The organism is Streptomyces sp. NPDC002125, from assembly GCF_053593715.1.
In genome coordinates, this window is the sequence record NZ_JBSFDD010000012.1 from 56760 (window position 1) to 170203 (window position 113444).

Below are 113444 nucleotides of genomic sequence, written 5' to 3' on the forward strand. Positions count from 1 at the left end.
TGCTCGCGGCCTTCCACCGGGAGCATCCGCACATGGAGATCCGGCTCCGGCAGGAGGGCACGTCCAGTCTGCTGGAGGGGGTGGCGGGCGGCCGGCTCGACCTGGCGTTCGCCGCCACGGTCAGCCCGCCGGAGTGGCGGGGCGAACTCGTGCCGCTGGCACGGGAGCCGATGGTCGTCCTGTGCGAGCCCGGCCACCGGCTGGCCGTGGAGGGGAAGCCGGTGGCGTGGGGCGGGCTCCAGGGCGAGTCGTTCATCGACTTCCACCCGGACTGGGGGCCGAGGCGGGCGGCGGACGAGGCGTGCGCGGCGGCGGGGGCACGCCGCACGGTGGCGCTGGAGGTCAGCGACGTGCACAGCCTGCTGGAGCTGGTCCACGAGGGGCTCGGCATCGCGGTGGTGCCGCACCACTTCGCCCGTAAGCCGGAGGCGCGGGGGCTGGTGACCGTGGAGCTCGAAGGCGCGCATCTGCCGGTGTACGAGAGCGTCGTGGTGCTCCCTCCGGCCCGGGCCATGAGCCCGGGGGCGAAGGCACTGATGACGCTGGTCCGGGAGAACCCGCTGCGCTGGGAGCGCTGAAGGCACGGGGCACGGAGGCGCGCGGGCGCGGAGGTGCCGCGGCATCGGCCGCTGCGGCGAGGAAGGTCGGTAGCCGTCGGCGGCCCGGTCCGGTCAGCCCCTCAGCCGCTCAGCGCCTCGGCGAACGCCCCCGCCTCCTGGTCGACTCCGCTGCACGTGTCCGAGGCCTTCGTGGTGTCCTCGTCCGCGCCGCACTCCTGGTCGCGGAAGGACGCCCACAGGGAGAGCGCGCCGACGCCCTGCCGGGTGGCGAACGTCCGCAGGGACGCCGCGTCGTCAAGGGTGAACGTCTCCCCCGCGACGTCGTTGACCCCGATCATCACGGTGATGTGCAGCGCCTGCCAGGCCTCGTCGTCGGCAAGGCCGAGCACGTCCACGAGCTGGTCGTGGGAGGCCCCGGCTGCCGTCTCCGCGTAGTCGCCCATGTCGCCGGTGTCGGACGTGCTGTAGTTCATCGCCATGATGTTGACCGCCGAGATGTCGACACCCTGGTCCACGGCGTCCTCCAGGACGGCGGTCCCGCTGTCCTCCAGCCCGTCGGGCATGACCGGCAGGGTGTAGGTGACGTCGAGGTCGCGCTCCTTCTGGAGGAGGGCCAGCGCCTCGTTGCGGCGGGTGACGGACGCGGTGTCGGTGAGCGCGTCGCCCTCGATGTCGAAGTCGGCCTTGGTGGCCCCGACCGCGTCGAGCACCTCGCCGTAGGCGTCGGCCAGTTCCTCCGCGCTGTCGCAGACGAGCGCCGCCTCGGTGCCCGCGGCCCCGCCGAAGGAGACGCGGAGGTCGGCCCCGGTGTCCGTGAGCGCCTCGGCCCGGGCGGCGACCGCGTCGCTGCCGGACGCGGCGGTGCCGCCCCAGAGCGGGGTGCAGCCCGAGGCGTCCGAGGTGACGAAGGCCAGGTTGTACGTGTCGGGCGACCCCGCGCCGTCGGTGTCGGCCGCGGTCGTGGCGCTGACGTAGGGGGTGTAGGCGGTCCGCGTCGCCGACCCGGTCGGCGGGGGCGGCGCGGAGCCGTACGCCTGGTTCGTCTGATCGGCGACGCCGCCCGTGGAGCAGGCCGAGCAGGCGAGGCCGAGCGCGATCAGCCCGGCGAGGGCCGAGGAAATCCGTGTGCGCCTTTGCATGACGTATGTGCACCTGCTCTCGGTGGGTCGCCCGGAACGGCAGCCGGTGCTGCCGGGACGCCTCGAACCTCTCACACCGGGAGCCCTTCCGAAGACACAGCCAACTCATGGAAAGGACCGGGAAGTGGCCGCCGTGTCAGGTCAACTCCCCTGCTGGAGAGGGTTCGAGCAGTGCGACCGGGGCTCAGGGACCCGGGCGTACTCTCAGCGGTCCTACAGGTTCGCGGCCGTTTCACAGCCCTCGGCCAGGAAAGCTCCAGACTTCGCACATCAAGCTTCGCGACCATGCGCACATGCAATCCGACCCCGTCATCGAGAAAGACCCGGCGCCGCGCGGCCGACGCCGGGCACATGCCGGCCCGGCCCGCTCGGCGGAGCGGCGCCGCGCGGCAGCAGGACCCCAGAAGGGTCCCGTGTTCGTGGACAGCTCCGGGCGCCGGGCCAGACTGCTGCGCCGCGCGGGCATGCTGCTGGGCCTCGTCTGCGTCGGTTACGCCGCCGTGCTGGGGCTCGCCTTCATGGGCGGCATCTCCCTGACCCCGTCCCAGCTGCTCCCCTTCGACGGCGGCCCGGCCGCTGAGGCCGGCCCCGGCGGCCGGATGCAGCCCGGGTACGGCATGCCGCCGGGTGGCACAGCTCCCCCCGGTGGCGCGCCGAGCGGGATGCCGACGCCGCCCGCGTCCGGCGCGGCGACGCCCTCCGCGGAGGCGACGGCATCCGGCGGGGCGAGCTGATGGCCGCTTCCCGCCGCCGGCACGCCACGCCCGGCGTGATCGGCCGCGTCGGACGCCAGGCCGTCCCGAAACCCCGCGTGATCATGGCCCTGCTGCTGTTGCTGGCGCTCATCAGCGTGATGCTGCTGGACGGCTATCTGCGCGCCGAGGTCGGCAACGACCAGCGGGTGCGCTCGAACGCCTCCGCGGACTCGGTGCCCGGTGACGTCCTGGAGGGCGGGCCGCTGCTCAGCTTCCCCGGCGGCACCGCGCGCACCCAGTCGGTCCCGGACAAGACGATCGTGCTGACCTTCGACGACGGTCCGGACCCCGAGTGGAGCGACCAGGTCCTGGACATCCTCGACGAGAACGACGTCCCGGGCACCTTCTTCCTGGTCGGATCGATGATCTCGCGCTATCCGGACGTCGTACGCAGGATGGTCGACGAGGGCAACGAGGTGGGGGTCCACACCTTCACCCATGTCGACCTCTCCTACCAGAGCGAGGCGCGGGTCAAGCGGGAGATCGCCCAGACACAGCTGGCCCTGGCGGGCGCGGCGGGCATCACGACGACGTTGTTCCGCGCTCCCTACTCCTCGAAGACCGACGCGATCGACGACTACAGCTGGCCCGTCTACGAGCGCCTGGGAGCGATGGGCTACACCAGCGTGTTCATCGACACCGACAGCGAGGACTGGCAGCAGCCGGGCGTCGACAAGATCGTCAAGTGGGCCACGCCCGAGGACGGCGAGGGCGCCTCGGTGCTCTTCCACGACGCGGGCGGCGACCGCTCGGAGACGCTGGCCGCGCTGCCGAAGTACATCAAGAAGATGAAGGCGAAGGGCTACACCTTCACCACCGTAAGCGGCGCGCAGCAGGAGAGCGCCTCCACCGCGCAGGAGGCGGGCAACGCGCCGGCGGGCGGCCCCGCCGGAGCGGGCGGCTCGCAGGGCAACGCCGAACAGGCCGCCCACCGCCAGGCGGACGCCGCCTCCAGGTGGGAGGGCCGCGCCCTGCTCGCCGCGGTCGCCGTCGCGGAGTGGACGGTGCCCGGCCTGGCGGCCGTGCTGGCCGTCGTCGGGGTGGCCGTGCTCGGGCGCTTCGGCATGATGCTCCTGCTCGCCCGGCGTCACTACCGGCAGCGCAACAGACGCAGGTTCACCTGGGGTCCGGAGGTGACCGGTCCCGTGAGTGTGATCGTGCCGGCGTACAACGAGAAGGAGTGCATCGCCAGTACGCTCAACTCCCTTGCCGCCAGCACCCATCCGATCGAGATCGTGGTCGTCGACGACGGCTCGACCGACGGCACGGCTGAGATAGCCGAGGCGCTGGGGCTGCCCAATGTCCGGGTGATCCGGCAGGAGAACGCGGGCAAGTCGGCCGCCCTCAACAACGGTGTACGGCAAGCGCGTTACGACATCGTCGTGATGATGGACGGGGACACCGTCTTCGAACCCGACACCGTGCGTCAGCTCGTGCAGCCGTTCGCCGACCCGAGGATCGGTGCCGTCGCGGGCAACGCCAAGGTGGGCAACCGGTCCACGGTGATCGGCGCCTGGCAGCACATCGAGTACGTGATGGGCTTCAACCTGGACCGCAGGATGTACGACCTGCTCGGCTGCATGCCCACCATCCCCGGGGCCATCGGCGCCTTCCGCCGCCGGGCGGTCCTGGAGGTCGGCGGGATGAGCGAGGACACGCTGGCCGAGGACACCGACATCACCATCGCCCTGCACCGCGCCGGCTGGCGGGTCGTGTACGCCGAGCACGCCCGCGCCTGGACCGAGGCACCGGCGTCGCTGGGGCAGTTGTGGCGTCAGCGCTACCGGTGGAGCTACGGCACCATGCAGGCGCTGTGGAAGCACCGCAGGTCGGTCACCGACCGGGGGCCCTCCGGGCGCTTCGGCCGGGTCGGGATGCCGCTGGTCGTCCTCTTCCAGATCGTCACACCGGTCTTCGCACCGCTCATCGACGTCTTCACGGTCTACGCGATGATCTTCGTGGACTTCCGTGCCTCGCTGCTCGCGTGGCTGGCGGTCCTTGGCGTGCAGCTGTTCTGTGCGGCGTACGCCTTCCGGCTCGACCGGGAGAAGTACAGGTATCTGCTGATGCTGCCCCTCCAGCAGCTCGCCTACCGGCAGTTGATGTATCTCGTGCTGATCCACTCCTGTGTCACCGCCGCGACCGGAGGCAGGCTGCGCTGGCAGAAGCTGAAGCGCACCGGCGAAGTGGGCACGCCCGGCGCGGGGGCCTCGTAGTGGGGGGTGCGCACCGCAGGACGGCACTCGCGCCGTCCCCCACGGCCGCCCCCGCGGGAACCGGCCGGGACCGGTCCTTCGATGTGCTGCGGGCCGTCGCGCTCGTCCGGGTGGTGACCTACCACACCTTCGAGTGGCCCTGGCTGGGGTTCGTCTTCCCGTCCATGGGCGTGATGTTCGCGCTCGCCGGCTCGCTCATGGCGCGCTCGCTGGAGAGGCCGGCCCCGGGGGTGCTGCGCGGCCGACTCCGGAGACTGCTGGTCCCGGTGTGGCTCTTCGGTCTGCTGCTCGGCGCCGCGATGCTGCTGCACGGCTGGGTGCCGGGGCCCGACGTCCTGTACTGGGTGCTGCCGATCGGTGATCCGCCGGGCAACGCGTGGGGCGAGCAGGCCTGGGCGGTGCTCTGGTACCTGCGCGCGTACCTGTGGTTCGTGCTGCTCTCACCGCTGCTGCTGCGTCTCTTCCGGCTCGCGCCACTGCCGGTGCTCGCGCTCTCGCTCGTGCCCGTCGTGGTGCTGGAGACGGTGACCGGCGTGCCGGACGGGCGGCTGGGCAGCACGGTCAGCGACGGGTCGGTGTTCCTGTTCTGCTGGCTGCTGGGCTTCGCGCACCGCGACGGGGTGCTCGGCCGGCTGCGCGGTGCGGGAACCCTCGCCGCCGCGGCGCCGCTGATGGCGGTGGGCGCCTGGTGGGCGCTGGGACATCCGGTGGACGGCACGGTCGACCTGGACGACATCCCGCTCGCCCAGGCGCTCTGGTCGGCGGGCTTCGTGCTGCTCCTGCTGCGCTTCAGGCCACGCTTCGACGGGCTGGCCCGCCACCGGGTGGCCGACCGGGTGGTCACGGTGTTCAACGCCCGCGCGGTGACGGTCTATCTGTGGCACGAGGTGGCGCTGATGGCCGCCGTGCCGCTGATCGACCTGATGTGGGAGGTACCGGTGATGGAGCGCCGTCTGCCGCTGGACAGCCCGTGGTGGCAGTTCGGCGTCGCGTGGGTGCTGATCGCCGCCGCCGTGGTGTGCTTCGGCTGGGTCGAGGACGTCGCGGCACGGCGGAGACCCCGGCTGCTGCCGTGAGGACGGCGGGTGTGCGGCCTTCCGCACACCCGCCGCACGGGCGGGGACGCTCAGTCCTCGTGCCCGAGCTGGAGGTCCCGCTCGGTCCGCCCGCCGCCAGGGAGCTGGAGCACGGTGGCGACCGGCGGATAGCCGGCGGCGATCACCGTGTACTCACCGGTCGACAGGTCCACGAACCGGAACGCTCCGTCGGGTCCGGTCCGCAGGGTGTCGACCACGTTGCCCGCCGCGTCCAGCAGGGTGACCCTGGCGTCCTCGACGGCCCGTCCGCCGGGGGCGCGCACGATCCCTCGCAGCACCGCGCCGCCCGCCAGCTCGATGTCCTGCCGGGTCTCCCTGGCCGCCTGCACGCTCACCGGAAGGGCGGCGGGCCGGAAGGCGGGGGCGCTGGCCGCCAGGGTGTACTCCCCCGCCACCAGTTCGCTGATGACATAGGCGCCCTCGCGCCCGGTGCGGGTGCTCGCGACGACCTCGCCCCGTACGTCGGTGAGTGTGACGGCCGCGTCGCGGACGGGGGCGCCGTCGGGCGTGAGGACCGCGCCCGCGAGCCGCCCGGCCCCGCCCAGCACCACGTCGAGCTCGACCGGCCGCTCGCCCACCGTGACGCTGACGGCCTGCGGCTGGTGCCCGCCCGCCGCCGCGATCAGCACATAGGAACCCGCGCCCGGCGCGCTCAGCGCGTACCGCCCGTCGTCTCCGCTGGCACTCCGTCCGACCTGCTGCCCCTGGACGTCGATGAGCGTGAGGGCCGCGCGGCCCACCGTCGTGCCGTCGGGGTGCTGGACGCCTCCGCGCACCGGTACCCCGGAAAGCGTGCCCGGCCGGGGCGGAGCCGGTTCGGTCCTGGCGATGGGGATCGTGGACTGCGTCACGGCCGGCTCGGCCGCCGTCTGCGGGGTGTGGTGGGACACCAGCGGTTTCTCCTTGAGGAAGAAGGCGAGGAACAGGCCGAGCAGGAGCACCGGCACCAGGTAGAGGAAGATCCGCGGCATCGCGTCGGCGTACGCCTGGATGTACGCGTCCCGTAGCGCGGGTTCCATGGAGTGGACCAGCTGCGGAGTGATCGATTCGGCGTCGGGGAGTTCGGCGCCCGACGGGAGCCGCACCCCGAGCGCGTCGCTCAGCCGACCGGCGAAGAGGGTGCCGAAGATCGCGGCGCCGACGCTTCCGCCGATCTGCCGGAAGTAGTTGTGGGCACTGGTGGCGGTGCCGAGGTCGGATGCGCGTACGGAGTTCTGGACGGCCAGCACCAGGATCGACATGACGAGACCGATCCCGATGCCCAGGACGGCCTGCCAGACGCCGTACTCCAGCGCCGAGGTGTCGGTGTCCAGGAGGGAGAGCAGCCACATGCCGACGACGGAGACGGCCCCGCCGACGATCGGATAGACACGGTAGCGGCCGGTGCGCGAGACCAGCTGCCCGGAGACGACGGAGGCGATGACGATGCCGCCCATCATGGGCAGCATCAGCAGCCCCGACTCGGTGGCGGACACGCCCTCGACCATCTGGAGATAGGTCGGCAGATAGCTGGCGGCCCCGAAGAGCGCGACCCCGACGACCGCGCCCACCAGCGAGGTGACGTTGAAGACCGAGTCGCGGAACAGCCGCAGCGGGATGACGGGTTCGGCGGCCCGGTGCTCGACGACGAGGAAGAGCAGGGTCGTTCCGGCGGCACCGGCGGCCAGTCCCAGGATGGTCCGCGAGCCCCAGGCGTACTCCGTACCGCCCCAGCTGGTGAGCAGCACCAGGCAGGTCGAGGCGACGGCGAGCAGTAGGGCGCCCAGCACGTCGAGGCGGGGGCGGACCGCGGGCTTGGGCAGTTTCAGTACGAGCGCGATGACGGCGAGGGTGACGATGCCGAACGGCACGTTGATGTAGAAGCACCAGCGCCAGGAGGCGTGGTCGGTGAAGAATCCGCCGAGGAGGGGGCCGGCGACCGACGCGAGGCCGAAGACCGCGCCGATGAGGCCCATGTAGCGCCCGCGCTCCCTGGCCGGGACGATGTCGGCGATGATCGCCTGGACGCCGATCATGAGTCCGCCGCCGCCGATGCCCTGGACGGCCCGGAAGGCGATGAGTTCGTCCATGGTGCGCGACCAGCCGGCGAGGGCCGAGCCGATGACGAAGACGATGATCGCGAACTGAAAGACGCCCTTGCGGCCGAAGAGGTCGCCGAGCTTGCCGTAGAGCGGCAGTCCGATCGTGGAGGCGAGCAGATAGGCGGTGACCGCCCAGGACATCTTGTCCAGGCCGTGCAGCTCGCCGACGATCTTCGGCAGGGCGGTGGCGACGATCATCTGGTCGAGCGCCGCGAGCAGCAGGGTGAGCATGAGCCCGAGGAAAACCAGCCGGATCCGGCGGGGGCTGATCGCGTCGGGCGTCGCGGCGTCACCGGCACCGGAGGGCGGCGGGGGCGGAGCCGGTTCCGGCCCGGTCGCGGGCGGTCCGTACTCGGTGCCTCCCGGCTCGTCCTTCACCAGAGTGATCCCACCCATGTGACGCTCCCCTCGTCGCAGCTGCGCCGCCCATTTCTCGCATCAGGCGGCAAGGCGGGGCAAACGCGACCGGGCGCGCGCACGGCGCACGTTGAGGGCTTATGCGCCGGTGGGAGGCACTACGGCGCACAACCGGCCACCCCGGAAAACCACTCGTTCCGGTGAGGCCGGCCGTGACGCCAACAGCGGGAGGAGCAGGCCTACTTCTCGACCTCGGCGGCGAGGTTCTGGAGGAGTTCGTCGTAGATCCGGCCGAGTCCCTTGGGCGCGAAGGTCTTCTCGAAGAAGCCTCCGATGCCGCCGGCGCCGTTCCAGACGGTCGAGACGACGGCCTTGGACTTGCCCTCACCGGCCGGAGTGACGGTCCAGGTGGTGACCATCGTGGAGTTGCGGTCCTTCTCGACCAGCTGACCTCCCCCATAGCCTCCGGCATGGGAGGTGCCCCCAGGCTCGGTCACGTCGAGCAGGCAGTCGCGGACCCGCTTGCTGGTGGCCTGGAGCTTCCAGTGGACGAGGGTGCCCTCACCGTCGCCGCCCTCGCGCACCTCGTACTCGCTGAAGTGCCCGGTCAGCACCTTGCCCCGGATCTCCTTGTAGTCGGCCAGCGCATCGAACACCGTATCTGCGTCCGCCGCGATGATCCGCTCTGTCGTGGCCTCGACCTGCGCCATGCCTGTTCCTCCAGCACTCGGTTGTTCGGGGTGCTGCTGAGCCAACCACCTCGGGTACGGCCCCTCAAAATCGGGGCCCGCGTTCCGCCGCGCACGATCAAGGGAACACATGTTCTATTCTCTGCGGAGTGCTACCAAGGAGGCGTCCATGCGCTGGGACAATCTGGCAGAGAACACCGCAAAGGCGGGCAACGGCGCGCTCTTCGCCGCGGACGCGGTCACCACGCGCACGTTCGACACCCCTGAATTCAGGGGGATCACCTTCCACGAGATCCGGGCACGCTCGATCGTGAACCGGGTGCCGGGGGCCTCCCGCATGCCGTTCGAATGGACGGTGAATCCGTACCGCGGCTGTTCGCACGCCTGCGTCTACTGCTTCGCGCGCAAGACCCACAGCTATCTGGACCTGGACACCGGCCTCGGCTTCGACTCGCAGATCGTCGTGAAGGTCAACGCCGCCGAGCTGCTGAGCCGCCACCTGGCCTCCCGGCAGTGGCACGGCCAGCACATCGCGATGGGCACGAACGTGGACTGCTACCAGCGCGCCGAAGGCCGCTACCGGCTGATGCCCGGCATCATCTCGGCCCTCCGCGATCACGCCAACCCCTTCTCCATCCTCACGAAGGGCACCCTGATCCTGCGGGACCTGGATCTGCTGCGGCAGGCCGCGGAGGTCACCGAGGTCGGCGTGTCCGTCTCGGTCGGATTCACCGACCGGGAGCTCTGGCGGACGGTCGAGCCGGGCACCCCGTCCCCCGAGCGCCGCCTGGACGTGGTGCGCGCCCTGGCGGACAGCGGGATCGGCTGCGGGGTCCTGATGGCGCCGGTCATCCCCTTCCTCGGCGACCACCCCGACCAGCTGCGCGCCACGGTCCGCGCCATCGCCGCCGCCGGAGCGACCTCGGTGACGCCGCTCGTCCTGCATCTGCGGCCGGGCGCCCGCGAGTGGTTCATGCGGTGGCTGGCACACCACCACCCGCACCTGGTGCGCCGGTACGAGGAGATGTACGCGGACGGGGCCTACGCGCCCACCTGGTACCAGCGCGGCATCACCCGCCGGGTGCACGAGCTGGCGGCCGAGTTCGGCATCGGCCCGGCCGACCGGGGCGGCGCCCGCCGCGTCCCGCCCCGGGCTCCGGAGCCGCTCACCGAGGGCCCCACCCAGCTGAGCCTGCTCTGACCGCACCGGTCCTGCCATTCGAACGGGTCAACTCTCGGCGGAACGTGTCCTTCCGTGCCCGGTTCCGGGGAGCATCCCGCGGGGGCTGTGCCATCCACAGCCGTGTTCCCCACCACGGGAGACCATATGACGAAACGTGCAGGAATCCTGGTCGCCGTCGGCGCCACGGTCGCGGGCCTGGTGACCGCCGCGCCGTCCACCGCGTCCACCGGACCGGGGGCGGGCGCCCCGCGCGTCGCCGCCCCGCTCAAGTGGACCGGCTGCGGCACGAAGTCCTATCCGGCCCTGCAGTGCTCGAAGGTCCGCGCTCCGCTGGACCATGACAACCCGTCGGGCAGGCAGATCACCCTCGCCCTCTCCCGCATCCCGCACACGGGCAAGACCTCGCAGGGCCCGCTGCTGGTCAACCCCGGCGGCCCCGGCGGCAGCGGACTCTCGATGGCGGGCTTCGTGGCCGCCTCGCTCCCCGCGAAGGCCGCCGCCCAGTACGACGTGATCGGGTTCGACCCGCGCGGGGTCGGGAAGAGCACTCCGGCCCTGGACTGCGTACCGAAGTACTTCACGCCGGTGCGGCCCGACTCCGTCCCTGACACCTACGACGCGGAGAAGACCGCACGGAACAGGGCCGCCTCCTTCGCCGCCGCCTGCGGTGAGAAGCACGGCGAGCTGCTGCCGTACATGGACACCGCCAGTGCCGCGAAGGATCTCGACGTCATCCGCGAGGCGCTCGGCGCGCGGCAGCTCAACTACTTCGGCTACTCGTACGGCACCTATCTGGGCGCGGTCTACGCCAAGCTGTTCCCCGAGCGCGTGCGCCGCCTGGTGCTGGACTCGATCGTCGACCCGGACGGCGTCTGGTACGAGGACAACCTCGGCCAGGACCTCGCGTTCGACGCCCGCCACAAGGCCTTCGCCGCCTGGGTGGCGAAGAACGACGCCACGTACGGGCTCGGCGGCGACCCGGCGGAGGTCGAAGCGGCGTGGTACCGGATGCGGGACGCCGTGAAGCAGCACCCCGCCGGCGGCAGGGTCGGACCGTCCGAGCTGGAGGACGTCTTCATGCCGGGCGGTTACTACAACGGCTACTGGCCGCGCCTCGCGGAGACGTTCGCCGCGTACGTGAAGGACGGGGACGAGGACGCCCTCGCCACGGCGTACGAGGACTTCGCCGCGGTCGACAAGAGCGGTGACAACGGCTACTCCGTCTACACGGCCGTGCAGTGCCGCGACGCCGGCTGGCCCCGGACCTGGAACAGCTGGCGCAACGACACCTGGCAGGCGCACCGCAAGGCGCCCTTCATGTCCTGGAACAACACCTGGTACAACGCTCCGTGCGCCACCTGGCCGGTGGAGCCACTGGAGCCGGTGCGGGTCGGCAACGGCGCGATCCCGCCCGCGCTGCTCTTCCAGGCGACGGACGACGCGGCCACCCCGTACGAGGGCGGCGTGACGATGAACCGCAGGCTCAAGGGCTCCTCCCTGGTCGTCGAGCAGGGCGGCGGCAACCACGGCATCACGCTGAGCGGCAACGCGTGCCTGGACGCGTATCTGGCGGACTACCTCACCGACGGCACCCTCCCGCGCGGCGAGGGCGGCGGCGCGGACGCGGTCTGCGACGCCCTGCCGGAGCCGAAGCCCGCCCCGGCCACGAAGGCGGGCGCGAACACGAAGGGAAGCACGCTGCACGGGCTGCTGGGCTTCCGGGGCTGATGCGCGGCTTGGTGGCCGGCCGGGAAATACCGGACCCCACGCCGGGGGCGTAGGCGAGGATGGGCCGCGTGACCACGCATCCCGATCCCGCGTACGCCCCCGGCGTGCGTGTACGCGCCATGACGTTCGACGACTGCGCCGCCGTGGCGGAGATCCGGGTGCGCGGCTGGCAGACGGCGTACGCCGGGATGATCCCGCAGGCGTATCTGGACGCGATGGACATCGCCGAGGACGCCGAGCGCCGGCGTGCGCACCTCACGGCGGAGGGGGGCGGGGTCGACCTCGTCGCCGGGCCGCCGGACGCCCCGGTGACGGGCTGGGCGTGCTACGGCCCCTGCCGGGACGAGGACACCGGCCCCGGCACCGCCGAGCTGTACGCGCTCTACGTCCACCCGGCCCGCACCGGCACGGGCACCGGGCGCGCGCTCCTGGCGGAGGTGACGGCGCGAGCCCTGGCGGACGGTTTCGGGAGCATCACGCTGTGGGTGCTCAAGGACAACGCCCGGGCCCGCCGCTTCTACGAGCACGCCGGCTTCCGCCCGGACGGCGCGGAGGAGACCTTCGAGGCGGGCGGCGCGACGGTCCCGGAGGTCAGATACGTGCGCGGCCCGACGCGTCGCCCGAGCGGTTCGCCTTCGGCACACGGCACGTTCACGGGTCCGGCGGCGGCGACCGCCGCCCGCCCCGCGTAAGGTCACCCGCATGTGGGGGGAATGGGACACGGTCGACTGGGCCGCGCTGCGGCACAACTACGGATCCGCGGAGGACGTGCCCGGCCTGCTGCGCCGGTGCGCGGGCCCGGATCCGCAGGACGCGGAGCGGGCGGCCGACGACCTGCTCAACAACCTCTTCCATCAGGGCGGCTGGATCTGCTCCGCCGCCACGGCCGCGCTGCCGTATTTGGTGCGCCTGGCCGCGGCGCCGGATGTGCCGAGCCGTCGCACGTTGCTCGGCATCGTGTCGAGACTGGTCTCGGAGGCCGGGCAGGTCGCCGAGCAGTGGCTGGATCCCGGCTGGCCGACGGCGTGGGAGCGCGCGCTGCCGGAGGTACTCGCCCTGCTGGACGCAGCGGACCCGGCGGTGCGGCGGGACGCGGCCGACGTGATCGGTTCCTGCCCGAGTCCCGGTGAGCTCACACTGCCCGCGCTGCTCCGCCGCTGGGAGGTGGAGGAGGACGCGGCGACACGTCTCGACCTGGTCCTCGCACTCGGAGCCGCGGCTCTGCGGGAGCCGTCGGGCGAACACGGCGCCGCGGCCGGTGCGCTGCTCCGCGAGCTGCTCGACGCCCCCGAGGCGCAGACACGGCTGGCGGCGGTGCACGCGATCGCCCCTGCCGACCCCGGCCTTCCGGCACAGCGGATCGGCCTCCTGCTGGAAGCTGTACGCGACCCGGGCGTCGAGCTGTGGCAGCACACCAGCACGGTGGAGTCCGGTGTCCAGGGTGTGCACCACTGGACGGCCGCCCTGCTCACCGGCCCCTCCCCCGCGTTCGCCCTCGGCCTGCTGGACGACCACCCCGACGTCGAACAGCGCATCGGCGGGCTGGCCCGGGCGGGCGGGCTGCTGGCCGGGTGGCGCTCACCGGCCACCGCGCTTCTTCCGCGCCTGGCCGCCCGGCTGGACGATCCCGCCGCCGAGGTCCGCTTCCGGGCGGCCGAACTGCTGGCCTGCCTGGGGCCGGTGGCAGCGCCGTACGCCGATGAGGTCGCCGCGCTGCTCGGCGACGCCGGGGTCCGGGACACACGTCGGGGGGAGACCGTCGCCGAGGCCGCCGTGTGGGCGCTGGCCCGGATGAACGACCCCCGCTGCGTGCCGGGGCTGATCGAAGCGGGAGCCCGGCCACGGTCCGGTTTCGCGTCGAACTCCGCCCACTACCCCCGGTCCGCCGACTGGCATTACCCGGTCCTCCCCGCGCTCCATGAGGTCGTCGGCCACCTCCCGGACCACGCCGGGCTGCTCCTCCCGATGGTCCTCGGCAGGCTCGACGCCGCCGCAGAGCTCCACGTACTCCGTTCGTACTGCGACGTGCTCGCGGACTGGGGCCCTGCGGCAGAGCCGGCGGTTCCGCACCTGCTCGGCCTGCTGGAGGACGACCGGGCCTGGACAGCGGCGGCGACGGCACTGGCCGGGATCGGAACCCCGGGCGGGGCGGCACGGGAACTCCTGTCGGCCCGTTCGCGGCCCGGCGACGCGCACGCGGAACTCGCGGCCTGGGCCTGCTGGAAGGTCGGTGGCGAACCCGGCCCGGTTCTCGAAGCGCTGGACCGGACCCTCACCGCGGACGGCTTCCCCCGCCCCGCCCTGCGCATACTCGCCGACCTGGGCGCGCACGCCGCACGTTACGCGGACCCGCTGCGGATGATGGCCGCGGGCACCGGGGCCTGGCCCCGTGTCGAAGCGGCGCACGCCCTGTGGGCGGTGACCGGTGACACCGAGACCGCCGTCCCGGCGCTGACGAACGCCGTGCGAGGGCTGGCCGAGGGCGCCTCCCTGCCGGTCATGCTCCCTGCCGTACGCCACCTGGCCCGGATCGGCCCCGCCGCCCGGCCCGCCGCCCGGCTCCTGCACGAGGTGCCGGCCCGTGACCAGCGACTCGGCAGCAGCGGCGGCTGGCGGGGCTTCCTGGAGGACGAATCCATCCGCGCCGCGGTCGAGGAACTGCTGGAGGCGTGCGACGTGGAGGGACTCGCATCCCGGGTGCGGGCACCCCTCACCCCGCCGGCAGCCGGCTGAGCGCCTCCTCCGCCGCCGCGCCCAGCCGGGGATGCGGCAGCGCGGCCTCCAGGACCGGGCGGGCCCTGTCGTCCGCCAGGGTTCCCAGGCCCTCCACACAGGCGAGCGCGACGCGCCAGTGCGGCTCGTCCGGGCTCAGCAGCCGGTGCAGGGTGCTGACCAGGGCGGGCACCGACTCGGGGGCGCGCAGGGCGGTCAGCAGGCGTACCGGGTGCAGGGCGTAGGCCGTCCGCAGGCTGTTCGTGGCGAGCGCCGCCGCCGCGCGGGGTGTCCGGGGGTCGCCGAGGAGCCGCAGGGCGTGCGCGGCCGACACACAGCGCTCGGGATCGCGGTGGTTGAGCAGGAGCACCAGCGCCTCGAAGGCGCGTCGGTCGCCTCGGCAGCCGAGCCGGAAGGCCGCGATCTCCCGGGCCCACAGGGGGCGTTCGCGCTCCACGAGGACCCGGGCCAGCTCCTCGTCGTCCTCGGTGGCGAGCAGCCGGTGCAAGGTCTCCGGCTCACCGGCCTCGTGCCCGAGCCGGTCCATCAATGAGCGCAACTCCTCATCCATGACGGTGAGTTTATAGACGCGCACACACGGTGGTCGCCCAACTGTGTGCCAGCGCACAAGCCCCCAGGGCTGGCGCGCTCGTTACTCGCCGGTTAAGCTCAGGTGAGCGGGACACACACCCCGTCGACTCCGGTGGCCTGGTGACGCAGCCACCCGGAGTGCTTGTCGGTTCGGCAGTTTGTGAGACGTGGCTCCGGGACAGAGCCCGTCACCTTTCCCCCCGGTGCGCCCTGGGCGGCCGGAACCGTGCACCACGACACGCCTTTCCCGCACACCGAGCGCCGGCCGTTTTCCCGGCCCCCCGCGCCGCCGTGCTCCTCACAGTCGTCACTCACCCTGGAGTCCCGTGATGGACACCCCGCTCACCACCATTGCCGTCGTCGGCCTCGGCACGATGGGAACCGGCATCGCCGAGGTCCTGACCCGTGCGGGCCGCGAGGTCATCGGCATCGACATCAGCGAGGCCGCCGCCCGCCAGGCCGTCGCCTCCCTGGAGGCCTCCACCGCCCGCGCCGTGAGCCGTGAGCGGATCACGGAGCAGGAGCGGCGCGACATCCTCGCCCGGTTCCGTACGTTCTCCGATCTCCAGGCAGCCGCGGACGCGGAGCTGGTCATCGAGGTCGTGCCGGAGACGTACGAGATCAAGCAGCAGGTCTTCCGGGAGCTCGACGCGGTGGTCTCCCCCACCACGATCCTGGCTACGGGCACCAACGCCCTGTCCGTGACCCGGCTGGCCGCCGAGTCCCAGCGCCCCGAGCGGGTCCTGGGTCTGCACTTCTTCAACCCGGCGCCGGCGATGAAGCTGGTCGAGGTGGTCTCCTCCGTGCTGACGGCCCCGCCCGCCGTGGAGAGCGTCACCCGGCTCGCCCGTGAACTCGGCAAGGAGCCGGTCGCGGTCGGCGACCGCCCGGGCTTCGTCGCGGACGGCCTGCTGTTCGGCTATCTCAACCAGGCCGCCGCGATGTACGAGGCGAACTACGCCTCCCGTGAGGACATCGACGCCGCGATGAAGCTGGGCTGCGGTCTGCCGATGGGCCCGCTGGCGCTGCTCGACCTGATCGGCATCGACACGGCCCGCACGGTCCTGGAGGCCATGTACGCCGAGTCCCACGACCGGCTGCACGCCCCGGCCCCGGTGCTCGGCCAGCTCAGCGAGGCGGGGCTGACCGGCCGCAAGGCGGGCCGCGGTTTCTACACCTACGCCGCCCCCGGCAGCCAGGACGTGGTGCCGGACGCGCTGACCCCGCCGGAGAGCGCGGGCGCGGTCGCCGGGCGCGAGGTCTCCTCGGTGGGTGTGGCCGGGTCGGGCACGATGGCCTCCGGTATCGCCGAGGTCTTCGCGAAGGCCGGGTACTCCGTGGTGCTCGCCGCGCGCAGCCAGGAGAAGGCGGACACGGCCAAGGGACGGATCGCGAAGTCCCTGGAGCGCTCCGTCGCCAAGGGGCGGCTGACACAGGAGGCGCGGGACGAGACGCTCGCCCGTATCACCGCTGCGGGCTCGCTGGACTCCTTCGCCGACGTCGATCTCGCGGTCGAGGCGGTCGCCGAGGACCTGGAGATCAAGCGGCAGCTCTTCCAGACGCTGGACAAGGTCTGCAAGCCGGGTGCGGTGCTCGCCACCACCACCTCGTCGCTGCCGGTCGTGGCGGTCGCCCGGGTGACCTCGCGCCCCGAGGACGTCATCGGGATGCACTTCTTCAACCCGGCGCCCGCGATGAAGCTGGTCGAGGTGGTCCGCACGGTGCTGACCGCCGACGATGTGCACGCCACGGTCCGCGAGGTCTGCGTGAAGGTGCGCAAGCACCCGGTGGACTGCGGTGACCGGGCCGGGTTCATCGTGAACGCGCTGCTCTTCCCCTACCTCAACAACGCGATCAAGATGGTCGAGGAGCACTACGCGACGCTCGACGACATCGACGCGGCGATGAAGCTGGGCGGCGGCTACCCCATGGGGCCGTTCGAACTCCTGGACGTGGTCGGCCTGGACGTCTCGCTCGCCATCGAGAAGGTTCTGCACAGCGAGTTCCGCGACCCGGGCCTGGCCCCGGCGCCGCTGCTCGAACACCTGGTGGCCGCCGGCTGCCTCGGCCGCAAGACGGGGCGCGGCTTCCGCGAATATGCCCGCCGCTGATACCGGCGCGGGATGGGGCGGGTTGCTGAGGCCCTCGGGCGACCCGCCCCCACGGGCGCACTCCCCTGCACCGATGGGTTACGTTCACCTCATGTCCCAACCCGCCAAGTCCCCTCGTTCCTCCGCCGCGACGGACGCCCCGGAGAGTGCCGCCGGCACCCGGGCCGCCGCCCAACGGCTCAAAATGCGCCGTGAACTGGCCGCGGCGGCGATGGAACTCTTCGCCACGAAGGGGTACGAGGCGACCACGGTCGACGAGATCGCCGGGGCGGCCGGGGTCGCCCGGCGCACCTTCTTCCGCCACTTCCGCTCCAAGGAAGAGGCCATCTTCCCGGACCACGACGACACCCTCGTCAGGGCCGAGGCCGTCCTCAACGCCGCACCCGCACACGAGCACCCGCTCGACACCGTGTGCCGCGGCATCAAGGAGGTCATGAAGATGTACGCGGCGAAGCCCGCGGTCTCCGTGGCGCGCTACAAGCTGACCCGTGAGGTGCCCACGCTCCGGGAGGCCGAGATCGCCTCGGTGGCCCGCTACGAGCGCCTTTTCACGCGCTATCTGCTGGGCCATTTCGACGAGCGCGACCACCATGTCGGCAACGACGACCCGCTGCTGGCCGAGGTGGCCGCGTCCGCGGTGGTGACCGCGCACAACCATGTGCTGCGGCGCTGGCTGCGGGCGGACGGGCACGGTGACGTGGAGACACAGCTCGACCACGCCTTCGCGATCGTCCGGGAGACCTTCGGCACGGGCATCGGGGCCGGGCGGACCGCCGGCGCCGAGCCCTCCAGGACTCCCGCCGCTTCGGTGTCGAGGGAGGGTGAGGTGCTGGTCACCGTGGCCCGTACCGACGCGCCGCTCGACGAGATCATGCGCACGATCCAGCAGGCGCTGAAGGAGCACTGAGACCGGCCCGGCGGGTTCAGCCCTCGGCGGCCCGCACGGACGCGCTCGCGTACCAGGGCGGCGCGGCGCCCTCGCTCCACGCGGTGAGTCCGTCGAGACCGATACAGACGATGCCGCACCGCTCGGCGTACTCGAGGGCCGGATCGGTGAAGTCAGCGGTGGTGACGACCACGGCCGCCTCCGCGCCGTGCACCGCGTAACAGGTGCCGCCGAAGCGCTGGAGGTCCTGCGAGCCGACCTTGTTGTCCCGCGTGTACCTCTTGCACTGCACGACCAGGCGGCGGCCGTCCGGCGTGGTCCCCACCACGTCCGCGCCGAGGTCGCCGGCGCCGCCGACGACCTCGGCGTCCAGGCAGCCGTCGCGCCTGCAGAGCGCGGCCACGGCCTCTTCGAAGTCGTAGGGGTCCATGCCCTCGTAGTCGTACGGATCGATCTCGTGGTCATGGGGGTCCTCGTCCTCGCGACCGGGCGTCCGCACCGGCTCGGGAGGGGGCGGCAGGGCGTCGGCTTCCGGCAGCTCCTCCAGGACGGTGTCCACGACCTCGTAGGCGCTCTCGACTGCTGCCGCGGCGGCCTTGGCGGCCGCCCTGCGGCTGCGGCGCAGACGCAGGAGCAGCACGAGCGCCACCACCAGCGCGGCCACGGAGGCCCCGGCGACCAGCGGATGCCGTTCGGCGCTCCTGAGGGCGGCGCGCACCGCGAGTCCGGCGCCGCAGACCAGGAGAGCGAGGAAGGCGAAGCCGAACGCCGTCCGCCTGACGTCGAATTCGGACCTGCGGGCCCGCCGGTCCGTTCTGTGCGTCCGTATGCCCATCGTGTGGCCCACCCCTTGTCCGTTGCCGCACCGTCAAGATCACTTCCGTGTGCCCCGCAGCCGCCGGTTGACGCCCCGTCGGACGAAAACCCGCTGGCCGGGCCGGGGAGGGAGTGCTCGGATGCACTCATGGATCCTGAAGAGATGCTGGTCGCCTTCGACCACGAGATGCGGGAACACGCCCGCCCCGACGGCCCCGCCACCCGCGTCGAGCGGGCGGGGGACGTCGTACGGCTGACGGGTGGCCCCGACGACTGGAACGGTGTCGTGTGGACGGCGCCCGGCCTCACCACCGAGCGCGCGACGGCGGAGATCGCGGCGCAGGTCGAGCACTACACCGCCCGGGGCCTGGGTGAGTTCGAGTGGAAGCTGTACGCCCATGACCGCCCGGCCGGTCTGGGCGCGCTGCTCGCCGCGGCCGGGTTCGTGCCGGAGCCGCCGGAGGCCCTGATGGTCGCGGCGGTGTCGGACCTGCCCCGGTCCGTGGAGCTCCCCGAGGGCGTGACACTGCGTGCCGTGACGGACGCGGCCGGGGTGGACCTGATGGTCCGGGCCCATGAGGCGGCGTTCGGTACGGACGGTTCGCGGCTGCGCCACCAGACCCTGGAGCGCCTCGCGGGCGCCCCCGGCACCTTCGTCGCCGTGGTGGCGACGGCGGACGGCGAACCGGTGAGCTCGGCCCGGATGGAGATGCACCCCGGCACGGGCTTCGCCTCTCTGTGGGGCGGCGGGACGGCGGCGCCCTGGCGGGGCAGGGGGATCTACCGGGCGCTGATCGCCCACCGGGCCCGCATCGCCGCGGACCTCGGCTACCGCTTCCTCCAGGTGGACGCGACGGACCTCTCCGAGCCGATCCTGCGCAGGCTCGGCTTCACGGCACTGAGCACGACGACGCCGTACGTGTACCGCACCGCGCCGTAGTCCTGACAAAAAGAGGGCGCATCGCGACATACCACCCATGATGTTGCTCATGCGTGCCTACGAGATGACAACTGAGAGAAATTGTTGGCACTGGGTGCCTTGCCACCTGTCACGCAGTGCCATACGTTGAAGGTGTCCGGGCGGCCGGCGTGCAGAGATCTCTCGTACGCCGGCTGTCCCCGCAGACCACGTGTCCGCGCGCCCGGGCGCCTGCGTCACAGGCAACCCTTCTGCTCCACCGAGCAGGCCACAGCACCACACGCCGAACCGACGGCACACCTCCACACCGCACCGCTCCCCTGACCACAGGGACCTCCGAGCGTTTCCCTCGACGCCGGAGACCCGATCTGCCGGAGGCATCACCGTGAAGGAAATCCTGGACGCGATCCAATCGCAGGACAGCACGGCTGCGGACTTCGCCGCCCTGTCCATCCCCGAGTCGTACCGCGCGGTGACCGTGCACAAGGACGAGGCCGAGATGTTCTCCGGTCTCGCCAGTCGCGACAAGGACCCCCGCAAGTCGCTGCACCTGGACGAGGTGCCGGTGCCCGAACTCGGTCCCGGTGAGGCGATCGTCGCCGTCATGGCCAGCTCGGTGAACTACAACTCCGTCTGGACCTCGATCTTCGAGCCCGTCTCGACCTTCGGCTTCCTGGAGCGGTACGGCAGGCTCAGCGAGCTCACCAAGCGCCACGACCTGCCGTACCACGTCATCGGATCCGACCTGGCGGGCGTCGTCCTGCGCACCGGCCCCGGCGTCAACGCCTGGAACCCGGGTGACGAGGTCGTCGCGCACTGTCTCTCGGTGGAGCTGGAGTCCTCCGACGGCCACAACGACACGATGCTCGACCCGGAGCAGCGCATCTGGGGATTCGAGACGAACTTCGGCGGCCTGGCGGAGATCGCACTCGTCAAGTCCAACCAGCTGATGCCGAAGCCCAAGCACCTCAGCTGGGAGGAGGCCGCGTCCCCGGGCCTGGTCAACTCCACGGCGTACCGCCAGCTCGTCTCGCGCAACGGCGCAGGCATGAAGCAGGGCGACAACGTGCTGATCTGGGGTGCGAGCGGCGGACTCGGCTCCTACGCCACCCAGTTCGCGCTGGCCGGCGGCGCCAACCCGATCTGTGTCGTCTCCAGCCCGGAGAAGGCCGACATCTGCCGGGCGATGGGCGCGGAGGCGGTCATCGACCGCAACGCGGAGGGCTACAAGTTCTGGAAGGACGAGCGCACCCAGGACCCGAAGGAGTGGAAGCGCTTCGGCAAGCGCATCCGCGAGTTCACCGGCGGCGAGGACATCGACATCGTCTTCGAGCACCCGGGCCGCGAGACCTTCGGCGCCTCGGTCTACGTCACCCGCAAGGGCGGGACGATCACCACCTGCGCCTCCACCTCGGGCTACATGCACGAGTACGACAACCGCTACCTCTGGATGTCGCTGAAGCGGATCATCGGCTCGCACTTCGCCAACTACCGCGAGGCGTGGGAGGCCAACCGCCTGATCGCCAAGGGCAAGATCCACCCGACGCTCTCCAAGGTCTACTCCCTGGAGGACACCGGCCAGGCGGCGTACGACGTGCACCGCAACCTGCACCAGGGCAAGGTCGGCGTCCTGGCGCTGGCCCCCCGCGAGGGCCTGGGCGTGCGCGACACCGAGCTGCGTGAGCAGCACATCGACGCCATCAACCTGTTCCGTGACGCGTCAGCGGAGCGGACCATCCAATCCAGCCGCAACGTCTGAGGTCCACCATGACCGAACGTCAGAAGGACCGGCCGTGGCTCATGCGGACGTACGCCGGTCACTCGACCGCCGAGGCGTCCAACGAGCTCTACCGCCGCAACCTCGCCAAGGGCCAGACGGGTCTCTCGGTCGCCTTCGATCTGCCCACGCAGACCGGCTACGACCCCGACCACGTACTCGCCCGCGGCGAGGTGGGCCGGGTCGGCGTGCCCGTCTCGCACCTCGGTGACATGCGGCGGCTGTTCCAGGACATCCCCCTGGAGCAGATGAACACCTCGATGACGATCAACGCCACCGCGATGTGGCTGCTGGCGCTCTACCAGGTGGTCGCCGAGGAGCAGGGGGCCGATCCCGACAGGCTCCAGGGCACGACGCAGAACGACATCGTGAAGGAGTACCTGTCGCGGGGGACGCACGTCTTCCCGCCGGGTCCCTCGCTGCGGCTGACGACCGACATGATCACGTACACGGTCAACCGCATCCCGAAGTGGAACCCGATCAACATCTGCAGCTACCACCTGCAGGAGGCGGGGGCCACTCCGGTCCAGGAGATCGCGTACGCCATGTCGACCGCCATCGCGGTGCTCGACGCGGTGCGCGACTCGGGCCAGGTGCCCGAGGAGAGGTTCGGTGACGTCGTCGCGCGCATCTCCTTCTTCGTGAACGCGGGCGTCCGCTTCATCGAGGAGATGTGCAAGATGCGCGCCTTCGGCCGCATCTGGGACCGGGTCACACGCGAGCGGTACGGCATCGCCAACCCGAAGCAGCGCCGCTTCCGCTACGGCGTCCAGGTCAACTCCCTGGGGCTGACCGAGGCGCAGCCGGAGAACAACGTCCAGCGGATCGTGCTGGAGATGCTGGCCGTCACCCTCTCCAAGGACGCCCGCGCCCGCGCGGTGCAGCTGCCCGCGTGGAACGAGGCGCTGGGCCTGCCGCGCCCGTGGGACCAGCAGTGGTCGCTGCGCATCCAGCAGGTGCTCGCGCACGAGAGCGACCTGCTGGAGTACGAGGACATCTTCGCCGGTTCGCATGTCATCGAGGCCAAGGTCGACGAGCTGGTCACCGACTCGCTGGCCGAGATCGACCGCATCCAGCAGATGGGCGGCGCGATGGCGGCCGTCGAGTCGGGCTATCTCAAGTCGGAGCTCGTCTCCTCGCACGCCGCGCGGCGGGCCCGGATCGAGGCCGGCGAGGAGAAGATCGTCGGCGTCAACATCTACGGGACGACCGAGCCGAACCCGCTGACCTCCGACCTGGACGCGGCGATCATGACGGTGGACCCCGAGAACGAGGCCCGGGTCGTCGCCGCGCTGCACGAGTGGCGCGACAACCGTGACGAGCCCCGTGCCACCGAGGCGCTCGCCGCTCTGAAGAAGGCCGCGGCGGGCACCGAGAACATGATGGAGGCGACCGTCGAGTGCGCACGGGCGGGCGTCACCACCGGTGAGTGGGCGTGGGCCCTGCGCGACGTCTTCGGCGAGTTCCGGGCGCCGACCGGCGTCTCGTCCGCGCCGGTGGCGGTCAACGCCGAGCCCGGCACCCCGCTCGCCGGGGTCCGCGAGAAGGTGGCCCGCACCGCCGGGGACCTGGGTGTCGGACGGCTGCGCCTGCTGGTCGGCAAGCCCGGCCTGGACGGGCATTCCAACGGTGCCGAGCAGATCGCCGTACGCGCACGGGACGCCGGCTTCGAAGTGGTCTACCAGGGCATCAGGCTGACTCCTGAGCAGATCACGGACGCCGCGCTGGCCGAGGACGTGCACTGCGTCGGTCTGTCCATCCTGTCCGGCTCGCACGCCGAACTGGTACCGGACGTCCTGAACCGGCTGCGTGACGCCGGGGCGACGGACATCCCGGTGATCGCGGGCGGCATCATCCCCCCGGCGGACGCGGACGCCCTGATCGCGGCCGGCGTCGCCGCCGTCTTCACCCCGAAGGACTTCGGCATCACCGAGATCATCGGCCGTATCGTCGACGAGATCCGCAAAGCGAACAAGCTCGACCCTCTGGAGGTCCCCGCATGACCACCCCCTCGTCCCCCGTGAACCGCCTGCGTCCGCGCCGCTCGTGTCTGGCCGTGCCGGGCTCGAACCCGCGGTTCCTGGAGAAGGCCCAGGGCCTTCCGGCCGACCAGGTCTTCCTCGACCTGGAGGACGCCTGCGCGCCGCTCGCCAAGGAGGGCGCCAGGCACCACATCGTCGACGCGCTCAACGACGGCGACTGGACGGGCAAGACCCGGGTCGTGCGCGTGAACGACTGGACGACGCACTGGACGTACCGCGACGTCATCACGGTCGTCGAGGGCGCGGGCCCGAACCTCGACTGCATCATGCTGCCGAAGGTGCAGGACGCCCAGCAGGTCGTCGCGCTGGACCTGCTGCTGACCCAGATCGAGAAGACCATGGGCTTCGAGGTCGGCAGGATCGGTATCGAGGCGCAGATCGAGAACGCCAAGGGCCTGGTGAACATCGACGACATCGCCGCCGCCTCGCCCCGCCTGGAGACCCTGATCTTCGGCCCGGCCGACTTCATGGCCTCGATCAACATGAAGACCCTGGTCGTCGGCCAGCAGCCGCCCGGCTACCCGGCGGACGCGTACCACTACATCCTGATGCGCATCCTCATGGCGGCCCGCACGCACGACCTCCAGGCGATCGACGGCCCGTTCCTCCAGATCCGCGACGTGGACGCCTACCGCGAGGTCGCGGGCCGTGCGGCGGCGCTGGGCTTCGACGGCAAGTGGGTGCTGCACCCCGGCCAGGTGGACGCGGCGAACGAGGTCTTCTCGCCCTCGCAGGAGGACTACGACCACGCCGAGCTCATCCTCGACGCCTACGACTGGTGCACCTCGGAGGAGGGCGGCAAGAAGGGCTCGGCGATGCTCGGCGACGAGATGATCGACGAGGCCAGCCGCAAGATGGCCCTGGTCATCGCGGGCAAGGGCCGCGCGGCCGGGATGCAGCGCACCTCCAAGTTCGAAGCGCCGGAGGCCTGACATGCAGTTCGGACGCACCTACGAGGAGTTCGAGGTCGGTGCCATCTACAAGCACTGGCCCGGGAAAACGGTCACGGAATACGACGACCACCTCTTCTGCCTGCTGACCATGAATCACCACCCGCTGCACATGGACAGCAACTACGCCGAGAAGACCACCGATTTCGGTAAGAACGTCGTCGTCGGCAACTACATCTATTCGCTGCTGCTCGGCATGTCGGTCCCGGACGTCTCCGGAAAGGCCATCGCCAATCTGGAGGTGGAGTCGCTGAAGCACGTGGCGCCGACCTTCCACGGCGACACGATCTACGGCGAGACGACCGTGCTCGACAAGACACCGTCGAGGTCGAAGAGCGACCGCGGCATCGTGTATGTGGAGACAAAGGGCTACAAGCAGGACGGCACGCTGGTCTGCGTGTTCCGCCGCAAGGTGATGGTCCCCACCGAGACGTACATCAAGGAGCGCGGCGGAGAACAGCCCGGCCGCCCTGAGCTGGGCCAGCCGTCGGACAAGAACGGGGAGAAGTAGCCATGAGCCGACTCGCACAGACCGCCGGCCTGACGGATGTCCAGCAGGAAATCCTCTCCACGGTCCGGGATTTCGTCGACAAGGAGATCATTCCTGTCGCGACCCAGCTGGAGCACCGCGACGAATACCCGACGGAGATCGTCGAAGGGCTGAAGGAACTCGGCCTGTTCGGGCTGATGATTCCCGAGGAGTACGGCGGTCTGGGCGAGTCGCTCCTGACGTACGCGCTCTGCGTCGAGGAGATCGCCCGGGGCTGGATGAGCGTGTCGGGCATCATCAACACGCACTTCATCGTGGCGTACATGCTCAAGCAGCACGGCACCCAGGAGCAGAAGGACACGTTCCTGCCGAGAATGGCGCTGGGCGAGGTGCGGGGCGCGTTCTCGATGTCCGAGCCGGCGCTGGGCTCCGACGTCTCCGCGATCAGCTCCAAGGGCGTGAAGGACGGCGAGGAGTACGTCCTGAACGGCCAGAAGATGTGGCTGACGAACGGCGGCTCGTCCACCCTGGTCGCCGTTCTGTGCCGGAGTGACGAAGGACACCCGGAGGGCACGGCGCCGCACAAGTCGATGACGACCTTCCTCGTGGAGAAGGAGGCGGGATTCGGCGAGGTCCGCCCCGGTCTCACCATTCCGGGGAAGATCGACAAGATGGGCTACAAGGGCGTCGACACGACCGAGCTCATCATGGACGGACTACGCATTCCGGCCAATCGTGTCCTGGGCGGCACGACCGGCCGAGGTTTTTACCAAATGATGGACGGTGTCGAGGTAGGGCGGGTGAATGTCGCCGCGCGTGGCTGCGGTGTCGCACAGCGTGCCTTCGAACTGGGCGTTTCGTACGCCCAGCAGCGCCAGACCTTCGGAAAGCCGATCGCCCAGCACCAGGCGATCCAGTTCAAACTGGCTGAAATGGCCACCAAGGTCGAAGCCGCCCATGCGATGATGGTGAATGCAGCACGCAAGAAGGACTCCGGGGAGCGCAACGACCTGGAGGCAGGGATGGCGAAGTACCTCGCCTCCGAGTACTGCAAGGAAGTCGTCGAGGACGCCTTCCGTATCCACGGCGGCTACGGCTTCTCCAAGGAGTACGAGATCGAGCGCCTCTACCGCGAGGCACCGATGCTGCTGATCGGTGAAGGTACCGCCGAGATCCAGAAAATGATCATCGGTCGCCGGCTCCTGGAGGAGTACCGACTCCAGGGCTGAATGTCCCCTTCGAGGTGATTTGGTGGCGAAGAACATCACACCGGATCACCCTCGTCCGGAGCCTTTCAGCTGTCCGACTCGGCTGCTGGCTTGCCCAGTTGCCGCTCGCACCCGATAGCATCGCCGGAAAGCCGCCGTCCCCCCGTTGCCAGCGCGGCATCATCCGCTACGAAGGTCATCCATGCCCGACAGCCAAATCCCTGCAACGCGCGGCGGGGTCCGCCTCGCCCGTGGAGCATCGCCGTGGCTCCTCCCGACCGTCGCCACCGCGGCACTCAGCCTCGCCCGGGCCCGCAAGTCCGGACGCTGGGCCGCCGTGGCCGTGCCCACCACCGCGCTCGCGGCGGGCATGCTGTGGTTCTTCCGCGACCCCGAGCGCGAGATCACCCAGGGCCGCGTCATCTCGCCGGCCGACGGTGTGGTGCAGAGCATCATGCCGTGGAAGGACGGGCGCACCCGCGTCGCGATCTTCATGAGCCCGCTGAATGTTCACGTCAACCGGGCCCCGCTCTCCGGCACCGTGACCTCGGTCGAGCACATCCCCGGTGGATTCGTTCCGGCGTTCAACAAGGAGAGCGAGAACAACGAGCGCGTTGTCTGGCACTTCGACACCGAGCTCGGTGACATCGAGATGGTGCAGATCGCGGGAGCGGTCGCCCGTCGCATCGTGCCGTACGTCCCGCAGGGCACGAAGGTGGAGCAGGGCGAGCGCATCGGCCTGATCCGCTTCGGCTCGCGTGTCGACATCTACCTTCCGGAAGGTATCGATGTCGCGGTCGAGGTCGGCCAGGCCACCACCGCGGGGGTGACTCGAATTGACCGTAGTTGATCCTGATACCCAGGCGGGCTGGGTGCCCGAGGCCGCTGAGGACGAGGACGCCGACGGCACGGAGGACATGCCTCTCTCCATGAGGCTGTCGATAGCGGACACCCTCACCCTGGGTAACGCCACGTGCGGCTTCATGGCGGTGTACTTCACCACCACGGGCATCCTCATTCCGCACCTCACCGGCAGCGACGAGTCGGGCATGGCCCGGCACTCCGCGGCCACCGCGGTGATCCTCATGCTCATGGCCGCCGTGTTCGACCTCTTCGACGGCCTGGTGGCGCGCAAGCTGCGCTCCTCGCCGATGGGGGCGGAGCTGGACAACCTCTCCGACCTCATCAGCTTCGGCCTCGCCCCGGCGTACTTCGTCCTGGTGTACGGGATGGTCGCGGACGACGCCCACCAGCGGGTCTCCGCGCTCGCGGCGATCGTGGTGCTGCTGGCGGTGGTGCTCAGGCTTGCGCGGTTCTCCTGCGTGACCTTGAAGGACGGCATGTTCCAGGGCATGCCGAGCCCCTTCGGAGCGCTCACGGTCGTCTCGATCGTGCTCCTGGAGCTGCCCTTCGTACCGACGCTGCTCGCGATCATCGGAGTGGCGTGGCTGATGGTCAGCCGGGTCGAGTACCCGAAGCCGCGGGGTGTCCTCGCGGTGGCGATGCTCAGCTGGATCGTCGGTGCGATGGGGCTCCTCGCCGCCTGGGCGTTCGACGCCCCCGGCGGCCAGCTGCTCCTGCAGACCGGCTGCGCCCTCCAGGTCGTCCTGGGGGCGGTGATCCCGCTCTTCGCCACGGCACGGCGGGTGAACACCTTCCGCGACAACCGGCGCGAGGCACGGGCGGCGCAGCTCCCGTAACCACGCGGACGCGACTGCCACGAGGGCCCGGATGCTCCCCGGCATCCGGGCCCTCGTGCGTGCGCCGGACCCCGCCCCGCACGGGGCGGCCCAGCGGGTGCGGGGCCGCCTTCCACAGGGGAGTCTGGGAAGCGTGCAGGACCGATCCGCCGCCGCCACCGGTTCGGGCACGGAGCTGCTGGACAGCGCCGTGTCCCACATCCTGCGCGAGACGGGTGCCTCCGTGGCGATGCTGTACCTCCTGCCGAAGAACGAGACCACGCTGCACCTGACCGTCCTCGCCGGGGTGCCGGGGCAGCTGGCCTTCCCGTGGACCCGGGTCCCGCTGTCCGCCCCGATGCCGGTGGCCGACGCCGTGCGCCTGGGGTGCCTGATCTGGCTCGGCAGCCAGGAGGAGCTGGCGCGCCGCTATCCGCGCCCCGCGCTCGTCCTGCCGTACCAGTTCGCGTTGGCCGCCGCGCCCCTGCGTACGGGCGCCTCCGAGCGGGGCGGGCTGGTGCTGCTGTGGCCGGGGTCGCACTCTCCGCAGCTGGCGCCCGAGGAGCGCGAGGCCGTGCTCAGGGGGTGCCGGGCCATCGACACGCTCCTGCGGCAGGCCGAGAGCAGCGGCTACCCGGTCCTGCCGGGGAGCCAGCCCCGGGTGATGCCCACCCCGGAGCCGGCCGTGCCGGATCCCGCGGAGGCCGCCGCCGCGACGGAGTTCATCCAGCGGCTGCCCGGAGGAAGCTGCGCGCTGGATCTCGACGGGACCGTCACCTACATGACCAGCGGTGCGGCGGCCCTGCTGGGAGCGGCGGCGGACGACGTCTGCGGCACGCTCCCCTGGGTGTCGCTCCCCTGGCTGCGGGACCCGGCGGTGGAGGACCACTACAGGGCCGCCGTCATCAGCCGCCAGAAGACATCGTTCACCGTGCTGCGGCCACCGGACCAGTGGCTGTCCTTCCATCTCTTCCCCAACGCCACCGGCATCAGTGTCCGCATCCTCCCCACCACGGCGCCCGGCCCCGCCGATGTGCAGACGCCGGCGCTGCCACCGACCTCCGGGGTGCCCAGCCGGGCGACCGCCCTGTACCACCTGATGCATCTGGCGGCGACGCTCACCGAGGCCGTCGGCACGCAGGACGTGATCGAGCTGGCCGGCGACCAGCTGATGCCGGCGTTCCACATCCAGACCCTCGTCGTGATGGCCTCGGCCGAGGGCCGCCTGCGGGTCGAGGGCGGCCGGGGCAGCCGGCCCGGGCTCATGGACCGCTTCGACGGTGCGCCGCTGACCTCGGCGACACCGGCCGCCCATGTGCTGATGACGGGGATTCCCGACTTCTTCCCCACCTTCGCCGAGCTGGAGCGGGCCCACCCCTCCGCGGGCCTGCGCAACGCCGTGGCCGCCTGCGCCTTCCTCCCTCTGATCGTCTCCGGGAATCCGGTCGGCTCGCTGGTCCTGGCCTACGACCGGCCCCACGCGTTCGATCCGGAGGAACGCGCCCTCCTCACCTCGATCGCGGGGCTGCTGGCCCAGGCGCTGGACCGCGCCCGTCTGTACGACACGAAGGACCGGCTCGCGCACAGTCTGCAGGCCCACCTCCTGCCCCAGACCCTGCCCCGGATCCCGGGCCTCGATGTCGCGGCCCGCTATCTGCCGTCGACCCGGGGCATGGGCATCGGCGGGGACTTCTACGACCTGATCAGGCTGGACGAGACCACTGCAGCCGCCGCGATCGGCGACGTACAGGGGCACAACGTGAACGCCGCCGCACTGATGGGGCAGGTCCGCACCGCCGTGCACGCCTCCGCCGGGGCCTCGCCCGCCGAGGTGCTGGCACGTACCAACCGCCTGCTCACGGACCTCGACCCCGGACTGTTCACGAGCTGTCTGTACGTCCATCTCGACCTCGCCGGGAACACCGCCTGCATGGCCACTGCCGGCCATCCCGCGCCGCTGCTGCGGCAGCCGGACGGACAGACCGAGTTCCTCGACCTGCCGCCCGGCGTCCTGCTCGGCATCGACCCGGAGGCCGGCTACCCGACGGCGGAGTTCCCCCTGCCGCCCGGCGGGGCGCTCGCCCTGTACACCGACGGTCTCGTGGAGGCGCCTGGCGTGGACTTCGAGGACGCCATCGCCGATCTGGCCGAGCACTTCGCCATAGCCCTGGACCAGGACATGGACTCCGTGGCCGACACGCTCGTGCGGTACGCGAGGCAGTACACGCCCGGCAACGACGACATCGCGCTGCTCCTGATCAACGCCCTGCGGCCGGACAGCTGACCGGTCGGACGTGTTCTGCCTGTCAGGGCGGGTTGGAGAGCCCTGAGGTGCCGAGGCGGTGGGGTTTCATCGGCACCCCAGGACGTTCGAGGGGTGGTGCTGCGGGCGCGGGGCCGGATCAGCCGCCGTAGAGGTCGCCCAGGGAGATTCCGGTGGTGCTGGCGGCGCCGCCGAGCCTGACCTCGTGGTCGAGGCTCACGAACTTGCCGCCCGACTGCCAGAGGGCGGGCTTGAGCATCGCGTACTTGGCCTCGTCCCAGGTCGCCCAGTCGTAGCCCAGCAGGCCGCCGGTGTCACCGGAGTTGGGGTTGAGGCACCAGAAGGTCTGGTGGATGCCGTTCTCCACGATCAGGTCGCGCAGGGCGGTCATCCACTTCTGGTTGGGGCCGTTGTCGAGGTGGCCTCCCCATTCACCGATGAACAGCGGGGCGGTGCCGTCCTTGTGCAGGTAGAGCCAGTTGGGGTCCCAGACGTCGCGCTCCAGCGTCGTACGGTTCCACTCGCCCTGGAACCAGGGCTGCTGGTGGACCAGCGGGCCGTAGTCGTGCGGGGAGTAGACCAGCTGGTCCTGCTGCGCGCCGAGGTCGACCGGGTGGTCCTTCGCCCCGCGCAGGTTCCCGCCCCACCACATGCCGTGGTAGTCGGTCGCCGTGGTGGAGGACCAGTTCGTGCCGTCCTTGGGGTAGATCTCGATGCCTTCGCAGAGGACGAGGACGTGCGGGTTGATCGCGAGGATGCGCTTGCCCGCGGTCTCACAGGTGTGCTTGAAGTTGTCCTGGTCCGTGGAGCCGTCCCACTTGGCGCGGGGGCTGTCGGACTGCTTGCCGTGCGGCTCGTTCTTCACGTCCATCGCGACGAGCGTGTCGTTGGTCCGGTAGCGCTCGGTCACCCACTCCCAGGCGGTGTAGAACTGCTCGGGGGTGATCGATCCCTTCCACCAGACCGGGTACACATGGCCGGAGTTGTCGGCCTCGGCGCTGTGCACGTCCAGCATGACCTTGAGGCCGTACTTCTCGGCCACGCCGAGGAAGGCGTCGAAGACCCCCAGGGTCGTCTTGCCCTGGAGCTCGGGGTTGGCCCAGGTGTTGACCGCGCTGGAGGTCGCGGCCTGGCCGTTCTTCCACTCCAGCAGGAGCTGGGTGGAGATCGGCACACGGACGATGTTGATGCCGCGCTCCGCCATCTGCCGGGTGACGGTGTCCAGGTTGGCGGACCAGAGCCCGTGGAAGACCCGCTCGGTCGCGTTGAAGCCGAACCAGTTGACGCCCGTGAGCCAGACCCGGTTGCCCTGTTCGTCGACGATCCGGTTGCCCTCGGTGTGCAGCCAGTCCGTGCCGGAGGCCGCCGGGGCGGCGGCTTCGGGCGCGGCCGCGGGAACGACCGACGGCTGCTGCGCGGCGACCGGGCCCGAGAGCGTCACCAGCAGGGTGGTCGCGGTGACGGCGGCGGCGAGCGCCGTACCCAGCCGTTTTCTCATCCGTGACTTCATCCGTTGTCGCCTTTCATGGGGGTGAGGCGGGCAGCAAGGATGGGAGCGCTCCCATTCCGTTGCTCACATGAAGCCAGCACGGCGGAACGGCTGTCAATGGACATGACAACGTTCATTTCTTGAAGACACCTGGCTGACACGTCCGCTCCGTATTCCCGCATCGTAGTCACTAATTTGAGCAACCAAGGTGAAATCTTGCGCAGCACCGTGGACTTCTTTACGGCGGTGCTCCTAGCCTGTGGGGCGTCCGACGAGCCCTTCGAGCCGCAAGGACGACCCACACGTGACCCCACCACCGCCTGGACCACGCCTACTCGGACGCTCGCTGTCCGCCGCCCTCTCCCTCGCGCTCACCGCCGCCGGTACCGCCGCGGCGTTCGTACTGGCCGGCGCGCCTCCCGCACAGGCCGCCGCCGTCCCCGCGCCGTCCCCCGTCGGGATATCCGGCCGGGGCGCCACCGTTCCGTTCAAGGAACAGGAGGCCGAGTACGCCGCGACCAACGGCTCGCTGATCGGTCCCGACCGCCTCTACGGCTCGCTGCCCTCCGAGGCTTCGGGCCGGCAGGCCGTCACGCTCGACGCCGTGGGCGAGTACGTCGAGTTCACGCTCACGGCCCCCGCGAACGCGATGACCTTCCGCTACTCGCTGCCGGACGACGCGGCAGGGGCGGGCCGGGACGCCTCGCTCGACCTGCGGGTCAACGGCAACGCGCTCAAGAGCGTGCCGGTGACGTCGAAGTACGGCTGGTACTACGGGGGTTACCCCTTCAACAACAACCCGGGCGACAACAACCCACACCACTTCTACGACGAGACCCGCACCATGTTCGGCTCCACGCTGGCCGCCGGGACGAAAATCCGGCTCCAGGTGACCTCCACCGCCGCCTCGCCCTCGTTCACCATCGACCTGGCCGACTTCGAGCAGGTCGGCGCGCCGGTCTCCAAGCCGTCTGGGGCCCTGGACGTGGTGAGCGACTTCGGCGCCGACCCGACCGGGGCGGCCGACTCCACGGCGGAAATCCAGGCCGCGGTGGACGCGGGGCGCACCCAGGGCAAGGAGGTGTACATCCCGCGGGGCACCTTCAAGGTCCAGGACCACATCGTCGTGGACAAGGTGACCCTGCGCGGCGCGGGTCCCTGGTACAGCGTGCTGACCGGACGCCACCCCACGGACCGGTCCAAGGCGGTCGGGGTCTACGGGAAGTACGCGGCGCAGGGCGGCAGCAGCAACGTCACCCTCAAGGACTTCGCCATCATCGGCGACATCCGTGAGCGGGTGGACAACGACCAGGTCAACGCCATCGGCGGGGCCATGTCGAACTCGGTCGTCGACAACGTCTGGATGCAGCACACCAAGTGCGGCGCCTGGATGGACGGCCCGATGGACAACTTCACCATCAGGAACAGCCGCATCCTGGACCAGACCGCCGACGGCGTGAACTTCCACTACGGCGTCACGAACTCCACGGTGACCAACACCTTCGTCCGCAACACCGGTGACGACGGACTGGCCATGTGGGCGGAGAACGTCCCGAACGTCAGGAACAAGTTCACCTTCAACACGGTGGTCCTGCCGATCCTCGCCAACAACATCGTCACCTACGGCGGCAAGGACATCACGATCTCCGACAACGTCATGTCGGACACGGTCACCAACGGCGGCGGGCTGCACATCGCCAACCGCTATCCGGGCGTCAACTCGGGTCAGGGAACAGCCGTTTCGGGCACGCACACCGCCGCGCGCAACACCTTGATCCGGACCGGGAACAACGACTTCAACTGGCGCTTCGGCGTCGGCGCGATCTGGTTCAGCGGACTCAACGAGCCGATCAGCAAGGCCACCATCAACATCACGGACAGCGAGATCCTGGACAGCTCCTACGCCGCGATCCACCTCATCGAGGGTGCGAGCAACGGGCTGCACTTCGACAACATCAGGATCGACGGAGCAGGTACGTACGCGCTCCAGATCCAGGCTCCGGGCACGGCCTCCTTCAACAACGTCGTCGCCACGCACATCGCCCAGTCCAACCCCATCCACAACTGTGTCGGCAGCGGCTTCCAGATCACCCAGGGCACCGGGAACTCGGGCTGGTACGCGAATCCGCCCGCCTGCACCGGTGTCTGGCCGGCCCCGGTGTGGACCAACGGCGGGGTGCCCGGGGGCGGCGGGCCCACCGACCCGCCGGACCCGACGGACCCGCCGGACCCGACCGACCCGCCCGAGGAGACGGGCAACCTCGCTCAGGGGCGCCCCGTCACCGAGTCGAGCCACGCCGATGTGTACGGTGCCGGCAACGCGGTGGACGGCAACGCCAACAGCTACTGGGAGAGCCGCAACAACGCCTTCCCGCAGTCCGTCACCGTGGATCTCGGTGCCGCCAAGGCGGTCAAGCGCCTGGTGCTGAAGCTGCCCCCGGCCGCCGCCTGGGCGACGCGCACGCAGACGATCGGCGTCACAGGCAGCACCGACAACTCCACGTACAACTCCCTCAAGACACCGGCGGGCTACACGTTCGACCCGTCGAGCGGCAACACGGCGACGGTGACGCTGACGGGGACGCCGGTCCGCCATCTGCGGCTGACGTTCACCGCCAACACCGGCTGGCCGGCGGGCCAGTTGTCAGAGCTGGAGGCGTACACCAGCTGATCGCGCGCACGACGGCGACGGGCCCGGCCTCCACGGCCGGGCCCGTCTCTGTGCGGGGAGGGCTCAGGCCTTCGGCTCGAACGACTCCGCGGCCGGGGCGATCTCCGCCGGCCTGACGACCTTGAGGCCACCGGGGGCCTTGGCGTCGGGCTTCATGACGACGGTCTGCCGGGTCGAGGGCGCGGACGGGTCGGTGAAGTCGTGCGCGATCCCGAAGTCACCGCCGAAGTCCTTGATGGTGAGCAGCGCCTTGTCGACGCCCTCACGGGTCAGGTCCTTCGACTCGCAGGCCTTCTTCAGGGCCTCGCCGAAGACGGACGCCGCGTTGTATCCGGCGATGACGCCGTTGTCGAGGCCGTCCTTCGGGTACTTGGCCGCGTACGCCTTGGCGAGCTTCGCCGGGCCCTCGGCGGAGTCTCCGATGGGCAGGGTGGAGGCGCCGATGTAGTAGTCCTTCTGCAGGGCCGGACCCGCCTGGGTGGCGAGCAGCTGCGGTGCGTACGCCGAGTTGTTGCCGACGACGGGGACGGCGAAGCCGGTGGCCGCGGCGACGCCGACCAGCGAGGCCGCCTGGCGCGGTCCGGCGCTGACGATGACGGCCTTCACCCCGGCCTGCTTGAGCGCGGAGACCTGGGCGGTCATGTCGTTGTCTGTCGGCTTGATCTTCTGCTCGACGACGGTGAGCCCCGCTTCGGCCGCCGCGTGCTTGGAGCCGGCCAGGGCGTTCTCGCCGTAGTCGCCCTCGAAGTAGACGTGACCGATCTTGTCGCCCTTGGCGATGCGCTTCTCGTCCAGCAGGAAGTCGACGAGGTTGATGGTCTCGACGTCGTACGTGGCGCCGATGACGCGGACGTACTTGGAGCCGACCAGGTTGGCCGACCAGGCCTGCGGCAGGACGATGCCCTTGTCCTGGCCGTCGATGCGGGACTCGACGGCGGAGACGAAGGGGGAGCCGATGAACTGGGTGAAGCCCAGCACGTTCGGTTCCAGCTCGGTGTAGGCGCCGATCGCCTTCTGCGGGTCGTATCCGTGGTCACGGACCGTCAGCTCGATGTCCCGCTCGCAGATACCGCCGGCCTTGTTCGTCTCCTCCACCCAGAGCTGCTGGGCCTGGGTGACGCTCTTGCCGAGCGAGGCGTAGACCCCGGTCATGTCGGTGAGGGCACCGAGTGTGATCTTCGAGTCGGTGACTCCCTCCCCGGCCTTCACTCCGTTCTTGTCCGCGGCGCCGTCGTCCGACGACTTCGCCTTCTCGCTGCATCCCACGAGGGTGAGGGTGAGAACCGCCGCAACGGCTCCGACAACACGTAGCTTCATTTCTTCTTCTCCCCTGGATTCTTCAGACGTGCAAGGCCGCCGGGCAGGAACAGGACGACCGCGACGACCGCGGCGCCGTACAGATAGCGGGACGCCTCGCCCGGTGCTATGCCGCCCGTACCAGGGGCGGACACCAGGGGGAGGGAGTCGCTGTAGTGGGTGAGCACCTGCGGGAGCAGCGAGACGAACGCGGCGCCGATGACGGCTCCCGCCACGCTGCCCAGCCCGCCGATGACGATCATGGCGAGGTATTCGAGGGACAGGATCATGCCGAAGTACTCGGGCACGGTCCGCTGGAAGACCAGCGCGAGCAGGACGCCCGCGAGGCCGGCGTACATCGAGGACAGGACGAAGACACCGGCCCGGTAGCGGGCGACGGGCACGCCCATCACCCCTGCCGCGATCCGGTGGTCCCGGATGGCGTTCAGCGCCCGGCCGGGCCTGCCGCGCAGCACCCCGCGGGCGAAGAGCCCGCTGGCCAGGAGTGCGGCCAGTGCCAGGTACCAGAGCTTCTCGGACGACTGGAAGGGCACCGCCGCCACGACCACTTCGGCGTCGTCGAAGGTGAACCCGAACAGGGAGAGGGGCGGCACCGGGCGGCCGTTGAAGCCGCCGGTGAGCGAGCCCGCGTTGAACAGCACGTGCTGGCCGATGAAGATCAGGGCGAGTGTGGCGATACCGAGGTACGCACCGCTCAGCCGTCCCGCGATGGGACTGAAGAGGCCGCCCGCGGCGCCCGCCAGGAGCACGGCCAGGATGGCCGCGAGCCAGGTGGGCAGGCCGAGTCCGGTGATGGCGTGCCCGTTCTCGGTGCTGCTCTCCCCGCCCAGGATGCAGTAGCCGTACGCGCCGACCGCGAGGAAGAACGCGTGGCCCATGGAGAGCTGGCCGGTGGAGCCGGTGAGCAGGTTGAGCCCGATCGCCCCGATCGCGGCGGCCATCGCGAACAGCCCTGCCTGGAGCCAGAACCGGTCCAGGTAGAACGGGAGGAGCAGGAGCAGGACGGAGCCCGCGAGCCAGAGGTAGGGGGCGGGGCGTCGCAGCCGTGCGGCGTACGGGCTCCCCGTGGCGGGTACGGCCCCTGCGGGGGCGGGGGCGACGGTGTCCTTGGTGGCTTCAGACACGGGACAGCTCCTTCGTGCCGAAGAGTCCCGCCGGCCGGATGAGCAGCACCACCACCATCACCAGGTACGGCGCGAGGTCTCCGATGCCGCGTCCGAGGAAGGAGAGGTCGCTCTGATAGCCGGTGGCGAGCGACTCGGTGACTCCGACGAGCAGCCCGCCGACGAGCGCCCCGGTCGTCGAGTCGAGACCGCCGAGGATCGCGGCGGGGAAGGCCTTGAGCGCGGCGAGAGAGGTGGCCCGTTCGAGGCCCGGGGTCGGGAACACCGTGAGGAAGAGCGCGGCGACCGCGGCGAGTGCTCCGGCGACCGCCCAGGCGGAGAGGGATACCCGGCCGAGCCGGATGCCCATCAGCGCGGCGGTCTGCGGGTTCTCGGCCGCCGCCCGCATGGAGACCCCCCACGAGGTGAAGCGGAAGGCGAGCAGGAACACCGTGATGAGCAGCCCCGCGACGAGGAACGCCGCGATGCGTGTCTCGGCGAGGGTGACACCCCCGATGGTGACGACGTCGTCGCCCCACGGGTCGCCCAGCGACATGACGTCCGTACCCATGCGCCGGACGAGTTCGGTGGTCAGGAGGATGTCGACGCCGATGGTGACGATGGCCAGGACGCTCTGGTCGCTCCCCCGGTAGCGGCGCATCACGAAGAACTCGACCGCCGAGCCGACGACGGCGGCGCCCGCGATCCCGACGCCGAGCGCCGGCCAGAAGCCGATGTCGTCGTGGAGCACGGCGGTGACGTAGCCGCCTGCAAGGAGCAGGGAGGCGTGGGCGAAGTTGACGACCTCGGTCGCCTTGAAGATCACGACGAAGCCCAGCGCGATCAGTGCGTAGACCGAGCCGATGGACAGGCCGCCGAGGAGGAGTTCGATGAAGGTGGTCATTCCTGTGCTCCCAGGTAGGCCTGCACCACGGCCGGGTCGTTCTGGACCTCGGCGGGCGTCCCGCCCGCGATCCTGCGTCCGAAGTCGAGTACGGTCACGGCGTCCGCGAGCCGCATCACCACCCCCATGTCATGTTCGACCATGACGATCGAGATGCCGAGGCTGTCGCGCACACCGGCGACGACGGCCGCGGTGCGGCGGCGCTCGTCGGCGGTCATGCCCGCGATGGGCTCGTCGAGGAGCAGGACCTCGGGCTCCATGCACAGGGCGCGGCCGAGCTCGACGAGCTTCTGCTTGCCGTACGGCAGGGCCGCCGCGGGGAAGTCGAGTTCCTTGTCCAGCCCGATGAACCCGGCTATCTCCCGCACCCGTTCGAGATGCCGTCGCGCCTCGCGGGTCGCGGAGGGCAGGCGCAGTCCTGAGGCCACGAAACCGGCGCGGGTGAGCCGGTGCCGGCCGAGCATGAGGCTCTCGGCGACGGTGGCATGCGGCGGCAGGGCCAGGTTCTGGAAGGTGCGGGCCACGCCGAGGCCGGCGATCCTGTGCGGGGCGAGACCCGTGAGTTCGGTGGAACCCAGGTGAACGCTGCCCGAGGTGGCGCGGTAGACGCCGGAGAGCACGTTGAAGGTGGTGGACTTGCCCGCCCCGTTGGGGCCGATGACCGCGTGGACGCTGCCCGGTTCGACGGTGAAGGACACCGCGTCGAGCGCGGTGAGCCCGGCGAAGCGCACGGTCACGTCGCGCACGGTGAGAGGGGCCGGGGAGGTCGTCACGCGGACCACCTGCTCAGGCTGCGGGTGACGCCTTCCGCCCGGGCGGCGTCCTCGGCGGCCGTCTCGTCGACGACACCGAGGTAGCGGCGGCGCACCTCGTCGGAGGCGGCGAGCTCGTCGGCGGGGCCGTCGAGCGCGACCTCGCCGACGTCCAGGACGTACGCGGTGGAGGCGAGGCGCAGCGCGATGGCCGCGTTCTGCTCGACGAGCATGACGGAGGTGCCGCCCGCGTTGATCTCCTGGATCGTGTCGGCGATCTTCGCCGCCATCAGTGGTGCGAGGCCGAGGGACGGCTCGTCGAGCAGCAGCAGGCGGGGGGCGGCCATCAGGGCCCTGCCCATCGCCAGCATCTGCTGCTCACCGCCGGAGAGCAGGCCGGCCCGCTGGTGCGCGCGCTGGGCGAGCACGGGGAACAGCTCGTGTACGCGCCGGAGGGCGGCGGCGGTCTCCTTGCGCCCGCCGCGTGCCCCGAGGGCGCCCGCCCGCAGATTGTCCGCCACCGTCATCCGGGCGAACACCTGCCGCCCTTCCGGCACCTGGATCACTCCCGCCGCCACCACCTGGGCGGGCCGGAGCCCGTCCAGGGGGCGGCCGTCGAAGCGGATGGTGCCCGTGCCCGTCCCGCGGTGGAAGCCGAGGGTCCGCGATACGGCCCGCAGCAGCGTGGTCTTGCCGGCGCCGTTGCCACCGAGTACAGCGGTGATCGCGCCGGCCGGCACGTCGACGGAGACGTCGCGCAGTGCCCGTACCGGGCCGTAGCCCACGGACAGTTCGCGGATCTCGAGCGTTGCCATGCGTCCTCCTCCTTCCGACTGGTCGTTGTGGTGCCACAGACCAGCAGGGGGCGCGGCGCGCGTCCACGGTCCCGGGCGCAATCGCTGCGGGTGACCAGTCTTCGAAGGGCCCCGTTGTGCGCGCGCACAGAGGTAGGGGATGCGCTGTCGCCCCTGGCGCGGCCGGTGGCATCCTCACCAGCCATGGGCGGCCAGGCCGCGGAACGGAGCGAAGCGATGCGGGGGCGCAGTGACGAGCAGGGCCGGGCGCTGCTCGACGCCCTGCTGGAGGGCCGGTCCGAACCGGAGCTCGCGGCGCGCGCGGCGAGCGGTCTCGGCCTCCCCGAGCGGGGCCGTTACGCCGTGGTGGTGCTGCGGGACGGAGGCGGGGGGACGGCGGGCACGGCGATGTACGCGGACGGGCTGCGGTTCGTCCGGCGCAGACGGGGTGACCGCGAGATCGTGGTCGTCTCGCTGGGCGACCGCGATCCGGCTGGGCTCGCCGCGCTGATGGTGCGGTGGTGTCCCGGCCCCGGCGGGATCGGTCCGGTGGCGGACGGCCTCGCGGAGCTGGGGACGGCCCGCCGGCTGGCCGAGGTGGCCCTGCTGACGTGCCCGCCGGGCACGACGGGGATCGTACGGCTGGAGGAGCGGCTGCCCGCGGCGCTGCTGGTGAGCCAGCCCGAGCTGTCGGCCCGGCTGGTGTCGGACGTCTTCGGGCCCCTGCTGGCGCTGGACCCGGCGGACCGGGCCCTGCTGGTACGGACACTGGAGGCGTGGCTGGAGTGCGGGGGGTCAGCCGGGCGGGCCGCGGGGCGGCTCTACTGCCACCGGAACACCGTGCTCAACCGCCTGCGGCGGCTGGAGCGGCTGACCTCGCGTTCGCTGACCCGGCCGCGCGAGCTGATCGAGATGACGCTGGCCCTGGACGCGTTCAGGCTGACGGCGCCGCAGGCGTGAGGGGGCGCCGCACCGTCATGAGGGCGAACTCCCCCTCATGACGGTGTGTCAAGGAAGGATCAGGACAGGAAGTCCCGGGCGATCTCCTCGGCCGCGCGTTCCAACAGGGGGCCGGCCTGGGCCATGCAGACGGCCGGGTCGGGTTCCAGCGCGGTCAGGGCGTAGGCCCGCCGGATGCCCGCCTTGCCCAGGGCCTCCGGCGGCAGGGCGAGGCGCCCGCAGACGGCGACCGCTTCGACGCCCGCCGCGCGTGCGGCGGCGGCGACGCCCGCGGGGGCCTTGCCGTGCAGGGTCTGCTCGTCGAGCGATCCCTCGCCGGTGATGACGAGCGTGGCCCTGGCCAGCGCGGGGGCGAAGCCCAGGACGTCGAGCATCACCTCGATGCCGGGCCGGAAGCGGGCGCCCAGGGCGACGAGTGCCCCGTAACCGATGCCTCCGGCGGCGCCCGCACCGGGCAGTTCGGCCGTCTCGGGCCCCAGCAGGGACGCGTAGTGGGTGAGCGCCGCGTCGAGGACGGCGATGTCGTCCTCGGTGGCGCCCTTCTGCCGCCCGTAGACCTCGGGGGCGCCCTTCGGGCCGGTCAGCGGGTTGTCCACGTCGCTGGCCAGGATCAGGTCGACGTCCGCGAGCCGGGGGTCGAGCCCCGAGAGGTCGGCCTCGGCCAGCTCCGCGAGCGCCCCGCCGCCGGGGCCGACGGGCTTGCCGTCCCGGTCCAGGAAGCGCGCCCCGAGCGCGGCGAGCATGCCCGCGCCGCCGTCCGTGGTAGCGCTGCCGCCGACCCCGAACACGATCGTGCGGGCACCCGCGTCGAGCGCCGCGGTCAGCAGTTCGCCCGAGCCGTACGTGGTCGCGGTGAGCGGGGCGAACTCCCCCGCGGGCAGATGCTGGAGGCCGGAGGCCTCGGCCATCTCCACCACGGCGGTCGTGTCCCGCACCGCGTAGGCCGCGGTGACGGGGGTCCCCAGCGGGCCGGTCACCCGCGCCTCGCGGCGCTCGAATCCGGCGGCCACAGCCGCCGCGACCGTGCCGTCGCCGCCGTCCGCGACGGGCAGGGTCTCGACCCGTACGCCGGGGACGACGCGCCGGAGCCCGGCCGTCACCCGCTCCGCGACCTGCACGGTCGTGAGCGAGCCCTTGAACTTGTCCGCCGCCACCAGCACGTGGGCGGTCTCCATCGCTGCTCCGTCCGTCACCTTGCATCCCTTTGCTTTCGAACAGGCAGTCGCGCCGCCCCGACCTTATCCGGACCACCCCTGATCTGCCCATGGCTGTCCGAAACCGGGGAAACGGCCCCTACGCTGCCTCCGTGACCACCTCTGACTACGCCACGTACATCGCAGGGCTCCCCCGGGTACTCGCCGGGGCCGCCACCCTCTTCCGGGACGAGCGGGGGCGGATCCTGCTCGTCGAGCCCAACTACCGCGAGGGATGGACGCTGCCCGGCGGCACCATCGAGTCCGACGACGGCGAGAGCCCCCGGCAGGCCGCGCGGAGGGAGACCGCGGAGGAGATCGGCCTCGACCTGGCGCCGGGCCGGCTGCTCGCCGTCGACTGGACGCGTGGCGAGGCGCGTCCGCCGATCGTCGCGTACGTCTACGACGGTGGCGTGCTCCCCCAGGAGCGGTTCGACGCGATCCGCCTCCAGGAGGACGAGCTCCTCTCCTGGAAGCTGGTGGACCGCGCCGGCCTCGCCGATCATCTGCACGGCCGGCTCGGGCTTCGCGTCCGGGCGGCGCTGGAGGCGCTGGACTCCGGGGAGGGACCGGCCGAGCTGGTGGACGGCTCCCCCGTCGCGGGGTGAGGGATCAGCCCTGGGGGTCCTGCGGCCTGGCGTCGGCCTCCCGGCGCGCGTCGTCCTGTCCGGCGGCGCGCGCCTCGGTGCGGTGGCCACGGGCGATGTAGTCCCGTACGACCAGTTCGACCGCGTCCTGCGGATTCCCGACGCCCGCGAGCACCATGACCTCGACGACGAGTTCCGCGTCCAGACTGACGTTCACTGTGGCCATGGTCCGGACCCTATGGGGTGCCCGCGGAAATGTCATCGCGGCGGGACCGGCCCGTCCGTAGGCTCGCGGCATGACTCTCGTCGCGATCCTCAGCGGCGCCGGCATCTCCACGGACTCCGGCATCCCCGACTACCGCGGGCCCCAGGGCCTCTGGAGGAAGGACCCGGAGGCGGAGAAGCTCGTCACCTACGACTTCTACATGTCCGATCCGGAGATCCGGCGCCGCTCCTGGCAGATGCGCCGCACCAGCGCGACCTGGGCCGCCGAGCCGAACGCGGCGCATCGTGCGGTGGCCGCGCTGGAGCGGTCCGGCACTCCGGTCCGCGTGATCACGCAGAACGTCGACGGGCTGCACCAGCTGGCCGGGCTTTCCGCCCGCAAGGTCGTCGAACTCCACGGCACGGCACGCGAGGTGGTCTGCACCCGGTGCCATGCGCGGTCGGCGATGGCGGAGGCGCTGGCCCGGGTCGAGGCCGGCGAGACGGACCCGCCGTGCGCGGTGTGCGGCGGCATCCTGAAGTCGGCGACGGTGATGTTCGGTGAGCGCCTGGACCCCCGGGTGCTGGCCGAGGCCATGGCGATCACCAAGGCGAGCCAGGTGTTCGTCGCGGTGGGTACGACGCTCCAGGTGCAGCCGGCCGCCTCACTGGCGGGTATCGCGGTGGAGCACGGCGCCCGGCTGATCGTGGTGAACGCCGAGCCGACGCCGTACGACGAGCTGGCCGAGGAGACGGTCCGCGAGCCGATCGGAACCGCGCTGCCCGCTCTGCTGGAGCGGCTGTCCGCCGACCCGGGGTGAGGTGGGCCCTTCGGCGGACGGTCGCCCTGTGGACGGTCAGGCGCGGCCCTCGCGCCTTCAAGCCCCTTCGCCGTCCAGCCCGGCCCGGATGCGGCGGGAAGGGCTGAAGGCGTACAGATCCAGGATCTCCGGCGGGTCCGCGAGTCCGGGCCCGCCGTCCGCCGCCCAGGCGGCGATGTCGGCGACGGCGTGCGGATCGTTGACCAGGCCCAGCCAGACGGGGCGCCCGCCCGCGCGGCGGCCGTCGGCAGAGGGCTGTACGACGATGACATTGCCGTGCTCGCACGCGTCCAGGCACTCCACCGCGCGCACCGTCGCGGCCCCGCCGACGGACTCCCGCAGCTGGGCGAGCTGCCCGGGGTGGTCCACGCCGGGGATCTTCGGGGTACCGCAGCAGCAGCCCCGGCAGACGCTCACCGTGGGACGGGAGGGGCCCGCTCCGGCGGCCCGGCGCGGTCGGCGGCTCATTCGGGGGCACTCCCGTGGGTGGCGCGGATGATCACCGTAGGACTGTACCGAGCTGTTCCCCCGCAGGTCCGGTGGGGTAGTGTTGACGGCTGCGAAGGGGAGTAGCCCCGCAAACCGGTCGTCGACACACTGGAGCCTCCGGGTTCCCGGTGGCCGGGCTCGTAGATGCTTACGGGTGGGCGAGACCTTCGGTCAGGTATGACACGCCCGCGCCCTGCGGGCGCTGCGGTCATGCCGGGCCGAGTGGTCCTCCGAAGAAGCCCGAGTGGCACTTCGCGGAAGGCCCGGGGCCCGGCTCTCACAGAAAGCCACCCGGAATGCATCTCGACCCCCTGGCGATCCTCACCGCCTTCGGGCTGATCTTCCTCGCGGAGCTCCCCGACAAGACCATGTTCGCGTCGCTGGCCATGGGCACGCGCATGCGCCCGCTCTACGTCTGGTTCGGCACGTCCTCGGCGTTCATCGTGCACGTCGCCATCGCCGTCGGTGCGGGCGGACTGATCGGTCTGCTGCCCGACTGGATCGTCAAGCTGATCTCGGCCCTCCTCTTCGCCTTCGGTGCCTTCATGCTGCTGCGCAGCGGCGGCGGTGACGACGACGGGGACGAGGAGATCAAGACGGTGACCGGCTTCTGGCCGGTCTGTTCGACGGCCTTCATGGCGGTGTTCATCAGCGAGTGGGGCGACCTGACGCAGATCACCACCGCGAACCTCGCCGCCAGCAACGGCGCGTGGTCCACGGCCATCGGCTCGGCCATCGCCCTGATGTCCGTGTCGGCGCTGGCGCTCCTCGCGGGACGGTTCATCGCCAAGCGGGTGCCGCTGAAGACGGTGCAGCGCATCGGCGGGCTGTGCATGCTCGGCCTGGCGATCTGGTCGGTCGTCGAGATCTTCACCGGCTGAGCAAGGGGTGGTGCGGGGCGGAGCGGTTGCCGTCCGCCCTTGCTGCCCCCGCTCAGAACAGGGCCGGCGCCTCGTCCTCCGTACCCCGTTCGAAGGCGAGCAGCCGCTGCTTGCGGTCGAGCCCGCCGCCGTACCCCGTCAGGCTCCCCGAGGCCCCGATGACGCGGTGGCAGGGGACGATGATCCCGACCGGGTTCTTGCCGTTGGCCAGGCCCACCGCACGGGAGGCGCCCGGCTTGCCGAGGATTTCGGCCAGCTGGCCGTAGGAGCGCGTCTCGCCGTACGGAATCCGTCCGAGTTCGGCCCAGACGCCGCGCTGGAACGGGGTGCCGTCCAGCCTCAGCGGCAGGTCGAACTCGGTGAGTTCGCCCGCGAAGTACGCGTCCAGCTGACGGACGGCCTCGCCGAACGGGCGGGGGTCCGGCAGGCCGAAGGTCTCCTCGGGCGGGCGGTGCCGCTGCCCGGTCATGTACAGGCCGGACAGCAGCCCGTCGGTCGCGACCAGGGTGAGTGGCCCGTACGGGCTGTCGATGACCGTGTGCTGCCGGGTCACCGTGGATGTGGTGGTCATGGTCGGTCCTCACGCCCTCAGGCGGGCAGATGGTTGATGGGGTGGTCGTCGACGGTCCACAGATACTGCACGGCGTACGCGCGCCAGGGGCGCCAGCCGGACGCGCGTGCGGTGAGGGCGGCGGGGGTAGCGGGGAGTCCCAGGCGTTCGGCCGCCCTGCGGATGCCGAGGTCGGTGGGGAGGAAGGCGTCCGGGTCCCCGAGGGCGCGCATGGCGATCACCTCCACGGTCCAGGGGCCGAAGCCGGGCAGCGCGGTCAGTTCCGCGCGGGCCTTGTCCCAGTCCGCGCCCTCCCCCAGGTGCAGCGACCCGTCGGCGAGGGCCGAGACCAGCGTGGTGAGCGTGGCGCGGCGGCTGCGCGGCAGGGCGAGCGCCTCGGGGTCGAGCCCGGCCAGTGCCTCGGGGGACGGGAAGAGATGGGTCAGCCCGCCCTCGGGGTCCTCCACCGGCACCCCGTGCGCACGGACCAGCCGGGCCGCGTGGGTGCGGGCCGCGGCGGTGGAGACCTGCTGACCGAGCACGGCGCGTACGGCGAACTCCGCCGCGTCGACCGTGCGCGGCACCCGGCGCCCCGGGGCCGCCTCGACCAGCGGTGCGAGCAGCGGATCGGAGCGCAGCTGGTCGTCCACGGCGACCGGGTCGGCGTCCAGGTCGAGGAGTCGGCGGCAGCGGCTGATGGCCTGCGTGAGGTCGCGGGGGTCGGTGAGGGAGAGCCGGCAGTCGATGTGGCCCGGCCGAGGGGCGAGAGCCACGATGCCGTGTCCGTGCGGGAGGGTGAGGGTGCGGCGGTACGCGCCGTCGCGCCACTCCTCGACGCCGGGGACGGCGGTCGCGGCCAGGTGCCCGAAGAGGTTGCCGGGGGTGAGCGGGGCTCTGTAGGGCAGTCGCAGGGCGATGACTCCGGGAGTGCCGGGGGCGGCCGTACCGCCGCGGGCCGCGCGGGTGCGCAGTTCGCCCGGGGCGAGCGCGAAGACCTCCCGCACGGTGTCGTTGAACGTACGGATCGACGAGAACCCCGCGGCGAACGCCACCTCGGCCATGGGGAGCGCGGTCGTCTCGATGAGCACCCTGGCCGTCTGGGCGCGCTGCGACCGCGCCAGCGCGAGGGGTCCCGCGCCCAGTTCGGCCAGCAGCTGGCGCTCGACCTGGCGGGCGGAGTAGCCGAGGCGGGCGGCGAGCCCCGGCACGCCCTCCCGGTCGACGACGCCGTCCTGGATGAGGCGCATGGCCCGGGCGACCGAGTCGGCGCGGGCGTTCCACTCCGGGGAGCCGGGACTGGTGTCGGGGCGGCACCGCTTGCAGGCACGGAACCCGGCCTGCTGGCAGGCGGCGGCGCTCGGGTAGAAGGTCATGTTCCGGACCTTCGGCGGGACGACAGGGCAGCTGGGACGGCAGTAGATCCGGGTGGTCAGTACGGCGGTGAAGAACCAGCCGTCGAAACGGGCGTCCTTCGACCGGACGGCCCGCACGCAGCGCTCGGTGTCGGTGTGCATGGTCCAAGCATCGGGCACCGGGAGCCCGTCCGGCTGGCGGAAATCCGACATCGAGCTCGGCGGCCCCGCGCTGCTGGCTCGGCCCCGCTCCGCCCTGCCGGGCTCCACCGCTCCACCCTGCCGGGCTCGGCCGTCCGCCCTCACGAACACCGACTCATCGTTCAGGTTCATGAACTGTCATCACGTACAGATGTATTGACGCGCTCACGACACACGCCTACGGTCCAAGAAAGCGCTTGCTCCACACCCAGTGTGGTGTCGGCCGCGCGATCCGTTCAGACACACGAACAGATCGTGCGACCGCACCCGGAGCCGCCGTCCGCAGGAGGGGCCACACCCCCACGCCACCCCCCGCCCGCCCGGCCGCTCCCCCACCGAACCCAGCACGCCCCGTCGAGGAGTTTCCGGTTTCGCCGCTCGACCCCCCACTGGTCAGACGAACACCCCACCCTGGAGACGAACGATGCAGAAGATCAAACCCGTCATCGCATGTGTCGGCCTGCTGGCCGGCTCAGCTCTCGCGCTGTCCGGAACCATGGCGCAGGCCACGCCCGCCCCCGGCGCGGCACCGACCGGCACCACGGCGGTCGGCGCCCCTGCCGCGGTGGCCGCCGACGCGCTGTACGTGGCCCCGGACGGCGGCGACGACGCGGCCGGCACGGAGTCGGACCCGACGACGCTCGCCTCGGCGATCAGCCGCGTCGCGTCCGGCGGAACGATCTACCTGCGCGGCGGGACGTACGCGCACTCCGCGACGGTCACCATCCCGCCGGGCAACGACGGCACCGCGAGCGCCCGTACGACCCTGGCCGCCTACCCCGGCGAGACGCCGGTCCTGAACTTCTCGGCCATGAGCGAGGACCCGGCCAACCGCGGGCTCGCCGTGAACGGCGCCTACTGGCACATCGACGGCATCATCGTCGAGCACGCCGGCGACAACGGCATCTTCGTCGGCGGCAGCAACAACGTCGTCGAGCACGTCGTGACACGCTTCAACCACGACTCGGGCCTCCAGATCTCACGGATCGCGTCCGACACCCCCGACGACGAATGGCCCGCGAACAACCTGATCCTGAGCTCCGAGTCGCACGACAACGCCGACTCCGACGGCGAGGACGCCGACGGCTTCGCCTCGAAGCTCACCTCGGGCCCCGGCAACGTCTTCCGCTACACCGTCTCCCACCACAACATCGATGACGGCTGGGACCTCTACACCAAGAGCGAGACCGGCCCCATCGGCCCGGTGACCATCGAGGACTCCCTCTCCTACGGCAACGGCACGCTCTCCGACGGGACCGTGAACGAGGACGGCGACCGCAACGGCTTCAAGCTCGGCGGCGACGACATCGAGGTCGACCACATCGTCCGGCGCAACATCGCCTACGACAACGGGCACCACGGCTTCACCTACAACAGCAACCCCGGCTCCATGACGGTGTCCGACAACGTCGGCATCGACAACGCCGAGCGCAACTTCTCCTTCGACAAGGGCACTTCGGTGTACCGCGGCAACGTCTCCTGCCGCAAGGACGACGGCTCGAACGACAAGACCGTGGGTGACGCCGACAGTTCCAACCAGTTCTGGACCGGTTCGAACGGGTCCGCGTGCTCCCAGTACTCCGGCGCGATGGACTGGTCCTTCGCCTCGGACGGCAAGCTCGTCGTGACCTTCGGCGGCAACGCCGTGACGCCGTAGCGCCGCGGAACGGTCCCGCGGCGGGCGCGGCACCCGAAGTCCCCTGACGGACGGAGGGACCGCGGCCGGACCGCAGGGACGTCCCGCTGGCAGGGACCGGCGGCCCCCGGGGGCCGCCGGTCCCTGCCGGGCCGGTCACCAGGTCTCGTAGTGATCGGCCAGGCCCTCCGCGGCCTTCTTCCAGAAGTGGGAGCCGTCCAGACCGCCCGGGAGCGCCTCGACGAAGGCGTAGAACTCTTCGAGCGCCGGTCTGAGAACCGCCTCACGCGCGTCCTCGTCCTCGATGCCGTCCAGGGGATCCAGTTCCCTGACGACGGCCGCGAGCAGGGCGACTGCGGCGCCGGCGTGGCCTTCGCTGGTGAACTCATGGGCGGACGCCATACCGGAGGCGTTGTCCCACCCATTGGGGTCGTAGACCGAGATCTCACCGGCCGGCATCTCCATCAGGTGGTACTCGCCCCCGTAGATGCCGATGCAGACGCACGACTCCGGTATCTCGTCACCCTCGTCGTAGTAGCCGGTGAAGATCTCGGCGGGCTCGGCGACCCAGCCGGCCTTGGCCTCGTATCCGGCCTGGTCGATGTCGACGTCGGGGTACAGCGTCCCCGGCAGGCCCGTGCAGGCCTCCACCCACTCCCGGGAGGGGGTGCGCAGCCGGGCGATGACCGCATCGGGGTCACTCAGGATCACAAGGGGCACGGGCGTCTCCATTTCGCTGCCGGACGGGCTCCCGGCACGCGCGTGATCGTATCGCCGGTCCGGGCGTCGTTCCGGGTCTCATGTCCGCTGCTTCCAGGCGCTGTTGACGTCCCTCCCACGGTCGGGCACCACCACCGGACGACGTCCGCCTGCGCCGGGACGGCACGGACAGGGTGAGCCGGGGGAGGGCGGAACGCCGCCCGCGTGTGAGGTTTCGGTCACCTTCACGCAATGAAACATCCCGGAAACGCGATGGCGTCCTCGGTGAAACGCACGCCCGCAACCCTCTTCGGGCCGGACCCCACGCCCCTCCGAGGAGGACCCCCTCTTGACCCCCGCGACCCTGGCCTCGGCGGGCCTGGACACAGGTGACACCGCCTGGCTCCTCGCCGCCACCGCGCTCGTCCTGCTGATGACTCCGGGACTCGCCCTGTTCTACGGCGGCATGGTCCGCACGAAGAGCGTCCTCAACATGCTGATGATGAGCTTCGTGTCGATCGCGCTGGTCACCGTCGTGTGGCTGGTCGCGGGCTATTCGCTGGCGTTCGGTGACGACACCTTCGCCGGGCTCATCGGCGGGCTCGACCATGTGGGCATGGCCGGCATCGGCCCCGACGACCTCACCGGCAGCGTGCCCACCCTGCTGTTCACGACCTTCCAGCTCACCTTCGCGATCCTCACCGCGGCGCTGATCAGCGGCGCGGTCGCGGACCGTATGAAGTTCTCGGCCTGGCTGCTCTTCGTGCCGGTGTGGACCCTGCTCGTATACGTTCCCGTCGCCCACTGGGTCTGGGGTCCCGGCGGCTGGATCAAGGACTCGCTCGGCGCGCTGGACTTCGCCGGGGGCCTGGTCGTGGAGATCGCGTGCGGGGCGTCGGGGCTGGCCCTCGCCCTGGTGCTGGGCCCGCGCATCGGCTTCAAGAAGGACGCGATGCGTCCGCACAACCTGCCCATGGTGATGCTCGGCGCCGGACTGCTCTGGTTCGGCTGGCTCGGCTTCAACGGCGGCTCGGCGCTCGGTGCCAACGGCCTGGCCGCCGCCTCGGTCCTCAACACCCTCGTCGCCGGATGCACCGGGCTGCTCGGCTGGCTCTTCGTCGAGCAGCGGCGCGACGGTCACCCGACCACCTTCGGCGCGGCGTCCGGTGTGGTGGCGGGCCTGGTGGCCATCACACCCGCGTGCGGGACGGTCGGCGTCCTGGGCGCGGCGGTCGTCGGCCTCGCGGCCGGCGTCGTCTGCTCGTACGCGGTCGCGTGGAAGTTCAGGTTCGACTACGACGACTCGCTGGACGTCGTCGGTGTGCACTTCATCGGGGGCGTGGTCGGCACCCTGCTGATCGGGCTGTTCGCGACGGCCACGATGACCGGCGGCCCGGAGGGTCTCCTCCTCGGCGGCGGAACGGGCCAGCTCCTGCGCCAGGGCGTCGCCGTGCTCGCGGTGGCCGCGTACACCTTCCTCGTGACGTACGGCATCGGCAAGGCGATCGACCGCCTGATCGGGGCGCGCGCCTCCGAGGACCAGGAGCTCACGGGCCTCGACCAGACGGTGCACGCGGAGAGCGCCTACGATCACGGCGGCCTCACTCACGCCACCGCGCAGAGCCCGGGCCACATCGCAGCCCACTCCCAGGACAGGAGCACCGCCCCATGAAGCTCATCACCGCCGTCGTGAAGCCCCACCGCCTCGACGAGGTGAAGACCGCGCTGCAGGACCTCGGTGTGAACGGGCTGACGGTCACCGAGGCCAGCGGATACGGGCGCCAGCACGGCCACACCGAGGTCTACCGGGGCGCGGAGTACCGGGTGGACCTGGTGCCCAAGATCCGCATAGAGGTGCTCGTCGAGGACGCGGACGCCGAGCCGGTGATGGAAGCGGTGGTCCGCGCGGCCCGCACCGGCAAGATCGGCGACGGCAAGGTCTGGGCGATGCCCGTGGAGACGGCCGTACGGGTCCGCACGGGCGAGCGGGGTCCCGAGGCCCTCTAGGGTCTCTCGCATGACGACTGCCACGGCCGGAACGGTCGATGACGTGACCGCCGGGAGCCTGTTGCGGGGCTGGCGCAAGCTGCGGGGCATCACCCAGCTCGAACTGGCCCTCAGAGCCGACAGTTCCGCACGCCACATCAGCTTCATCGAGACCGGGCGGTCCACGCCGAGCCGGGCCATGGTGCTGCATCTCGCGGAGCACCTCGACGTTCCCGTACGGGAGCGCAACGCGCTGCTCGTGGCGGCGGGTTATGCCCCCTCGTATCCGGAGACAGCGCTGACCGCCCCGGTGATGACGACGCTGCGGGCCGGACTGGATCAGCTGCTGACCGCCTACGAGCCGTACCCCGCCCTGGTGATGGACGGGATGTACGACGTGGTGGCCGCGAACAAGGGCGTGGGGCTGCTGCTGGAAGGGGTGGCCGATCACCTGCTGCGGCCGCCCATGAACGCCATGCGTCTGACGCTGCATCCGCAGGGCCTGGCCCCGAGGATCCGCAACCTGGGTGAATGGCGCGGCCACCTCCTGGAACGGATGGAGCGGCAGGCCGCGCTGCGTTCCTCGGAAGCGCTACGCGGCCTCCACGACGAGGTGGCCGCCTATCCGGCTCCGGCGGGCGGCACGTCCGCCGGCCAGGACGTGCCCACGGACGGGCGGGGCCCGGCGGCCCACCCGTACGCACTGCCGTTCCGGATCGAGGCGGGCGGCCGGGTGCTGTCCTTCATCTCGACGGCGACGACCTTCAACACACCGATGGATGTGACCGTGGCCGAGTTGGCCGTCGAGGCCTTCCTGCCGGCGGACGCGGAGACCACCGCCGCCCTTCAGGAGGCCGGCTGAGGCAGCGGTCACGCACCCGGCGGCGTTCCAAGCGGTGAAGTAGCGCTCGACGGCGTCCTGGTGCGTGGTCACAGCGGTGTCCCTTCGTCTCTGCGGGTGCGCCGGACGGCGTGCCCGCGGGAGCGGCCGCGCTTCCCGCCTCACCGGTGGGAAGCCTGGCCGGGCGGCGGCTCACCGTCGGTGTGCCGCCCTCCCCTGTGCTCCGCAGCCTGTCGCAGTCCTCGCGGAGGGTCGATTACCGCTGAGGTAACCGCGGGGCGGCGCCGGGCCGCCGGGGCCGTCAGGCGTTCGTGTCGAGGTCCAGGGCGTACAGGCGGGGGAGGTTGACCACGATCGCCTCCTGGGTGCTGCGGGCGATCACCACCACGGCTTCCTCGGTGGGGTCCGGGTTCTCCTCGCGGTGCGGGACGAACGGCGGGACGAAGATGTAGTCGCCCGGCGAGGTGCGCAGCCGGATCTCCTCCGGCTCCCCCTCACCCGAGTCGTCCAGGAAGACGAACTCCGGGTGCCCGCTGACCACATGGATGGCGGTCTCCGACTCGCCGTGGTGGTGGTCGGACGAGGCGGTCGCCGGGGCCACGTGGGTCTGGCCCATCCACAGCTTCTCGGAACCGACGGTCCTGCCGCTGATGGCGCTGAACCTGCGCATGCCGCCGGTCTGCGCCGTGTCCCCGTCGAGACCGTCCGCCCTGATGTGGTGCAGGCGGGTGCGCAGGGGTGTGGTGGCGCTGCCCTGGGCTTCGTGGAGATGAGGGTGGAACCCCTCACCGGGAGTCGTCAACGGCTTGCTCATGACGGGGACGCTAGGACTCCCCCGAAAAGGATGTCAAGAGGTGTCCTTTGCCCTTCACCTGTGGCAATGTTCCCGCAATATATGAACGGAACGAGCGAATTCTTCGCCTGGAACCCGTCGCCGGGCATGATGTGGGGATGCATATCTCCGCGAAGGCGGACTACGCCACGCGCGCCCTTCTCGAGCTCGCGAGTGATCCCGGCCGTCCGCTCTCCTGTGAAGCCATCGCCTCCTCACAACACATTCCGTTCAGGTTCCTGAAGTCCGTCGTGGGCGAGTTGCGCAAGGCGGGCCTCGTCCGGAGCCAGCGCGGCTGCGAAGGCGGTTACTGGCTCGGCAGACCCGCCGAGGACATCGCCCTGCTGGACGTCCTGCGCGCCGTGGACGGTGAACTGATCACCCTGCGGGGCGAGTCGCTGGACGGGCTCGACTACCCCGGTCCCGCCGTGGGACTGCCCGGCGTGTGGCGGCGGGTCGAGTCGGACGCCGCCGCCGTGCTCGGCGGACTGAGCCTGGCCGCGCTGCTGCCCTCGGAAGCGCGCGAGCGGCCGTCCGCGATCGGAGCCGCGTGACCGGCGGGCGGGACGCGTCACCGCTGGAGGTCGTGGAGTACACCGACCCGATGTGCCCCTGGGCCTGGGGTTCCGAGCCGGTCTTCCGCAGGCTGCGGACGGCACTTGCGGGCACGGTCCGCTGGCGTCGGGCGTACGCCGTCCTGTTCGACGACGAGGTGGACGACCCGGCACCCGACCCGGTCGCCGAGACCGCCTGGTACGCGGGGTACGTCGAGCAGATCTGCTCGCACACCGGCGCCCCCCGCGCGGCCGTGCTGCGCCGGGTGGCGGCGAGTTCCTGGCCGTCGTCGCTCGTCGCCGTGGCCGCGGAGCTCCAGGGCGCCGACGTGGCCGAGCGGGTGCTGCGCCGGCTGCGGGAGACCGTCTTCGTGCTGGGCGAACCGGCGGACACCCTCGATTCCGCCGTGGCCGCCGCGCAGGGCATCCCGGGGCTGGACAGCGACCGGCTGAGGTCCGACGCGGCCCGTGACGGGGTACGCGAGCGGGTACGGGCCGACCGTGCGGAAGCTCGGCGGCCGGTGCCCGAAGTCCGGTCCGTACAGAGCGGATCGCCGCATCCGGGTGCGGCGAAGGAGACCTCCGACGGCGGCTTCCGCTACGCGCTGCCGACGCTCCTGGTGCGCGCCCCGTCGGGCCACCGCGCCGTCCCCGGCTGGCGGCCGTACGCGGCGTACGCGGCGGCCTTCGAGGAGCTCCGCCCCGGCCTGCTCGCACCGTCCGCCCCGCTCTCCCCCGCCGAGGCGCTGGAGCGCCACCGGAGCCTGACGGAGCCCGAGCGGGAGCTGCTCGCGGAGGGGCCCTGGCCGCCAACCGGGGCGGTCGCGGTGCGGACCGCGAACGGCCCTGCCTGGCTGCATCCTGACGAAGCGTCAGTTCATCCGGCTGCCGCACCCCGGCCTTCCGCAGGGCCCTGAGCTGCGGTTGAGTGTCGTCCCGCTGAATGAGACACCAAAGGGTGTCCATTGACAGGGGCGTTCGGCTGCCGCCAGGATGAGCCCATGCTCACGACGCACCCCGGTGTGGTGTGCCGCTACGTGGACCTGCGGCGCACCTCCAGCGCACTCTGTCGCTGACCGCCCAGCACCTTCGTTCCACAGGCGCCGCCTGACCTCCGTCGGCGGCACCGGCTCCTCGCCGGCCACGCCGATCCACTGATCCGCGTCTGTGCTCCCGCGTCGGCTCTCCGCATTCCGTCGCGCCTCTTCGTCGTCACCCGTACCGGGCAGTCGAGTTCCTCGACGCCCTGCCCCGGGCCCACCCGTGCCACCTGCGCCGTCGCCTCGATGACGCATGTCCGCACACACGACGACGGATCCGTGCGAGTGCCGCCCCTTCACGCTTCCCCGCCTCCTCCTGCCCTTTTCCAGGTCGGGACCCATCAGAGAGAACGAGATGTCCGCACGACTCACGATCCGCCGCCGACCGGACGCCCGGTCGGTCCGACAGGCGGGCGGCCTGAGGGTCGCAGCCCTCGGAACCGCTGCCATCGCCCTGCTCGTCCCGGCTCTGAGCGCTTGCGGCGGCAGTGCCTCGTCGTCGGCCGGCAACGCCACCCTCAAGTGGGCGTCCTCCTCCTTCCCCAGCCACTGGGACCCTGTGGTCTCGGGCAGTGGCGCGCAGTTCCGCGCACTCGCCCTCGTCTACGCGTCGCTGACGCGGACCGACGAGGACGGGAAGGCCGTCCCCGACCTCGCGGAGAGCTGGGAGTACAACGACAAGGGCGACCAGATCACCTTCCACGTCCGCCCCGGCCTGAAGTTCAGTGACGGTGAGCCGGTCGACGCGGCTGCTGTGAAGGCAGCCATCGAGCGGGCCAAGGAGCAGAAGAACTCGGCGCTCTTCGGCGACCTGACGTCGATCGGTTCGGTGAAGGCCGACGGGCTCGACGCGACACTGAACCTCACTCAGGTCGACTACCAGATACCCCAGTTGCTCGGCGAACGCGTGCTGCAGATCGCCAGCCCGAAGGCCGCGGCGAACCCGGCGAAGCTGGACCAGGGCCCGATCGGCGCGGGACCGTTCGTCGTGGACCAGCTGATCCCCGGCACCAAGGCGGTCCTGCGCAAGAATCCGGACTACTGGGACGCGGAGAACATCCACATCGACGACGTCGAGCTGGTCTCCGCCCCGGACGCCTCGACCGTCGTCTCCGGCCTCCAGACCGGTGTCTACAACTTCGCCGACATCGCCCCCAGCCAGGCCGACGCCGCCGACAAGGCGGGCCTGGACGTCTTCTCCCAGCCCGGCTTCAACGCCTCCAACATCAGCCTGAACGTCAACAAGGCGCCGTTCGACGACGACAGGGTCGTGGACGCCTTCCGCCACGCGATCAACCGCGACGAGTTCGTCGAGAAGCTGACCTTCGGCCACGGCGAGACGACCGACCAGCCGTTCCCCAAGGGCTATGTGGCCTACGACCCGGAGTCGGAGAACGCCTACCCCTACGACCCGGCGAAGGCGAAGAAGCTGCTCGCCGAGGCGGGGTACAAGGCGGGCGGCCTCAAGCTCAACCTGGTCGTCCCGGCGGAGGACCCGCAGGCCGAGATCGTCCAGTCGCAGCTGGCCGCCGTGGGCGTGAAGGTCACCATCAAGATCGACAAGAACTGGGCTACCCCGTTCTTCGCCAAGGATCTGGCCTTCTCCCTGTACGCGACCACGGGCCGCGACTCGGCCGTGCAGACGCTCACCGCCCACTTCGGCCCCGACGGGCCGCTGAACCTGAGCACTCCGTACGAGCCCGAGGGCTTCGAGGAGGCCGTCGCCAAGGTCCGCCGGACACCGCTGGACTCGCCCGACTACACCGAGGTCCTCCAGTCGGCGACGCGCGCGGGCCTCGCCAGCAAGGCGCTCATCTTCACCTTCTCGTCGCCCAACCTCTTCGCCAAGAGCCCGTCCGTCTCCGATCTGCCGAAAAACCCCGCGCACATCGACTGGACCGGCGTGAAGATCACCAACGGTTCCTGACCAACCGTCCATCCACTGCAGAGAGGAGGCAGCCCCATGACGACGACCACTCCGGAGGTCACTTCCGAGCGCCGCCGCCGGCTCGCCACCGCCAGGGCGCGGCACGCCGCGGGGCGGGTGGCCGCCGCCCTCGGCCGGTCGGTCGCGATCTTCGTACCGGTGTTCCTGGTGGCGACGTTCGTGACGTTCGCGCTGCGGTCCATGAGCGGGCTCAGCCCGGCCCGTATCCAGCTGGGTGAGGAGGCGACCCCCGAGGCGATCCAGCGCGTCGAGGCCGAGTGGGGTCTCGACCAGCCCTTCCTCACCCAGTACTGGAACTGGTTCACCGATGTCCTGCACGGGCAGCTGGGCACGAGCTGGGTCAACGGGGCCGACATCTCCACGCTGATCGGCCTGGGGCTGGGCGTGAGCCTCTCGGTCGCGACCTTCGCGCTGGTCATCGGCGTGGTCGTCGGTTTCGTCCTGGGCACGGTGGCCGCGCTGCGGCGGACCACCCTGCTCGACCGTGCGATCACGGGGTTCGTCACCGTGATCTCGGTGATGCCGGCCTTCGTCGTCGGCATCGTGCTGGTCGCGGTCCTCGCGGTCGGGCTCGGGCTGTTCCCCTCGGCCGGATACATCCCGGCCGAGCAGGGCTTCGGCCCGTGGATCGCCCACATCACGCTCCCCGCCCTGGCGTTGAGCTTCGACGTCATCGCCGACGTCGCCCGGCAACTGCGCTCCAGTCTCGTCGCGGCGTACGGCGAGAACTATGTGACGGGCGCGGTGGTACGGGGCCTGAGCCCTCGGCGGATCTTCTTCGCCCATGTGCTGCGCAACGGTCTGGGCCCCGCGCTCGCCACGATCGGGCAGAAGTTCCCCGCGCTGGTCGGTGCCTCCGTGGTCACCGAGTGGATCTTCGGCCTCCAGGGCTTCGGCCGGTTCGCCAACGACTCGGCCCAGGCCGGTGACGTGCCCGCGGTGCAGGGCGTGCTCGTGGTGTCGATCGTGCTGGTCGTCTCCTTCAACCTGATCATCAATCTGGTGCTGGCCCGTGTGATGCCGGCATCCCAGCGGGGGGTCTGACGATGGTGCGCCGCGTCCTCTCACTCACGTCCGGCCGGTTCGCCGTGGCCGTCCTCGTGCTGATCGCCCTCCTCGCGGTGTGCGGTCCCTGGCTCGCCCCGCAGGACCCCCTGGCGACCAGCGACAACACCCTCGCCTCGGCGTCCGGCGCCCACTGGCTGGGGACGGACTACCTGGGCCGTGATGTGTTCAGCCGCCTGCTGGACGGCTCACGCATCAGCGTGCTCGGTTCGCTGGAGGTCGCGCTGATGGCCCTGGTCGTCGGCGCGGTACCCGGAATCCTGTCGGTCTACTCCGGCCGGGTCTTCGAGTGGCTGACCCTCCGTCTGGCCGACACCCTGGTCGCCCTGCCGTTCCTGCTGTTCGCCATCGCCGTGATCGCCCTGCTGGGCAACGGGATCACCCAGGCCATGCTCGTCACCGGCGCTCTGGTCTCCCCGCTCTTCTACCGGGTCGCCCGTGCCGCCACCCTGGCGGTGGCCCGCTCGCCGTACGTGGAGGCCGCGATCGTCTCGGGCGCCTCCGTCGGCTGGATCGTCCGCCGCCACGTCTGGGTCAAGGTGCTCCCGCCGATCGCGGTGGCGCTCGCGCAGACCATCGGCGTCGGTTTCGTCATCGTCTCCAGCCTGACCTTCCTCGGCATCGGCGTACAGCCTCCCGCTCCCACCTGGGGTGGTCTGCTCGCCTCCGACCTGGGCTATCTCAGCCACCAGCCGTGGGCCCCGGTGGCACCCGCCCTGCTGATCATGGTCACGGTCTGGGCCTGCAACCTGCTCGCCGACGCCATCCGCGACGTCTCCGGCGAGGCGGGCCGCGCACTGGTCAACAACCGCAAGGCCAAGGCCCGCCGTCCCGGCGCTTCCGCCTCCGCTTCCGTCTCCGTGGGAGGTTCCCGATGAGGACCCTGTCCCAGAACACCGTTCCCGAGAGCGCCCGGGAGTCCGTGACAGCGGACCCGTCGGCCCCCTCCGGCCCGTCGGCCGCAACGGCTCCGCCGGTGGTCGCCGTCCGCGACGTGCGCATCAGCGACCGTGTCACCGACCGTGAGATCGTCCACGGGGTGGGCTTCGAGCTCACCCCCGGGAAGTCGGTCGGCATCGTCGGCGAGTCCGGCAGCGGCAAGACGCTCACCTGCCGTGCCGTGCTCGGCATCCTGCCCCCGCACTTCGAGGTGTCCGGCGGGTCGGTCGAGATCGACGGCACCGACATCTCGACCCTGACACCCCGGCAGTGGACGGACCTGCGCGGGACCACGGTCGGCGCGGTCTTCCAGGACCCGGCGTCCTATCTGAACCCGTCGATCCGCGTGGGCGCCCAGATTGCCGAGGTCATCCGGGTCAAGAAGGGCGTCAAGCGGCGTGAGGCGCGCAGGCAGTCACTCGAACTCCTGCGGGCCGTGCGCCTGCGGGACCCTGAGCTGGTCCACAGCCAGTACACCTACGAGCTCTCGGGCGGCATGCTCCAGCGCGTCCTGATCGCGGCGGCCATCGCCGTCGAGCCGCGTGCCCTCATCGCGGACGAGGCCACCACGGCACTCGACGTGACGGTCCAGGCCGAGATCCTCGACCTGCTGGCCGAACTCCGTGAGCGCACCGGGCTGGCCCTGGTGGTCGTCTCCCACGACCTGGCCGTCGTCGCCCAGTTGTGCGACGAGGTGCTGGTGATGCGGCAGGGCGAGGTGGTCGAGCAGGGCCCGACGCGCTCCGTGCTGCACGACCCGCAGCACGAGTACACCCGGCTCCTCATGGCCGAGCACGAGCAGTACGGCCTCGACAAGTTCCTCACCCCGAAGGAGGCGTCATGACCCTCACGTCACCGGAGAGCCGGACAGCGGGCGCGGAGACGGAGGGTCCCGCAGCCGTCCTGGACGTCAGGGACCTGGAGGTCCGCTACGGCAGGGGGCGCCGGGCCAGGCGCGCCCTGCACGGGGTCTCGCTGAGCGTCGCCCCCGGGGAGACCGTGGGCGTCATCGGCGAGACGGGCTCGGGGAAGTCCACGCTCGCCCGCGCCGTGCTCGGTCTGGTCCGCGCCTCGGCCGGCTCGATCCTCGTCGGCGGCGAGGAGGTGACCGGATTCGGAAACCGCCAGTGGCGCTCGCTGCGCCGGCGGGGCGTCGTGCAGTACGTCTTCCAGGACCCGCTGCGCAGTCTCGACCCGGACCTCACCGTCGAGGAGTCGCTGACGGAGCCGCTGCTCATCCAGGGGGTTCCGCGCAAGGAGGCGGCGGAGAGGGCCCGTGCCTTCCTCGACCGGGTCCATCTGACCGCCGAACTGCTCCAGCGGCTGCCGGGCGAGCTCTCCGGCGGCCAGCGCCAGCGGGTCGCCGTGGCCCGCGCCCTGGTCACCGAGCCCGCCCTGGTCATTCTCGACGAGCCCGTCAGCGCGCTGGACTCCGCCAACCGCGTCCAGGTGCTGGAGATCCTCAAGGAGCTCCGTGCCGCCGGGACCTCCCTGGTCTTCATCTCCCACGACCTGGGCTCCATCGCGGGGACCGCCGACCGCATCGCCGTGCTCTACAGGGGAGAGCTCGTCGAGACCGGGGCCGCCCGCGACGTCATCAACCACCCGCGCCACGTGTACACGCGGCTGCTCGTCGGCTCCGCGCCCACGCTGCACACGCGGACCGCCGACCGGGCCGAGCGCGAGGCCCTGCGCGCACAGCTCAGCGGCTGACCACCGAGCGCCCGTATCCCGTCCCGCCGGCATCGGCGGACCACCGGGTACCCCGCATCCCGTCCCGCCGTCGTCCGCGGCCGGCCCCCTTCACATCGCACGTACCACTGAGAGGAACACCCATGTCCCGCAGGCTCCACCTCGCACTGCACCCCTACGGCGTCGGCGGCCCCGGCCAGCACGGCCTGTGGAAGGACCCGGCCGTCGCGAAGAACGCCAGCATCGACATCAACTACTACATCCAGCAGGCGCAGGCGGCCGAACACGCGCTCTTCGACGCGCTGTTCGTGGTGGACAGCCAGTTCATCAACTCCACCTACCCGTCGCACTACCTGAACCGGCTGGAGCCGCTCACGCTGCTGTCCGCGGTCGCCACCCACACCAAGCACCTCGGTCTGGTCGGCACGGCGAGCTCGACGTACAACTCCCCGTTCAACCTGGCCCGTCGCTTCGCCTCGCTCGACCACATCAGCTCCGGACGCGCCGGCTGGAACGTGGTGACGAGCTTCGACACCGGCACCTCCAGGAACTACGGGCTGGACGAGCACCTGGACTACGCCACGCGCTACGGCCGCGCGCTGGAATTCGTACAGGTCGCGCGCGGCCTGTGGGACTCCTACGAGGACGACGCCTTCCCCGCGGACGTGGAGCGCGGCATCTTCCTCGACCCTTCCAGGCTGCACGCGCTGGACCACGAGGGCGAGCACTTCAAGGTCGCCGGTCCGCTCAACCTCTCCCGCTCGCCGCAGGGCCAGCCGGTGATCTTCCAGGCGGGCGTCTCCCCCGAGGGCCGCGACCTCGCCGCACGCGTCGCCGAGGGCATCTACGCACCGGGCGGCACGCTGGAGCAGGCGCGGGAGTACTACGCCGACATCAAGAAGCGCACGGCCGCCTACGGGCGTGACCCCGAGCACATCAAGGTCTTCATCCACGGCGGTCCGATCGTCGGCGCGACCGACGAGGAGGCCAGGCGCCGGGAGCGGGACATCTTCGAGGAGGACAACGACTTCGCGAGCAACCTCGCGCTGCTGGGCCGGTCCTTCGGCGCGTACGACTTCAGCGTGCACGACCTGGACGCGCCGTTCCCGGACGTCGCGCACCTCGCGGAGAAGGGCGGCCGGACGGGGGCCGCGAAGATCATCGAGCGGGCGAAGGCCGAGAAGCTGACGCTGCGCCAGGTCGCGGACTCGGTCAACGCCTTCCGCGCCTCGCCGTTCGTCGGGGCTCCCGAGACCGTCGCGGACACCATCGAGCAGTGGTTCGACGCCGGCACCCTGGACGGCATCAACCTGGCCTTCCGCAACAACGACGACCTGAACCGCTTCGTGGACGGCGTGGTGCCGCTCCTGCAGAAGCGCGGCCTGTTCCGGACCGAGTACGAGGCCGACACCCTGCGCGGCAACCTCGGCCTGCCCGTCCCCGGCAACCGCCACACCGTCGAGCGCGAGCGCGCGAACGGCTGAGGTGCGTTCCGCGCACCCCCTCCCCCGGCCCGCCGGCCGGAGACCCACGCACTCACCACCCGCCACGCCCCTTCGCAGGAGTATGAAATGACCGAGTACACCGACTACTTCGGCCCCGACGGCCTCCGCACCCGCGGCACCGTCGTCGTCGTGCCCGGCCGGGGCGAGACCCGGGCGACCTACGCCCGGCTGGGCAGGCGGCTGGCAGCCGACGCCTACCGCGTCCGTGTCGTCGACGCCCCCGGCATCGACCCGGCGGACCCGGCCGGATCACTGACCCGCCTCGCCGGCGTCCTCGCCGCAGCCGCCGAGGACTCGGCCCCGGGCGTCGACGGTGCCGTCCGCCCGCTCGTGCTGGTGGGTGCGGACACCGGAGCCGTCGCCGTCGCCGCGCTCCTCGGCCGGGGCGACGCCTCCGCCGCGGGACGCCCGGACGCCGTCGTCCTCGCGGGCATTCCGGGCCGCGCCGCCACCGCCGTCGGCGGCTGGGACGAGGAGCTCGACGTGCGTACCGCCTGCCCCGCCCACCGGGGCACGCTCACCGAGGACACCGGGATACGGCGCGGCGCGCTCGACGACGCCGTGCCGCAGGAGCTGCTCACCGCGGCGTACGAAGGTGAACTCGGCGTCCCCGCGCTGCTCCTCGTCGGTGACGCCGATCCGCTCGCGGACCGCGAGGCGCTCGTCCGTACGGCGAAGTCCCTGGGACGCGCCCGCCTTTCGGTCGTCCGCGACGCGCACCACGACGTGCTGAACGACATGCAGCACCGCTCCGTGGCCGCGGAGGTCGTCAGCTTCCTGGAGACGCTGCGCAACGAGCTGGTGCCGGTGGTCACGGTCGATTCGAGCGCGTGGTGAGCCCCGGCGCGCCCGGCCCCGTGCCCCGCCGCCGGCCGTTCTGACCGGCGAGAACCGAAGAGTCCCCGGGATCGAAGAGATCCACGAGATCCGAAAAGCCCCGAAGAGAAAGGCCCGTCCTCATGGCAACCATCCTGTCCGTCTCCGGAAGCCCCTCCGCCACGTCACGAACCGCGCGGCTCCTGCGCCACCTGGACGACCGGCTCCGGGAGCAGGGCCACGACGTGACGCCGCTGGATGTGCGCACGCTGCCCGCCGAGGCGCTGCTCGGCGCCGACTTCGGGCACCCGGCGGTCGTCGGCGCCACGGCGCTGTTCGAGGAGGCGGACGGGGTGGTCATCGGCACCCCCGTCTACAAGGCCGCCTACTCGGGGCTGCTGAAGTCGCTGCTCGACCTTCTCCCGCAGTACGCGCTGACCGGCAAGACCGTGCTGCCGCTGGCCACCGGCGGCAGCACGGCCCATGTGCTGGCCATCGACTACGCGCTCCGGCCGGTGCTCAGCTCGATGGGCGCGGCGCACATCGTCCCCGGCTGGTTCACGCTGGACAAGGACATCACCGCGGGCGTGGACGGCACGCTGAGCATCGCCCCCGGTACGGCCGAAGCGCTGGCGCAGGTCACGGACACCTTCTCGCGTGTGCTGGGCGGGCGCACGGCGGTGCTGGCACCCACGGGCTGAGGCCGTCGGCGGTGCCAACGGACCGGGCCGGCCGGACGTGCCGGTGCCCACGGACCGAGGCCGGTGCGGTGCCCGCGCCCCCTGCCGGCGCCGTTCACGCGGCCCGGAGGCGCCGCCACACCGCCTTCGCCGCGTGGTGGCCCGACATGCCGTGCACCCCGGGGCCGGGCGGGGTGGCCGACGAGCAGAGGAAGACGGCGGGGTGGGCGGTGGCGTACGGCACCCGGGCGAGCTTGGGCCGGATCACCGTCTGCAGCCCGGCGAACGCGCCGGTCGCGATGTCGCCGCCGACGTAGTTGGCGTTGCGAACGGCGAGCCGGGGCGGCCCGGCGACCGCGCGGGCCAGGACCAGATCGCGGAACCCCGGTGCGAACCGCTCCAGTTGACGTTCGATGACCTCGGTGGCGTCGCCCTCCCAGCCGGCCGGGACATGCCCGTACGCCCAGAAGACATGGCGGCCCTCGGGCGCCCGGGTCGGGTCGACGAGGCTGGGCTGCGCGGTGATGAGGAAGGGGACGCTCGGGTCGCGGCCCGACACGGCGGCACGCAGGGCCGCGTCGATCTCACCGGCCGTCGGGCCGACATGGACCGTGCCGGCCCGCCGGGCCTCCTCCGCCGTCCAGGGCACGGGGCCCGACAGCGCGTAGTCGATCTTGAAGCAGGAGGCGCCGTACCGGTAGTGGTCGTAGGCGCCGCCGAGCCCGGCGATCCGGGCGAGCGCGGTGGGTGAGGTGTCGAAGACGTACGCGCGTGCGGGCGGGAGTTCGTCGAGGCGCTTGACCTCCGTGCCGGTGCGGATCGCGCCGCCGTGTTCCCGCAGAAGGGAGGCGAGGGCGTCGGAGATGGCCTGCGAGCCGCCGCGCGGCACCGGCCAGCCGTTCTCGTGGGCGGCCAGCGCGAAGAGCAGCGCGACGCCCGCGGTGGCGAGGCTTCCCGCGGGTGCGATGGCATGCCCGGCGAGACCCGCGATCAGCGCACGCGCCTTCTCGCCCCGGAAGCGCCGGGAGAGCAGCGCGGCCGGCTGGAGCGCGTCGAGCCCGAAGCGCGCCCAGCGGTACGGATCGCGGGGCAGCCCGTCCCACGGGGTGCGCAGGAAGTCCTGGGCGAGGGTGTCCCAGTGGCCGAGGAAGGGGGCGACGAGTCTGCGGTAGGCGCCGGCGTCCGCCGGTCCGAGCGACATCGCGCTCTCCCCGACGGAACCGGTGAGCACCGCGGCGGAGCCGTCCGGGAAGGGGTGGGCGAGCGAGAGGGGCGCCTGGAGCCATTCGAGGCCGTGCCGGGCCAGGGGCATCGCTTTGAAGGCCGGCGAGCCTATGCCCAGCGGGTGCACGGCGGAACACGGGTCATGGCGGAACCCGGGCAGCGTCAGCTCCTCCGTGCGCGCGCCGCCTCCGACGGTGTCCGCTGCCTCGAACACCTCGACGGCGAAGCCGCGACGGGCCAGCTCGACCGCGGCCGTCAGCCCGTTGGGGCCCGCCCCCACGACGACGGCATCAAGCATCGATGACACCTGCGGACTCCTTTGTCTGCGAACGGCCGGATCACCAGGATATTCCGGTGCACCGACAGCGGACCCCCGGGTGGCCTCCCGTCCGGTGGACGACCCGGCGAACGACACGACCGGCGACCGGGGCGCGCAGGGGCGCGCGCTCCCCCACCGTGCTCAGTCCTGCCCGCCGGCCCGCAGCGCCTGGAGGATCCGCTCCGCCGTAGCCCCGTCCCTGGCCGCGGTGAACGGCAGGTCGTTGCCGCCGGTGACGCGGAAGGGGACGCCGGCGAGCGTCGACTGGGCGCCGCCGGCCTCGGTGACGAGGAGCAGCCCCGCCGCGTGGTCCCAAGGGAACTCCCAGTTGAAAGCGACGGCGTCCTGCGCGCCGCAGGCGACGGCGAGGTACTCCAGGCCCGCCGATCCGCAGGAGCGGGCGTCGATGCCCTCGGTGTTCAGGCCGAGCAGGGCGCGCTTCTGGGCGTCGGAGGTGTAGTCGGGGTGGGACATGGCCACCTTGAGCACGGCGCCGGGAGCGGGCGAACCGCTGTGCAGCGCGGTGCCGTTGAGTGTGGCGCCCCGGCCCTTGACCGCGAAGGCGAACTCGTCGAGCACGGGGGCGTACGTCCATGAGGCGTACACCTCGCCGTGGAGCGCGAGCGCCACCAGGGTGCAGAAGCCGGGTTCGCCGTGGACGAACTGGCGGGTGCCGTCGACCGGGTCGACGATCCATACGGGCGCCTCGCCGCCGAGCGCGTCGAGGACCGAGGGGTCGGCGTGGACGGCCTCCTCGCCGACGACGACCGATCCGGGCAGGAGCCGCGTCAGGGACGCGGCGAGGTGCTCCTCGGCGAGCCGGTCGGCGGCGGTGACGAGGTCGTGCGGGCCGCTCTTCTCGACGATCTCGTGCGCGGCCAGCTGCCGGTAGCGCGGCAGGATCTCGGCGGCGGCCGCCGCGCGGACGGCCGCCTCCACCCGCGTCAGCTGCCCGGCGTCCCCGGCGGTCCCGTACAGGAAGTCATCGATCATGACTCCAGCTAAGCACGGCCCGCCGGGAACGCTCCGGGCAGGCGGTCAGCGGCCCACCGCGTATCCCTGCATTCCGCGCGGGTTCGCCGCGGCCGACAGGACGCCGGTCTCCGGGTCCCTGGCGACCGCGCACATCCGGCCCTCGGACCAGGGTTCACCGACCGTGACGTCATGGCCCCGGCGGCGCAGCTCCTCCACGACGCCGGCGTCCATGTGCTCCTCGACGGTGACGCTGCCCGGGCGCATCCCGCGCGGGAAGAAGGAGCCGGGGAAGCTGTCGTTGTGCCAGTTCGGGGCGTCGATGGCGCCCTGGAGGTCGAGGCCGCCGCGCACCCTCCCGCGCAGTGCCACGGCGAGGAAGAAGTGCAGCTGCCACTGGTCCTGCTGGTCACCGCCCGGTGTGCCGAAGGCCATGACGGGCACCCCGTCGCGCAGGGCGAGGGACGGGGTGAGCGTGGTGCGCGGCCGGCGGCCCGGGGTCAGTGTGTTCGGCAGGCCCTCGTCGAGCCAGGCCATCTGCAGCCGGGTGCCGAGCGGGAAGCCCAGCTCGGGCACGACCGGGTTGGACTGGAGCCAGCCGCCGCTGGGCGTGGCGGCGATCATGTTGCCCCAGCGGTCCACGATGTCGAGGTGGCAGGTGTCGCCGCGGGTCGCGCCGTCCTTGGCGACGGTCGGCTCGCCCGCCCCCGCGGCCGGTATGCCCATGGCGTCGAACCCGGCCTCACCGGCCGCGACGGCGTGGGCGTGCGCGCTGAGGAGCGGGGTGCGGCCGTCGGGGCTGCCGGGGCGCAGCTCCAGGGAGGCGGTGTCCTCGACCAGGGCGCGGCGCTCGTCGTTGTACGGGGCGGAGAGCAGGGTGGCGAGGGGGACGCCGGCGGCGTCGCCGTACCAGGCCTCGCGGTCGGCCATCGCGAGCTTGCAGCCCTCGATCAGCAGGTGGACGTAGTCGGCCGAACCGTACGCCGGGAGCTCGGCGGGGAGGAGGGCGAGCTGCTGGAGGAAGGCGGGGCCCTGGCTCCAGCCGGCCGCCTTGGCGAGCGTCCAGCCGTTCCACTCGTAGGTGGCGGGCGCCTCGTAGGAAGCGGACCAGTCCGCGAGGTCGGCGGCGGTGAGGGTGCCGGTGTGACGGGTCCCGCTGGTGTCCATGGTGGGGACGGCGGCCTGGCGGACCAGTGCCTCGGCGATGAAGCCGGTGCGCCAGATCGCGCGGGCGGCGTCGATCTGCGCGGTACGGTCCTCGCCGCCCGCCTCCTCGGCCTCGGCGGTCAGGCGGCGCCAGGTGGCGGCGAGGGCCGGGTTGCGGAACAGCGTGCCGGGCTCGGGGGACTTCCCGCCGGGCAGATAGACCTCGGCGCTGGTGGGCCACTCGGTCTCGAAGAGCTCGCGGACGGTTTCCACGGTCTCGCCGACCCGCTCGACGGGGGCGTGGCCGTCCTCTGCGTAGCCGATGGCGTACCTGAGGACCTCGGCGAGGGTCTTGGTCCCGTGGTCGCGCAGCAGCATCATCCAGGCGTCGAAGGCACCGGGCACGGCGGCGGCGAGCGGTCCGGTGCCGGGGACCAGGTCGAGGCCGAGCGAGCGGTAGTGGGCGGCCGAGGCTCCGGCGGGGGCGGGGCCCTGCCCGCACAGCACCCGCACGTCGCCGTCCTTCGGCGCCAGGATCATGGGGACCTCGCCGGCCGGGCCGTTGAGGTGCGGCTCGACGACGTGCAGGACGAATCCGGCGGCGACGGCCGCGTCGTAGGCGTTGCCGCCGTCCTCCAGGACGGCCATCGCGGACTGCGAGGCGAGCCAGTGGGTGGAGGACACCATGCCGAAGGTGCCCTGGAGTGTGGGGCGGGTGGTGAACACGGATGCGGCTCCTTGCTGCGGCGTGCGGGGGTTCTGTGGTGCTTCGCGGATCGTACGGACGGGAGGTCGGGCCCCGGCGGGGCAGGGTGTTTCGTCCGGGTCGGGCCGGGTCGGGTGCCGGGGCACGCGGGCCGGCCCGGTCCGGACGAGAGCCCCGGGTCAGGCCGCGGCGTCCGGGGCGGTGCCGTCGTCGGTCACCAGATGGCAGGAGACCTGCCGGCCGTCGGGGATCTCGCGCAGGGCGGGGACCTCGGTGCGGCACCGGTCGACGGCGAGCGGGCACCGGGTGTGGAAGCGGCAGCCGGGCGGGGGGTCGAGGGGGCTGGGCAGTTCGCCGTGCAGCACGATGCGCTCGCGGGAGCGCTGGGCGACGGGGTCGGGGACCGGGGCGGCGGAGAGCAGCGCCTGGGTGTAGGGGTGCTTGGGGGCGGCGAACAGTTCGGCGGTCGGGGCCTGTTCGACGATCTGCCCGAGATACATCACGGCGATCCGGTCGGCGAGGAACTCGACGGCGGCCAGGTCGTGGGTGATGAACAGGCAGCCGAAGCCCCGGTCGCGCTGGAGGTCGGCGAGGAGGTTGAGCACGGACGCCTGGACCGAGACGTCGAGCGCCGATGTGGGCTCGTCGGCGATGACCAGATCGGGGTCGCAGGACAGGGCGCGGGCGATCGAGATGCGCTGGCGCTGCCCGCCGGACAGCTCGTGGGGGTGCCGGTCGGCGTGCTCGGGGCGCAGCCCGACCTGGCCGAGCAGCTGCTCGACCCGTTCCCGTACGGCCGCTCCGCGTGCGTGGCGGTGCAGCCGGATGGGCTCGGCGATGATCTGGCCGACGGTCATCCGGGGGTCGAGGGAGGACGAGGGGTCCTGGAAGACCAGGTGGAAGTCCTTGCGCAGGGGGCGCAGCGCACGGCGGGAGAGGTGGCTGACGTCGATGCCGTTGATGTGGACGGTGCCCGCGGTGGGCTCGTCGAGGCGCACGGCGCACCGGCCGACGGTCGATTTGCCGCTGCCCGACTCGCCGACGAGGCCGACGACTTCGCCGCGGCCGACGGTGATCGAGACTCCGTCGACGGCCCTCACGGTGCCGCCGCCCGAGGCACCGAAGTGCCGTTCCATGGCGCTGATCTCCAGCACCGGGGGGCGCGGTCCGCCGCCCGCCTCGCCTTCGCGCGGTGCGGGGTCGGTCTGTGCGGTGGTCACTGTCCGGCCTCCTGGTCGGGTCGCGCCGCCGGGTTCTCGGGGCGTGCGGGGGGTTCGGGAACTACGGGGGCTCCGGGGGCGTCCGGCTCGACCGCGCCGGTCCCGTCCACGGCGTCCACGGCGTCGATGACTTCGATGGCGTCGGTCCCTTCGGTGTCTCCGGCGTACGGGTGCCAGCACGCGGCCCGGTGCGGCGCGTCCGCTCCGGCCTCCGGGTCGACGGCCCGGAAGCCCGGGCGGCTGCCCGTACAGGTGTCGTCGGCGCGGGAACAACGGGGGGCGAAGGTGCAGGCGTCGGGCTGGCTGTCCAGGCTCGGGACCAGGCCGGGGATCTCGGGCAGCCGCCGCTTGCCCTCGCCGCCGGGCCGCAGCACGGCGCCGAGCAGGCCACGGGTGTACGGATGGCGTCCGGAGGCGAACAGCTGGTGCACCGGGGCCTGTTCGACGGCACGTCCCGCGTACATCACGAGCACCCGGTCGGCCGCGTCGGCGACGACCCCGAGGTCGTGGGTGACCAGGACGATGGCGGTGCCGAGGCGCTCGCGCAGGGACTGGAGGACTTCGAGGATGCCCGCCTGGACGGTGACGTCCAGCGCGGTCGTCGGTTCGTCGGCGATGAGGACGGCGGGGTCGCAGGCGACCGCGATGGCGATCATGACGCGCTGCCGCATACCACCGGAGAGCTGGTGCGGATATTCGTCGATGCGGCGTGCCGGTGCCGGGATGCCGACGAGTTCGAGGAGCTCCACGGCGCGTGCCCTGGCCTCCTTCCGGCTCAGCCCCTGGTGCCTGCGCAGCACTTCGCCGATCTGCCGGCCGACGGTGAGGACCGGGTTCAGCGAGGTCATCGGCTCCTGGAAGATCATCGCGATGTCCTTGCCGCGGACGCGCTGAAGCTCCTTCTCCGACGCCCCGACCAGCTCGCGCCCGGCGAGTCTGATCGACCCTCCGATGCGGGCGGTCGGCGGGAGCAGTCCCATGGCGGCCATGGAGGTGACGGACTTCCCGCAGCCCGACTCCCCCACCACCGCCAGCACTTCACCGGGTGCGAGGTCGTAGGAGACCCCGTCCACGGCGTGCACGGTGCGGGTGTCGGAGCGGAAGGAGACCGACAGGTCGCGGACGCTCAGGACGGGCTCGGCCGCCGGCGTGCGCGCTGGTTCGAGAACGGTCTCGGTCATCGGGTCCCTCCTCGGGGGTCCAGGACGTCACGCAGCCCGTCGCCGAGCAGGTTGAAGGCCAGCGTCGCCGCGACGATCGCGAGGCCCGGGAAGACGGCCAGCCAGGGCGCGGGCGCCAGGAAGGACTGGGCACCCGAGAGCATCACGCCGAGCGAGGGGTCCGGTGGCTGGACACCGAGGCCGAGGAAGCTCAGCAGCGCCTCGCCGATGATCGCGGCGGGGATGCCCACGGTCGCCTGGACGATCAGTGCGGAGGTGGCGTTGGGCAGGATGTGCCGGAAGAGGACGGTGCCGTCACCGCCTCCGTTGGCGACGGCCGCGGCGACGTAGTCGACGTGCTTGAGCCGGAGGGTCTCGGCGCGGGTGATCCGGATGACGGCGGGGATCTGCGAGATGCCGATGGCGATGGTCGCGTTGGTCAGCGACGGGCCGAGGATCGCGGCGAGTCCGACGGCGAGCACCAGGAAGGGGAACGCCAGCATGGTGTCGGTGAGGCGGGACACGGCTGTATCCGCGAACCTGCCGTAGTACCCGGCGAGCAGCCCCAGCGGTACGCCGACGAGGAAGGCCAGCACCACGGCGAGCAGGCCGACCTGCATGGACGCGCGGGCCCCGTGGACGATCCGGGAGAGCTGGTCACGGCCGAGGTCGTCGGTGCCGAGCCAGTGCGCGGCGCTCGGTTCGGCCAGCACGTTCCCGAAGTCCGGCTGCGCCGGGTCGTAGGGGGCGATGAGCGGGGCAAAAAGGGCGGCCAGGATGAAGACGGCGGCGATGACCGCGCCGGTGAGCGCGAGCCTGTTCCTGCGCAGGGCGCGCAGCTTGCCGCCGCCGGCCTTGCGGGTGCCCGCCCCGGGCGTGGTGGGGAGCGCTGTGGTCGCGGTGGTCACCGGGCACCTCCGAGCCGGATGCGCGGGTCGATGACCGAATAGACCACGTCGACCAGCAGGTTGATGAGGATGTACGCGGCGGAGGTGCAGAGCACCACGGCCTGGAGTGTCGCGTAGTCGCGGGTGAAGACGGCGTCGATGGTGAGCTTGCCGAAGCCGGGGAGCACGAAGATCTGCTCGGTGACGACGGCGCCGGAGATCAGGTGGCCGAGCTGGAGGCCGAGCACGGTCACCACGGTGACCAGCGAGTTGCGCAGCGCGTGACCGCCGATGACCGAGCCCCGGGACAGTCCCTTGGCGCGGGCGGTCCGCACGTAGTCGGCGGAGAGCGAGTCGAGCATCGCGGCCCGGGTCTGGCGCATCACGACGGCGGCGAGTCCGGAGCCGAGCACGATCGCGGGCAGCACCATGCGGCGCAGGTTGTCGACGGGATCCGTACCGAAGGGGACATAGCCGGAGGCCGCGAACACCGGTACGGCGATGGCGAATCCGAGCACGAGCACGATGCCGAGCCAGAAGGTGGGGATGGAGAGGCCGATCAGCGCGATCGCGTTGGCGATCCACTCCTCCGGCTTCCCGCGCCGCACGGCGGCGACCACACCGGCGCCGATGCCGACCACGATCGCCAGGAGCAGGGAGAGCGCGGCCAGTTCCAGGGTGACGGGCAGGGCCTGGGCGATCGCGTCGGCGACGGGGAGCCCGGTGCGGGACGAGGTGCCCAGGTCGCCGGTGAGGGCGTGGCCGATGAAGCGGCCGTACTGGACGAGGATGTTGTCGTTCAGCCCGTAGCTCTCGCGGATGGCGGCGAGCGCCTCGGGGCTGCGTTCCTCACCGGCGAGTGCGAGCGCCGGGTCGCCGGGCAGGGCACGGATGCCGGCGAAGACGACGACGCTGACGAGGAAGAGCGTGATGAGTGACTGACGCAGGCGCGTCAGCAGGTACTTCGTCATCGGGTGTACCCCGCATTCTTGACCCGCACCAGTCCGTCGCCGTAGACGTGGATGCCCGCGACGTCCTTGCTGGCGACGACGTAGTTCTTCTGCCGGTAGAGGTAGATCAGGGCGTGGGCGTCCTGGACGCGGCGGGTGAGCTGGTCGTAGATCCCGGTGCGCCGGGCGGGGTCCGCGACGCTGCGGCCCTCCGCGATCAGCTTGTCGATCTCCGGGTCGCCGAGGCCGTAGGCGTTCATGGCGCCCGCGGTCTTGAGGAAGTTGGAGACGTTGCCGTCCGGGTCGAGGCGGCCGGACCAGCCGCTGGTGAAGACGTCGTAGTCACCGGCGTCGGTCTCCGAGAGCATGGTGGCGTACTCGGTGGGGCGCAGCGACAGTTCGAAGCCGGCCTCCTTGACCATGGCCTGGAGCACCTGTCCGACGCGCCCCTGCTCCGGGGTGGTGGACGTCTTGAGCTCGATCTTCAGCGGGGTCTTCACCCCGGCCTCCTTCAGCAGCTTCTTCGCCCGTTCGACATCGCGCTTCGGGCAGTCCTGCGGCTCGATCCCGGGGGCGATGGCGGACTGCGGGGAGATGGGGCCGCAGGCGGGTTCGTACATGCCCTGGAAGACGACCTTGTTGAGCAGGTCGCGGTCGATGGCCAGCTCGAAGGCCTCGCGGACGCGGACGTCCCGGGCGATCGGGGTGTCGATCTTCCCGGGCTTCTGCCCGAGGCCCTTCACGTTGCCGACGTTGAGGCCGAGGCCCTGGTAGCCGAGCGAGGGCGAGTTGAACAGCTGGAGCTTCGGCTCCGTCAGGGCGCTCCGTACGTCGACGGGCGCCATCTGGTCGCCGATCTGGAGGTCGCCGGAGCGCAGGTTGGCGAGCCTCACATTGCCGTCGGGTATGGGCTTGTAGACCACACCGTCCAGGTGGACCTGGTCGGCGTCGTAGTAGTTCGGGTCCTTCTTCAGCACGATCCGGTCGCCGCCGACGCGCTCGACGAAGCGGAAGGGGCCGACACAGGAGGGGTGGTTGGTGAAGTTCTTCCCGTACTTCTCGAGCGCGGTCGGTGACATCACCATGCCGGCCCGGTCGGCGAGCACACCGGTGAGCGGGACGTAGGCGTGGTCGAGGGTCAGCCGGACCGTGAGCGGTCCGGTGGCCTCGGCCTTGCCGACGGGCGCCAGTTCGGTGCCGCGCGCCGATCCGGGGAGATCGCGGTGGCGCAGCAGCGAGGTGACGACCGCGTCGGCGTCCAGCCGGGTCCCGTCGCTGAACTTCAGCCCGGGGCGTACCTGGATGGTGACCGTGCGTCCGTCGGCCGAGGTGACCGGGAGGGACGCGGCGAGCTGCGGCACGACGGTGCCGTCCTCGTCGATGTCGTAGAGCTTCTCGCACATGCCCGCGAAAACCGTGCGGCCTACGAGGGTCTGCGCGAGCGTGGGGTCGAGTTTGTCCGGGTCGGAGTTGAGAGCGACGGTGAGTGTCCCGCCGTCGCGTACGGACCGGTCATCGGTCTTGCGTACGCCACCGACCTCGGTCGCCGAGGACTGCAACGACGAACAGCCCGAGGTGAGGGACACCAATGCAACCGCCACCAGGGCAACCGCTTTTCGGCGCACGGGGGCCTACTTCCAGCCAGGGGTGATCAAGGAATATCGCAGACCGTATTTCGCATACAGTCCGCAAGGCAAGGCCTGAGCCCACAGAGCGGACAGGTTTTACGTGACGATCGGACAACGGCGCACGAAAGACCGCGCCGCCGTCCCGCCATGCCCCCCACCTGCGGGGCTCACACCCACCGTCCGCCCACCGACGCGGAATCACGGGCGCCCACCGGTCGTATACCACTGCCGGAACCCGACATTCCGCGCCTCTGGGAAGTTCCTCCTCTGCCGGCCCGTCGCCGTGCACGCCCCCGCCGGAACCTCACGGGGTGTACGCCCGCCCCTGCCCGCAGGACCGGCTGAGTACGATCACCCGCATGCGTCGACTACTGCTGCTCGGCCCGCTGTTGGTGCTCACCGTCGGCTGCGGCGTGGTGCGGTCCTCCGAGGGAGAGGCCACGGACATGGCCCGGGATGCGGCCAGGGAGGCGGGCCGGCTGCTGCACAGCCAGCGTCCGCGCACGGCCGAGGAGGTGGGGCGCTCCGCCTCCGGCATCGACGGGGTCGAGGTGATGCGGCTGACGGGTACCTCGACTCACGAGGGGGACGGCGTCGACGTGGTCGTCCGCACGGAGGGCTCGGCCTACAACGGATGGTTCGACCTCGACGAGATCACCGTGCGGCGCTGCTTCTCGGTGCGGGTGTCGCCCTCGTCGGAGTGGGACGAGGAGCCCAGCGACGTGAGCTGCCCGGACGGCCTCCCGCTCACCTTCGGCCCGGCGCCCGAACCGCCGCCGCTGCCGTACGAGCAGCTCCGCGCGAAACTCCCCCGGGTGCCGGAGGGCGGCCGTGCGGACGAGGCCGAGGTGCGCCGTGCGCTCACCGCGCTGGACCTGCATCCGGAGATCCGTACCGAGGTGCGGACCGGGGAACGCGGAAGCGTCGGCGTACTCCTGTCGGTGCGGGGCAACGGCTTCGATCCGCAGGACTGCCTGCTCGCCCGCGTGGCCCCCGGCGCCACGGAGGTGTGGGTGCCGTCGCGGGTACAGCGGATGCCGGGTGAGGGCGGATGCACCATCGCCAACGCCCTGGACCCGCTGCCGGCGCCCCACTGAACGGGGCGGGGCCGGCCCTCGCGAGAATTCCGCGGCGGCACGGCCGCTCCCACGCCCGAGTATTAGGGTGTTTTGTACGAAGAATGCGCGCGTATCTCCGGTGCCGGAGCCGGGTGCCGGAGCGACAGGCTCAGGTCCGTACCGCGCGCCGGAAGGGAACGAAGCCGTGCATGGCGAGTACAAGGTGCCCGGGGGCAAGCTGGTCGTCGTGGACCTGGACGTCCGACAAGGCGTCCTGCGCGACGTGAGAGTCGCCGGGGACTTCTTCCTGGAGCCCGACGAGGCGATCCTCACGATCGACGGCGCCCTGGAGGGCGCTCCCTCCTCGACCGACGCCGCGGGCCTGGCGGCCCGGATCACCGCGGCTCTGCCGGAGTCGGCCGTCATGCTCGGACTGACCGCGGAGGGCGTCGGCATCGCCGTCCGGCGGGCGCTGGCCCGTGCGACCGAGTGGGCCGAGCACGACTGGCAGTTGGTGCACATGGAGCCGCAGGCTCCCGCCCTGCACATGGCGCTGGACGAGGTCCTCACCGCGGAGGTCGCCGCCGGGCGGCGGGCCCCCACGCTGCGGGTCTGGGAGTGGGCCTCGCCCGCCGTGATCATCGGCAGCTTCCAGTCCCTGCGCAACGAGGTGGACCCGGAAGGGGTGGCGAAGCACGGCATGTCCGTGGTCCGCCGTGTCTCCGGTGGCGGCGCCATGTTCGTGGAGCCCCTGAGCACGATCACGTACTCCCTCTCGGTGCCCGATTCGCTGGTCTCGGGCCTCTCCTTCGCCGAGAGCTACGCGTACCTCGACGACTGGGTCCTGGGCGCGCTCGGGGACATGGGCATCAAGGCCTGGTACCAGCCGCTCAACGACATCGCCACCGAGGCCGGGAAGATCGCGGGCGCCGCCCAGAAGCGGATCGTCGGCCCCGACGGCGGTCCGGGGGCGGTCCTGCATCACGTGACGATGTCGTACGACATCGACGCGGACAAGATGCTGGAGGTCCTGCGCATCGGCAAGGAGAAGATGTCCGACAAGGGCACCCGGAGCGCCAAGAAGCGCGTCGATCCGCTCCGCCGCCAGACGGGGCTCGCCCGGGAGCAGGTGATCGAGAACATGATCGCCTCCTTCCGTGACCGCTACGGGCTGACCACCGGAGCCGTCACGGCCGAGGAGATGGCCCGGGCGGAGGAGCTGGTGCGGACGAAGTTCGCCACGGAGGAGTGGACCGCCCGGGTGCCGTAGGAGAAGGTGCCGTGGGCTCTCGGCAGCCTTCGCGCCCCGACGGCCGGCCGCCTCCCTGCCCGGGAGGCGGCCGGGGCCACGTCAGACCGCCGCCGGTTCGCGCCGCAGCACGCGGCCGGGGCGTGCGCCGGTCGGCTCGCCGTCGCGCAGGACGAACTCGCCCGCCACCAGCACGTGCCGCGTCCCCTCGGCGTACTGCCACGGCTCCGCGTACGTCGCCAGGTCGGCCACGGCCGCCGGGTCCAGCACGACCAGGTCGGCGACCTGTCCGGCCGCCACGGTCCCGCGGTCGGCGAGGGGCAGCCGGGAGGCGGGGAGGGACGTCATCTTGCGTACGGCGTCGGCGAGTCCCAGGACATCGCGCTCGCGGACGTAGTGGCCGATGACCCGGGCGAACGTGCCGAAGTTGCGCGGGTGCGGGTGTCCGTCCCCGGGCACGCGCAGCACCCAGCCGTCGCTGGCCACGGCGCTGCCGGGATACCGCAGCACGGTGTCCACGTCGGCCTCCGCCATCGCGTGGTTGACGATCATCACCTCGCCCTGGTGCGCGGCCAGCACGTCCAGGACGGCGGCGGCGGGCTCCACGTCCTCGTCACGTGCGATGTCGGCGATGCTGTCGCCGACCCGGTCCTCGTAGCGGCCGGGGCCGAGCATGGCGATGACGACGCCCTCGGGCAGGAAGGTGCGCCCGACGGCGGGGCGCAGGTCGTCCAGGATTTTGGCCCGCGTCTCCGGGTCCCCGAGGCGTTCCAGAAGCCCCGCCGAACCGCCGTCCATGGCCCAGTCGGGGAGCCGGGACGTCAGCCGGGTCGAGGAGGCGGTGTACGGATACACGTCGCACGCCACGTCGACGCCCTCGGCCACCGCCGACCCGATGAGGCCGAGCGCCGTGTCGACCTTGCCGTGGTTGGCCGGTCCCATGGCCTTCAGATGGGAGATCTGGAGCCGTACGCCCGACTCCCTGGCGACGAGCAGCGCCTCCTCGACGGCTTCGACGAGATGGTCTCCCTCGTCCCGCATATGGGTGGCGTACAGCAGTCCGCGGCGGGCCGCCTCTGCGGCGAGGGCGATGATCTCGTCGGTGCCGGCGAAGGACCCCGGCGCGTAGATCAGCCCGGTGGACATGCCGAAGGCACCCTGCTCCGCGGCCGTCGCCAGGAAGGCGCGCATCGCGTCCAGTTCGGCGGGCCCCGCCACGGTCCGCGCGTCTCCCATGGCCGCGGCACGCAGGGCGCCGTGGCCGACCAGCGGCGCGATGTTGAGGGCCGGCGCGGCGGAGTCCACGGCCTCGGCGAACCCGTCGAGGTCGCGCCACTGCGCCCCCGCGAGGGTGCCGGGGCCACCGGCGGCCGGGTCCTCGCCGGGCGCCAGCGGGAAGGGGCTCAGCCCGCAGTTGCCCGTGACCACCGTGGTGACGCCCTGCCGCAGACAGGCCTCGGCGTCGGGCTGCGCCAGTACGGAGAAGTCGGCGTGGGAGTGCAGATCGATGAACCCGGGAGTGACGGTCAGCCCCGTGGCGTCGAGCACCTCGGCCGCGCGTGCGTCCGGATCCGGGTCGCCGACGTGGACGATCCGGCCCGCGCGCACCCCGATGTCGGCGTACCTGGGCTCCGCCCCGGTGCCGTCGAGCAGGGAACCCCCGGTGATGAGCAGGTCGTAGGGCGTGGTCGGGTGGGACATCGGTTTCTCTCCTTCGCGACGTTCTTCCCGTACGGACGGTGCGTACGGGCGGGGTACCGGCGGCGCGCCACCGGTCACAGCAGCACCGTCAGCAGAATCGTGTACAGCGCACACGCGGGGATCAGCAGGGCCCATCCGGTGCACAGGAGATACGGGAGCCTCCGCGCGCGGGCGAGTCCCATGGCTCCGACCATGTTGGCGTTGGGCAGCGGCCCGTAGGTGTCGGCCTTGGAGGCCCACAGCAGGATGATCACCCAGGCCGCGGAGCCGATGCCGAGTTCGGTCCCCAGCGGGCCGAACACCTCGCCGATGAGCACCACCTGCGCCGCGGTGGCACCCGGGACGCCGACCCAGCCGAGCGCGGCCACGGCCAGCGCGAAGGGCAGGGCCGACATACCGCTGAGGGACGGTCCGTAGGTCTCCAGGACGACGTCGTACGGCTGGACCAGGTCGATGAAGCCGAACAGCGCGGCGAGCAGCCAGAACAGCAGGAGCATCGGCAGCAGGCTGCGCGCCCCGGTGAGGAATGCCTTGACGGCGCGCAGGGGCGAGAGCCGGGCAGCGGCAGCGGTGCACACGGCCATGAGGGGCAGGGCTATCAGCGGGAAGGTCGTGCCGGCCTCGGTCAGGGCCGCGTACAGGACGGTGAGCGCGAGCACGGTGACGAAGGCCCAGGTGGCATGGCGTGTGCGGGTCTGCGCGACGGGGTCGGCCGGGCCGTCGGCGGTGGTGTCCTCGGTGACCTCGTCGGGCCGGTAGAAGTCGTCCTTGGCCGCGCTGCGCCGCTGGACCCAGGGCACGACGACGGCGGCGAGGAGCAGCGAGAGCACGGCCAACGGACCCGCGCCGACCAGCAGATAGGTCAGGTAGCCGGTGTCGGCGGTCTTCATGATCGCGATGTTGGAGCCGGCGAAGGGGGCGAGGGCGAGGCCCGCGCAGCCGCCGAGGAACATGGTCGCCGCGGTCGCCGACCTGGTGAAGCCCGCCCGTGCGGCCACGGGGACGAGCAGCGGCGCGGCGATGGCGAGCGCCCCGGCGAGCGTGCCGAGGCCGGCGACGAGCACGAGGCAGGCGCACAGCATCCCGTACATCAGGGCGATCCGGCCGTGGCCCGCCGCGACGCGCAGGATGCCGCGAACCAGGGAGTCGGCGACGCCGGTGACCCGGAGCACCTCACCGACCGCCGCGCCGAGCACGATGATCAGGCCGATGACGGTGACCGGGTCGGTGACGGAGCTGCCGAGGACGCCGACGGTGTCGCCGACCGGGGGCAGCGCGACGAGTGCGGCGCCTGCCACGGCGATCGCGGTGACGGTCACGAGATTCATGCCGGTGAGCGCGAGGACCGCGTAGAGGCCGATCGGCAGCAGTCCCCACATGGTGGGTGCGGTGCTGAGCAGGCCGGCCACCAGGCTGGCCGAAAGGGCGACGGCGGCGGCCACCCAGGGCAGCGCGCGCCGTAGCGGGGACGGCGGGGCGGGGGCGGTACCGGCCGCGGGTCCGGTGGTGACGGACTGGGTCATGTGAAGTCCTTCTGGCGGGCGGGGGAAGGGGCGGCGGCGGGTGCGGGGTGCGGGTGCGAGCACGGGCAGGGTGGGCCCGGCGGGTGGACGCAGCACCGGTGGTGGGTGTGTGGCGCCGGTGGTGAGGTTCCGGCGGTGGGCGGGCCGATGGCCGAGGTGTTCGGGGCAGGGGTGCGCCGGTAGCGGGTGCGCCGGTTGGAGGACGCCCCGGCAGGAGGTGCGCCGGAAGTACGGACCGGGGCCGGCGGGCCCGGTGAGGCCCTAGACCGGAAGGCCCGGGGACACCAGCGCGTCGGCGTGGGCGAGGCCGCTCTCCGCGGAGATCTCGTCGAGCGTCTGGGGTGCGCGGACCGTCGTCAGCCGTACGCCGCCGCCGCGTTCGGCCGTGAAGCCGTGGACCGCGGGCCGAGGAAGGCTGTTGTACGCCCAGTGCGTCGAGAAGTAGTAGGCGCCGGTGTCGTACAGGACGACGAGGTCGCCCTCGGTGAGCTCCGGCAGTTCCTGGCCGTGGGCGACGACGTCACCCGCGAAGCAGCACGGTCCCGCGATGTCCTGGCGCAGCGGCGCGCCGGTCCGGGGGCCGCCCTCGGCGTCGAAGGCACCGACCCGCAGCGGCCATGCCTCGGGCATCAGGACGGTGCGGGTGGCGGTCTGGGCTCCCGCGTGGGTGACGGCGATGCGCCGGCCGCCGGCTTCCTTCGTGTACTCGACGCGGGCGCCGATGAACCCGTTCTTGGCGAGCAGGGAGCGGCCGAACTCCGTGACGAGCGCGTAGCGGCCGTCGAAGAGGTCCGGGACGGCCGCGAGGAGCGCCCCGGTGTACTCCGCGAAGGTGGGGCGCGTCTCGTCGTCGTCGAAGTTGACGGGCAGTCCGCCGCCGATGTCGAGGCTGGTGATCTGGCGCCTGCCCAGCGTCCCGTTGATCTCCTCGGCCAGCCGGTACGTCTGGGCGATGCCCTCCGCGATGAGTTCCAGCGGGCATCCCTGGGAGCCGACGTGGGCGTGGAGCCGGGTCAGCCAGGGTCGTTCGGCGAAGGCGCGCACGACGCGCTCGCGCGCACCCGGATCGCGCAGCGCCACGCCGAACTTCGAGGTCGCGGTCGCGGTGCTCATCGCTCCGATGGACCCGCCTCCGACCTGGGGGTTGACGCGCAGTCCGACGACCGAGGCGCTGTGCGCCGGGCGGAGTTCATCGATGCGGCGCAGCTCGTCGAGGTTGTCGGCGTTGACCGCCACGCCCAGGGCGAGCGCCTCGCGGATCTCCTGCCGTGTCTTGGCGGGCGAGTCGAGGACGATCCGGGAGGGCTCGACCCCGGCGTCGAGCGCGATGCGCAGCTCCCCCGGGCTCGCCACCTCGCAGCCCATGCCGAGCCGGGCGAGCAGCCGGAGTACGGGGACCAGGGAGGCGGCCTTGACGGCGAAGGTGTGGAGCACGTCGGGGGCGCGGTCGAAGGCGGCGTCGAGGCTCGCGACCGAGGCGCGGATTCCCTCGGTGTCGAGGAAACCGGCGACCGGCTGTTCCTCCGAGATGAGTCCGGTGGCGACGGCCCGGCGCAGCACGGCGGAGACGCGCTGCGTCCGGGAGGGGGCCGGCTGTTCCGGGCGGAGGACGGCGGGTTCCGGGGAGAGGTCGCTGGGAGAGGTCACGGGGGGTCTTTCTGGTGGGGCTGTGCCACGGGTGCGCGAGCGGCGTGGCGGGATGGAGAAAGGCTGGCCTCCGCAGCCCCCGCCCGTCTTCGTCGCCGGGGACAAAACGGCGCCGGTATTTTGGCCGGGCGCACGAACACCACCTCAATTCGCCTCATACCACCCCGGTCAGCCGCACCGCCAGGGCCAGGACCAGCCGGGTGTCGGGGTCGTCGAGGTCGATGTCGAAGCGCTCACGGACCCTGCGCAGCCGGTACCGCAGGGTGTTCGGATGCAGCGTCAGGCGCCTGGCGGCCTGCGGGACGTCCCCGGCGGTCTCCAGATAGGCCGCGAGGGAACGCACCAGGTCACCGCCCGTGGCGAGGTCCGCACGGATCAGCTCGTGCACGGGTCCCGCCCCCGCCTCCCACACGGGACGCACCGCGTCGAGCATGTTCAGGACGTCGATCGTCGGCCCCACGTCACCGGGCCCCGCGTGCCGCACGGGGCGCGGGTCGCGCCCCCGGGCCTCCCGCTCGCGCAGTGCGCGGACGACCAGCAGGGCCTTCTCGTACGACAGCGAGGCCTCCAGCCCGGACCGCACGGTCTGTCCCGCGCCGATCCAGACGGGTGCCGTGTCCGGGATTCCGGCCGCCAGGGCGTCGAGCTCGCGGGCCAGGGCGAGGGCCTCGCGCCGGTCGTCGGCCTCGTCACTCACCGGCAGGAGCACGGCGACCCGGTCCTGTTCGCGCAGGGCACGTGCCGTGGGCCGCGAAGCGGTGGCCTGGACCGCGAGTGCCTCCAGCGTGCGGTCGGCCCCCGCCCCCTCGGTGTCCCCCCGTACGGCGACGACGACGGCGCACGGCGCGTCGGGCGGAAGGCCGAGCGACCACAGGTGCGCCCGCCGGTCGCCGTTCCCGTGCAGCAGGCCGCGCAGGGCGTACGCCTCGCGCCGCACGGTGCCGCTCTCGCGCAGCCGGTGGCGCAGCAGATGGGGCACGGCGAGGGCGGCGGCGCGGCGCAGCACCTGGGCCGCGTCGGGCGAGAGCCGCTGTCCGTCGGCCGCCGCCCACAGCGATCCCAGCATCTCGCCGCCGCTGCGCACGGCGACGACGAGGCGTTCGGGGCTGTCGCCGTCGGCGGCCCGGTGGATGACGTCCTCGGAGGTCCAGAGGGCGCGCAGCAGTCCGCTGCGGCGCAGCTCGGCGACACGCCGGTCGGGAACCCGGCCGCTCAGGATCGTGGACCGGCGCACCCCGTCCGCGTCCGGGCCCGTCGCGGAGTGGGCGAGTACGCGGAACTGGGTGTCCTCCACGGTGATCGAGCCGCGGCACTGGCGGGCGGTGGCCGAGGCGAGCGCCGGGAGCCCCCCGCCTGCGGAGTCCGCCATGGGGTCGCCCCGTCCCGCCGACGCGAAGGCGGTCGCGGAGCGCAGCAGCGCGATCGTGTCTCCCCAGTCCGCCCAGGCGGCGCGGGCGAGCAGCGCGATGCCGCACTCCTCGGCCGCCGCGAGTGCCTCGTCCGGTACGGGCACTCCCTCGGCCTCCCGGAGGACGACCGCCGCGGCGCCGCGCCCGGCGGCCTCCCGCACGGCGGCGGGGGCTGCCGCCAGGTCCGGCGGGAGCCCCGCCGCCAGCACGATCCGCCCGTCGTGCGGGCGGGCCGCCCCTTCGTCGCCGATGATCACGCCGTGGACCGCGGCGTCCTGCCCCGCGGGGGCGAGCAGGAGGCGCAGGACGCCGTCCTCGTCGTAGGCGAGGATCTGGCGGAGCGTGACGTGGTCCGGGCCGCTGCCGGTGGTGCCTGACGTCATGCGCCGAGGATACGAGCCGGACGGCGGCCCACGGGCGGCCGTCCGGGGCGGACGCACCACGCGTGCTCCGGCCTGCGGAGTGCCGTGGAGAACGATTAGCCTGGACGGCGGGGGCACGGCTCGCAGCAAAGGTCCGGGACCGTGCGGTCGTGGGCGTTCCGCCCCGGTCCGTCACCCTGCCCCCGTCCGACGGCCGGACGGACGTGCCTGCCACCGGCCCCGAGCGACGACAGACCCTGGAGCAGCCATGGACACCCCCCGCTCCGCCGGCGAGCCGGAGACGGCCCAGGACGGTCTGTTCGGCCTCGAAGACCTCCTCGGCGAACCGGAAGCCGGCGGTCCGGCCGGACCGCTCTTCCGTGACTCCGAGGAAGCCCGCCGGATGGTGTCCGTACGCCGCATTCATGCCGAGCCCGCCGCCGCGGCCTCTCCACGGGGCAGGCAGATCCTGGCACGGTACCCGGAGGCCGAGCTCGTCCCCACGGATTCGCACTGGCGCATCCCCGAGCTGCACGGCAACCAGGGGAACGCGGAGCGCTGGGTGCGGATCAAGAGCACGGTGCTGGTGCTCGGGGAGAAGAAGACGCTGACCGTACGGCCCAACGGGCGGTCGGCGGACTGGATCGCTCCCGGCGCGGCGAACGGGTGCGCCATGGCGTGCGCGTACTGCTACGTGCCACGGCGCAAGGGCTACGCCAATCCGATCACCGTCTTCACCAACATCGACGCGCTGATCCACCGGTTGCGGCGCCATGTGACCGCCCAGGGGCCGAAGAAGGAGCCGAACCAGTGCGACCCGAACGCCTGGGTCTACGACATCGGGGAGAACAACGACTGTGCGGTCGATGCGCTGATCAGCGAGAACACGGCTGATCTGGTGCGCGCCTTCACGCGCTGGCCGACCGCCAAGGCGTCGTTCGCGACCAAGTTCGTCAACCCCGATCTCCTGCTGCTCGACCCTCGGGGACGTACCCGGCTGAGGTTCTCCCTGATGCCGGCGGAGGACTCACGGCTGCTGGACATCCGCACCAGCCCGGTCCAGCAGCGCATCGACGCGGCGGCGGACTTCGTCGAGGCCGGCTACGAGGTGCACTTCAACTTCTCACCCGTGGTGATCAGGCCGGGCTGGGAGCAGGCCTGGGCCCGGCTGCTCCAGAACATGGACGACGTGCTGCCCCGCTCGGTGAAGGAGCAGGCGGCGGCCGAAGTGATCATGCTGACGCACAACCGGGATCTCCACGACGTCAACATGGCCTGGCACCCGAGCGCCGAGGACGCCATCTGGCGCCCCGGGCTCCAGCAGGCCAAGCGTTCGGAGAACGGCAGCTGGAACGTGCGCTACCGCAACGCCGTCAAGGCGGAGGCGGTCGAGACCGTGCGCCGCCTGGTACACACGTACACGCCGTGGCTGCCGATCCGCTACGCGTTCTGACGGCCGGGGCCACCCACCGCGCGCCCCGCGGCGGCGCGGTGACGGAGCTGCGCCGGCGCGGCCTGTCAGGACCGGTGCCGATCCCGGGTGTGCAGATCCCTGTGCATCGCCCGCATCCGGTCGGTGAACGCCGGGACCGGGCCCCGCACCTCCAGACCCGGCACGACGGACCGGATGTCCAGCGAGGCCACCGCCGAGGGTGCGACGCCGAGTTCACCGAGCCACTGGCTGAGCTCTGCCGAGGAATGGGCGTAGACGATCTTCCCGAGGCCCACCCAGCCGTGCGCGGCCGCGCACATCGGGCAGTGCTCCCCCGAGGTGTACACCACGGAGAGGGTCCGTTCCCGGGGGTCCAGGTGCTCCGCCGCCCAGCGGGCCAGCTCGAACTCCGGGTGCTGGGTGTGGTCCCCGGTGGTGCGGACCAGGTTGCGGGCCTCCCGCACGACCTCCCCCTCGGCGTTCACCAGGACCGAGCCGAAGGGCTCGTCCCCGGCGTCGAGGGCTTCGGCGGCCAGGTCCACGGCCCGTGCCACGTGCCGGAGTTCGGCGTCGGTCAGCGGCGCAGTCGTCATGCTCGTACCCGTTCCTCGTATCAGGGCGTCCCGCGGACGGCGGAACGCCGGAGTCGTGTCCGGACCAGGAAAGCGCAGGTCCGCCCCTCAGTCTCCACGAGGGTCCCGGGCTCGGTGCCCACGAGGTTCCCGGACCCGTGTCCGCGGCTCCCCCGGCCGGTGTCTACAGCACCGCGATGCCGAGGGGCCGCTCGCCGGCCTCCACGCGCCGCACCTCTCCCGTCGCGATGTCGACGACGCTGATGCCGTTCCAGTACCCGTCGCGGGTGAAGCCGCCCGAGACGTACGCGGTGCGGCCGTCGGCCGAGACGGCGACGTCCTCGTGCGGGCCGTCCAGGGGGATGACGCGCTCCTCGCCGCCGGGCGCGCGGACGGTCAGGGACGGGCCCTCGTCCTCGGCGGGGTCGATCGGACCGGTCCCGACGACGTACAGGGTCCCGTCGTCCGTGACCGTCGCCCCGTGCTGGTGCGTGTCGGCGGTCATGCGCTCGACACGGACCCGTCCGGTGTCCGGGTCGGCCACCGCGAGGCGTTCGCCCTCGAAGGGCAGGAGGAGCGCGCCGTCCGAGGGGCGTACGGCCGTGTAGTGCGGCTTCAGCCAGGAGCCCAGCCCGCCCTCCGTGCCGTACGGCGCCACCTCGATGCGGCGGCTCTTCCAGGTACCGGAATCCACGACCGTGACACCGAAGGAGTCGTGGTCGGTCGTGTAGACCTGCCGGCCGTCGCGCGAGACGTCCACGTCGAAGGGGCGACGCCCGACCGGTATGGCGGTGACCACCTTCCGCTCCCCGGTGTCGACGACCTCCAGGGTGCCGTTCCCGCCGGGGACGTTCACCCCGACGTAGACGTGTTTCCCGTCCGGTGAGAGCGCGATGCCCATGCCGCCGCCCCGGTACTCCCCGGTCGTCACGGGGCCGGTGTCGGTCTCGTACGGGATCAGCGCGGTGCGTGCGCGGGTGGCGGTGTCCACCGCGGCCACGCCCTCCGCCGTCGCCACCCACGCGGTGCCGTCGTCGCCGAGCGCGATGCCGTACGGGGCGGTGCCGACCTTCACGGAGCTACGCCCGGACCCGCCGTCCGGCCCCGACGGGTCGAGGAAGGTGACGCTGTCCGCCCCGAAGTCGGTGACCAGGAGCATGCCTTCGCGCGTACGGACCGGTCCCTCTCCGGTGGACGCCGGTGTCGACGGCTGTGCGGACGCCTCGGCGGGGGCCGCCCCGCCGTCCGCCCCGCCCTCCGCGCATCCGGCGAGCGCCGCGACGAGGAGCACCGCGCCCGTGACGGCGGCCAGGCGCCTGCCGGCGCCCGGGCCCGCGCCGCGCGGCTCCCCCGACGGCACAGGAGGGGGTACGGCACCGGCACCGGCACCGGTGGGAGAGGGCACCTCTTCCGCCCTGTGTGTCATCGCGGACAGCTCCTTGTCGCCTCGTGCGGCCGGGGTGTCCCCGCCCGCTCCCTCCACCCTGCCCGGTCCTCCCGGCGCGGTCATCGGCCGCCCGGCCTCCCGCTCCGGCGCGGGTCGGCTGACGGCGGGGTCGTCCGATCGGCTGACCCCGCGCGCACGGGCGGACCACGCACGACCGCCCCGGCGGGCGGGTGCCTGCCGGGGCGGTCGTGATCGCGGGGTGCGGGCGGGGATCAGCCCAGGGTCGCGATGGCCTTGTTGAAGGTGGCCGAAGGACGCATGACGGCCTCCGCCTTCGCCGGGTCGGGCTGGTAGTAGCCGCCGATGTCGACCGGCTTGCCCTGCACGGCGACGAGCTCGTCGACGATGGTCTGCTCCTGCTCGGACAGCGTCTTGGCGAGCGGTCCGAACGCCTCGGCGAGCGCGGCGTCGGAGGTCTGCTGCGCCAGCTCCTGGGCCCAGTAGAGCGCCAGGTAGAAGTGGCTGCCGCGGTTGTCGATGCCGCCGAGCTTGCGGCTCGGGGACTTGTCCTCGTTGAGGAACGTGCCCGTGGCCCGGTCCAGGGTGTCGGCGAGCACCTTGGCGCGCGCGTTGTCCGTGGTCGTGGCCAGGTGCTCGAAGCTGACCGCGAGGGCGAGGAACTCACCCAGGCTGTCCCAGCGCAGGTAGTCCTCCTTGACCAGCTGCTGGACGTGCTTGGGCGCGGAGCCGCCGGCGCCCGTCTCGAACAGGCCGCCGCCGTTCATGAGCGGGACGACGGAGAGCATCTTCGCGCTGGTGCCCAGTTCGAGGATGGGGAAGAGGTCGGTGAGGTAGTCACGCAGGACGTTGCCGGTGACCGAGATGGTGTCCTCGCCGCGGCGGATGCGCTCCAGGGAGAACGCGGTCGCCTCCTCCGGGGTCCGGATGGAGATGTCCAGGCCCTCGGTGTCGTGGTCGGCCAGGTAGGTCTTGACCTTGGCGATGAGGTTGGCGTCGTGCGCGCGGCCCTCGTCGAGCCAGAAGACGGCCGGGCTGCCGGTCGCGCGGGCGCGGGTGACGGCGAGCTTGACCCAGTCCTGGATCGGGAGGTCCTTGGTCTGGCACATCCGGAAGATGTCACCGGCGCCGACGGCCTGCTCCAGCACGACGTCGCCCTTGCCGTCGACGACCCGCACCGTGCCGGTGGTGGGGATCTCGAAGGTCTTGTCGTGGCTGCCGTACTCCTCGGCCTTCTGCGCCATCAGACCGACGTTGGGTACGGAGCCCATGGTCGACGGGTCGAAGGCGCCGTTGGCGCGGCAGTCGTCGATGACGACCTGGTAGACACCGGCGTAGCTGCTGTCCGGGAGGACGGCGATGGTGTCGGCCTCGTTGCCGTCCGGGCCCCACATGTGGCCGGAGGTGCGGATCATGGCGGGCATGGACGCGTCGACGATGACGTCGCTCGGCACGTGCAGGTTGGTGATGCCCTTGTCGGAGTCGACCATCGCCAGGGCGGGGCCCTCGGCGAGCTCGGCCTCGAAGGACGCCTTGATCTCGGCGCCCGCGTCCACGGAGTCGAGACCCTTGAGGATGCCGCCGAGGCCGTCGTTCGGGGTCAGGCCGGCCGCCGCGAGCACGTCGCCGTACTTGGCGAAGGTGTTCGGGAAGAACGCGCGGACGACGTGGCCGAAGATGATCGGGTCGGAGACCTTCATCATCGTGGCCTTCAGGTGCACGGAGAACAGGACGCCCTCGGCCTTGGCACGCGCGACCTGGGCGGTGAAGAACTCGCGCAGCGCCGCGACACGCATGACGGCGGCGTCCACGACCTCGCCGGCCAGGACCGGGACGGACTCGCGCAGCACGGTGGTGGTGCCGTCGTCGCCCGCGAGCTCGATGCGCAGCGAGCCGGCCTCGCCGATGACGGCGGACTTCTCGGTCGAGCGGAAGTCGTCGACGCCCATGGTGGCGACGTTCGTCTTGGAGTCGGCGGACCAGGCGCCCATGCGGTGCGGGTGAGCCTTGGCGTAGTTCTTGACCGAGGCGGGGGCGCGGCGGTCGGAGTTGCCCTCACGCAGGACGGGGTTCACCGCACTGCCCTTGACCTTGTCGTACCGGGCGCGGACGTCCTTGTCCTCGTCGGTCTTCGGGTCGTCCGGGTAGTCCGGAAGCGCGTAGCCCTGCTCCTGGAGCTCGGCGATCGCGGCCTTCAGCTGCGGGATCGAGGCCGAGATGTTGGGCAGCTTGATGATGTTCGCGCCGGGAGTCTTGGCCAGCTCGCCGAGCTCGGCGAGCGCGTCATCGATACGCTGGTCGGCCTTGAGACGCTCCGGGAAGCCGGCGATGATGCGCCCCGCCAGGGAGATGTCACGGCGCTCGACCGTGACACCCGCGGTCGAGGCGTACGCCTCGATGACCGGCAGGAACGAGTACGTCGCCAGGGCAGGGGCCTCGTCGGTGTGCGTATAGATGATGGTCGAGTCAGTCACCGGGTGCTCCGCTCCACGTCTGCAACATTGCTTGACATCAAGATATCTCGTGACCGGCCCCCTCTCCACAGTGGCCCGCGCCCATTCCGGCGGAACCCGTCACTCCTGTCCGGCGGGGCGGTGGGTGCCGGGCCGTCTGCGCGCCTCGACCAGCCCGGACTCGTACGCGAACACCACCAGCTGGGCCCGGTCGCGTGCGCCCAGCTTGGTCATGGCGCGGCTGATGTGGGTCTTGGCGGTGAAGGGGCTGACCACCATGTGGACGGCGATCTCCTCGTTGGTCAGTCCCCTGGCCGCCAGCGCGGTCACCTCCCGCTCACGCCGGGTGAGCGCCTCCAGCCCCGGAGCGGTGGCACGGTCGGGGGGCCTGGAGACGAACTCGCCGATCAGCCGGCGGGTGATCCCGGGCGAGAGCAGGGCGTCGCCGCGCGCGGCGACCTCGATGGCGCGCAGCAGTTCGGCCGGTTCGGTGTCCTTGAGCAGGAATCCGGCGGCCCCGGCCCGCAGGGCGTCGAAGACGTACTCGTCGAGCCCGTAGTTGGTGAGGATCACGACGTGCACACCGGCGAGTGCCGGGTCGGCGGCGATCTCACGCGTGGCCTCGATGCCGGTCATGACGGGCATCTGTACGTCGATGAGCGCCACGTCCGGGCGGTGCCGGCGGACCAGTTCCACGCCCGCCCTGCCGTCGGCGGCCTCCCCGGTCACCTCGATGCCCTCCTCGGCGTCCAGCAGCGCGCGGAATCCCGCGCGCATGAGGGCCTGGTCGTCGACGATCACGACGCGGATCATCCGGCGGACCCCCGGGGCGGGAGGGGCAGCTCGGCACGGACGGCGAAGCCGCCCCGGGGCCGGGGCACGGTTTCGAGGGTGCCGCCGAGGGCGGTGACGCGCTCGCGCATGCCGGTCAGCCCGGTGCCGGGGGTGATCCGGTCGCCGGGCAGGCAGGGGCCCTCGTCCTCGACGGCGACCGTGAGCGCGGTGTCCGAGTAGGTGAGCCGTACCGCCGTCCCGGCCCGGTCGGCGTGCCGGGCCACATTGGTGAGTGCCTCCTGCACGATGCGGTAGGCCGCCCCGCCGACCGAGGGGGGCAGGGGCCGCTGGTCCCCCACGACGGCGACCGCGAGCGCGATGCCCGCGGCCCGCGCCCGCTCGGCGAGCTCGTCGATGCGGTCGAGGCCCGTGCAGGGGTCCACCACATCGGTGCGGAGCACCTCCAGCGTCGAGCGGAGTTCCCGCATCGCCTCGCCGCTCGCCTCCTGGATGGCCAGGAGCGCCGGCTCCACCTCGGTGCCGCGCTTGCGGGCGAGATGGACGGCGACCCCGGCCTGGAGCTTCACGATCGAGATGGAGTGGGTGAGCGAGTCGTGCAGTTCGCGGGCGATGCGCAGCCGCTCCTCGCCCGCCCGGCGCAGGGCGGTCTCCTCGCGGCTGCGTTCGGCGTCCAGGGCGCGCTGCTCGGTCTGGCGCAGATAGGCCTGCCAGTTCTTGTCGATGAGGCCCGTGACCCCCGCGCACAGGAACCAGCCGAGCAGGAGCAGCACACGCTCCGCGGTCTCCCGCACGTCCGGTCCGGCGAGCAGCAGCACCACGGTGTATCCGGCGAGGAACAGCGCCCCGACGGCTGCGCCCTGCGCCCGGTACCCGTTGCGCGCGGCGGCGTGGACGGCGACCACCACGGGCAGCGCCACCCAGCTCCCCGGGTGGGAGTGGACGGCGTAGGCGAACATGAAGAGCGTCGTCACGGCGAGCACCGTGCGCGGCGCCCGGCGGTGCGCGGCGAGCGCGAGGGAGCCGGCGGCGGCGAGCAGCAGGTCGAGCGCGCCGGGCGAGGACGCCAGGCAGGCGGCGGTGACCACGGCCGCGCCGATGGCCGCCGCGCCCGCCGTGTCCAGCAGTGTGCGCCGGCCGATGTCCCCCCGCATGAGCGGCACACTAACTCCCGTACGGCGGCGGGCGCGTCGTCCCGGAGGACGGGGTGTCCGCTACGCCCGGGGAAGTAGTGCGCGCGGGCTCCCGTCGCGACGGCGCAGCCCGGACTGCCTTCCGCCGTACGACGACCCGGCCGGGTGGGGCGGGCGAGCATCGCCGTCATGACAGGACCCTTCCGGTACACCTCGCCCGCACCGCCCAAGTCCGCCACCGGAGAGGTGGCCGGCGTCTACGAGCAGCTGGCCACCGACTTCGGCATCAAGGACGCCACGACCTTCGTCGTCCTCTCCGCCTCCCCTCCCCTGCTGACGGCCGCCTGGGCCCTGATGCGGGAATCCCTGCTGGCCGGACGTGCCTCGCGCACCGGGAAGGAGGTGGTCGCGGCGGGGGTCTCCCTGGCCAACCGGTGTCCGTTCTGTGTGACCGCGCACAGCGTGCTGCTGCACGCCACCGGTGACCACCGGCTCGCCGAGACGCTCCTGCGGGGGGAGCAGCCGAAGGACCCGGGCGAGCGGCACCTGCTCGCCTGGGGCAAGGACATGAGCGGGCCGAGGCCGTTCCCGGCGCACGAGACGGCCGAGTACGTGGGCACGGCGCTCGCCTTCCACTTCATCAACCGGGTGGTCTCCTCCCTGCTGACCGAGGTGATGCTCCCCGGCGGCGTCGAGCGATACCGGCTGGTGCGGAGCACCGCGGGCCGCTCCCTGGCCCGTACGGTGCGCCGCGAGCTCGAACCGGGCGCCTCGCTGCCGCTGCTCGGCACCGAGGGCGAGCCACCGTCCTGGGCTCCGGAGGGCCCCGTGGGAACGGCGTACGGGGCGCTGCGCACGGCGGCCCGCACGGGCGCGGGGCTGCTGAGCGAGGAGGACGCCGCGTTCGTACGGGACTCCGTGGCGGCCTGGGACGGTGTCACGCCCCTGCCCCTGGCCGCGGAACTGCCCTCGCGGGCGGAACGGCCGGGTGCCAGGCTGGCCCTGCTCGCGGCGCGTGCTCCCTACCGGATCACCGACGAGGACGTGGCCGCGTGGCATGTCCCGCCCCGGACGGACCACTGCCTGGTCCACCTCGTCGCGTTCGGCGCGATCTGTGCCGTCGAGCGCGTCGAGGCGCTCGTGCACACGGCGGCCGGGGAGCACGCGTGAACGCGGCGGAGGCGTGGAAGGGTCCCCTCGGCCGACACTGGGCCGCGCACGCCGAGCGGTACGACGCGATGCCGGCCCCCTTCGACGCGGCGCTCTTCGAAGCGGCGGCCCTGGGAGCGGCCGACCGGGTCCTGGACATCGGGTGCGGCAGCGGTGGGACCAGCCGGGCCGCCGCGCGGTTCGCGTCTTCGTGTCGCGCTCGCAGGGGCCACCGGTCCCGGACGCGACCCACGCCGCGATCGCGGACGTCTTCCGGCGCTACGAGACACCCGGGGGCGTCCTGCTGGGGGCCGGGATCTGAGTGGTCAGCGCCCGCCGGCCGCGCTGAGCGCCGGCGGCCGGTGCTCGAACCAGCGCCGGTCGGACTCCAGTTGGGCGGCGAGGGAAATGAGCCGGGCCTCGCTGCGGGAGGGGCCGAGGAGCTGGGCACCGACGGGCAGGCCGTCGCGTGTGAAACCCGCCGGGACGTTGACACCCGGCCAGCCGAGGACGTTCCAGGGCCAGGCGTAGGGGCAGGCCGCGGTCATGGAGAGGTCGGTGCGCCAGGCGCTGAGATGGTCGAACTCCCCCACGCGCGGCGGCGGGGCGGCCGTGGTCGGGGTGAGCAGCACGTCGTATCCGCGCCCGTCGCCGCCGCGCGAGGTGTCGAAGAACGCGCCGATCCTGGCGTGCTGGCGCACCTCCCGGGCGCGGGCGGCCCGGACGATCCGGCCGCCGAGCCGGGTCCCGGTGCGCAGGGCGCTGCGGGTGCGCGCGTCCAGGAGCCCGGGTTCCGGATGCAGTGCGGCGAGTTCGGCGATGCCCGCGGTGGCGCGGGGCACGAAGGAGAGGCCGATCAGCCCGTAGCGGGGGTGTGCCTCCTCGACGTGGTGGCCGAGCCGGGCGAGTGTCTCGGCGAGCGCGGTGACGGCCCGCAGGACCTCCGGGTGGGGCGCGTTGCGGGTGAGGGTGAGCGGGGGCCGCAGGGCGAGACCGATGCGCAGGCTGCCCGGGTCGCGGCGGGCCGCGGCGGACGCGTCGACGGCGGGCGGGCGGTGCGGGTCTCCGGGGTGCGGCCCGGCCGCCGCGTCCAGGAGGAGCGCGGCGTCGGCGACGGTGCGGGCGAGGGGTCCGTTGACGGTGAGGCCCTGGAAGGCGTCGCTGTGGGGGTGTACGGAGATCCGGCCGCGCTGCGGTTTGATTCCGACGAGGTGCGTCCAGGCGGCGGGGATGCGGATGGAGCCCGCGCCGTCCGAGCCCAGCGCGGCGGGGACGAGCCCGGCGGCCACGGCCGCCGCCGAGCCGCCCGACGAACCGCCGGGCGTGTGCGCGGTGTTCCAGGGGTTGCGGGTGACGCCGAAGGCGGGCCCTTCGGTGAAGGCCCACTGACCGAACTCGCAGGAGTTGGTCTTGCCGACGACGACGGCCCCGGCCGCCCGGAGCCTGCGCACCGCCTCGCTGTCGGCGGCGGCGGGCGGCAGCGCTCCGTCGCAGCCGAAGTAGGTGGGCATGCCCTCGACGTCGGTGTCGTCCTTGACGGCGACCGGGACCCCGAGGAGCGGCAGCCGCTCCCCTGCCGCGAGCCGCCGGTCGGCGTCGGCGGCCTCGGCGAGCGCGGCCTCGGTGCGCAGCTGGCGGAAGGCGTTGAGGGTGCGGCGGCTCGCCTCGATGCGTGCGAACGCGGCGGCGACCTGCGCGGTGGACGTGGTCCGGCCCTCGGCCAGTTCCCGGGCGCAGCCGGCGAGGCCGGGCGGTGGGGGCGGCTCGGCCGGACTGATCGGTCCGGTCCGCTCCATGGGGTCTGCCGAAGACATCGCCGTCGCCTCCTCGCGTCCGCCGGAGCACCGGCCCGCCCCGGGCCGCCCGAGCGGGGTCTACTGGAGAGTAACGAGGCGTGCGGGGCCACTCAAGCACGCCGCACGCGGAGCGGTGCCCGTCTCCCCCGCGCGTACGCCGGGGAGACGGGCGCCGTGGACCCGGAGGGACTACGGGTGTACGTGGATCTCGCCGATGCCCGAGCCGAGGCCCGCGCAGTGGGCGGTCGACTGCCCGGACTCGCCCGGCCTGAGCGTGACGTGGTCGCCGTCCACGTCGGGTGACCAGCCGCAGACCAGATGCACCCAGAAGGTCTGCGTGGCCGAGCCGTTGTTCCTGCACAGCGCGTAGCCGGTGTAATCGTCGATGGCGTGCTTGCCGGTGTGGCAGGACAGCCCCGGCGGGATGGCGGCGGGTGCGACGGCCACCGCGGCGGTGGCAGGCACCGCGAGTGCGACGGTCAGACCGGTGACGGCCGCGCCTCGCACGAGCGCGCGGACGGTGTCCCCCCTGAGCGGCTTCTTCATGGTCTCCCCTTCGATTCCGGTCGAGTTCCGGTGATCTTCACGGGCAGCCATCCCCCACGTTCCGTAGCCAAAAACAGCGCCGAACCTCACCCTCCGTACACTCGGTCCGCCGCGCAGGCAACCGCGCGCGGGCGTACGCTCGCCAATAGGGGTGAACCCCGCCCGCCAAGGCCCTGACCAGGGATGTTTCCGAGGAGGCGCCGTGACGAAACAGCGCACAGCCGCTCGCGCCGCCGCCTGCGCTTCGGTCGTCGTGCTCGCCGTCGCCGGTGGCACGGCGGCCCACGCGGACGACGACATCGAGTCGCTCCCCGCCGAGCAGATCGCCGACCGCTCACGCGAGGCGCTGCTCGACGTACGGTCCGTTCATCTGCGCGCCCAGGGGGACCTGGGGAAGGACCGGACGCCGATGACGGTCGATCTCACCCTGGACCGGGACGGCAACTGCGCGGGCTCCGTGGACCTCGGCACCGACCAGGGCTCCGTCGAGATCATCAAACGGGGCGACGCGGTCTGGCTGAAACCGGACGCGGACTTCTGGAAGAACCAGGTGCCGATCGGCGGCGCCGCCTTCGACGCCGTACTCGCCGGGCGGTTCATGAAGGGCGAGGCCTCGGACTCCAGGCTGGGCCCCGTCGTCCAGGCGTGCGATCTGGACACCTTCCGCGAGCTGGTCTCCGACAACTCCGGCACGGCCACCGGGACGTTCACCAAGGGGAAGGTGACGACGGTCGACGGCGTGCGCACGGTCCCGGTCACGCGGACCGTGCACGATCAGAGGCTGACGGCGTACGTGGACACGGAGGGCGAGCACCTGCCGGTCCGGATCACCGTGGCGGGCGACGGGGCGGACGCGGCCGTGGACTTCTCCGGCTTCGACAAGCCGGTGCCCACGGCCACTCCGCCCGCCGACGACACGGTGGACGTCAGCGCCGTGCTCGGCCGGGCTCCGTCCCAGTCCTGACGCCGGAGCTCAGCAGGGCGTACAGCACCAGCGACGTGGCCAGCCCGACCGCCCAGCCGTAGTCCGCCAGCGGCTTCAGGAAGGGGATCAGACCGTCGGCCGGGAACGGCCCCTTGCCCGGGGCGGAGTGGGAACCGCCCACCGCGAGGACGCCGCCGGCCACGAAGGCGGCCACGGCACGCCAGTTCCATCCGTGGGTGTACCAGTAGCGGCCGCCCGGCAGATAGAGGTCCGGGAGGTGGAGGACGGTGCGGCGGATGATCCAGTAGTCGGCGATCAGGATGCCGGCCACCGTGCCGAGCAGACCGCCGACGAGGCCCAGCCAGGTGAAGATGTACAGCTCGGGCGTCTCGGTGAGCTTCCACGGCATGATCAGGACACCGACGACACCGGTGATCAGCGCGCCTGTACGGAAGTTGATGAGCTTCGGCGCCAGATTGGCCAGGTCGTACGCCGGTGAGACGACGTTCGCCGCGATGTTCACGGAGATGGTCGCGACCAGCACGGTGATCAGCCCGAAGAGCAGCCCGAAGACGTTGTCGGTCTTCGCGACGAGCTGGACCGGGTCCCAGATGGCCTCCCCGTACACCGCCTGCGAGCCGGAGGTGACGAAGACGGAGAGCAGCGCGAAGAATGTCATCGTGGTCGGCAGCCCCAGCGACTGGCCTCGAACCTGGGCGCGTTGGCCGGCGCCGAAGCGGGTGAAGTCGGGGATGTTCAGGGAGAGCGTGGACCAGAAGGCGATCATGCCCATGAGCGAGGGGAAGAAGACCGGCCAGAAGTCCGCGCCCCAGCCGAGGGCCGACGGCTGGTCCAGGAGCGGGCCGAACCCGCCGGCCCTGGAGGCCATCCAGACCAGCAGGACGACCGCGCCGACGAGGACGAAGGGCGCCGCCCAGTTCTCGAAGCGGCGCAGGGTGTCCATGCCCCGGTAGATGATGGCGAGTTCCAGTGCCCAGAAGAGCACGAAGCAGAGCCAGAGCGTCCAGGGCTGCCCGCCGATCTCACCGGCCTGCGCCCAGCCGCCGAAGATCTTGCCCAGCAGCGTGAAGATGCCGACGCCGCCGATCCACGTCTGGATGCCGAACCACGCGCAGGCGACGGCCGCCCTGATCAGCGCAGGCAGGTTGGCGCCGCGCAGCCCGAAGGAGGCACGGGCCAGGACGGGGAACGGAATGCCGTACTTGGGACCCGCGTGCCCGGTCAGCAGCATCGGGGCCAGCACGATCAGGTTGGCCAGCGCGATCGTCAGCACGGCCTGCTTCCAGTCCATGCCGAGCGCGACGAGCCCGGAGGCGAGCAGCCAGGAGGGGATGTTGTGGGCCATCCCGATCCACAGGGCCGCGAAGTTGTACGTCGTCCAGGTGCGCCGCTCCAGCGGGACCGGCAGAAGGTCGTCGTTGACGAAGCGTGAGTCGTCGGGAACGGAACCGGGGGCGAGCCCGATCCGGCCCGAGGGGTCGGGTATCGGCTCCCCCGGGGTGGACGGTGGGACGGGAGGGACGGTAGCGGTCATCCTGGCTTGACCCTTCGCTCGGGAGAGGTGCCGTGCGGGGCGTGGGCGTGTGGTGCCCGGACCACCTGCCGGATGCGGGAGGGGTCAGGCGGAGAGCGCGGGGATGACCGTCGAGCCGTAGGCGTCGATCGTCGCCTCCCGCGCGTCGTGCATGTTGTAGACGGCGAACTGGTCGACGCCCAGGTCCCGCAGGACCTGGAGCTTCTCGACATGGGCCTCGGCGGGTCCCAGCAGGCAGAACCGGTCGACGATCTCGTCGGGGACGAAGGCCGTGTCCGGGTTCCCTGCGCGGCCGTGATGGCTGTAGTCGTATCCGGAACGCCCCGCGATGTACTCCGTGAGGGCCTCGGGCACCAGGCCGGAGTGCTCCCCGTACCGCGAGACGAGGTCCGCGACGTGGTTGCCGACCATGCCGCCGAACCAGCGGCACTGCTCGCGGGCGTGGTCCAGGTCCTCGCCCACATAGGCGGGTGCGGCAACGCAGATGGTCACGGAGTCCGGGTCGCGCCCGGCCTCGGCCGCGGCGTCGCGTACCGCCTTGACCATCCACTCGGTGAGGTAGGGGTCGGCCAGCTGGAGGATGAAGCCGTCGGCCTTCTGCCCGGCCAGCGCGAGGGCCTTGGGCCCGTACGCGGCCATCCAGACGGGCAGGCTGCCGTTCTTGACCCAGGGGATCTGGACGGGCTGGCCGTCGACGGTGGCCTCGCGCCCCTCGGCGAGGTCGCGGATCACGTCGATGGCCTCGCCCAGCCTGGCCAGGGTGTTGGGCTTGCGCCCGGCCACCCGCATCGCGGAGTCGCCGCGCCCGATGCCGCAGACGGTGCGGTTGCCGTACATGTCGTTGAGGGTGGCGAAGGTGGAGGCGGTGACCTCCCAGGTGCGGGTGCCCGGGTTGGTCACCATCGGCCCGACGGTCATCCGCTCGGTGTGCTCCAGGATCCGGCTGTAGATGACGAAGGGCTCCTGCCACAGCACGGCCGAGTCGAAGGTCCAGCCGTAGCGGAAGCCGTTGCGCTCCGCCCGGCGCATGAGTCCCACGACGGCGGAGGCGGGCGGGTCGGTCTGGAGGACGAGTCCGAAATCCATGACAGATGCTCCTGTTCGAAGTACTGACACATGGCGCGCGGGTGCCGATGCCGTGCCCGGAGCGGCGTCGATCCGCCCCCCGCGTACGCCGGACAGCCGGCGCACCCGGGCGGGGGGACAATCCTGGACCGCTTCCCGGCCTTTGGGAAGGGGGAGTCTACGCGCGAAGCATTCGCGTACGGGGGAGCATCGGGCAAGGACCTTCCGAGTCGCCCGACGGGTGATCAGAAACGCCCCGGGGAGCGCGGCACGGGCTCAGGCGCTGCCCGGGGAGGAGCCCGTGGGCGTCACAGGTACTGGCTGAGACCCCGCGGCAGATACGTCCCGTGGCCCGCGTGCCCCACGTACGCGCGGTCCTTGATGACCGGGACCCCGCGTGACAGCACCGTCTCCACCCGTCCCGTCACCCTCTTGCCCTCGTAGGCGGAGTAGTCGACGTTCATGTGGTGCGTCTCGGCGGAGATCGTCTGCTCCGCGCCCGGGTCGTAGACCACGATGTCGGCGTCGGCTCCGGGGGCGATGGTGCCCTTCTTCGGGTAGAGCCCGAACATCCTGGCCGGGGAGGCGCAGGCGATCTCGATCCAGCGCCTGCGGGTGATGTGGCCGTCCACGACAGCCTGGTGGAGGAGGTCCAGCCTGTTCTCCACGCCCGGCATGCCGTTGGGGATCTTGGAGAAGTCGCCCCGGCCCAGCTCCTTCTGGCCGGAGAAGCAGAACGGGCAGTGGTCGGTGGACACGACCTGGAGCTCGTTGTTGCGCAGCCCGCGCCAGAGCGCCTCCTGGTGCTCCCGGGGGCGCAGCGGGGTCGAGCAGACGTACTTCGCGCCTTCGAAGTCCGGCTCGGCGAGGTTGTCCGTGGAGAGGAAGAGGTACTGCGGACAGGTCTCGCCGAACACCGGGAGTCCCTTGTGGCGGGCGCTCGCGATCTCGGCGACGGCCTCGTCCGCGGAGACGTGCACGACATAGAGTGGCGCCCCCGCGACCCGGGCGAGCTGGACGGCGCGGTGCGTGGCCTCGGCCTCCAGGGCCACCTTGCGCACGTCACCGTGGTAGCGCGGGTCGGTGCGGCCCTCGGCGAGTGCCTGCTCGACCAGGACGTCGATGGCGATGCCGTTCTCGGCGTGCATCATGATCAGGCCGCCGTTGCCGGAGGCCCGCTGCATGGCGCGGAGGATCTGGCCGTCGTCGCTGTAGAAGACGCCCGGGTAGGCCATGAAGAGCTTGAACGAGGTGATGCCCTCGGCGACCAGACGGTCCATCTCCTTGAGCGAGGACTCGTTCACATCGGAGAGGATCATGTGGAAGCCGTAGTCGATGGCGCAGTTGCCGTCGGCCTTGGCGTGCCAGGCGTCGAGCCCTTCACGCGGCGAGCGGCCCATGCTCTGGATGGCGAAGTCCACGATGGTGGTGGTGCCGCCCCACGCCGCGGCCCGGGTCCCGGTCTCGAAGGTGTCGGCGGCGTAGGTCCCGCCGAACGGCATCTCCATGTGGGTGTGGGCGTCGACGCCCCCGGGGATCACGTACTTGCCCGTCGCGTCGATAACTGTGTCGGCGGTCCACCCGTGGCTCTCCGGAGTGGCGAGGGCGACGACGCGTCCGCCGTCGACGAGCACGTCCACGTGGAGTTCGTCGGATGCGGTGATGACCAGGCCGCCGGTGATCAGAGTGCGTGTCACAACTCGTCTCCATTCGCGTCGGTACGCAGACCGCCCGGACCGACCGGCCCGGCCGGTCTCCTCGGCGCACCGGGAGTCCGTCCGGGGACCGGGCGGGCTGCCGTTCGGGCCGCCCCCGGGGGTGCGCGGGCACGCCCGGGCGGGCGGTGCGGGCGCCGCCCCGAGTGGCGCGCTCCGGCAGATCCTTCCACACGGAGCCGCGCCGGTCCGTGTCCCACGACGCCGTGCGCCGACATCGCGAGGGGGCCAATCCTGGACCGCTTCCCGCTCCTTGGGAAGGGGGCGCCGTCGCGGTGTCCCGGGGTCCGGGCTCCCGTGTGAACACGGGGCGTACTCCGGCGCGGACGCCGGGCGCGCGTCAGGCGCCGGGGTGGGCGGACCGACGCAGCTGCCGGAAGCCCCGGTCGTAGTAGACGAGGGGGTCGCCCCGGCCGGGCAGGACGTGCCGGACGGCGCCGACCAGGATGATGTGGTCCCCGGCCGGGTGACGGGCGTGCACCGCGCAGTCCAGGACCGCGAGCGCGCCCGCGACGGCGGGGAACAGCCGCGGGGTGGGCGCGGTGTCCTCGCTGCGGAACTTGTCCCCGCCGGAGCGGGCGAACCGGGTGGCCAGCGCGCTCTGATCGTCGCGCAGGAGACTGACGGCGAAGCCCTGGCACTCGCTGAACACCTGGTACGAACTCGATGTCCTGGCCAGGCACACGAGCACCAGCGGGGGGTCCATGGAGACGGAACAGAACGAGGTGGCGGTGAACCCGCGCGGGGCTCCTTCGGCGTCCCATGTGGTGACGACGACGACCCCGCCCGCGAGCCGGGCCATGGCGGCGCGGAAGTCCTCGCCGGCCGGCGGGGACTCCGGTGCCGCGGTACTCCCCCGGTCGGTGCGGTTCACGGCAGGACCACCACCTGCGCGGCGTAGTTGAGTCCCGCCCCGAAGCCCACGAGGAGGGCGGTGTCGCCCGAGGAGACCTGCTGGGAGGCGAGCATCGACTCCAGGGCGAGCGGCACGGAGGCCGCGGAGGTGTTCCCGGAGCGTGTCACGTCGCGTGCCACCGCGGTTCTGCCGGTCAGGCCCAGCCGCTCGGACATGAGGTCGATCATCCGGAGGTTCGCCTGGTGCGGCACGAAGGCGTCGAGCTCGCCCGGTGCCGTGCCGGCCTCCTCCAGCGCCCGTGCCGCGGCCGGGGCGACCTCGTCCATGGCCCACCGGAAGACGCGACGGCCGTCCATCCGCATCCAGGGCCGCTCCCCCGGGCCTGCGGAGGTGGTGCCGGGGCCTGCCCAGGGTGCGGTCATCCGCAGGGCGTCGCCGTGAGCGCCGTCCGCCCGCCGTACGACGGGGCCGATGCCCGGTGCGGCGGAGTCGCCGACGACGGCCGCGCCCGCACCGTCCGCGAAGAGGAAGGAGATGGTGCGGTCGGTGGGCTCCACGATGTCCGTCATGCGTTCGGCCCCGACGACCAGGACCCGGCGCGCGCTGCCCGCCCTGACCGCGTCGGACGCCAGGGCGAGCGCGTGGCAGAAGCCGGCGCAGGCGCCGGAGAGGTCGAGGGCGGCTGCCGCCCGTGCGCCCAGCTCGTGGGCCACGCGCACGGCGAGCGGCGGGGTCTGCACGAGGTTGGACATGCTCGCCACCAGGACGAGGTCGACATCGGCGGGCGGAGTGCCCGCCTGGGCCAGGGCCTTCTCGGCCGCCGCCGCCGCCATCACCGGCAGGCTCTCGTCGGGGGCGGCGAAGCGCCGCTCGACGATGCCGCTGCGGGTCTCGATCCACTCCTCGCTGGAGTCGATGAGCCGGCAGATCTCCGCGTTGCCGACCACCCGGCGCGGCCGGTATCCGCCGATCCCGAGCAGCGCGCTGTGGCGCGTCCCGGCCGTGCTGATGGTCCATGGCATAGCCGTCTTCCTCCCTCTCGGCTCCGGCGCCGCGGTCCGGACGCCCTGCCGGGCCCAGCGTCGGGGCGGGCGGTGGAGAAGTCCTCGAACCCCGCTCAGGGCTCGTGGGAGGCCCTGGGCGCAGTGCGCCGAGGGGCTCGTGGAATGCCCCGGACGCAGTGCGCCGCGGGCGTCGGACGGGTACCGTCCGACGACACTCCGGCCAGCAGGAACAACCCTGTGTCGCAAGGCCGTTCGACGTACACTGACCTTCGTCCGGGGGGAGCCACTGTGATACGGCTGATCATCGCTGAGCACGTACCCATGCTGCGCGGGGCCCTGGTGGCCCTGTTGCAGATGGAGCAGGACTTCCACGTCGTGGCGGAGGCCGGCCGCGCGGAGGACATCCTCCTGACCGTGCTGGAGTTCCGCCCCGACGTCGCGGTGATCGACATCGACCTTCCCGGCACCGACGGGCTGGAGGCGGTGGCGAAAATCCGCTCGTGCCTGCCCTCCTGCCGGCTTCTGATCATCACGGGGCACCCCGCCACGGCGACCCTGCTGCGGGCGCTCGGGGTCGAGGTCGACGGTTATCTGCTCAAGGACGCGCTGCCGAGCGATCTGGCCCGGGCGATCCGCAAGGTGGTGGCCGGGCAGCGGGTCATAGATCCGCAGCTCACCCTCTCGTCCTGGGACAGACCGTTACCCAGGCTGACGCCCCGCGAGGCGACGATCCTGCGCCTCACCGCCGGCGGCGAGGACGTGCAGAACATCGCCCGGGAGCTGCATCTGAGCACCGGAACGGTCCGCAACCACCTCACGGCGATCGGCCGCAAGCTCGGCGCGCGCAACCGGGTGGACGCGGTGCGCATCGCGCAGGAGAACCGCCTCATCTGACCCCGGGTCAGCCGGCGTCGCCCCGGCCCTCCCGCTCGTCCGTGAGCGCGCGCTCGTACACCCTGAGGGTGTCGATGAACGTCCTGCGCTCGGCGGGACTCAGCGGTTCGAGGGCGGTACGCCAGGCCCGCACGCCGTTCCCCAGCCAGCCGCGCACCGCCTCCACGTACTCCCCGGAGATGCCGACGATCCTGCGGCGCCGGTCGGCCGGGTCGCTGTCGCGGTCGACCACGCCGTAGCCGTTCAGCTCGCCCACGAGCAGGCTGACGGTGGCAGGCGCGACCTCCAGGCGGGTCGCGAGCTCGGTGACGGAGAGCGGTCCGTCGAAGTACAGATAGGCCAGCAGCGACAGGTGGCGCGGCGCGAGGTTGTACTTCTCCAGCTGCGGCGGCACCGGTGTGCGCTTGGTACGGGCGACGACGCGCGGCATCAGCAGCAGCAGCGTGCGGACCCCGTCGTCGACCCCGAGGTCGTGCGAGGGGTCGGCTCCGGTCCGGTCGGCGCTTGACATGACACACCCCCCGGAATAGCTTTGTTTTGAAAGCAAAGCTATTCGCTCCACTCTCCCCTGCAGCTCGAGCCTACCGGAGGGCCGACCCATGACGGTGGAACATCTGGCCGTATCACCACCGCCGCCGCAGTACAGCCCGAAGCGGTGGGCCACGCTGGCCGTGACCCTGTTCGCCGTCTTCATGGACATGGTGGACAACACCGTCCTCAACGTCGCGCTGCCCGCGGTGCAGCGCGACCTGGACGCCTCGTCCTCGCAGCTGGAATGGTCCGTGGCCGGATACACGCTGGCCTTCGCGGCCGCGATGATCACCGGCGCCCGGCTCGGCGACCAGCTGGGCCGTCGCCGCATCTACCTGATCGGCCTCGGCGCCTTCGTCGCCACCTCGGCGCTGGCGGGCGCCGCCGTCAACGCGGAGATGCTCATCATCGCCCGTGTCCTCCAGGGCGTCGCGGCGGCCCTGATGGTGCCCCAGGTCCTGGCGATGCTCCAGGTCGACTTCCCCAAGTCCGAGCGGCCCAAGGCGATGTCGCTCTACGGGATGTCGCTCGCCGTCGGAGGCATCGGCGGCCCGCTGCTCGGCGGCATCCTGCTCCAGGCAGACCTGTTCGACCTGGGCTGGCGGCCGGTGTTCTACATCAACGTGCCGGTCGGCCTGATCGCGCTCGCCGCCGCCGCCTACCTCACCCGGGAGTCGCGCGCCGACGCCCGGGAGTCCTTCGACATCCGCGGCACCCTGCTCGCGACCGCGGGACTGGTCAGCCTGCTCTATCCGCTCGTCCAGGGACGGGAACTGGGCTGGCCGTGGTGGACCTTCGCCCTGATGGTCGCCTGCCCGGTCCTCCTCTGGCTCTTCGCCGTCTACGAGCGCCGGGTGGCCGCCCGGGGCGAGTCCCCGATCATCGACCCGGAACTCCTGCGCCACCGCAGCTCGGTGGGCGGACTGCTGGTCGCCGTCCTGTTCTTCTGCGGCATGGCCTACCAGGTGGTGCTGACGGTCCACCTCCAGACGGCCGAGGGCTACTCCCCGCTGCGTACGGCGGTGGCGCTGGCCACCTTCACCGTGGGCGTGGGAATCGGATCGGCCATCGCTCCCCAGCTGATGCCCCTCGGCCGCAAGGTCGTGCTCCTGGGCTGCGCGGTCATCGCCGTGGGCATGGGCATCGTGACCTGGACCGTCGACCACTGGTCCGGATCGCTGGAGTGGTGGCACCTGGTCCCCGGCATGGTGATCTCCGGTGTCGGCCTCGCCATGGTGGCCGGGACCCTGCTGACGATCGTGCTGGCGAAGATGCCCAAGTCGTCGTCGGGAGCCGCCTCCTCGCTGGTCAACACGGCCATCCAGGTCGGCGCGGCGACCGGTGTCGCGATCGTGGGCACCGTCTACTTCACCCTGCTGGAGGACCACCACTCCCCCGTCGACTCCGCGGTGACCGGGCTGCTGACGGTCGTCGGGCTCTACGTACTCGCCGGGCTGCTCGCCTTCGTCCTGCCTCCGGGCCGGGTCGACATGAGCGAGCTCGAATCCGACGAGGACGACGAGGACGACGAGGCTGGCGACCGGCCCGGAGCGGCCGTGCCGACCGGGGTCGCCCCGCCGGGGGCCTGACCCCGACGTACCTACCGGCCGGCAGGAACCTCTGCCACCCGTGCCCCGCCGCGAGCGCTCGCGGCGGGGCACCGGGCTGTCCGCGCTCCCTCGACCACCTCTCGAGCACGCTCCGCGACGGTGAGCCGCACATCGGCTTCCACGAGAGGACACACCAATGCCCGCTTCACCCGCCAAGAGATCCGGCCGCCGCTCACTCGCCGCGCTCGCCGGTGCGCTCGCACTCGTCGCGACGGGGTCGATGGCCGCCTGGGGACAGCCGTCCACGGCCGGCCCCCGGACGGGCGCGGGACCGCTCACCAATCTGGACTTCCTGCTCGGCGACTTCAGCTGCGCCTACACCGACATCACCCTTCCCGAACCGACCACGGTCACGGTGGGGTGGAAGACCGCGAAGACCCTTGACGACGCATTCTACGAAATGGTCCTGACCGGCAGCACTCCTCGTTTCGAGGGGCGCTGGGTGTTCGGCAGGAACGCCATCGACGACGAGTTCCTCACCTTCTACTGGGACACCTGGGGCAATACCGGCCACGCGGTGTCGCACGGCTGGAAGTCCGGCATGATCCGCTTCCAGGGCCCGTATGTCACACCCGCCGGTCACGCCGACAGCAAGGACGAGTTCCGCATCGTCGACGCGGACCGCTTCACGGACGATGCCTACATTCGCTTCCCCGGTCAGAGCTGGAAGCAGATCAGCCATGTGGACTGCCGCCGGAACTGACGCTTCCGATTCACCCCTGCCGCTTCGGACCAGCCAGAACGCCACGGAAGCCCCCGCACCGTAATCGGAGCGGGGGCTTTCTTTTCGTCCGGCTCCCTCCTCCGAAAAATTAACGTTACATCCCCCTTCCCAGTCACGCGCAGGGGTGTCATATTTCACACTTGAGGCCCTGCGAATACCAGGGACCGGTTCGGTGCGGCATTCTTCGATTGGCTGGAAACAGCTCAACCCGAACGACCATCGGGCCACACGTGAATAATTAACGGGTACATTCATGACGGATTCACTGTGAGGATTCACCCGCCTCTGCAAGGCTCCGGTTGGCATTTCCGAACAGGGGGCCTAGCTATGGACATCGAAATATTAGGACCGCTCGACGTACGCCTCGACGGCACATCAATAGTTCCGAGTGCCGGCAAACCCCGCCAGATACTGGCGCTTCTCGCGCTCAGGGCAGGACGGATCGTCCCCGTACCCGTCCTGATGGAGGAGATCTGGGGAGACCGGATACCCCGCAGCGCCCAGACCACGCTGCAGACCTACATCCTCCAGCTCCGTCGCAGGATCGACGCCGCACGCCCCGGCTCACGGCGGCCGGCGGCCAAGGACGTCCTGTCCACGCGGTTCGGCGGCTACCAGCTGAGCGAGCCGGTCGGCAGGTGCGACGCGGGGGACTTCCAGCGCCTCACCGCACAGGGCAGCGCCGCCCTGGAGCGGGGCGAGGCGGGCCGCGCCGCCGAACTGCTGGGCAGCGCGCTCGGTCTGTGGCAGGGGCCGGCACTCGTGGACGTACCGACCGGAAGCGTCCTCGCCACCGAGATCCTTGGCATCGAGGAGGCCAGGGCAAGGGCGATCGAACTACGGGTGGAGGCCGATCTGCGGCTCGGCCGGCACTCCGAACTCATCGGGGAGCTGCGCACGCTGGCGGCCCGGCATCCGCTGCACGAGACCTTCCACGCGCAGCTGATGATCGCGCTGTACCGCTCCGGGCACACCTGGCGGGCCCTGGAGGTCTACCAGCAGTTGCGCACCACCCTCGTCGGCGAGCTCGGCGTCGAGCCGTCCGGCCGGATCAGAACGCTGCACCAGCAGGTGCTGAACGGGAGTCAGGACCGCCCGCTCTCGAACTCCCACGCGGGACACGCCTACGAACTGGACCTGACCCGCCCGTAGACCCGCTCCCCCGCCCGGCAGGGCGCCGGAATGCCGGCGCCCTGCCGGGCACCCCTCTCCGCGGGTCCCGCCGGTGCGGCGGCGGGACCCGCGGAGAGGATGAGACGCACGGGAAGGAGCGGAACCGCCGGGCAGGCGGTTCCGCTCCTTCGTCCCCCGCCGGCCGGCGGGTGGGCACTCAGGGCCTGACGATCACCTGGGTGGTGTCGAGCCGTATCTGCGCCCCCTGGCCGAAGAGCCGGTTCCCGGGGAGGCTCTCCTCGTCGAGGAACGTCTGCTCCACGGGCTCGCCGCGGCGCGGGTCGAAGTAGAAGTCCTGCCTGTCCTTGAGCCTGACCAGGGCGGTGCCGTCGCTCACGCCCGGCTTCGCCCCGTCCAGCAGGCTGCCGAGGGCCATCCCGCAGGTGATCTGATCGAGCGTCAGTCTCTCCTCCGTGCCACCGTGGTCGAGCGTCATGTACTTCCGGTCGAAGGCCCGTGTGCCGATCCTGTCGGTGCCGAGCTTCCGCACCCCGTCCACGTACCAGCCGACCCGCTTGCCGCCCTGGTCGATGCGTACCTCCAGGTCGTGCATCCGTCCCGGCCGGGTGGTGCCGACCGGTATCGCGTAGCCGTACGAGGCGTAGTCGGCGGTCTCGCTCGGCAGGCGCTCGTAGATGGCGTAGATCGTGTCGTTGGTCACCGAGAAGTCGGCGATGGCCTGCGACTCGAAGTCGGCGGTGATGAGCGCGATGGAGGCCAGCCGTATGTCGGACGCCGGGTCCTCGACGGTGGCTCCGAACGGGTTCTCGGTGCCGAAGGTCCGGCCCGCCACCCGGTGCGCGCAGCTGATGGAGCCGGTGGCGGGGACGTCGAAGCCCGGGACGCCCTCGGCCGTGTAGCGGTTGGGGAAGGCGATCCACTTGATGTGGTCGTCCGCGCCCTCCGCGCCCTCCGGTCCCACGCTGCGCGCGTACGCCGGGTCGCCGGTCTTCGGGTTGACACCGGTGGGTACGACGTCGAGCACACCTCCGGAGGTGGTGACGACCGCGTCCCCCTCGGGCCATTCGGCGTCGCCGAGGACCATCCAGTTGCCGTCCTCACCGGTGCTGAACCCGCTGTCGTACCGGTCCTGGAAGAGGACCTGCGGTCCCCGTGTGCTCGCCGCCGACTGCGCGGTGGTGGCCGGCAGCAGCGCCGCCACCGCCGCTCCGGCCACCAGCGCGTACGCCACTCCGCGTCCTGCTCTTCGCCGTGCCACTACTGCCCCCTGTGTCGTCGGTGTCCTGGCGCGTCACCGTGGCCGCCGGGGCCGGATTTTCCCTGGAGTACGGCTACTGCGCCGGCTTCGACGGCTGCTCGACCGGCGCTCCAGCGCGGGCGCCGATGGTGGCACCGAGTCAGTTCCCCCCTGTCAGGAAGGACCCCGGACATGGAACGACAGCCCGATCCGCTGCTCGAGGTGAGCGAGGAGATCGCCACCGCTCTGGCGGAGCACCGTCCGGTGGTGGCACTGGAATCGTCGCTCATCACCACCGACCCCTCGTCCGAGACCGCCTCGCTGATCGAGAAGGCGGTGCGGGACGCGGGAGCGGTACCGGCCACCATCGGAATCGCCGGAGGGAAGCTGGTCGTCGGTCTGACGGACACCCTCATCGAGCGTTTCGCGACCACCAAGGGCATTCCGAAGATCAGCTCGCGGGACATCGGCGCCGCGCTGGCGGGCGGCGGACTGGGCGCCACCACGGTGGCGGGCACCATCGTGATCGCCGAGCGCGCCGGCATCCAGGTGTTCACCACCGCGGGCATCGGCGGGGTGCACCGGCGGGGCCAGGACACCCTCGACATCTCCCCCGATCTGCTCCAGTTCCGCCGCACCCGGATGACCGTGGTGTCGGGCGGGGCCAAGAGCATCCTCGACCACCGGCTGACCGCGGAGTACCTGGAGACCGCGGGCATCCCGGTGTTCGGCTACCGCACCGACAGGCTCCCGGCCTTCGTGGTGCGCGAGGCCGAGGTGCCCGTGACGCGGATGGACGACCTGCGCACCGCCGCCCGTGCGGCCGAGGCGCACTGGCAGGTGAACGGGCCGGGCACGGTCCTGCTCACCAGCCCCATCGACGAAGCGGACGCGGTGGACGGCGCGCTGGTCGAGGCGGCCATCGCCGACGCCCTCGACCGGTGCGACCGGGACGGTGTCGTGGGCAACGCGGTCAGCCCGTACCTGATGAAGGCGCTGGCCAAGGCGTCGGACGGGCTGATGCCCAGGGCCGGCCGCTCGCTGCTGCTGAGCACCGCCCGGGTCGCCGGGGAGTTCTCCGTCGCCCTGAGCGCCGTACAGGCCGAGCGGTGACCGCTCCCGCGGCGGCCGGCGGGGTGATCCTGGACCTGGACGGGACGCTCGCCGACACCCCCTCGGCCATCGCCGCCATCACGACCGAGGTCCTGGCGGCGTCCGGCACCCGGGTCTCCCACGAGGCGGTCCTGGCCACGGTCGGACGCCCGCTGCCGGCGTCCCTGGCCGGTCTGATGGGCCTGCCCGTCGACGACCCCAGGGTCACCGAGGCGACCGAGGAGTACGGGAAGCGGTTCGGCGCCCATGTGCGGGAGACGGGACCGGGGTTGCTCTACCCCGGTGTCCTCGACGGCCTGGAGCGGCTGTCCCGGGCGGGCTTCGGGCTGGCCCTGGCGACCTCGAAGGTGGAGAAGGCCGCGCACGCCATCGCGGCGATCACCGGCCTGGACGCCTGGCTGGCGGCCGTCGCGGGCGACGACAGCGTGCCGCACGGCAAACCGGCTCCGGACATGGCCCTGTACGTCGCGGGGTTGCTGGGGCTGCCGCCCGGGAGGTGTGTGGTGATCGGCGACGGGGTGCCCGACGCCGAGATGGGGCGGGCCGCCGGGATGGGCGTCATCGGCGTCTCGTACGGCGTCTCCGCCCCGGAGGAACTGAAGCGGGCCGGGGCCGGCACGGTCGTGGACTCCTTCCCCGCGGCGGTGTCCGCCGTACTGGAGGGCCACAGGTGACCGCGCACCGGGAACCGGGCCCCGCGCAACCGAATCCCACGAGGAAAGGGGCGGCTCCGATGCCGCGCAGAACATTCGTCTCCCGGCACGGCCTGCTCCTGGCCGCCGCCGCTCTGGGCACCGTCATGACCACGCCGGGCACGGCGACCGCCGGGCGGCGCGGCCACGACTACCACCGGGTCTGGGACGACTTCGCCGACGGCTTCGTGGCCGACGGCCCCGACGCCCGCTGGTTCCATGTGGCCGGGGGGCCGTACCGGGCCGACGACGGGATCGTCACCACCCGCAGGGGCGAGCTCTCGGTGCGGGCGCGCGGCACCCACCCGGAGACCGGCGAGCCCGCGTTCACCCAGACCATCCCCGCCGACAACCCGATCGGGATGCCGGGCTCGGGCGACCACGCCAAGTTCATCGCGTACACCAGTCACACCGCGACGAGCGGCCACCCCGGCTTCGACGCCCATCACGGACACGAGCTGCTCTTCGAGACCCGGCTCACCGGCCGCACCCACGGCACCGGGGGCCACCCGTTCGGTGACGCGGTGCGCGATCCGGAGGACGATCTGCGCCTGGCGTCCGCGATGATGCTGACCACCGATCCGGAGACGTCCGTCTCCTTCGACTTCGTCGTCACCAACAAGCGGATCTACGCCTGGTACGGCCGTCCCACCTTCATGCGCGGCGAGCTGGGCGACTACGCCTCGTTCGCGCACACGGTGCCGCTGGCCACACGCCGGCCCGAGGACGTCCACGACTTCGGCATCGCCTACGACCGCTCCGCCGGCGTGGTGCGCTGGCTGCTGGACGGCCGGGAGGTGTTCAGGGTGGACCGCATCGGCTTCCGGCTGGACCGGGCGACGGCGACGCTCGACGAGGGCGGCGAGGAGACGCTGATCCGGCCTCGGCAGCTCAACCCCGGCATGGGGCTGCTGACCCTGCTGGACGCCTCCTGGCCGACCGGCCGGGGGCTGGTGCGCCTCTCGTCCCGTACGCACACGACGTACTACCGGCCCTCGGTGGGCGAGCCCGAGGAACAGGACTTCGCCGACGAGCTGAGCACGGACGCGGGGCGGCTCTTCGGGCAGGGCGCGTCCTTCCGGCTCGGTCCGTACAAGGTCTCCAGCAGGCGCCTTCGATGACCCCCCTGGAGGTCGTCGGGGTGTGGCGACTCGCCTCGTACACGGAGCTGGACGAGGACGGGTCGACGGTCGCGGGCCCTCTGGGCGAGGCGCCGGAGGGGCTGCTGATCTACACCGCGGACGGTCATGTCGCGGTGAGCATGATGAAGACGGGTGACGGCCCGGCCCAGGAGACCTTCATGGGGTACTCGGGCCGGTGGCGGCTGGCCGGCGACGAGATGACCCACGAGGTCGTCGTCAGCGCGCATCCGCGGATGGCGGGCACCCGGCAGGTGCGCCGGGCCGCGCTCGACGGCAGGACGCTGTCACTGCGCGGCACCGCCGTGAACCCGGTGGGCGGCCGGGCCCCCGAGCGCGTCCTGACCTGGCGGCGCGCCCGCGACGAAGACACACGACAGCGCGAGAAGGAGTAGGCCTGTGCCCCGATACGTGGATGCCCCCGAGGGCTGGTGGCAGGAGTTCGTCATGGCCGATCCGCCGAGGACCGCGAAGGCCTCGGTGGTACGCAAGGACGGCAGCCCGCACGTCGTCCCCGTCGGCGTCATCATGGACGGCGAGGACATCATCTACACCTGCCAGAAGGACAGCGTGAAGGGCCGTTCCCTCCAGCGGGACGGCCGGATCGCGATGCTGTGGGACGACGAACGTCCGCCGTTCTCCTTCGTGCTGGTGCGCGGGCGGGCGACGCTCAGCGAGGACGTGGACGAACTGCGGGCCTGGACCGCCCGCATCGGCGGCCGCTACCACGGGCGGGCGCGCGAGGAGGAGTTCTCCGACCGCTTCACGATCCCCAACGGTGTGGTCGTGCGGGTCAAGGTCGAGTCGGTCGTGGCCAAGGTGAATCTGTCGGAGACGGTGAACGTCGAGAACCGGTGACCGGCCACACGTGAGGCGGCGGAGGGGAACAACTCCCCTCCGCCGCCTCGGTGTCGTGGCGCGGCCCGCTCATCCCCCCGTGGAGTACACGTCGTCGGCCGGGGCGCGCCGCGCGGTGGTGCGGAGATGGTCGACCTGCTGCCAGCCGTCGCCGTAGATCGCGTCGCGCATCGCGGGGAAGCGGAGGAAGTCGTGCGGGAAGCCCGGTGCCACCCGGCTGACCCGGTCCAGGCGTTCCAGCCACTCGTCCTCCAGGACCGCGTCGACGGCGGCCAGGTTGTCGGCGAGCTGCTCCTCCTTGGTCGCGCCGAGGAGGGGGACCACGTTGCCGGGCCGGGACAGCAGCCAGGCGAGCGCCACCTGTGCGGGGCTGAGGCCGGCCTCCTCGGCGACGCGCACGGTCTCCTCCACGACCTCGTCCCCCGGGCCCCTGCCGCCCTGCCCCCAGGCCACATGGTCCAGCCGGCCGCCCTCGGACCGCAGGTACTTGCCGGTGAGCCGGCCGTCGGCGAGCGGCCCCCAGGCGAACACCGGGAGGTCGAAGGCGTGTGCCATGGGAAGGAGTTCACGCTCGACGGTGCGTTCGAGCAGGTTGTACCTGATCTGAAGTCCGGCGAACGGAGACCAGTCGCGCAGCTCGGCCATGGTGTTGGCCTGGGCCACCTCCCAGGCGGGCCAGTCGGAGACGCCGACGTAGAGCACCTTGCCCGCGCGCACCTGGTCGTCGAGGGCGCGCATCACCTCGGGCACCGGGGTGAGGGTGTCCCGGGCGTGCACCCAGAGCATGTCGAGCCGGTCGGTGCCCAGCCGGCGCAGGCTGGCCTCCAGGGAACTCACCAGGTTCTTGCGGTGGTTGCCCGCGGAGTTCGGATCGCCCGGCCGTGTCTGCATCGTGTACTTGGTGGAGAGGACGAACTGGTCCCGGCGCCCGGCCAGCAGCTTGCCGAGCGTCGTCTCCGCCGATCCGTCGCCGTACTCGTCGGCCGTGTCGATGAAGTTGCCCCCGGCGTCGGCGTACTGCCCGAGGATGCGCTCGTGCACCGCCCCGGGCAGCTTCCAGTCGTCGCCGAAGGTCATCGTGCCGAGCGCCAGCCGGGATATCCGGACACCGGTCCTGCCCAGCAGCGTATGGCGCACGGCTCAGTCCTTCCGGGACAGGACGACCAGCGGGATCTGGCGCTCGGTCTGCGCCTGGTAGTCGGCGAAGGCCTGGACCTCGGAGGACGCCTCGGCGAAGAGGCGCTCGCGCTCCTCGCTGCCCGGCGGCACCTCGCGGGCGACGGCGGAGTAGATCTCGTCGCCGGACTCGACGGTGACCTTCGGGTCGGCCTTGACGTTGTGGTACCAGGCCGGGTGGGTGTCGGCGCCGCCGTTGCTGCCGAAGATCAGCAGACTGCCGTCGGGCTGGGCGAAGTAGAGCGTGGGCACCGTGCGGGCCTGGCCGGACTTCGCGCCCCGGGTGGTGAGCAGGATGAGCGCCGCGCCCTCGAAGGGGCCTCCGACCTTGCCCCCGTTCTCCCGGAACTGCTGGATGACCTGAAGGTTGTACGCACCCGGGTCGCCCTCGGCGGGTGCGGTGGGCGCGGGGTCGAACTGCACAGGAGCCATGGGGGACTTCCTCTCGCTCATGACATGCGGAGCACTTCTGCGGCGTGGTCTGCGCCGAGCCTAAGCGGAAAAACTTCCACTTCGCAAGGAACTGCCTCGCGAGCCGCTGGAGCGGCGGAACTATGCTCACGCCATGCCCGCAACACCCGAACGCGCCGACGCGGCGCGCAACCGCCGCCGTATCCTCACCGCCGCGGCCCGCATGGTGGCGGACGGGGACGTGGAGCGCCTGGCACTGGACGAGGTGGCCAGGGCCGCGGACGTGGGGGTCGGCACGGTCTACCGGCGCTTCCGTGACCGCGCGGGCCTCGTCTTCGCCCTGCTGGAGGAGCAGGACGAGCTCTTCCGCGCCCGGGTGGCGTCCGGCCCGCCGCCGCTGGGGCCGCCGGCCGGCCCCGAGGAGCGGCTGCGCGCCTTCCTGCACGCGCTCGTCGACCTGTCCGTCGCGCAGCGCCCTCTGCTGCTGCTCGCCGAGTCCAGCTCGCCCGCGGCGCGCTACCGCCACGCCTCGTACGCCTTCCAGCACGCGCACGCGAGCGGACTGGTGGCCGCGCTGCGCCCGGACGCGGACGCCTCGTATCTGGCGGACGCCCTGCTCGCGCCCTTCGCCCCCAGCCTGATCGACCACCAGCTGGGCACGGGCGGGCTGACGCCGGATCGGCTCAAGGCGGGCCTCGACCAGCTGCTGCGGGGGGTGCTGCCGCCGCTGCCGCCGGGGGACGGCGGCTGAGGGACGGCCGGACGGTGTGACGTGGCCGGGCAGCGAGACGTAAGGGCCGGACAGTGCGACGTGCGGCCCGACGGTGCCTGTCGAGCAGGTCTCCAGCCGCCTTCCAGCGCCGGACGGAAGCGTGGCCGTGACGGGTGCGCGGACGCGGGCCGCCGGTACGGCCGCCCGGAGCGCGAGGTGCCGGCCGGCGGGGCCGCCGGGGCGCACGACGCGGTCCATGGGGAGGCACACCAATGCTGGACACCGAGGAACTGGCCGTACAGGCGGCGGCATCGGCGCGGACGGCCGAGGAGGCCCGCAGGCTCGACCCCGACGTGGTCAAGCTCCTGCTGGCGGCCGGATTCGCCCGCCATTTCGCACCCCGCGCCTTCGGCGGCACCGAGGGCACCTTCGCGGAACTCACCGACGCCGTGGCACGGACCGGTGCCGCGTGTCCCGCCACCGCCTGGTGCGCCTCGCTGGCGGCCAACCTGGGGCGGATGGCGGCCTATCTGCCCGCCGAGGGGCAGCGGGCGGTCTGGGAGCAGGGCCCCGACGCCCTGGTCGCGGGCTCCCTCTCCCCCTTCGGCAAGGCCGCGCCGGCCGCGGACGGCCACACGCTGTCGGGCCGCTGGCCGTACGTCAGCGCGGTGACGTACGCGGACTGGCTGCTGCTCTGCGCCACCCTGGCCGACGGGGAGGCCCCCCGGGTCTTCGCGGTGCCCCGGGACGCGGTGCGTGTGGTGGAGACCTGGGACAGCGCCGGCATGCGGGCCACCGGCAGCCACACCGTCGTCGCCTCGGACGTGTTCGTCCCCGCACCGCGCTCCTTCGCCCGCGGCGACCTGCTGACCGGCAGCCCGGTCGCCGCCACGGCCGCCTGCCA

General features: G+C 71.9%; 100 protein-coding genes (2 of these 100 cut by a window edge). 54 read left to right on the plus strand and 46 right to left on the minus strand.

Annotated elements, in window-relative coordinates:
* A protein-coding gene (locus tag ACWCQM_RS21285) for a LysR family transcriptional regulator (protein WP_450916731.1) crosses the window boundary here: on the plus strand, positions 1-578 show its 3' portion. The gene continues 325 nt to the left of window position 1, outside the view; the window shows 578 of its 903 coding nt (coding positions 326-903); its start codon lies off the left edge, out of view; it ends in the stop codon at positions 576-578.
* Positions 579-679: 101 nt separating this feature from the next.
* Here ACWCQM_RS21285 and ACWCQM_RS21290 read toward each other — a convergent pair whose 3' ends face one another.
* Entirely contained in the window at positions 680-1699 is a 1020-nt protein-coding gene (locus tag ACWCQM_RS21290; protein WP_450916732.1) for a chitinase, read from the minus strand.
* 293 nt (positions 1700-1992) lie between these two features.
* On the opposite strand from ACWCQM_RS21290, the gene ACWCQM_RS21295 reads away from it, so the two are divergent.
* From ACWCQM_RS21295 to ACWCQM_RS21305, 3 genes are read left to right on the plus strand one after another with little or no spacing between them, the layout of a single operon-like run.
* The gene (locus tag ACWCQM_RS21295; protein ID WP_450916733.1) at positions 1993-2433 is read left to right on the plus strand and encodes a hypothetical protein; all 441 of its coding nucleotides are present in this window, start codon (positions 1993-1995) and stop codon (positions 2431-2433) included.
* Positions 2433-4670: a bifunctional polysaccharide deacetylase/glycosyltransferase family 2 protein gene (locus ACWCQM_RS21300; protein ID WP_450916734.1), complete on the plus strand. Its 2238-nt coding sequence runs from the start codon at positions 2433-2435 to the stop codon at positions 4668-4670. Before ACWCQM_RS21295 ends, ACWCQM_RS21300 begins: the two co-directional genes overlap by 1 nt.
* Complete coding sequence (locus tag ACWCQM_RS21305; protein ID WP_450916735.1) at positions 4670-5746, plus strand: acyltransferase family protein; 1077 nt, start codon at positions 4670-4672, stop codon at positions 5744-5746. Before ACWCQM_RS21300 ends, ACWCQM_RS21305 begins: the two co-directional genes overlap by 1 nt.
* 50 nt (positions 5747-5796) lie before the next feature.
* Here the strand turns inward: ACWCQM_RS21305 and ACWCQM_RS21310 are convergent, their stop codons facing one another.
* The gene (locus ACWCQM_RS21310) at positions 5797-8244 is read right to left on the minus strand and encodes an MFS transporter (protein WP_450916736.1); all 2448 of its coding nucleotides are present in this window, start codon (positions 8242-8244) and stop codon (positions 5797-5799) included.
* 200 nt (positions 8245-8444) lie between these two features.
* Positions 8445-8915 (minus strand): SRPBCC family protein, encoded by a 471-nt coding sequence (locus ACWCQM_RS21315; RefSeq protein WP_450916737.1) that lies wholly within the window; start codon positions 8913-8915, stop codon positions 8445-8447.
* Positions 8916-9063: 148 nt separating this feature from the next.
* On the opposite strand from ACWCQM_RS21315, the gene ACWCQM_RS21320 reads away from it, so the two are divergent.
* From ACWCQM_RS21320 to ACWCQM_RS21335, 4 genes are all read left to right on the plus strand, one after another.
* Positions 9064-10095 carry an Rv2578c family radical SAM protein gene (locus ACWCQM_RS21320; RefSeq protein WP_450916738.1) on the plus strand — a complete coding sequence of 344 codons (1032 nt, stop codon included), beginning with the start codon at positions 9064-9066 and terminating at the stop codon, positions 10093-10095.
* A 126-nt stretch (positions 10096-10221) separates the two neighbouring features.
* Positions 10222-11805: an alpha/beta hydrolase gene (locus ACWCQM_RS21325; protein WP_450916739.1), complete on the plus strand. Its 1584-nt coding sequence runs from the start codon at positions 10222-10224 to the stop codon at positions 11803-11805.
* Between the two features lie 59 nt (positions 11806-11864).
* Entirely contained in the window at positions 11865-12497 is a 633-nt protein-coding gene (locus tag ACWCQM_RS21330) for an N-acetyltransferase family protein (RefSeq protein WP_450916740.1), read from the plus strand.
* Between the two features lie 10 nt (positions 12498-12507).
* The gene (locus ACWCQM_RS21335; protein WP_450916741.1) at positions 12508-14538 is read left to right on the plus strand and encodes a hypothetical protein; all 2031 of its coding nucleotides are present in this window, start codon (positions 12508-12510) and stop codon (positions 14536-14538) included.
* Here the strand turns inward: ACWCQM_RS21335 and ACWCQM_RS21340 are convergent.
* Positions 14516-15088: an adenylosuccinate lyase gene (locus tag ACWCQM_RS21340; RefSeq protein WP_450916742.1), complete on the minus strand. Its 573-nt coding sequence runs from the start codon at positions 15086-15088 to the stop codon at positions 14516-14518. The two genes, ACWCQM_RS21335 and ACWCQM_RS21340, sit on opposite strands and share 23 nt — an antisense overlap.
* 349 nt (positions 15089-15437) lie before the next feature.
* Between ACWCQM_RS21340 and ACWCQM_RS21345 the strand changes: the two genes are divergently transcribed.
* The gene (locus ACWCQM_RS21345; protein ID WP_450916743.1) at positions 15438-17219 is read left to right on the plus strand and encodes a 3-hydroxyacyl-CoA dehydrogenase family protein; all 1782 of its coding nucleotides are present in this window, start codon (positions 15438-15440) and stop codon (positions 17217-17219) included.
* 91 nt (positions 17220-17310) lie between these two features.
* Positions 17311-18126 (plus strand): TetR family transcriptional regulator, encoded by an 816-nt coding sequence (locus ACWCQM_RS21350; protein ID WP_450916744.1) that lies wholly within the window; start codon positions 17311-17313, stop codon positions 18124-18126.
* Positions 18127-18142: 16 nt separating this feature from the next.
* Here the strand turns inward: ACWCQM_RS21350 and ACWCQM_RS21355 are convergent, their stop codons facing one another.
* Positions 18143-18940 carry a restriction endonuclease gene (locus ACWCQM_RS21355; protein ID WP_450916745.1) on the minus strand — a complete coding sequence of 266 codons (798 nt, stop codon included), beginning with the start codon at positions 18938-18940 and terminating at the stop codon, positions 18143-18145.
* 129 nt (positions 18941-19069) lie between these two features.
* Here ACWCQM_RS21355 and ACWCQM_RS21360 point away from each other — a divergent pair, with 129 nt between their 5' ends.
* The 9 genes from ACWCQM_RS21360 (at position 19070) to ACWCQM_RS21400 (ending at position 30270) form a co-directional block, all read left to right on the plus strand.
* The gene (locus tag ACWCQM_RS21360) at positions 19070-19861 is read left to right on the plus strand and encodes a GNAT family N-acetyltransferase (RefSeq protein WP_450916746.1); all 792 of its coding nucleotides are present in this window, start codon (positions 19070-19072) and stop codon (positions 19859-19861) included.
* A 364-nt stretch (positions 19862-20225) separates the two neighbouring features.
* Positions 20226-21599, plus strand: coding sequence for a crotonyl-CoA carboxylase/reductase (ccrA, locus tag ACWCQM_RS21365; protein ID WP_450916747.1), 1374 nt, complete (start codon positions 20226-20228; stop codon positions 21597-21599).
* Positions 21600-21607: 8 nt separating this feature from the next.
* Entirely contained in the window at positions 21608-23620 is a 2013-nt protein-coding gene (locus ACWCQM_RS21370) for a protein meaA (protein ID WP_450916748.1), read from the plus strand.
* Positions 23617-24591: an HpcH/HpaI aldolase/citrate lyase family protein gene (locus ACWCQM_RS21375; RefSeq protein WP_450916749.1), complete on the plus strand. Its 975-nt coding sequence runs from the start codon at positions 23617-23619 to the stop codon at positions 24589-24591. The genes ACWCQM_RS21370 and ACWCQM_RS21375 overlap by 4 nt, the downstream gene beginning before the upstream one ends.
* Position 24592: 1 nt before the next feature.
* A complete protein-coding gene (locus tag ACWCQM_RS21380; protein WP_450916750.1) occupies positions 24593-25120 on the plus strand; it encodes a MaoC family dehydratase in 528 nt (175 codons plus the stop codon).
* Between the two features lie 2 nt (positions 25121-25122).
* A complete protein-coding gene (locus tag ACWCQM_RS21385) occupies positions 25123-26328 on the plus strand; it encodes an acyl-CoA dehydrogenase family protein (protein ID WP_450916751.1) in 1206 nt (401 codons plus the stop codon).
* 181 nt (positions 26329-26509) lie between these two features.
* Entirely contained in the window at positions 26510-27157 is a 648-nt protein-coding gene (locus ACWCQM_RS21390; RefSeq protein WP_073748753.1) for a phosphatidylserine decarboxylase, read from the plus strand.
* Positions 27158-27179: 22 nt separating this feature from the next.
* Positions 27180-28007: a CDP-diacylglycerol--serine O-phosphatidyltransferase gene (gene pssA, locus ACWCQM_RS21395; protein WP_073748752.1), complete on the plus strand. Its 828-nt coding sequence runs from the start codon at positions 27180-27182 to the stop codon at positions 28005-28007.
* 133 nt (positions 28008-28140) lie between these two features.
* Complete coding sequence (locus ACWCQM_RS21400) at positions 28141-30270, plus strand: PP2C family protein-serine/threonine phosphatase (protein WP_450916752.1); 2130 nt, start codon at positions 28141-28143, stop codon at positions 30268-30270.
* 118 nt (positions 30271-30388) lie between these two features.
* Here ACWCQM_RS21400 and ACWCQM_RS21405 read toward each other — a convergent pair whose 3' ends face one another.
* Positions 30389-31747, minus strand: a complete 1359-nt coding sequence (locus ACWCQM_RS21405; protein ID WP_450916753.1) for a glycoside hydrolase family 5 protein — start codon at positions 31745-31747, stop codon at positions 30389-30391.
* A gap of 295 nt (positions 31748-32042) precedes the next feature.
* On the opposite strand from ACWCQM_RS21405, the gene ACWCQM_RS21410 reads away from it, so the two are divergent.
* The gene (locus ACWCQM_RS21410; RefSeq protein ID WP_450916754.1) at positions 32043-34409 is read left to right on the plus strand and encodes a discoidin domain-containing protein; all 2367 of its coding nucleotides are present in this window, start codon (positions 32043-32045) and stop codon (positions 34407-34409) included.
* Between the two features lie 63 nt (positions 34410-34472).
* Here the strand turns inward: ACWCQM_RS21410 and ACWCQM_RS21415 are convergent, their stop codons facing one another.
* The 5 genes from ACWCQM_RS21415 to ACWCQM_RS21435 are packed head-to-tail and all read right to left on the minus strand — an operon-like array spanning position 34473 to position 39300.
* Positions 34473-35726 carry an ABC transporter substrate-binding protein gene (locus tag ACWCQM_RS21415; RefSeq protein WP_450916755.1) on the minus strand — a complete coding sequence of 418 codons (1254 nt, stop codon included), beginning with the start codon at positions 35724-35726 and terminating at the stop codon, positions 34473-34475.
* Positions 35723-36850, minus strand: a complete 1128-nt coding sequence (locus ACWCQM_RS21420; RefSeq protein WP_450916756.1) for a branched-chain amino acid ABC transporter permease — start codon at positions 36848-36850, stop codon at positions 35723-35725. Before ACWCQM_RS21420 ends, ACWCQM_RS21415 begins: the two co-directional genes overlap by 4 nt.
* Entirely contained in the window at positions 36843-37733 is an 891-nt protein-coding gene (locus ACWCQM_RS21425; RefSeq protein WP_450916757.1) for a branched-chain amino acid ABC transporter permease, read from the minus strand. Before ACWCQM_RS21425 ends, ACWCQM_RS21420 begins: the two co-directional genes overlap by 8 nt.
* Positions 37730-38515 carry an ABC transporter ATP-binding protein gene (locus ACWCQM_RS21430; protein ID WP_450916758.1) on the minus strand — a complete coding sequence of 262 codons (786 nt, stop codon included), beginning with the start codon at positions 38513-38515 and terminating at the stop codon, positions 37730-37732. The genes ACWCQM_RS21425 and ACWCQM_RS21430 overlap by 4 nt, the downstream gene beginning before the upstream one ends.
* Positions 38503-39300 carry an ABC transporter ATP-binding protein gene (locus ACWCQM_RS21435; protein WP_450916759.1) on the minus strand — a complete coding sequence of 266 codons (798 nt, stop codon included), beginning with the start codon at positions 39298-39300 and terminating at the stop codon, positions 38503-38505. The genes ACWCQM_RS21430 and ACWCQM_RS21435 overlap by 13 nt, the downstream gene beginning before the upstream one ends.
* A gap of 216 nt (positions 39301-39516) precedes the next feature.
* On the opposite strand from ACWCQM_RS21435, the gene ACWCQM_RS21440 reads away from it, so the two are divergent.
* The gene (locus tag ACWCQM_RS21440; RefSeq protein ID WP_450916760.1) at positions 39517-40239 is read left to right on the plus strand and encodes a PucR family transcriptional regulator; all 723 of its coding nucleotides are present in this window, start codon (positions 39517-39519) and stop codon (positions 40237-40239) included.
* Positions 40240-40298: 59 nt separating this feature from the next.
* Here the strand turns inward: ACWCQM_RS21440 and ACWCQM_RS21445 are convergent, their stop codons facing one another.
* Positions 40299-41414, minus strand: coding sequence for a glycerate kinase (locus ACWCQM_RS21445; RefSeq protein WP_450916872.1), 1116 nt, complete (start codon positions 41412-41414; stop codon positions 40299-40301).
* 131 nt (positions 41415-41545) lie between these two features.
* On the opposite strand from ACWCQM_RS21445, the gene ACWCQM_RS21450 reads away from it, so the two are divergent.
* Complete coding sequence (locus tag ACWCQM_RS21450; protein WP_450916761.1) at positions 41546-42040, plus strand: NUDIX domain-containing protein; 495 nt, start codon at positions 41546-41548, stop codon at positions 42038-42040.
* Positions 42041-42044: 4 nt separating this feature from the next.
* On the opposite strand, the gene ACWCQM_RS21455 is transcribed toward ACWCQM_RS21450, so the two are convergent.
* A complete protein-coding gene (locus ACWCQM_RS21455; protein WP_073748741.1) occupies positions 42045-42245 on the minus strand; it encodes a type II toxin-antitoxin system VapB family antitoxin in 201 nt (66 codons plus the stop codon).
* A 70-nt stretch (positions 42246-42315) separates the two neighbouring features.
* On the opposite strand from ACWCQM_RS21455, the gene ACWCQM_RS21460 reads away from it, so the two are divergent.
* A complete protein-coding gene (locus tag ACWCQM_RS21460) occupies positions 42316-43044 on the plus strand; it encodes an SIR2 family NAD-dependent protein deacylase (RefSeq protein WP_450916762.1) in 729 nt (242 codons plus the stop codon).
* Between the two features lie 57 nt (positions 43045-43101).
* Here the strand turns inward: ACWCQM_RS21460 and ACWCQM_RS21465 are convergent, their stop codons facing one another.
* On the minus strand, positions 43102-43512 hold the full coding sequence (locus ACWCQM_RS21465) for a (2Fe-2S) ferredoxin domain-containing protein (RefSeq protein ID WP_450916763.1): 411 nt from the start codon (positions 43510-43512) through the stop codon (positions 43102-43104).
* A gap of 317 nt (positions 43513-43829) precedes the next feature.
* Between ACWCQM_RS21465 and ACWCQM_RS21470 the strand changes: the two genes are divergently transcribed.
* Positions 43830-44414, plus strand: coding sequence for a TMEM165/GDT1 family protein (locus ACWCQM_RS21470; RefSeq protein ID WP_450916764.1), 585 nt, complete (start codon positions 43830-43832; stop codon positions 44412-44414).
* 52 nt (positions 44415-44466) lie between these two features.
* On the opposite strand, the gene ACWCQM_RS21475 is transcribed toward ACWCQM_RS21470, so the two are convergent.
* Positions 44467-44985 carry a methylated-DNA--[protein]-cysteine S-methyltransferase gene (locus ACWCQM_RS21475; RefSeq protein WP_450916765.1) on the minus strand — a complete coding sequence of 173 codons (519 nt, stop codon included), beginning with the start codon at positions 44983-44985 and terminating at the stop codon, positions 44467-44469.
* Positions 44986-45002: 17 nt separating this feature from the next.
* Positions 45003-46478 (minus strand): AlkA N-terminal domain-containing protein, encoded by a 1476-nt coding sequence (locus tag ACWCQM_RS21480; protein ID WP_450916766.1) that lies wholly within the window; start codon positions 46476-46478, stop codon positions 45003-45005.
* A 463-nt stretch (positions 46479-46941) separates the two neighbouring features.
* On the opposite strand from ACWCQM_RS21480, the gene ACWCQM_RS21485 reads away from it, so the two are divergent.
* Positions 46942-48174, plus strand: coding sequence for a right-handed parallel beta-helix repeat-containing protein (locus tag ACWCQM_RS21485; RefSeq protein WP_450916767.1), 1233 nt, complete (start codon positions 46942-46944; stop codon positions 48172-48174).
* A 135-nt stretch (positions 48175-48309) separates the two neighbouring features.
* Here the strand turns inward: ACWCQM_RS21485 and ACWCQM_RS21490 are convergent, their stop codons facing one another.
* Positions 48310-48873 carry a hypothetical protein gene (locus ACWCQM_RS21490; RefSeq protein ID WP_450916768.1) on the minus strand — a complete coding sequence of 188 codons (564 nt, stop codon included), beginning with the start codon at positions 48871-48873 and terminating at the stop codon, positions 48310-48312.
* 328 nt (positions 48874-49201) lie between these two features.
* On the opposite strand from ACWCQM_RS21490, the gene ACWCQM_RS21495 reads away from it, so the two are divergent.
* Genes ACWCQM_RS21495 through ACWCQM_RS21505 form a run of 3 tightly spaced genes read left to right on the plus strand, consistent with a single transcriptional unit; the run spans position 49202 to position 51700 of the window.
* The gene (locus tag ACWCQM_RS21495) at positions 49202-50524 is read left to right on the plus strand and encodes an ammonium transporter (protein ID WP_450916769.1); all 1323 of its coding nucleotides are present in this window, start codon (positions 49202-49204) and stop codon (positions 50522-50524) included.
* Positions 50521-50859 (plus strand): P-II family nitrogen regulator, encoded by a 339-nt coding sequence (locus ACWCQM_RS21500; RefSeq protein ID WP_450916770.1) that lies wholly within the window; start codon positions 50521-50523, stop codon positions 50857-50859. The genes ACWCQM_RS21495 and ACWCQM_RS21500 overlap by 4 nt, the downstream gene beginning before the upstream one ends.
* Positions 50860-50869: 10 nt before the next feature.
* Entirely contained in the window at positions 50870-51700 is an 831-nt protein-coding gene (locus ACWCQM_RS21505; RefSeq protein WP_450916771.1) for a helix-turn-helix domain-containing protein, read from the plus strand.
* Between the two features lie 280 nt (positions 51701-51980).
* Here ACWCQM_RS21505 and ACWCQM_RS21510 read toward each other — a convergent pair whose 3' ends face one another.
* Positions 51981-52493 (minus strand): cupin domain-containing protein, encoded by a 513-nt coding sequence (locus ACWCQM_RS21510; protein ID WP_450916772.1) that lies wholly within the window; start codon positions 52491-52493, stop codon positions 51981-51983.
* Positions 52494-52630: 137 nt separating this feature from the next.
* On the opposite strand from ACWCQM_RS21510, the gene ACWCQM_RS21515 reads away from it, so the two are divergent.
* The 10 genes from ACWCQM_RS21515 to ssuE all read left to right on the plus strand — a co-directional run bounded on the left by ACWCQM_RS21515 (position 52631) and on the right by ssuE (position 62771).
* A complete protein-coding gene (locus tag ACWCQM_RS21515; RefSeq protein ID WP_450916773.1) occupies positions 52631-53065 on the plus strand; it encodes an RrF2 family transcriptional regulator in 435 nt (144 codons plus the stop codon).
* A gap of 50 nt (positions 53066-53115) precedes the next feature.
* Positions 53116-53982, plus strand: a complete 867-nt coding sequence (locus ACWCQM_RS21520; protein ID WP_450916873.1) for a DsbA family oxidoreductase — start codon at positions 53116-53118, stop codon at positions 53980-53982.
* Positions 53983-54460: 478 nt separating this feature from the next.
* Positions 54461-56032 carry an ABC transporter substrate-binding protein gene (locus tag ACWCQM_RS21525; protein WP_450916774.1) on the plus strand — a complete coding sequence of 524 codons (1572 nt, stop codon included), beginning with the start codon at positions 54461-54463 and terminating at the stop codon, positions 56030-56032.
* Between the two features lie 36 nt (positions 56033-56068).
* Positions 56069-57097, plus strand: coding sequence for an ABC transporter permease (locus tag ACWCQM_RS21530; RefSeq protein ID WP_450916775.1), 1029 nt, complete (start codon positions 56069-56071; stop codon positions 57095-57097).
* A gap of 2 nt (positions 57098-57099) precedes the next feature.
* Complete coding sequence (locus ACWCQM_RS21535; protein WP_450916776.1) at positions 57100-57996, plus strand: ABC transporter permease; 897 nt, start codon at positions 57100-57102, stop codon at positions 57994-57996.
* Positions 57993-58901, plus strand: a complete 909-nt coding sequence (locus ACWCQM_RS21540; RefSeq protein ID WP_450916777.1) for an ABC transporter ATP-binding protein — start codon at positions 57993-57995, stop codon at positions 58899-58901. Before ACWCQM_RS21535 ends, ACWCQM_RS21540 begins: the two co-directional genes overlap by 4 nt.
* Positions 58898-59770, plus strand: coding sequence for an ABC transporter ATP-binding protein (locus tag ACWCQM_RS21545; protein ID WP_450916778.1), 873 nt, complete (start codon positions 58898-58900; stop codon positions 59768-59770). The genes ACWCQM_RS21540 and ACWCQM_RS21545 overlap by 4 nt, the downstream gene beginning before the upstream one ends.
* 122 nt (positions 59771-59892) lie before the next feature.
* Positions 59893-61233: an LLM class flavin-dependent oxidoreductase gene (locus tag ACWCQM_RS21550; RefSeq protein WP_450916779.1), complete on the plus strand. Its 1341-nt coding sequence runs from the start codon at positions 59893-59895 to the stop codon at positions 61231-61233.
* Positions 61234-61320: 87 nt separating this feature from the next.
* Positions 61321-62091: an alpha/beta hydrolase gene (locus tag ACWCQM_RS21555; protein WP_450916780.1), complete on the plus strand. Its 771-nt coding sequence runs from the start codon at positions 61321-61323 to the stop codon at positions 62089-62091.
* 122 nt (positions 62092-62213) lie between these two features.
* Complete coding sequence (ssuE, locus tag ACWCQM_RS21560; protein ID WP_450916781.1) at positions 62214-62771, plus strand: NADPH-dependent FMN reductase; 558 nt, start codon at positions 62214-62216, stop codon at positions 62769-62771.
* 94 nt (positions 62772-62865) lie between these two features.
* Here the strand turns inward: ssuE and ACWCQM_RS21565 are convergent, their stop codons facing one another.
* The 8 genes from ACWCQM_RS21565 to ACWCQM_RS21600 form a co-directional block, all read right to left on the minus strand.
* Positions 62866-64281 (minus strand): phytoene desaturase family protein, encoded by a 1416-nt coding sequence (locus ACWCQM_RS21565; protein ID WP_450916782.1) that lies wholly within the window; start codon positions 64279-64281, stop codon positions 62866-62868.
* A gap of 153 nt (positions 64282-64434) precedes the next feature.
* The gene (locus ACWCQM_RS21570) at positions 64435-65286 is read right to left on the minus strand and encodes an inositol monophosphatase family protein (protein WP_450916783.1); all 852 of its coding nucleotides are present in this window, start codon (positions 65284-65286) and stop codon (positions 64435-64437) included.
* A 45-nt stretch (positions 65287-65331) separates the two neighbouring features.
* Positions 65332-67137, minus strand: coding sequence for a gamma-glutamyltransferase family protein (locus tag ACWCQM_RS21575; RefSeq protein ID WP_450916784.1), 1806 nt, complete (start codon positions 67135-67137; stop codon positions 65332-65334).
* Between the two features lie 159 nt (positions 67138-67296).
* Positions 67297-68253 (minus strand): ABC transporter ATP-binding protein, encoded by a 957-nt coding sequence (locus ACWCQM_RS21580; RefSeq protein WP_450916874.1) that lies wholly within the window; start codon positions 68251-68253, stop codon positions 67297-67299.
* Positions 68254-68333: 80 nt separating this feature from the next.
* Positions 68334-69518: an ABC transporter ATP-binding protein gene (locus ACWCQM_RS21585; RefSeq protein ID WP_450916785.1), complete on the minus strand. Its 1185-nt coding sequence runs from the start codon at positions 69516-69518 to the stop codon at positions 68334-68336.
* On the minus strand, positions 69515-70405 hold the full coding sequence (locus ACWCQM_RS21590) for an ABC transporter permease (protein ID WP_450916786.1): 891 nt from the start codon (positions 70403-70405) through the stop codon (positions 69515-69517). The genes ACWCQM_RS21585 and ACWCQM_RS21590 overlap by 4 nt, the downstream gene beginning before the upstream one ends.
* The gene (locus ACWCQM_RS21595; RefSeq protein WP_450916787.1) at positions 70402-71355 is read right to left on the minus strand and encodes an ABC transporter permease; all 954 of its coding nucleotides are present in this window, start codon (positions 71353-71355) and stop codon (positions 70402-70404) included. The genes ACWCQM_RS21590 and ACWCQM_RS21595 overlap by 4 nt, the downstream gene beginning before the upstream one ends.
* The gene (locus ACWCQM_RS21600) at positions 71352-72935 is read right to left on the minus strand and encodes an ABC transporter substrate-binding protein (RefSeq protein ID WP_450916788.1); all 1584 of its coding nucleotides are present in this window, start codon (positions 72933-72935) and stop codon (positions 71352-71354) included. Before ACWCQM_RS21600 ends, ACWCQM_RS21595 begins: the two co-directional genes overlap by 4 nt.
* Before the next feature lie 386 nt (positions 72936-73321).
* Between ACWCQM_RS21600 and ACWCQM_RS21605 the strand changes: the two genes are divergently transcribed.
* Positions 73322-74059, plus strand: coding sequence for a translation initiation factor IF-2 (locus tag ACWCQM_RS21605; protein WP_450916789.1), 738 nt, complete (start codon positions 73322-73324; stop codon positions 74057-74059).
* Positions 74060-74225: 166 nt separating this feature from the next.
* Positions 74226-75290, plus strand: a complete 1065-nt coding sequence (locus ACWCQM_RS21610; RefSeq protein ID WP_450916790.1) for a lipoate--protein ligase family protein — start codon at positions 74226-74228, stop codon at positions 75288-75290.
* Between the two features lie 81 nt (positions 75291-75371).
* Here ACWCQM_RS21610 and ACWCQM_RS21615 read toward each other — a convergent pair whose 3' ends face one another.
* The 4 genes from ACWCQM_RS21615 to ACWCQM_RS21630 form a co-directional block, all read right to left on the minus strand.
* Entirely contained in the window at positions 75372-76970 is a 1599-nt protein-coding gene (locus ACWCQM_RS21615) for an N-acyl-D-amino-acid deacylase family protein (RefSeq protein ID WP_450916791.1), read from the minus strand.
* Between the two features lie 74 nt (positions 76971-77044).
* On the minus strand, positions 77045-78493 hold the full coding sequence (locus tag ACWCQM_RS21620; RefSeq protein WP_450916792.1) for a Na+/H+ antiporter NhaC family protein: 1449 nt from the start codon (positions 78491-78493) through the stop codon (positions 77045-77047).
* 261 nt (positions 78494-78754) lie between these two features.
* Positions 78755-80140: a diaminopimelate decarboxylase gene (locus ACWCQM_RS21625; RefSeq protein ID WP_450916793.1), complete on the minus strand. Its 1386-nt coding sequence runs from the start codon at positions 80138-80140 to the stop codon at positions 78755-78757.
* 154 nt (positions 80141-80294) lie between these two features.
* Complete coding sequence (locus tag ACWCQM_RS21630) at positions 80295-81932, minus strand: PucR family transcriptional regulator (protein ID WP_450916794.1); 1638 nt, start codon at positions 81930-81932, stop codon at positions 80295-80297.
* A gap of 247 nt (positions 81933-82179) precedes the next feature.
* Between ACWCQM_RS21630 and ACWCQM_RS21635 the strand changes: the two genes are divergently transcribed.
* Entirely contained in the window at positions 82180-83364 is a 1185-nt protein-coding gene (locus ACWCQM_RS21635; protein ID WP_450916795.1) for a spore photoproduct lyase family protein, read from the plus strand.
* A 65-nt stretch (positions 83365-83429) separates the two neighbouring features.
* On the opposite strand, the gene ACWCQM_RS21640 is transcribed toward ACWCQM_RS21635, so the two are convergent.
* The 5 genes from ACWCQM_RS21640 to ACWCQM_RS21660 form a co-directional block, all read right to left on the minus strand.
* On the minus strand, positions 83430-83936 hold the full coding sequence (locus tag ACWCQM_RS21640) for a nucleoside deaminase (RefSeq protein WP_450916796.1): 507 nt from the start codon (positions 83934-83936) through the stop codon (positions 83430-83432).
* 163 nt (positions 83937-84099) lie between these two features.
* Entirely contained in the window at positions 84100-85341 is a 1242-nt protein-coding gene (locus ACWCQM_RS21645; protein WP_450916797.1) for a YncE family protein, read from the minus strand.
* A 233-nt stretch (positions 85342-85574) separates the two neighbouring features.
* Positions 85575-87794 carry an NADP-dependent isocitrate dehydrogenase gene (locus tag ACWCQM_RS21650; RefSeq protein WP_450916798.1) on the minus strand — a complete coding sequence of 740 codons (2220 nt, stop codon included), beginning with the start codon at positions 87792-87794 and terminating at the stop codon, positions 85575-85577.
* A gap of 99 nt (positions 87795-87893) precedes the next feature.
* Positions 87894-88586, minus strand: a complete 693-nt coding sequence (locus tag ACWCQM_RS21655; protein WP_267078154.1) for a response regulator — start codon at positions 88584-88586, stop codon at positions 87894-87896.
* Complete coding sequence (locus tag ACWCQM_RS21660) at positions 88583-89719, minus strand: sensor histidine kinase (RefSeq protein WP_450916799.1); 1137 nt, start codon at positions 89717-89719, stop codon at positions 88583-88585. The genes ACWCQM_RS21655 and ACWCQM_RS21660 overlap by 4 nt, the downstream gene beginning before the upstream one ends.
* A gap of 168 nt (positions 89720-89887) precedes the next feature.
* Here ACWCQM_RS21660 and ACWCQM_RS21665 point away from each other — a divergent pair, with 168 nt between their 5' ends.
* Positions 89888-90868 carry a carboxymuconolactone decarboxylase family protein gene (locus ACWCQM_RS21665; protein WP_450916800.1) on the plus strand — a complete coding sequence of 327 codons (981 nt, stop codon included), beginning with the start codon at positions 89888-89890 and terminating at the stop codon, positions 90866-90868.
* Between the two features lie 305 nt (positions 90869-91173).
* Here the strand turns inward: ACWCQM_RS21665 and ACWCQM_RS21670 are convergent, their stop codons facing one another.
* Both ACWCQM_RS21670 and ACWCQM_RS21675 read right to left on the minus strand, forming a co-directional pair.
* Positions 91174-92661 carry an amidase gene (locus ACWCQM_RS21670; RefSeq protein ID WP_450916801.1) on the minus strand — a complete coding sequence of 496 codons (1488 nt, stop codon included), beginning with the start codon at positions 92659-92661 and terminating at the stop codon, positions 91174-91176.
* A gap of 171 nt (positions 92662-92832) precedes the next feature.
* Positions 92833-93189 (minus strand): hypothetical protein, encoded by a 357-nt coding sequence (locus ACWCQM_RS21675; RefSeq protein WP_450916802.1) that lies wholly within the window; start codon positions 93187-93189, stop codon positions 92833-92835.
* Positions 93190-93391: 202 nt separating this feature from the next.
* Between ACWCQM_RS21675 and ACWCQM_RS21680 the strand changes: the two genes are divergently transcribed.
* Positions 93392-94153, plus strand: coding sequence for a hypothetical protein (locus ACWCQM_RS21680; RefSeq protein WP_450916803.1), 762 nt, complete (start codon positions 93392-93394; stop codon positions 94151-94153).
* Here the strand turns inward: ACWCQM_RS21680 and ACWCQM_RS21685 are convergent.
* The 5 genes from ACWCQM_RS21685 to ACWCQM_RS21705 all read right to left on the minus strand — a co-directional run bounded on the left by ACWCQM_RS21685 (position 94116) and on the right by ACWCQM_RS21705 (position 100327).
* A complete protein-coding gene (locus ACWCQM_RS21685) occupies positions 94116-95669 on the minus strand; it encodes an NCS1 family nucleobase:cation symporter-1 (protein ID WP_450916804.1) in 1554 nt (517 codons plus the stop codon). The genes ACWCQM_RS21680 and ACWCQM_RS21685 overlap by 38 nt on opposite strands.
* 84 nt (positions 95670-95753) lie before the next feature.
* Complete coding sequence (locus ACWCQM_RS21690; RefSeq protein WP_450916805.1) at positions 95754-96755, minus strand: TIGR03842 family LLM class F420-dependent oxidoreductase; 1002 nt, start codon at positions 96753-96755, stop codon at positions 95754-95756.
* Between the two features lie 287 nt (positions 96756-97042).
* Complete coding sequence (gene hydA, locus ACWCQM_RS21695) at positions 97043-98431, minus strand: dihydropyrimidinase (protein WP_450916806.1); 1389 nt, start codon at positions 98429-98431, stop codon at positions 97043-97045.
* Between the two features lie 358 nt (positions 98432-98789).
* Positions 98790-99323, minus strand: a complete 534-nt coding sequence (locus ACWCQM_RS21700; protein ID WP_450916807.1) for a flavin reductase family protein — start codon at positions 99321-99323, stop codon at positions 98790-98792.
* On the minus strand, positions 99320-100327 hold the full coding sequence (locus tag ACWCQM_RS21705) for a beta-ketoacyl-ACP synthase III (protein WP_450916808.1): 1008 nt from the start codon (positions 100325-100327) through the stop codon (positions 99320-99322). Before ACWCQM_RS21705 ends, ACWCQM_RS21700 begins: the two co-directional genes overlap by 4 nt.
* Positions 100328-100597: 270 nt before the next feature.
* Between ACWCQM_RS21705 and ACWCQM_RS21710 the strand changes: the two genes are divergently transcribed.
* Positions 100598-101203 carry a response regulator gene (locus ACWCQM_RS21710; protein WP_450916809.1) on the plus strand — a complete coding sequence of 202 codons (606 nt, stop codon included), beginning with the start codon at positions 100598-100600 and terminating at the stop codon, positions 101201-101203.
* A gap of 7 nt (positions 101204-101210) precedes the next feature.
* Here ACWCQM_RS21710 and ACWCQM_RS21715 read toward each other — a convergent pair whose 3' ends face one another.
* Complete coding sequence (locus tag ACWCQM_RS21715; protein ID WP_450916810.1) at positions 101211-101714, minus strand: MarR family winged helix-turn-helix transcriptional regulator; 504 nt, start codon at positions 101712-101714, stop codon at positions 101211-101213.
* An 88-nt stretch (positions 101715-101802) separates the two neighbouring features.
* On the opposite strand from ACWCQM_RS21715, the gene ACWCQM_RS21720 reads away from it, so the two are divergent.
* The 3 genes from ACWCQM_RS21720 (at position 101803) to ACWCQM_RS21730 (ending at position 105220) form a co-directional block, all read left to right on the plus strand.
* Positions 101803-103323, plus strand: coding sequence for an MFS transporter (locus tag ACWCQM_RS21720; protein ID WP_450916811.1), 1521 nt, complete (start codon positions 101803-101805; stop codon positions 103321-103323).
* Positions 103324-103480: 157 nt separating this feature from the next.
* Positions 103481-104047 (plus strand): hypothetical protein, encoded by a 567-nt coding sequence (locus tag ACWCQM_RS21725; RefSeq protein WP_450916812.1) that lies wholly within the window; start codon positions 103481-103483, stop codon positions 104045-104047.
* Between the two features lie 348 nt (positions 104048-104395).
* A complete protein-coding gene (locus tag ACWCQM_RS21730; RefSeq protein ID WP_450916813.1) occupies positions 104396-105220 on the plus strand; it encodes an AfsR/SARP family transcriptional regulator in 825 nt (274 codons plus the stop codon).
* A gap of 178 nt (positions 105221-105398) precedes the next feature.
* On the opposite strand, the gene ACWCQM_RS21735 is transcribed toward ACWCQM_RS21730, so the two are convergent.
* Positions 105399-106433: a DUF6081 family protein gene (locus ACWCQM_RS21735; RefSeq protein WP_450916814.1), complete on the minus strand. Its 1035-nt coding sequence runs from the start codon at positions 106431-106433 to the stop codon at positions 105399-105401.
* Between the two features lie 198 nt (positions 106434-106631).
* Here ACWCQM_RS21735 and ACWCQM_RS21740 point away from each other — a divergent pair, with 198 nt between their 5' ends.
* The 5 genes from ACWCQM_RS21740 to ACWCQM_RS21760 are packed head-to-tail and all read left to right on the plus strand — an operon-like array spanning position 106632 to position 110241.
* Entirely contained in the window at positions 106632-107552 is a 921-nt protein-coding gene (locus ACWCQM_RS21740; RefSeq protein ID WP_450916815.1) for a pseudouridine-5'-phosphate glycosidase, read from the plus strand.
* Positions 107549-108226, plus strand: a complete 678-nt coding sequence (locus ACWCQM_RS21745) for an HAD family hydrolase (protein ID WP_450916816.1) — start codon at positions 107549-107551, stop codon at positions 108224-108226. Before ACWCQM_RS21740 ends, ACWCQM_RS21745 begins: the two co-directional genes overlap by 4 nt.
* Positions 108227-108285: 59 nt before the next feature.
* Entirely contained in the window at positions 108286-109365 is a 1080-nt protein-coding gene (locus ACWCQM_RS21750; protein WP_450916817.1) for a DUF6081 family protein, read from the plus strand.
* Complete coding sequence (locus ACWCQM_RS21755) at positions 109362-109778, plus strand: lipocalin-like domain-containing protein (RefSeq protein WP_450916818.1); 417 nt, start codon at positions 109362-109364, stop codon at positions 109776-109778. The genes ACWCQM_RS21750 and ACWCQM_RS21755 overlap by 4 nt, the downstream gene beginning before the upstream one ends.
* 4 nt (positions 109779-109782) lie before the next feature.
* Entirely contained in the window at positions 109783-110241 is a 459-nt protein-coding gene (locus tag ACWCQM_RS21760) for a PPOX class F420-dependent oxidoreductase (RefSeq protein WP_241839566.1), read from the plus strand.
* Between the two features lie 69 nt (positions 110242-110310).
* Here ACWCQM_RS21760 and ACWCQM_RS21765 read toward each other — a convergent pair whose 3' ends face one another.
* Together ACWCQM_RS21765 and ACWCQM_RS21770 are read right to left on the minus strand one after the other, a co-directional pair.
* On the minus strand, positions 110311-111378 hold the full coding sequence (locus ACWCQM_RS21765) for an aldo/keto reductase (protein WP_450916819.1): 1068 nt from the start codon (positions 111376-111378) through the stop codon (positions 110311-110313).
* A gap of 3 nt (positions 111379-111381) precedes the next feature.
* Positions 111382-111849 carry a nitroreductase family deazaflavin-dependent oxidoreductase gene (locus tag ACWCQM_RS21770; protein WP_450916820.1) on the minus strand — a complete coding sequence of 156 codons (468 nt, stop codon included), beginning with the start codon at positions 111847-111849 and terminating at the stop codon, positions 111382-111384.
* A 133-nt stretch (positions 111850-111982) separates the two neighbouring features.
* Between ACWCQM_RS21770 and ACWCQM_RS21775 the strand changes: the two genes are divergently transcribed.
* Complete coding sequence (locus tag ACWCQM_RS21775; protein ID WP_450916821.1) at positions 111983-112579, plus strand: TetR/AcrR family transcriptional regulator; 597 nt, start codon at positions 111983-111985, stop codon at positions 112577-112579.
* A gap of 233 nt (positions 112580-112812) precedes the next feature.
* A protein-coding gene (locus ACWCQM_RS21780; protein WP_450916822.1) for a hydrolase crosses the window boundary here: on the plus strand, positions 112813-113444 show its 5' portion. 502 nt of this gene lie beyond the right edge of the window; 632 of the gene's 1134 nt are visible here — the first part of the coding sequence; it begins with the start codon at positions 112813-112815; its stop codon lies off the right edge, out of view.

Bases quoted from the DNA above. Each gene is read 5' to 3' on its own strand.
- ACWCQM_RS21290 (WP_450916732.1), bottom strand. From the start codon at position 1,699: ATGCAAAGGCGCACACGGATTTCCTCGGCCCTCGCCGGGCTGATCGCG.
- ACWCQM_RS21295 (WP_450916733.1), top strand. From the start codon at position 1,993: ATGCAATCCGACCCCGTCATCGAGAAAGACCCGGCGCCGCGCGGCCGA.
- ACWCQM_RS21300 (WP_450916734.1), top strand. From the start codon at position 2,433: ATGGCCGCTTCCCGCCGCCGGCACGCCACGCCCGGCGTGATCGGCCGC.
- ACWCQM_RS21310 (WP_450916736.1), bottom strand. From the start codon at position 8,244: ATGGGTGGGATCACTCTGGTGAAGGACGAGCCGGGAGGCACCGAGTAC.
- ACWCQM_RS21315 (WP_450916737.1), bottom strand. From the start codon at position 8,915: ATGGCGCAGGTCGAGGCCACGACAGAGCGGATCATCGCGGCGGACGCA.
- ACWCQM_RS21320 (WP_450916738.1), top strand. From the start codon at position 9,064: ATGCGCTGGGACAATCTGGCAGAGAACACCGCAAAGGCGGGCAACGGC.
- ACWCQM_RS21325 (WP_450916739.1), top strand. From the start codon at position 10,222: ATGACGAAACGTGCAGGAATCCTGGTCGCCGTCGGCGCCACGGTCGCG.
- ACWCQM_RS21330 (WP_450916740.1), top strand. From the start codon at position 11,865: ATGGGCCGCGTGACCACGCATCCCGATCCCGCGTACGCCCCCGGCGTG.
- ACWCQM_RS21335 (WP_450916741.1), top strand. From the start codon at position 12,508: ATGTGGGGGGAATGGGACACGGTCGACTGGGCCGCGCTGCGGCACAAC.
- ACWCQM_RS21340 (WP_450916742.1), bottom strand. From the start codon at position 15,088: ATGGATGAGGAGTTGCGCTCATTGATGGACCGGCTCGGGCACGAGGCC.
- ACWCQM_RS21345 (WP_450916743.1), top strand. From the start codon at position 15,438: ATGGACACCCCGCTCACCACCATTGCCGTCGTCGGCCTCGGCACGATG.
- ACWCQM_RS21350 (WP_450916744.1), top strand. From the start codon at position 17,311: ATGTCCCAACCCGCCAAGTCCCCTCGTTCCTCCGCCGCGACGGACGCC.
- ACWCQM_RS21355 (WP_450916745.1), bottom strand. From the start codon at position 18,940: ATGGGCATACGGACGCACAGAACGGACCGGCGGGCCCGCAGGTCCGAA.
- ACWCQM_RS21360 (WP_450916746.1), top strand. From the start codon at position 19,070: ATGGATCCTGAAGAGATGCTGGTCGCCTTCGACCACGAGATGCGGGAA.
- ACWCQM_RS21370 (WP_450916748.1), top strand. From the start codon at position 21,608: ATGACCGAACGTCAGAAGGACCGGCCGTGGCTCATGCGGACGTACGCC.
- ACWCQM_RS21375 (WP_450916749.1), top strand. From the start codon at position 23,617: ATGACCACCCCCTCGTCCCCCGTGAACCGCCTGCGTCCGCGCCGCTCG.
- ACWCQM_RS21380 (WP_450916750.1), top strand. From the start codon at position 24,593: ATGCAGTTCGGACGCACCTACGAGGAGTTCGAGGTCGGTGCCATCTAC.
- ACWCQM_RS21385 (WP_450916751.1), top strand. From the start codon at position 25,123: ATGAGCCGACTCGCACAGACCGCCGGCCTGACGGATGTCCAGCAGGAA.
- ACWCQM_RS21390 (WP_073748753.1), top strand. From the start codon at position 26,510: ATGCCCGACAGCCAAATCCCTGCAACGCGCGGCGGGGTCCGCCTCGCC.
- ACWCQM_RS21405 (WP_450916753.1), bottom strand. From the start codon at position 31,747: ATGAGAAAACGGCTGGGTACGGCGCTCGCCGCCGCCGTCACCGCGACC.
- ACWCQM_RS21415 (WP_450916755.1), bottom strand. From the start codon at position 35,726: ATGAAGCTACGTGTTGTCGGAGCCGTTGCGGCGGTTCTCACCCTCACC.
- ACWCQM_RS21425 (WP_450916757.1), bottom strand. From the start codon at position 37,733: ATGACCACCTTCATCGAACTCCTCCTCGGCGGCCTGTCCATCGGCTCG.
- ACWCQM_RS21435 (WP_450916759.1), bottom strand. From the start codon at position 39,300: ATGGCAACGCTCGAGATCCGCGAACTGTCCGTGGGCTACGGCCCGGTA.
- ACWCQM_RS21440 (WP_450916760.1), top strand. From the start codon at position 39,517: ATGCGGGGGCGCAGTGACGAGCAGGGCCGGGCGCTGCTCGACGCCCTG.
- ACWCQM_RS21445 (WP_450916872.1), bottom strand. From the start codon at position 41,414: ATGGAGACCGCCCACGTGCTGGTGGCGGCGGACAAGTTCAAGGGCTCG.
- ACWCQM_RS21455 (WP_073748741.1), bottom strand. From the start codon at position 42,245: ATGGCCACAGTGAACGTCAGTCTGGACGCGGAACTCGTCGTCGAGGTC.
- ACWCQM_RS21460 (WP_450916762.1), top strand. From the start codon at position 42,316: ATGACTCTCGTCGCGATCCTCAGCGGCGCCGGCATCTCCACGGACTCC.
- ACWCQM_RS21465 (WP_450916763.1), bottom strand. From the start codon at position 43,512: ATGAGCCGCCGACCGCGCCGGGCCGCCGGAGCGGGCCCCTCCCGTCCC.
- ACWCQM_RS21470 (WP_450916764.1), top strand. From the start codon at position 43,830: ATGCATCTCGACCCCCTGGCGATCCTCACCGCCTTCGGGCTGATCTTC.
- ACWCQM_RS21475 (WP_450916765.1), bottom strand. From the start codon at position 44,985: ATGACCACCACATCCACGGTGACCCGGCAGCACACGGTCATCGACAGC.
- ACWCQM_RS21480 (WP_450916766.1), bottom strand. From the start codon at position 46,478: ATGCACACCGACACCGAGCGCTGCGTGCGGGCCGTCCGGTCGAAGGAC.
- ACWCQM_RS21485 (WP_450916767.1), top strand. From the start codon at position 46,942: ATGCAGAAGATCAAACCCGTCATCGCATGTGTCGGCCTGCTGGCCGGC.
- ACWCQM_RS21500 (WP_450916770.1), top strand. From the start codon at position 50,521: ATGAAGCTCATCACCGCCGTCGTGAAGCCCCACCGCCTCGACGAGGTG.
- ACWCQM_RS21505 (WP_450916771.1), top strand. From the start codon at position 50,870: ATGACGACTGCCACGGCCGGAACGGTCGATGACGTGACCGCCGGGAGC.
- ACWCQM_RS21510 (WP_450916772.1), bottom strand. From the start codon at position 52,493: ATGAGCAAGCCGTTGACGACTCCCGGTGAGGGGTTCCACCCTCATCTC.
- ACWCQM_RS21515 (WP_450916773.1), top strand. From the start codon at position 52,631: ATGCATATCTCCGCGAAGGCGGACTACGCCACGCGCGCCCTTCTCGAG.
- ACWCQM_RS21520 (WP_450916873.1), top strand. From the start codon at position 53,116: ATGTGCCCCTGGGCCTGGGGTTCCGAGCCGGTCTTCCGCAGGCTGCGG.
- ACWCQM_RS21525 (WP_450916774.1), top strand. From the start codon at position 54,461: ATGTCCGCACGACTCACGATCCGCCGCCGACCGGACGCCCGGTCGGTC.
- ACWCQM_RS21530 (WP_450916775.1), top strand. From the start codon at position 56,069: ATGACGACGACCACTCCGGAGGTCACTTCCGAGCGCCGCCGCCGGCTC.
- ACWCQM_RS21535 (WP_450916776.1), top strand. From the start codon at position 57,100: ATGGTGCGCCGCGTCCTCTCACTCACGTCCGGCCGGTTCGCCGTGGCC.
- ACWCQM_RS21540 (WP_450916777.1), top strand. From the start codon at position 57,993: ATGAGGACCCTGTCCCAGAACACCGTTCCCGAGAGCGCCCGGGAGTCC.
- ACWCQM_RS21545 (WP_450916778.1), top strand. From the start codon at position 58,898: ATGACCCTCACGTCACCGGAGAGCCGGACAGCGGGCGCGGAGACGGAG.
- ACWCQM_RS21550 (WP_450916779.1), top strand. From the start codon at position 59,893: ATGTCCCGCAGGCTCCACCTCGCACTGCACCCCTACGGCGTCGGCGGC.
- ACWCQM_RS21555 (WP_450916780.1), top strand. From the start codon at position 61,321: ATGACCGAGTACACCGACTACTTCGGCCCCGACGGCCTCCGCACCCGC.
- ssuE (WP_450916781.1), top strand. From the start codon at position 62,214: ATGGCAACCATCCTGTCCGTCTCCGGAAGCCCCTCCGCCACGTCACGA.
- ACWCQM_RS21570 (WP_450916783.1), bottom strand. From the start codon at position 65,286: ATGATCGATGACTTCCTGTACGGGACCGCCGGGGACGCCGGGCAGCTG.
- ACWCQM_RS21580 (WP_450916874.1), bottom strand. From the start codon at position 68,253: ATGGAACGGCACTTCGGTGCCTCGGGCGGCGGCACCGTGAGGGCCGTC.
- ACWCQM_RS21585 (WP_450916785.1), bottom strand. From the start codon at position 69,518: ATGACCGAGACCGTTCTCGAACCAGCGCGCACGCCGGCGGCCGAGCCC.
- ACWCQM_RS21595 (WP_450916787.1), bottom strand. From the start codon at position 71,355: ATGACGAAGTACCTGCTGACGCGCCTGCGTCAGTCACTCATCACGCTC.
- ACWCQM_RS21605 (WP_450916789.1), top strand. From the start codon at position 73,322: ATGCGTCGACTACTGCTGCTCGGCCCGCTGTTGGTGCTCACCGTCGGC.
- ACWCQM_RS21615 (WP_450916791.1), bottom strand. From the start codon at position 76,970: ATGTCCCACCCGACCACGCCCTACGACCTGCTCATCACCGGGGGTTCC.
- ACWCQM_RS21620 (WP_450916792.1), bottom strand. From the start codon at position 78,493: ATGACCCAGTCCGTCACCACCGGACCCGCGGCCGGTACCGCCCCCGCC.
- ACWCQM_RS21630 (WP_450916794.1), bottom strand. From the start codon at position 81,932: ATGACGTCAGGCACCACCGGCAGCGGCCCGGACCACGTCACGCTCCGC.
- ACWCQM_RS21635 (WP_450916795.1), top strand. From the start codon at position 82,180: ATGGACACCCCCCGCTCCGCCGGCGAGCCGGAGACGGCCCAGGACGGT.
- ACWCQM_RS21640 (WP_450916796.1), bottom strand. From the start codon at position 83,936: ATGACGACTGCGCCGCTGACCGACGCCGAACTCCGGCACGTGGCACGG.
- ACWCQM_RS21645 (WP_450916797.1), bottom strand. From the start codon at position 85,341: ATGACACACAGGGCGGAAGAGGTGCCCTCTCCCACCGGTGCCGGTGCC.
- ACWCQM_RS21655 (WP_267078154.1), bottom strand. From the start codon at position 88,586: ATGATCCGCGTCGTGATCGTCGACGACCAGGCCCTCATGCGCGCGGGA.
- ACWCQM_RS21660 (WP_450916799.1), bottom strand. From the start codon at position 89,719: ATGCGGGGGGACATCGGCCGGCGCACACTGCTGGACACGGCGGGCGCG.
- ACWCQM_RS21665 (WP_450916800.1), top strand. From the start codon at position 89,888: ATGACAGGACCCTTCCGGTACACCTCGCCCGCACCGCCCAAGTCCGCC.
- ACWCQM_RS21670 (WP_450916801.1), bottom strand. From the start codon at position 92,661: ATGTCTTCGGCAGACCCCATGGAGCGGACCGGACCGATCAGTCCGGCC.
- ACWCQM_RS21675 (WP_450916802.1), bottom strand. From the start codon at position 93,189: ATGAAGAAGCCGCTCAGGGGGGACACCGTCCGCGCGCTCGTGCGAGGC.
- ACWCQM_RS21685 (WP_450916804.1), bottom strand. From the start codon at position 95,669: ATGACCGCTACCGTCCCTCCCGTCCCACCGTCCACCCCGGGGGAGCCG.
- ACWCQM_RS21690 (WP_450916805.1), bottom strand. From the start codon at position 96,755: ATGGATTTCGGACTCGTCCTCCAGACCGACCCGCCCGCCTCCGCCGTC.
- ACWCQM_RS21705 (WP_450916808.1), bottom strand. From the start codon at position 100,327: ATGCCATGGACCATCAGCACGGCCGGGACGCGCCACAGCGCGCTGCTC.
- ACWCQM_RS21715 (WP_450916810.1), bottom strand. From the start codon at position 101,714: ATGTCAAGCGCCGACCGGACCGGAGCCGACCCCTCGCACGACCTCGGG.
- ACWCQM_RS21720 (WP_450916811.1), top strand. From the start codon at position 101,803: ATGACGGTGGAACATCTGGCCGTATCACCACCGCCGCCGCAGTACAGC.
- ACWCQM_RS21725 (WP_450916812.1), top strand. From the start codon at position 103,481: ATGCCCGCTTCACCCGCCAAGAGATCCGGCCGCCGCTCACTCGCCGCG.
- ACWCQM_RS21730 (WP_450916813.1), top strand. From the start codon at position 104,396: ATGGACATCGAAATATTAGGACCGCTCGACGTACGCCTCGACGGCACA.
- ACWCQM_RS21740 (WP_450916815.1), top strand. From the start codon at position 106,632: ATGGAACGACAGCCCGATCCGCTGCTCGAGGTGAGCGAGGAGATCGCC.
- ACWCQM_RS21750 (WP_450916817.1), top strand. From the start codon at position 108,286: ATGCCGCGCAGAACATTCGTCTCCCGGCACGGCCTGCTCCTGGCCGCC.
- ACWCQM_RS21755 (WP_450916818.1), top strand. From the start codon at position 109,362: ATGACCCCCCTGGAGGTCGTCGGGGTGTGGCGACTCGCCTCGTACACG.
- ACWCQM_RS21770 (WP_450916820.1), bottom strand. From the start codon at position 111,849: ATGGCTCCTGTGCAGTTCGACCCCGCGCCCACCGCACCCGCCGAGGGC.
- ACWCQM_RS21775 (WP_450916821.1), top strand. From the start codon at position 111,983: ATGCCCGCAACACCCGAACGCGCCGACGCGGCGCGCAACCGCCGCCGT.